This window comes from Xenorhabdus doucetiae (assembly GCF_000968195.1).
In the GTDB taxonomy this organism is placed as follows: Bacteria; Pseudomonadota; Gammaproteobacteria; order Enterobacterales; family Enterobacteriaceae; genus Xenorhabdus; species Xenorhabdus doucetiae.
The window spans coordinates 2,594,378-2,709,720 of the sequence record NZ_FO704550.1 but is presented as its reverse complement, the minus strand read 5'-3'; the positions used below and the strand labels follow the sequence as shown (position 1 = coordinate 2,709,720).

Below are 115,343 nucleotides of genomic sequence, written 5' to 3'. Positions count from 1 at the left end.
ATTAATGTTTCTTTTAATACGGCCAGTGATACCGGTTTTGATAGGCAGTCATTCATTCCCACATTAGCACAACGTTGTTTTTCTTCTGCCAAGGCATTGGCGGTAATACCGATAATGGGTTTGGTATAACCTTTGTCCCTCAAATATTGAGTCAGTTCATATCCATCCATATTTGGCATATTGACATCTGTTAAAATAATATCTGTTGGATTGTTCTTTAAATATTCAATGGCATCAATACCATCATTAGCCACTGAGGTATTGAACCCGATTGAATTTAATTGGTCGGCTAACAAATTCTGATTAATTGGATGGTCATCAACAACCAATACCTTAACTGTGTTTAGGCGAATATCAGCTTGTATTGTGTTTGTTGCAATAGGGGCTGTCGATACAGAAATGGCTGGCAGAAAGAAAGTTTGCTCGGTCAGGAGGTTATCCAGCATACTATCCAGCTCACCCAGTTCATAAGTGTTATATAACCAATAATTTTCTCGAATTTGTTTTGGCGGGCCAATATGTCTTTCTGATATTTCTATAAAGCAATATCCAGAAATATTGGCTTTATTAGCTTTGTCGCTAATAATTATTTCCGTACCCTCTATTTTGTTTTCGTTATAGAGAGCGACTTGGAAATAATGTTGTGTAAGAAAATGGTGTAAATATTTTTCCATAAAATCATTGCAAATATCTAACAAAATTTTCTTTTGCATCCGCTGGTTGGATAACGGTTTGGCATGATATTTTTCGCCATATAAAGGAAGGCGAATAGAGAAGATACTGCCAACATATTTTTGTGAGACGAATTCGATATCACCGTCCATTAAATTGATCAGTTTTTCACAAATAGCCAGCCCCAATCCTGTACCTTGTGAGGCGCTTTCTTTGTTGGCACTGATTTGGAAAAAGGGTTCAAATAATTGAAATTGTAATTTATCGTCGATCCCAAGCCCGGTATCTTTAATGCTAATATACAGATAACCATGCCTTGAACTGACTTCAATAACAACGCAACCGGATGCCGTGAATTTGATCGCATTATTCAGTAAATTAGAGATGATTTGTTGTAGCCTGACAGGGTCATTACGGATAATATCGGGAACATTGGGTGCAATATAACAGTATAAGCCCAAACCTTTTTTGGCAACCAAAGGAAGGTAGTTTGAAATCACATGCGATAGTATTTCTTTGCAACTGAAATCCTTGGGATCGATTTTCAATTGCTTGGATTCTATCTTTGAGAAATCAAGAATATCACTGATGATTTTCAGCAATAGCAATGACGAATTATTCATTGTTGCCAGCAAACGTGTCGATTCTGCGGGTAATATATGAGATTGTATCAGCTCTAGATTACCAATAATGCCATATAGCGGTGTTCTTAATTCATGGCTGACTGTGGCAAGGAACATCGATTTTGCCTGGTTGGCTTGTTCTGCTGCCGATGCCATTTCCTGCAATGATTTTTCCATTTTTACCCTGGTGCTGACATCGATCAGTACACAAATGGCAACTTCTTCATTACGATAACGTGAGTGTACGAAACTAATTTGCAGGTGATTATTGTTGCTGGTGACGACATCAATATAGCTGCTGGTTTTATCACAAATAATATCGACAATGCGTTTTTGATCTTCATACGTCAACATTCGAATGTAATTATGTGCTAGCTCATTACTCAGAATGTTAACACCATCACTGATTCTTAAAATACTGATCCCCACAGGGGCAGAGGCGACAATTTTATGGTTAAATTGTTCATGTTCTTCAAGACGGATAGCGTTCTCTTCTGCTGGAGAAAACATTTTACGTTCAAACAACCAAACAAAAAAGATAATCGCAATCGCGGAAATAATATTCAAGACAATACCATTAATTGCACTGACTTTCAGTTCATCGTAAATATGTTTTAGCGGTATCGAATAGATAATGCGTAATGAAGAGGGTGACAAATTCCGCATTAATACCAAACTGGTAAAGTTTTCATCGTAACCAAAATACATTGGTTGCGAGTTGAGATTGATAACGAGGGGTTTACTATTAGTTTGTATCGAATACTGTAATTCGGGCTGGCTTGATTCGTTTAGCATCATGATTGTGATAGGCCGATCCCTTCTTTGCAAAAAAGAGTCCAGCCTGATAGTTTTTTCGATACCTATGATCCCAGTCATGTGCCCATTAATATAAATGGGTGAAAAAACATAAAGATTACCGCCATCCGCTTTTGGATTAGGTTGTATCCAGAACAGAGTCCGTTCATTGTTTTGCTTTCTCATGCTGATCAACCTACGGGTGTTCTCGTCGATCATTTTTTTTAGGGCTTCAGGCTCTACGATGTTGTGATGAGGAAAAAAGTTCACCATACATTTGCTTTGTACGCCAATGAAAAAAGCCTGATTTACACTGCGTATAGCAGCAATATTGTCTCTCCAAAATGCAATCAATTGATCTAATGAATATAATTTATTATTTGTCGTTTTACGTAATAGTTCACAATCGGAATCCTCATTCAGGGGAATGTATGAAAGAATGTCGTTATTATGTGGTACGATTGTTTGTTTTTTATCATTATCCTGTGATAAATGCTTTTCCGTCATGAATTGAAAATCTCGCAGGATATTGGCGATATGTCGTATATGAGAAAAAGCTATATCATAGTTGGTATTATATTCTTGACGAATATCTGATTTGAGTGCATTAAAAAGATTGGACAGGTAAAAACTGGTTAATAAGGCTCCGAGCGCCCATAGCATAAAACCAAGCACCCGAAAAAGATAACGTGATATCTTTAATGACGTCCGAAAAGAAGATAGATATCTCAAAAGATCGCCTGATGAAATATATGATTAATAATAACTGTTTACAGCATATACTAGTGTAGCAGGGAATACAAAGCAGCATTTGCTTCTGGCTAATTCTTCGTCAAAAAATGGAACAAAAAAAGCAGGCATTTAAATGCCTGCTTCATTGGTTGTTATTTATACAGAGATATCAAAATAAGATAAGTTGATTATACTTAATCTTCTGACTGACTATATTCTGTTTCACCTTCTTCTTCATCATCATCTGGTTCAGCTACGCGCTGTAAGCCAACCACTTTTTCGTTTTCGGCTGTGCGGATCAAGGTGACACCTTGCGTATTACGGCCAACAACACTGACCTCAGAAACGCGGGTTCGTACCAATGTTCCTGCGTTAGTAATCATCATGATTTGGTCAGTCGGTTCTACCTGAATGGCGCCGATCACATTGCCATTACGTTCGCTGACTTTGATGGAAATAACCCCTTGGGTCGCGCGGGATTTTGTCGGATATTCGCTTTCGGCAGTACGCTTACCATAACCATTTTCAGTAACGGTCAGGATTTCTCCTTCCCCGCGAGGAATGATCAAGGAAACCACTTTATCGCCTTCACTGAGTTTGATACCACGAACCCCAGTTGCAGTGCGGCCCATTGCACGTACACCTTTTACGCGAATAGTGCCATCTTCCAGCGTTTCTTCCTCTTCTTCGAGGAAACGAACGACTTTACCTTGTGCAGAGAACAGCATAACTTCATTGCTGCCATCAGTCAGGTCAACGCCGATTAACTCATCCCCTTCATTCAGGTTCACGGCAATGATACCGGCACTGCGTGGACGACTGAATTCACTGAGTTTAGTCTTTTTCACAATCCCGCTTGCGGTTGCCATGAAGATATTCAGCCCATCTTCATATTCACGCACAGGTAAAATGGCGGTAATACGTTCGCTCTGATCCAATGGCAGAAGGTTGACAATTGGGCGACCGCGGGCACCACGGCTCGCTTCCGGCAATTGATATACTTTCATCCAGTATAGCTTGCCTTTATTTGAGAAGCAGAGGATGGTGTCGTGGGTATTGGCCACCAGCAAACGCTCAATGAAATCTTCTTCTTTGGTACGTGCGGCTGATTTGCCTTTGCCGCCACGACGCTGAGCTTCATAATCGGACAGTGGCTGATATTTGACATACCCCTGATGGGACAGCGTAACCACCACATCTTCCTGATTAATCAGGTCTTCAATATTGATATCGGCGGAATTCTCAGTCAGTTCAGTCCGGCGGGCATCGTTATACTGCTCTTTGATAACCAGCAGTTCTTCACGAATGACTTCCATCAAGCGTTCCGGGCTTTCCAAAATGAACAGGAGTTCAGCGATAGCTTTCAGCAGCTCACGATACTCATCAAGCAGTTTTTCATGCTCAAGCCCGGTTAGTTTTTGCAGACGCAGATCCAAAATAGCCTGTGCTTGCTGTTCGGTCAGGTAATATTTACCGTCATGGATACCGTACTGTGGCTCCAGCCATTCAGGACGGGCAGCATCGTCACCCGCTTGTTCCAGCATAGAGGCAACATTGCCTAACTGCCAGGCTTGAGAAATCAAACTGGTTTTCGCTTCAGCAGGCGTGGAAGCACGGCGGATCAATTCGATAACCGGATCGATGTTCACCAGAGCAACAGCTAATGCTTCAAGGATGTGGGCACGGTCGCGAGCTTTACGCAGTTCAAAAATTGTCCGGCGGGTAACGACTTCACGGCGGTGGCAAACAAACGCTGAAAGAATATCTTTCAGATTGAGTAACTTAGGCTGTCCCTGATGCAGGGCAACCATGTTGATGCCAAATGAAACCTGTAATTGAGTCAGTGAATACAGGTTATTCAGGACAACTTCAGCAACGGCATCACGTTTTACTTCGATAACGATGCGCATTCCATCTTTATCGGATTCGTCACGCAGTGCACTGATCCCTTCAATGCGCTTATCTTTGACCAGTTCAGCCATTTTTTCGATCAGTCGGGCTTTATTGACCTGATAAGGGATTTCATTGACGATAATGGTTTCGCGGCCATTTTTCTCATCAGTTTCAATTTCTGCGCGGGCGCGGATGTAAATCTTACCGCGACCTGTGCGGTAGGCTTCCTGAATGCCACGGCGCCCGTTGATAATAGCCGCTGTCGGGAAGTCCGGGCCGGGGATATGTTCCATCAGGCCTTCAATACTGATGTTTTCATCATCAATATAGGCCAGGCAGCCGTCGATCACCTCAGATAAGTTATGGGGTGGGATGTTGGTTGCCATACCGACTGCAATCCCTGATGAACCATTCACCAGTAGATTAGGGATACGGGTTGGCATGACCTCAGGGATTTGCTCTGTGCCATCGTAGTTGGGCACAAAGTCGACAGTTTCTTTTTCCAAGTCTGCCAGCAATTCATGGGCAATTTTTGCCATGCGCACTTCGGTGTAACGCATCGCTGCCGCAGAATCGCCATCTACTGACCCAAAGTTCCCCTGACCGTCAACCAGCATATAGCGCAAGGAGAATGTTTGTGCCAGACGAACAATCGTGTCATAAACAGCGTTGTCACCATGTGGATGGTATTTACCGATAACATCCCCAACAACGCGGGCAGATTTCTTATAAGGTTTATTCCAATCATTTCCCAATACATTCATCGCGAAAAGCACGCGGCGGTGTACTGGCTTCAGTCCGTCCCGAACATCCGGCAGTGCGCGTCCAACAATAACGGACATCGCATAATCCAGATACGAGCTTTTCAGCTCTTCTTCGATATTGACCGGTGTGATTTCTCTGGCAATGTCGCTCATGGAGCCACTGTCCCTCATACTCCGAATTCAAAGGCTTAAATTATACCACAAATTGATAGTTTTATAAAAACTGGATGCGGGTATTTCAAGATTAAGGCATGTATAATAGTTTTCTGTCACACATCCCCATAATACTGTTACATTTTCTGTGAATCAGTTTGCTGTGAACCAGTTTTCTGTGAAGCAGTACCCAGGAGCGATATTGCTGATGAACGTCAAAACTCCCGATTCACCCATTCCATCCCATGCCAATGTGGATCAGCAGGAAATCGAAAAATTTGAAGCCGTTGCTTCCCGTTGGTGGGATCTTGACGGTGAATTCAAGCCATTACACCGTATCAATCCACTGCGCTTGAACTACATTTTGCAACATGCTGACGGCCTTTTTGGTAAAAAAGTGCTGGATGTTGGATGTGGCGGCGGCATTTTGTCAGAAAGCATGGCGCGTGAAGGTGCGGAAGTGACAGGGTTGGATATGGGGTTTGAACCCCTGCAAGTTGCCCGTTTGCATGCGTTGGAATCCGGTATTCCCGTTGCTTATGTTCAGGAAACGGTAGAAAGCCACGCAGAGCAGCACCCGCATGCTTATGATGTTGTGACCTGCCTGGAGATGCTTGAGCATGTGCCCGACCCAGAGTCTGTGGTTCATGCCTGTGCCAAACTCGTCAAACCGGGTGGTCATGTTTTCTTTTCAACCATTAACCGCAACCGGAAAGCCTGGTTGATGGCGGTTGTTGGGGCTGAATATATCTTGAACATGGTGCCAAAAGGCACGCATGATGCGAAAAAGTTTATCCGTCCTTCTGAACTGATAAGTTGGGTCGATAAGACGACGCTGAAAGAGCAACATATTATTGGTTTACATTACAATCCGTTAACAGACAAATTTCGCCTTGGGCATAATGTCGACGTGAATTATATGCTGCATACGCGATCTGTCTGACAAAGGTCGCTAAGGGATTAATAAAACGGCAACTGGATATTATTTTTAAGATTTTATTTTCCCTGTTTCGCCGATAGCCTTATGAAAGTAACATCAAGTAACTACGCAGGTTATCGGCTTTTTGCCAAAATTAATCCTCAAGTTATCCACAAAACTTCTCGACTTTGTACACTTGATAAAATCCGAAAATAACATTATCTTGTTATTACCGTTTTAATTTCCCACTATATATTGTGTTTCTTGTCATCTTGTAGTAGCAGCTTGTGTAGTAGCGACTTATGTTAAACAACTTGCGTTAAACAGTCGTAGCGAAAACAGTCGTGAATTGTAGCTAACTCAGCCCCCAACTGGCTCAACGTCATCTTGGGTGCATCGTGCTGCCAAGAGGTCAAGAAAAACGAGTATAGGTGAGATACGAAAAGAGAGAAGGTGTATTTCCCCATGAACCAGAGTCTGCTAGTTACCAAACGTGATGGACATAAAGAACAAATTGATCTTGATAAAATTCACCGGGTTGTTGCCTGGGCTGCCGAAGGTCTGAAAAATGTCTCAGTATCACAAGTAGAGCTGCGTTCCCAGATTCAATTTTACGATGGCATTAAAACATCCGATATCCATGAAACCATGATCAAAGCTGCGGCTGACCTGATCTCCGGTGATGCGCCTGATTATCAGTATCTGGCGGCACGTCTGGCGATCTTCCATCTGCGTAAAAAAGCCTATGGTCAGTTTGAGCCGCCTGCGCTGTATGACCATGTGGCAAAAATGGTCAATTTGGGTAAATACGACAAACATTTGCTGGAAGACTATTCCAAAGAAGAATTCGAGCAAATGGACAGTTTTATTGATCATTTGCGTGATATGGATTTCTCCTATGCGGCAGTCAAGCAGTTGGAAGGGAAGTATTTAGTCCAAAACCGTGTGACAGGCGAGATTTATGAGAGTGCCCAGTTCCTCTATATGCTGGTTGCTGCGTGCCTGTTTTCCACTTATCCAAAAGAAACGCGTCTGGGCTATATCCGTCGTTTCTATGATGCCGTTTCCACCTTTAAAATTTCGCTGCCAACGCCAATCATGGCGGGGGTTCGTACACCAACGCGTCAATTCAGCTCCTGTGTCCTGATTGAGTGTGGTGATAGCCTGGATTCTATCAATGCGACATCCAGTGCGATTGTTAAATATGTTTCCCAGCGTGCCGGCATTGGCGTAAACGCGGGGCGTATCCGTGCATTGGGTAGCCCAATCCGTGGCGGTGAAGCGTTCCACACGGGTTGTATCCCATTCTACAAACATTTCCAGACTGCGGTAAAATCCTGTTCTCAGGGCGGTGTTCGCGGTGGCGCGGCAACGCTGTTCTATCCACTGTGGCATCTGGAAGTAGAAAGCCTGTTGGTACTGAAAAACAACCGTGGTGTTGAAGGAAACCGTGTCCGCCACATGGACTACGGCGTACAGGTGAACAAACTGATGTATGAGCGCTTGATTAAAGGCGCTGACATTTCTCTGTTCAGCCCGTCTGATGTGCCGGGATTGTACGATGCCTTCTTTGCGGATCAGGATGAATTCGAGCGTCTGTATACGCAGTATGAGAATGACAGCACCATCCGTAAGGAACGCATTAAAGCGGTTGAATTGTTCTCACTGATGATGCAGGAACGTGCTTCAACGGGGCGTATTTATATCCAGAACGTTGACCACTGTAATACTCACAGCCCGTTTGATCCGGCTATTGCCCCTGTGCGTCAGTCGAACCTGTGTCTGGAAATTGCACTGCCAACTAAGCCATTGAACGATATTAACGATGAAAATGGTGAAATTGCGCTGTGTACATTATCTGCGTTCAACTTGGGGGCTATCGAAAGCCTGACTGAATTAGAAGAATTGGCCGAATTGGCTGTTCGCGCGCTGGATTCCCTGCTGGATTATCAAGATTATCCCATTATCGCCGCTAAACAAGGCTCAATGGGACGTCGGACTCTGGGTATTGGTGTCATTAACTTCGCTTATTATCTGGCGAAACACGGCGTACGTTATTCTGATAGCAGTGCGAATAATCTGACTCATAAAACGTTTGAAGCTATTCAGTATTATCTGTTGAAAGCCTCAAACGAGTTGGCGAAAGAGAAGGGTGCTTGTCCGTGGTTTAATGAAACCACTTATGCACAAGGTATTTTGCCGATTGATACTTACAAAAAGACACTGGATACACTGACCAGCGAACCTCTGCATATGGATTGGGAAGCGTTGCGCCGTGATATTCAACAACATGGCTTGCGTAACTCAACACTGTCTGCATTGATGCCGTCAGAAACCTCTTCGCAGATCTCTAATGCGACCAACGGTATTGAGCCACCACGTGGTTATATCAGTGTAAAAGCTTCCAAGGACGGTATCCTGCGTCAAGTTGTACCCGATTACGATCTTCTGAAAGGAGCTTACGAGCTGCTGTGGCAAATGCCGAGCAACGATGGCTACCTACAGTTGGTAGGGATCATGCAGAAATTTATCGATCAGTCGATTTCTGCCAATACCAACTATGATCCGGCGCGTTTCCCTAATGGCAAGGTTCCGATGAACCAATTGCTGAAAGATTTACTGCTCGCTTATAAATATGGTGTGAAAACATTGTATTACCACAACACCCGTGATGGGGCAGAAGACGTTCAGGGTGATCTGGAAGAAGTTGTTGAGTCAGCGGATTCCGATTGTGAAGGCGGCGCGTGTAAGATTTAATTTGAGGAAACTATGTCCTATACCACTTTTTCGCAAGTAAAAAATGATCAGCTACAAGAACCGATGTTTTTCGGTCAGTCTGTTAATGTGGCGCGTTTTGATCAGCAAAAATATCCTATTTTTGAGAAGTTGATTGAAAAACAGCTCTCCTTCTTCTGGCGTCCAGAAGAAGTGGATGTTTCCCGTGATCGCATTGACTACAACGCGCTGCCGGATCATGAGAAGCACATTTTCATCAGCAACCTGAAATACCAGACGCTGCTGGATTCCATTCAGGGCCGTAGCCCGAATGTGGCTTTTTTGCCATTGATTTCCATTCCCGAATTGGAAACTTGGGTTGAAACGTGGTCGTTTTCAGAAACGATCCATTCGCGCTCTTACACACATATTATCCGTAATATCGTGAACGATCCTGCTATCGTATTTGATGACATTGTGGAAAACGAACAGATTTTAAGGCGCGCCAAAGACATTTCCGCGTATTACGATGATCTGATCGAAATGACCAACTATTATCATCTGTTCGGTGAAGGAACGCATGATGTTGCCGGCAAAACGGTCACCATCAATCTGCGAGAATTGAAAAAGCAACTTTACCTGTGTCTGATGAGCGTTAACGCGCTGGAGGCCATCCGCTTCTATGTCAGTTTTGCGTGTTCATTTGCTTTTGCTGAACGTGAATTGATGGAAGGTAACGCCAAAATCATCAAACTGATTGCCCGTGATGAAGCCCTGCATTTAACGGGAACGCAGCACATGTTGAATCTGCTGCGCTCTGGTCAGGATGATCCAGAAATGGCGGAAATTGCCAAAGAGTGTGAACAACAGTGCTATGAACTGTTCGTACAGGCAGCAGAACAGGAAAAAGAGTGGGCTGATTACTTGTTTAAAGATGGCTCCATGATCGGTTTGAACAGAGATATTCTGTGTCAGTACGTCGAATATATCACCAATATTCGGATGCAGGCAGTTGGCTTGAAGTTGCCATTTGAAACCCGCTCTAACCCGATCCCGTGGATCAATGCGTGGCTGGTTTCTGATAATGTTCAAGTGGCTCCACAGGAAGTCGAAGTCAGTTCTTACTTGGTTGGTCAGATTGATTCGGAAGTCAATACTGAGGATCTCAGCGGTTTCGAACTCTGATATGGCTGATTATAAAGTTACCCTGCCGTCACGGCAGGGCTTATACATCCATTATTCTTCAAGTTCCCACGATAATTTATTGGAAGCGCTGGAGCACGGTAAAGTTCAGCTTGAATATCAATGTCGGCAGGGATATTGCGGTTCTTGCCGTGTTCGTCTGGTAAAAGGAAAGGTAGGATATCCTTGCAAGCCATTGGCGTTTGTCAATGAAGGGGAAATTTTACCCTGTAGCTGTTATCCGCTGACAGATATTGAAATTGAACCTTAAGTTGGTATAGTTTTATGCGCAAGCAAGATACATCTTTTTTTATTATCAACTCGCTACCTTGCAATCTGTAATTCATTTTTGACTATAAAATTATTCATTAAATCAGTGTGTAATTGATAAAGTCACAATATTAAAAATAAAGAAACCGAAGTAATAAAAAAAGACACTTGCCTGACAAGTGTCTTTTTTTATCTAATGGAATAGAGTGGATTCAAATGCCTGCTGATTTATTATAACTGTGATAAAAAATATGTTTTTTAGAGGTAATTAAACGTTTACAGTGTTACATAGAGCAAAAAAATAAAGGAGAACAACGATGTATAAAATTGATTATAATTCATACCGCTCAACTAAAAGTTTTAACAGACGCTCCCGCTTTTTAGTTATGCACTATACCGCTCTGAACTTTGAAAAATCTGTTCAGGCATTGACCGGAGAGTTTGTCAGTGCTCATTACTTAGTTCCAAACCCAGATGATCCAACTTATCGGGCTGCTGGGTTTGATAAAATTCATATATTCAATTTAGTTGATGAACTTGAAAGGGCTTGGCATGCGGGAATAAGTTATTGGTCTGGACGAGAAGGGTTAAATGATACATCCATTGGCATTGAGATTGTGAATGAAGCCAGTGATGATGATGGTATTTTCACTTTCCCTCCTTATCATCCTGACCAAATCGATGCGATCAAAGAGCTTGCCATCAATATATTACAACGTTATCCAGATATTCAGCCAACTCATGTTGTCGGGCATTCAGATATTGCATGGCAAAGAAAAACTGATCCGGGTCCCCATTTTCCGTGGAAAGAGTTATATGATGCGGGAATTGGAGCATGGTATGACGAAGAAACTAAGCAGAAATATATTGAACAATTTGATCATCGTTTGCCTGATGTCGCCGAGATTTTAGAAAAGTTTAAACGCTATGGCTATGACGTTACTGGCGCAGAAAAAGAAGAAAACTTTCAATTGTTAATCAAAGCATTTCAAATGCACTTTCGTTCGACATATTATGACGGCGTGCCAGATATTGAAACCATTGCTATTTTATATGCCTTAGTTGAAAAATATTTTGATAGTAAACCCTAATTTCTGATGGAATATATTCCATAGGTGTCAAGTTGCCGTTCGCAAGACGAAAGCAACCTATTATCTCCTCGCATCGCGGGGAGATAATAAATACATCGCTGCGGCAGAGCTTACATAAAATGAGTTGCTGATAACCGGATAACAACGCAGTGTACATTTGAGAGGAAAGATTTTACAGATTTCATGATGATTTCCTTTGAGGGTTATAAATTGTGATTTACTTCACGAAAATCTAAATTCTGGGGTAGATTTTATGCTCAAAGCAAAAAGAGTCAAGGCATTTATTAAATTATTTTTTTAAAATTTAAAAAAATCTTGCAAATGTTCATAATTCATTGAAATTTAATATTTTATTTTGCATTTATCTCTGTTGCGACTCTATTACCCCTTAACAATAATAGCTTCATTGATTGTTTTTTAGTCTACACTTGGTTTGTGGGTTGTTTTTTATACAAAAATAAACTCTGGCACTCAATTTAGCCGTGGAGAAGATGAATGGAAATCAGTGAAAGCGGTATTAATAAACTCAAAAGTTATGAAGGTTTGAGGTTGAAAGCCTATCCAGATCCCGCCACTGGAGCAGCGCCGTGGACAATTGGATATGGTCATACAAAGGGAGTAAAGCCCGGACAAGTGATTACTGCGCAACAGGCTGAAGCATTTTTGCATCAAGATCTTATCTCTATTTATGGAGCCATTGAGCGATTAGTTAAAGTGCCTCTAACTCAAGGACAATTTGATGCTTTATGTTCGTTTATTTTCAATTTGGGAATCGGTAATTTTACCCATTCAACATTGTTGAAGAAATTGAATGCAGGTGATTACCAAGGTGCAGCAGGGGAATTTTTGAAATGGGATCGTGCCGATGGGAGCGAATTAACAGATCTACGTATACGAAGGGAATCTGAACAGAAAATGTTTTTATCATAAGATAAGTATTAATAGTGGTTTATTTAGGCTATTAGGGATGAAAAATAGAAGTCTACTTTAATAAAACTATCACTAATAACCTAATTGAATAAATTTTTAATATGGCTTGGATTCGCATAGTAAGTGCAATTTCTAAGAAAGGCGGTCAGTTGCTATAGTAGGCATCTTTCTCGCCAAAGGAAAATGCACTATGGCCTATACGCAACTGACCGAAACAGAAAGATACCAGATTTTCGGCTTAAAAGAAGCCGGTTTTACACAACGTTTTATTGCAACGTCGCTTAATCGGGCCCCATCAACAATTAGCCGGGAATTGAGACGAAACCGGGAAGCCGAGAAATATGAACCTGAACAAGCTCAGCGTAAAGCATTAGAACGCCGTCATTCTAAGGTAAAAGCCGTAAAAATCACGCCAGAGATAACAAAGTGGATAAAACAGTTAATTTGGCAAGATTTAAGTCCGGAACAAGTTGTGGGTTATCTCAAGCGGGAAGCGAAAATCTCTTTACATCATGAAACAATTTATCGATTGATTTATAAAGATAAAATAAATGGCGGTGATTTATGGCAACATCTTAGGATAGCGAAAAAACCGTATCGTAAACGCTATGGAAGCCATGAGCACAGAGGAAAAATTAAAAACAGAGTCAGTATTGATAAGCGCCCAAAAATTGTTGATAAAAAGCAGCGTATTGGGGATTGGGAAGGGGATACTATCGTTGGCAAAGATCGTAAAAGTGCCTTATTGACTTTAGTTGAACGAAAATCGTTATTTACGATCATCATTAAACTTGAAGATAAAACAGCAGAAGGTGTTGCCAAAGCGGCGACAAGACATTTATCGATGATAAAACATAAAGTTAAAACAATTACCTTTGATAACGGACTCGAATTTGCCGAACACGAACGGATCGGTAAAAATTTAGAGACAAAAATTTATTTTGCTCATCCGTATTCCCCTTGGGAAAGAGGGATAAATGAGAACATAAATGGATTAATCAGAGATTACTTCCCAAAAGGAACCGATTTTAATAAGGTATCAGAGCGGGAGGTTAACCTTGTGGCAAACCGACTAAATAATCGACCACGTAAGACACGAGATTATAAAACACCGAATGAGTTATTTACAGGAACCCCAACTCATTTACTTCGTTCATTACGGTGTTGCGCTTAATATGCGAATCCAAGTGGTAAAAATAATCTCTTAAGTGAGCAATTAACGATGAAATAAATAATTAAATCTCTGATGCACTGTGATGTAATACAACACGATAACCATCAATATCTTCAAAAGTTTTTCCACTTTTATCCCAATAAGGGTTATAAGAAGGAACGAGAATAAATCCAGCATCTTGCATTGATTTTACTTGCTCTTGCCATTCAACTTTATCTTCTATATAAAATACTAATAAATTATCTTTAGTTGGTGCCTTACCAACATGTGTATTGTGATGATGAGTAAATTCAAGATGCCAGGAGTGGTTAGGGTGACCAAGCATAATACCATCAAAACTGTCGTGATTTTTGAATTCACCTAATATAATAAAATTCAAGCCATGACAATACATTTCTGCAATTTTATTAAGGTTATCTGTTGGTCTGGCGATTCTAAGAATAGTTGATTTTTTCATATTTTTCCATATATGGAATTGAGTCGGAAAATATATTTTATCCGAAAATATTTTAATTTTTTAGGTAAAAGTGCTGGTAAATAACCAGCACTTTTTGTACTCAACTAACACTGATAAATAATATGTCAAATTAATTAAAAAATATTATTTAATATCAGCGTCAATAACTTGGTAGAAAGCATTAGCAGTATCAGCAATTGTCCACACACCGAGAATAACATGATACCCTGAGCGCTCAGGAACATCACAATTTATAGAGACAGTTTTGTCTGGTCTTTTGCCATGATCAAAATGTTCACAGAAGGGTTTTAAATCAAATTGAGCGCGTGTTAAAGGCTTGTTTGGATCCCAGTTAGGTTTGGTAATAAAAAACTGCCATGAAGTGGTACTATGCCTGGCTGTTATTGTCCATTTAAATTGGTTTATTCCTTTATTGATAGTGACATGATGCCAGCGATCTACACTTTGTTCATTGAGTTGTTTGAATTGACCAACACCGCCACTGGCAATTTGTCCATCTGGAGGCCCTCCTTGAGGAAAACCTTTGGGACCTTCAACCGATTGTGGTTCATACATGATAGACCCACAGTTTTTATTAATGCCTTTTTGGCATAAAAGTGCTCTGCTTGGTGGTGTGTCGATATATCCATGATTTGAATTTGGTTCAGCAATACTGGAAAATGGAATTGTACCAAAAACTGTCAATCCCGCAAAAAGTAATGACTTTTTCATATTCATGATGAATTTCCTATTTTTTCCGTACTTGACTGTAAAATGAGTAAAATTACCTTTTTGTTATTATATTCATTAAATAATGAGGCTTAATTTACTGATAATGGAATTGCGTAGAAATATTTATAACAAATTTAGTTAATTATAAATACTCAATTTATGACAGAGGTGTGCCAGGAAGATATTATTAAAAGATATCATTCTCGTTGATTTTGATACGGTTACGGATGACAGGAAAATTTTGTTTTAGGGTATTTTTTAATAACAAAAATCCCTCCCTGAATTCAGGGAGGGGAAGAGCGAAATAAGAAGCAAATGAGGGTGTACTAAACAAGTAGGATTTTGAGTACACATAGATAAGGTAGACCCAAATGGAAGAATATGCAATAAACCAACCTTAAACGACGGCTATTTGATTTAATTCTTTTAAAATCAATATATTAATTTTTTAGTTGTTGTGTTGTTTTTTATCCTCTTTATGAATCATCATCGTTTGATATCCTTGCTAAGGGCAGTGAGTCTTAGGCACAAGGGATTAGCCAAAATGTCAGTCGATCCCAATCACATATAGGGTTAGATATATGATCCAAATAGGCGAAGATAAATATTGGTCAAAGACAATGCTTGTTCAACAACTACAAAAAATAGGTATAAAACAAGGCGATGTTGTTATGGCTCATGTCGCTATGCGATCTGTTGGCAATTGTTTGAATGGTGCAGATGATCTTATTCAATCTCTTTTAACTGTAGTGGGAGCTGGAGGAACATTGCTATGTTATACGAATTGGGAACAAAATTATGAAGATCGTCTGGATGTTAATGGTTATGTTCCATCTGAATTAAAACCAGAAATCATGCCATATGATCGAACATTTTCACGAGCAAGCAGAGATCATGGTGTATTTGCTGAGTGTGTCAGGACAATTAAAGGAGCTATTCGAAGTCAAAATCCTGGTGCTTCTGTAGTTGCTATTGGAAATAATGCTGAGTATTTCGTCGAAAATCATTCATTAAATTATGGCTATGGTAGTGACTCACCATTTGCCAGATTGGTAGAGCATCAGGGAAAAGTTCTTATGATTGGTGCTCCATATGACACTATGAGCCTTTTGCATCATGCTGAACATATTGGCAAATATTCCAAACAAGAATATTAGAAAGATGGAGATACCATTATTGCAAAATAACCAAACAGTATGGGTTATGTTAGAGGAATTTGACACTGTAGATTCCGTTTGTGAACAATTTTATCAAGGTTATTTTAAGGATATTGTTGAACATTTTTGTTATTCGCACCCAGAATTGACTCTTAAAGGTACCATTGGTTCTGCTAATGCATTGCTTGTTCCGGCTAAAGAGATATTGGATTATGCAGTACATTGGATGGAGAATTATCGTAAATAATGATAGTAGAGGGTAAGCTTGCTCTATCATTTAAGCTATTGCGTCATGAGTGAGCTTTTTTAAGTTCAAACCGAATACCGCTAGGGAGATCGCCATCACAAACTGTTATAACGAACGGCTGGCGGCGTTACAAAAATAGTGAAAATCATGCAGAGTTTATGATTAAATGCGATGACAATATGGACATACTTTAAATTATCTAAAGGTATTTAAATGAAAAAATGGTTAGTTATTGCGGCTTCAACGCTGGTTCTTTCCGGTTGTAAGGTTGATGTGGAAACGAAAGTAAATACAGATGATCTCACCTCAATTGAGCATAAACTGGTTAAGGGTGACATCGATATCGAAGTATCATCCTGTAATGACTATGAAGATTCACGTAAAGAATCAAAAAGCCTCATTGAATTAAAACAGAAAGTCCCTACTATTTTTAAAAATGCCGAGTATGTGGAGTGCTATCGTAAGAAATTTGATTCCTATGCACATTTCACTATTCCTGTCGCTGTGGGTGTATTACCGGACGATGGTCAATTGGGTAATGATGCGGATGTATTTATTCTTTCTCACCAAAAGGCTTATGCGGGTGCGGTGATCCCAAAAGATGTGCTTGATAGAATAAAAAAAGCCCAAAAAGATATGATGGGAAAACTGGATATCAGGATGAGCATTATTCTGGAGAGGGGAACCAAACCTGTACCAACGTTAATTAGCCTTGGAACTTATATGACAAGTGCGAAAAATAAAGACTATCCTCTTGTGGCAAATGGGATAAATCTGGCTAAGGAAATGAAATTCAGATTATCAGATGTTTCCAACTCATCATTGTCTAATGGTGAGTTTGTTCCTTTTCTTGTCACACCTGACTATTTCGACGTCTTCCGGGCAGATAAAAAATAGTCTGTTCTTGACTTGAACCAAGACGACAATTATCTCCCTATCCAGGCCGCAGAAATGCGGCTTTTCATTTATCCAGTGTGAAGGGGATGTACTGAACGCATCCTAACTTTTAACAATGGTGAGGTTGGGTTGTTTTTTGGCAAAAATAATTATACCAAATCATGATTTTGTTCAAATTTTACTCACGAAATGTCAACACACCTTAGTTTTACATTTCCAATTAAGGATCTCACATGAAAATATATACTTTTCCTAAGAGTCGCTCATTAAGAGTTTTGTGGACATTGGAAGAGCTTGGTGTATCGTATGATACGATCAAAGTTGATTTACTTAACGATAGTCCTGGCGTTACATCTCCTCACTCTCGCGGAAAAGTCCCTTTTATGGTGGATGGCGATATATCGATAGAAGAAACATTATCGATATGTCTTTATTTATGCGAGAAATACCCAGAGAAAAATTTTTATCCAACTGCTTTAAAAGAAAAATCAATCATCAATTCTTGGCTAAGCTTTGCTCTTACAGACTTAGAATCTCCAATCTGGAATTTACTAAAACAACTGATTTTTATCTCCGAAAAAAAACGTTCTTTAGAATTAGTTAATTACTTTAGAAAGGAATCCGAGCAAGTAATTAACCAACTTAAATTTGATAAAGGTAGCGAGTGGATTGCAGGTAATAACTTTACTTTAGCGGATATTTTTATGTCACATACGCTTCTTTGGGCTAAAGTATGTGGTATCAGCATAAGTCCAGCTATCAATGATTACATTAATAGAGCAACTAACCGAGCATCATATTTAAAGGCTCAAGAGAAAAATAATCAGTAAACTTACAAGAAAAACTCTGCTAATAGCAGGGTTTTTAACATAATGCTGCCGTAATTTTGTATCAAAAATTCGGTATCGATATGCAAATCAATGCTGACAATTATGCTGAATGCGTTACGGTATCAAGCGATGCGTTACTTTACTTACGCTATCTAAATACTATATGGACACTGGCTTGAATTCAATCGGAGTATTTATACCAATCTAACTTGAAGATGCAGGTTTTAAAATCTGAAAGTTGTCAGTCAGTCTAGTCGTGAGTTCTTTCGCTTTTTCTGGCAAAGTGACATGAAAAAAGTGACGAAGGGTTTCACGGAATGTCTTTGCATCCGGAAAATAAACATTGTTACGTACTTGCTCATTCATATACTTCCACAATCGCTCTATTGGATTGAGGTTTGGGCTGTAAGGCGGTAGGTAATGCAGTTCAATATTAAGGACATATGCCACCTCTTTCACCAATTCTGCCCGGTGGTAACCCGCCCCATCCAGAATAATATGAATTTTTTGCGAAAGTGGGTAAGTTTCTCTAATAGCGCCGAAAAAATACGCGATATTTTCGGCATTGATACTCGGGTATTCACGGATCACGGTGTCTTCAATTCGTTGTAAATTGAGGGCGCCCAGAAGATTGAGACGGGTACGACTGCCGGTGGTTTCGACCACTTTTACCTGATTTTTCCCCGCTTTCATCCAACCATAGCTGAGCTTTGTGGACTGCGAAGGATGCACCGCATCAATAAATAGGATAGGTTCATTCTGACCTGCCCGGTCTTTCAGAGACTGGTAGTCATCAATAAATTGTTGCTGCTTATCCGCATCGAATTTATGAGGAACGCCCTTTGGCTTTTTGTAGCTGAAACCTTGTCGGTGAAGCCATTTCGTCATGCCTCCCACGCTGAAAGACACCTGCCAACGAGCTCGTACATAATCCACAATTTGAGCGGTCGTATGCAGCAAATTTGCCGTCAAATAATCAACCAGATCGGCGGTTTGTTTGGCAGAGAGATGGCTTTCAGAACCGCCATTTTCGGGGGTGAGTTTTTCCTGCGCGATGAAATCTTTTAGGTGACGGCTTACCGTAGTTTCATGAATACGTAAGGCCTGAGCAATCATCTGAGCTGTCCAGCCCTCTGACGCCAAAAGCACGGCCTTGATGCGATCACAGACTCGACTATCACGAGTGGTATCATGCATCAATTCGAGGGCACGTTTTTGTTCTGGTGTCAGATGAATTTTCATGATTGCAAGCATGATCGGGTTTGGATAAGAAATCAAGCATCTTCAATGGCGATTGGTATAGCCTAATGAAGCCAGTCCGTTCATAAAAGGAGAATGCTGAGGGAAGTGCATTTGTATTAAGATAATCAAAGTAGTCCTCTGTTCCCTGAATGACGGCGTTAAGAAGAAGAGTACCAATATTCATTCGTAATCCCTGCGCACACTCAACCGCCTGTATTTTTTATTGACATAACGACATTACCACCGTCAGCACAACCATTTGCCCGACGCTTTCAGAACAAGTGGATCAAGTCCATCGTGGACGGCGAGAAGGTCTACTATACCGATGGCGAACCGTGTGATATCTCGGAAGGTTGCCGGTTAGACGTCCGCGTTCAGATGCCGGCTGATTCAGTGTGGAATTTCAGACATAAAAAAACCAACCCTAACAGGTTGGTTTTTCTAGGGAATTTTGGTCGGCATGATAGGATTTGAACCTACGACCCCCGACACCCCATGACGGTGCGCTACCAGGCTGCGCTACATGCCGATGACTTTTCTTATATTACCGTTTTTTATTGACAAAGCAAGCCCCTAATTTAATGAGTGCTTGATTTTTAAACGATTAGTTTGCCAGAAATCGTTTCACTTCCGTTAGTATCTGTAATAATTGGGCAAGGTTTGGTTTGGCTCCTTGAACTTCATTGCCATCTAAATCATACAGATGATATTCCCCATCCTTGGAAATATAGAGGGTATTTTTAGTCGTCGTAACAATTAATGAACCATTATCACCCGTAATCAGCCATGGGTTTTCTCTTTGAGCATTAAACAGATCTTCGCCCTGTGAGTAATCGTCCGGCGAATTAGTCACGTGTAATAAACGACGCATTAAGGTCGTCATGATATCTTGATGGCTGGTCAGCTTATCGATAGTTTGTGCCGGGGTGCCCGGCCACTGGATTATCAAGGGAACATGGAGCTGTTCGCGGTTGAATTTGTCATCGGTAAACCATTTTGCGCTGTTACTGGCTGTTTCTTTACCCTGTTTGGCTGTAATCACAATGATCGTTTTATCCAGAACGCCTTTATTTTTCAGGACCTCTAAAACATGGTTGATTTCGGTATCCAGCGCTTTCTTGTCAAATTTGCCGGAAGAAGGCGCAAGACCATTAATATTTAGAAATGAAAACCACGGTGTGGAGCCATTACGTAGATCCAGCCATTGGCTCCATTGCGCTACAGTGACACTATCGTCTTGTTTTTTGGTTTCTGGCAATGAATAATCGGCCAGTATGGCCTGACGATAAAGTGGTGTTTGGAATCCATCTGAAGAGAAGAGGACAAATTGATACCCTTGATGGGTCAGGGAATCGATCAGTGCGGATGATTTCCTGGCGTTAAGGATGCCGTCCAGATAACCCGATGATATGCCATAGAATAAACCAAACAATGCCGTATCGTTTTGCATGCCTGTGCTGAAATGTTGTGTGAACTGGATATTGCTCTTCGCGAAGTGTGCCAGAGTTGGCATATCATGGCTGATATCTTGATTATTCAATCCATCCACGACAAGTAAAAGTAAGTTATAGCCACGCCCGGCATCCCGATAAGACAAGTTATTCAGTGGATAATTGACACTCAAGGCGGTGGGATTGCCTTGTTGGTTAATGCGGCGTTGAAATTCTTGATGATCCAGCAAGCCATGTTTTTCAAGGAACTTGCGTGCAGTCATTGGATAAGAAATTGGCAAGTTTGAGCGCTGCATGGTAATCGGACGATAAAAATTGGCATCCGCCCAGATGTACATCAAATGTGAAGCGATAAACGCAGTAATAAAGACGGCTGCTAGTGGCTTACCAAATCGTTGACGATTTAAGCTGCGTAATTTTTGCCAACTCCATGTGCCAAAAAGCATCTGTATCAGGAAAATCAGTGGGATACAGATGAACATCAGTTGCCATTCTCTGGCTAATTCGCCTTGTTCTGGGTTGGTGACTAAATCCCAAACCAATGGGGTTAAATGCAGGTGAAAGCGCACATAGACGGAAGAATCAAAGATTAGCAGCGTTAAACCTACCGTTGCCAATGCGGCTGAAAGAAATCGCATTAGCCGCTGAGATATAACGATAAATGTCAGCGGAAATAAAATAAGTAAGTAGATGGCAAAGACAATGAAACTGAAATGGCCGAGCCAACTGACCAGCGCGTAGATGCGACCAAACAGTGAACCCGGCCAGTCAGATGCAAATAGATAGCGACTGCCCAGCACAAGACTGAACATAATGTTGAACAGTGCGAACCAGTGCCCCCAACTGATCATCTGAGAAACTTTTTCGCGGTAATGCTGACAGCTAGTCACCATATTTCTTTACGTCAAGGTATTAATGAGATTAATGCGCTTTATCTTCGTTGATTGAAGACTGTAACGCGTGTGCAAACGAGTCTGCAATATGTCTGCGTTGTGCGGGAGCAATACTCGTATTGATCAAATTCGTTACCATATTACCCAAAACCATTAAGGTCAGGTCAGTTGGAGTATGGTCTTTCTCGAAAACATTTACTAATTCAGTTAATAAATGTTCAACTTTTTCATCGCTATAGCGAGATGACTGTGGCATAAATCAAAAATCCTGAATGTACAAAGCCCCATATCTTACCGTATAGAGAGGGCTTTTTCTGCTTTTTTATGACAAATTAATTCGCTGCTGCCGGAGTTGTTGTCAATATTGACTATGCTGCATCATTTTAATCTTTGCGATGTTGAAGGTTGGTAGCCAAATGATGGGCGTTTTTTAACCGCCTTGGTTTTTGGTTGCAGCAGAAAGATAACGATGTTTGAATACGCCGCTAACCGCACGGCCATATGGCCAAAGCTGCAAAAGGAGTATAAATAATGAGTCTGGAAATTACCCAGATCGCGTTACATCGGTTGATTAAACGTGATGAACAAACCTTGGAAGTGATTTTACGTGATGCTTTGCTGGATACCAATCAAGTGGTTGAGGAGATGATGGCAGAGTTGCATCGCGTATATAGCGCAAAAAGTAAGGCTTACGGTTTGTTTAATGAGGAAAGTGAGCTGGCGGGATCTCTCCGTCATTTGCGTAAAGGAGATGAAGATTTTCTCGGTTTTAGTCGGGCTGCAACTGTTCGCTTGAAAGATGAGTTGGCAAAGTATCCATTCGCGGAAGGGGGAACGGTACTGTTTTGTCAATATCGCTATCTTGCCGTGGAATATTTGCTGATTGCAGTGCTGAATAGTTGTAACAGCACATCCGTCAATGACGAACTCGATGTCAATACAACGCAATATCTTGATATTCCCCATGCTGATATTATTGCAAGAATCGATCTGACTGAATGGGAAACTAATCCCGAATCCAGTCGTTACCTGACATTCTTAAAAGGACGGGTAGGGCGCAAGGTTTCGGACTTTTTTATGGATTTCCTTGCTGCGAGCGAAGGCATGAATACCAAAGTGCAAAATAAAGGTTTGTTGCAGGCATTGGATGATTATTGTGAGTCGGCGCAGTTGGATAAAAATGAGCGTCAGGCTTATCGGCAGCAAGTTTATGGTTACTGTAATGAGCAGTTACAGGCCGGCGAGGAGATTAAGCTGCAAGAACTGTCCCAAGAATTGCCTGCATTGGGAGAGCAAAATTTTCAGCAATTTTCGCAGGAAAAGGGTTATGAATTGGCAGATAGTTTTCCGGCCGATCGCGGAACATTGCGTCAATTGACAAAATTTGCCGGCAGTGGGGGCGGGTTAACCATCAACTTTGATGCCATGCTGATGGGGGAGCGCATTTTTTGGGACCCGGTAACCGATACATTAACGATTAAAGGTACGCCACCGAATCTGCGTGACCAATTGCAGCGTCATGGTGGTGGTAATCGTTAAACAGGTAGCCATGAAGACACTGAATGGCAGAAATAAATAACGCCGCAAAAGCGGCGTTATTTACTCGGCGTCCCGATAAAAGCTCGACTGTGGCTAATTAAGCACGCAGGAAATCGATGTGCGTCAGTTTAGGTTTAAACGGATGACGCTGTACTGCCTGCACTTTAACGTTAGTTTCTTTACCATCAACAACCAGAGTCAGAACTTCGTAAAATTCTGGCTTGCTTTCGTGGTTGATAACTGCATCGTGATCCAGCTCGATAGAAACTGGCTCTTGGTTACCACCGTAGATAATTGCTGGAAACTTGTTAGCTCTGCGCAGGCGGCGGCTCGCACCCTTGCCCTGCTCTTTACGTACTTCTGCATTAATAGTTAACATTATTTTTTCTCTGTAAAAGAAGAAAATAAATCCTGCTACAGGCGACCCAGCAGCAGGTTCGATATTTGTCTTAACATGGGTTATTACGTTAAGCGGGCGGCATTCTAACGAAAAACCGATATGACAGCAAATATAAATATGCTTTCCGGTTGGTGCGTGGTTGGTCTATTCAGACTATTTAGTACAGATCATCTGCTCGTCTAAATCGTCCGTTATAGTCAAAAACTTTTTCTCGAATCTGCCAAAATTGCCCTTTTTTACGCGCGACAACAAAGTCAGGGTGACGCAATAAAGGCAGTTGATTAGCGATGTCTGCTGCTGTTCTCCAACGAAAAACAGTGCCCGGTGCCCGTTGATGTTGACGAATAAATTGTAATTCAAAGACTTTCTTTTGAGCTGGGGTAGATAAACGAAATAACTCTGATACGTCAGCACCCTCTTCATCGTAATAAGTGATTTTTAGCCATTCTCCTTTATTATCGTGACCTGGTGTGAGTTGCATGCCGCCACAACGTAACACCAGCGCATCTTTTAGTCGTAAGGCTGCTTTTAGCCTATCATCGGGATCAACCAGCACTTCTTCACAATGATGGCAGCGCCGGGCGGCGATATCGTTTTCTGCCCCACAATGAGGGCACGATTTAAAACGAAAACGGAAATCACATTGTTGACGCTTCCCTTTTTCGTCTTCCTCCCAGCCTTGGCAGCGGCGCCCAAAGTGCTCAATGATCTCTCCATCTGTCGTGCATGTTCCCCAAAAAGTATTGGCGAATTGGCAGATGGGACAAAATACCTGTACAGGCTGGCTGTGTGAGTTGGGTTTGCTGCTACCCACTTCAGGCGTGTAAAGATCATGGGGATTGCCGGCATAGTCCAGAATCAGGCAATCTTGTTTGTCAGGAAATAAACGTAAGCCGCGCCCGACGATCTGTTGATAAAGGCTGACGGATTCTGTTGGGCGCAATATGGCGATTAAATCAACATGAGGCGCATCGAATCCGGTTGTGAGTACGGCAACGTTGACCATATAACGGAGTTGCTGGTCCTTGAATGCTGTAATTAAGTGATCTCGTTCAGATGTGGGGGTATCTGCGCTGACTAACGCGGCTTGCCCTGTAGGCAGCAATTGAAATATTTCTTTGGCATGTTCGACCGTCGCGGCGAAAATCATCACACCTTTTCGGTTTTGTGCATATTCGACGATCTGCCTGATAATATGAGGCGTGATGCGCTTTTGCCGTTTGATTTCTCGGTTTAATTCTGCTTCATTGAATATCCCTTGCTGGCTGGCATGTACCTGACTGAAATCATATTGCATCACGGGCATATCCAGTCTTTCTGGAGAAACCAGAAAATTATGCTTAATCATATAGCGCAATGGCAGTTCGTAAATGCAATCCCGAAAAAAGCGGCGTTCATCACCGCGGATCATGCCATGATAATGATATTGATATATCCAGCCAGCGCCGAGGCGATAAGGCGTTGCGGTTAAACCCAAGATGCGGATTTGAGGATTGTTTTTTCGGAGCTGTTGGATGATCTGCCGGTATTGGCTGTTTTCATCATCGCTGATGCGATGGCATTCATCGATGATTAGCAGTGAAAAAGGGTGATCAAAACAATCCAGATTGCGGGCAATGGACTGAATACTGCCAAAAACTACTTTCCCTTCACTCTGTTTTTGATTGAGTCCTGCGGAAAAAATGTCCGCATTCAATCCATAAGCACAATACTTGCTATGGTTCTGTGCAACGAGTTCTTTGACATGTGCCAGCACCAAAACGCGGCCATGAGCCAACTTTGCCAATTCAGCGATAACAAGGCTTTTACCCGCACCTGTTGGCAAAACAATAACAGCAGGAGCGCTATGCTGGCGGAAATAGCGAAGGGTTGCGTCTACCGCTTCTTGTTGATAGGGACGTAAAGTAAAAGCCATTTTTATGTTACTGTCACAAATATCAGGTAAAAGATAATGGGTGTAGAGAATAACATTTTTCATTTAACCCTGCCGTTGAGAAATAACTTGACATTATTTTCCCAGGATTGAATGGGCTATAACGTGCCGCTTATTATTGCTATAGTGACTGGCGTGATGATTTTTTTGTGAATTATCGGCTCAATTTTGTATTCCAATAGTGGCCTTGACGTTGTTCGCAATATCAAGGACACATTCATATGTGTCTATTTTTGTCAGGTACATCTATTCATGCGATTGGATAAATTTTTATCACAACAATTAGGTATCAGCCGCAACGAGGTAGGGCGTGAGTTGCGGGCAGGGCGAGTGACTGTCGATGATGAAATCATCAAAACGGGAGCCTATAAATTAAAGTCCGATCAGCAAGTCGTCTATGATGGCACGATATTGCAACAATTAAATGGCCCGCGTTATTTTATGTTGAATAAGCCGCAGGGATATGTCTGTTCGACAGACGATCCGTCAAATCCGACCATTTTGTATTTTATCGATGAGCCTGTTGCCCATAAATTACATTCCGCAGGGCGTTTGGATATCGACACGACAGGGCTGGTTTTGTTGACCGATGATGGCCAGTGGTCACACCGGATTACCTCCCCCAAACATCATTGCGAAAAAACCTATCTTGTTACATTAGAACATCCCGTTTCTGAGGATACCGGGCAAAAATTTCTGGCAGGAGTGCAGTTAAACGGGGAAAAAACGCTGACAAAATCCGCACAATTGGAAATTATCGAGCCTCAACGTGTTCGTTTGACTATCAGTGAAGGGCGTTATCATCAAGTCAAACGGATGTTTGCCGCAGTAGGAAATCATGTTGTTGCACTTCATCGGGAGCGGATCGGCGAAATTTATCTCGATCCTGAATTGGAGCCAGGAGAATATCGGGCGCTGACTGCATGTGAAATCAATAGCATATAAATGCCAACAGCTTAATTTTTATTTTTCAATTGATTCAGGAGTCACTGCGTGCAACAACAGCGTTTGTCCTATTTGGGATTAGTATTAATCCTTGGTCTGCTTTCTATGCTAATGCCACTGGCAATTGATATGTATTTGCCGAGTATGCCAACGATTGCTGAGAATTTTTCTGTCAGTGATGGTTTGGTGCAAATGACGTTGAGCAGCTATATTTTTGGCTTTGCGATTGGCCAAATGATTTATGGGCCAATGTCGGATAGTTTGGGGCGTAAACCCGTTATTTTGGGGGGTGTCATTGTTTTTGCCATCTCTTCTGCTGCGTGTGCTTTGGCACAAGATATTGATACTTTTATTGCCATGCGTTTCTTGCATGGATTTTCTGCTGCGGCTGCCGGTGTTGTCATCAACGCCCTGATGCGTGACAGGTTCACAAAAGAGGAATTTTCCCGCAGCATGTCTTTTGTGACATTAGTGATGATCATTGCACCTTTATTGGCTCCCATGCTAGGTGGGTTGTTGATGGTATGGTTCAACTGGCATGCTATTTTCTGGTCTATTGCCATTGTTGCGGTAATTACCGTCGCTCTGGTTGCCCTCTTCATAAAAGAGACGTTACCGAAAGAGAAAAGGCAGAGGTTTCACTTACAAACGACCTTGAGGCAGTTTGTTATGCTGTTCCGGCAACGCCAAGTATTATGTTACATCTTGGCAAGTGGTTTTTCTTTTGCGGGAATGTTCTCTTTTCTTAGTGTTGGTGCATTTGTTTACATCAAGCTAAACGGTGTACCTGCGCAGCATTTTGGTTACTATTTTGGGCTGAATATTATTTTTCTGTTCATCATGGCAACGATCAATAGCCAGTGTGTTCGCAAATATGGTCCATTGAAAATGTTGCATATTGGGTTATTTGTCCAATTTGTCATGGGATTATGGTTACTGTTTAGTACCCTGTTTGACTTGGGATTTATTTCTCTGGTTATGGGTGTTGCCATTTATATCAGCGGTATTTCCATGATTACGTCTAACACGATGGCGGTCGTGTTGGATGATTATCCTCATATGGCCGGAACAGTTTCTTCACTGGCTGGAACCATCCGTTTTGGTATTGCCGCATCCGTGGGCGCTATTTTGTCTTTATTGCCTGAGGAAAATGCCTGGCCGATGGTCGGTTCAATGGCATTATGTGTGATATTGGCAATGATGCTGATTATCTATGCACGTGGTAAATCGCATAAATAATCAGTGTTATAGATAGTCGAAGAAATGGCCATGTTCCAGAAGTCATCAAGGCCAAACATAAAGTATTTTTAAAGGTCATCTATCAGTAGGGGATGGCCTTTTGTTTATAGAACTTTTAAAGATGCTGTTATTTAACCTGATAAACAGAAAATATCGAGTAATCATCAAACAACGGAGGTATTTGTTAATTTAGCATATTCATTCAGCGTTAAAATGTTTATTTTTTGTTAATTCAATGTGGTGGGTTTATGTCTGAGGAAAGTTACAGGATTGTCATCATTTAACTCATTGTAAATAAAAAGATTATATTCTTATTGTCATTCCGTCGCGTTTGAAAAAAATAAATATGTAAATAAATCTTGAATGAAAAGTTGCTGTTTTGCATAAAAATAAGTTGAATTTTTTACCTAAACAGTATAAATATATATAAAATGCGAGCCAAGTCGCACTTTTTTGACGTAGGAAATGAAGTAAGTGCGGTAATGTGATTTTTATTTTAACCTTTTATTTACTTTTTTATTGGGTGGTTATTCGGTTTTGACGAATCGATAATCTACAGTTGGTGGTTAGATGTATTAATGTTGTTTCTGATAGGAATGATACGTGAATAATATCCAACTTTCGGTAGTACACAGACTGCCGCAAAGTTATCGGTGGTCAGCAGGCTTTGTTGGTACAAAAGTTGAGATTTTACCGGCAGAAGAAACAGATTTAGGAAATAGCCTGATGGGGCTGAAATTATTAAGCCATGAAGGCGAAAAAGCACGAGAGATCTTGCATGCTATAAATCAGTCTATCGCTGATATGCAGATACTGAGTGCTGTGATTGAGTGGGAAAGGGAACCCTGTTTGTTTTTTGCTAAGGAAGATGAGAGTGCAGTGATATGCCGTTTAAAGACGCTAGGCGCTGCAATTGCAGAAAATATAACCGCGCTGTATCCACTATAACTTTACCCATTGATAAAAAACGCTTCTTAAATGGAAGCGTTTTTTAATGTCTGCAAGGGAAAAGTATCTTAGGTGTCGGTTATATCGAGGCTTTTATATCATCTGATAACACACGTCTTGCACCGTAGTAACGTTTACTCCAGTAAGTATCAGTCAATTTGGAAACGATAACCCCGTTACTGGTTGAAGCATGGACAAATTGATTATTACCGATGTAGATACCGATATGACGCATACGGCGCCCTGTTTTAAACAGAACCAAGTCACCAGCCTGCAATTTAGCGCGACTCACTGTTTGCCCTATATTCTGTTGTTCTAGCGTGGAACGTGGTAATTTCACGCCAAACTGATCATGAAAAGTACGTTGTACAAAAGCAGAACAATCGATACCGCGTTTAGTATTCCCACCAAGCCGATAGGCCACACCTTTCCAGTCTGCGTATTGATTAAGTATCTTAGATTTAATATCTAAGTTGTTAACCAGAGTTTCAAATTCATCCTGAGATGCTTGCAGTAAATAATGCTTTTGAGTATTTACTGCATGCGTCTCAGTTTGTTTATTGCGCAGGTTGGAATCTGGCGAGCTACATGCGGTCAGTGCGACTGCCGCTATAATTGCGGGTATCAGCCGCAAGATATATCTCAGTATTGGTCTGGATTTAACCATTTATTGATTTTCCCTTGCAGTCCTTGAAGTGACTTATCACCACCATGAAAAATGAAAATACTAAATGTTCTAAAGCCTAGTCAGGATAGGGTGAATTAACAAATTTTTTGTCCATAAAGTGTGCCAAACAACACAATTTATTAGTATCTTTACAAAACGTATTATTTTAATAAACAGAACGCAGGAAAGATTACTGAAATCAATAGTAAAAAGCGAGAAACAAAAAGGGTTCTTTACAAAAAATTAGATTGGGAACTAATGGGTTAGCGTAATTCGTGACTACTTTATACTGCTCTGATGACATCGAGTGTGATATTGAGGAGATAACCAGTATCTCCCCCAATATGATGGCCTTAATTACCGCGTTTAATATGCGGTAATTTCTTGTCTAGCCATGTTGCCATAATATCACTTAATGGGGTTAGTAATACCCAGCTCATGCCGATCAGCGTTAAAGACAAAGAGCCTACTGCAACGTCTGTAAACCAGTGAGCGCCAGCCATAATGCGAGGAAGGGCAAAGGCGATCATAATCAGTAGAGCAATACAGAACGCCCCGCGGGAGATATAACGCAGAATAAAGCTACTGAAAATTAAGAGCATTAACCCGTGATCACCAGGGAAACTGTCTTTGGAAGCATCTTTTGTATGCCAACGGGTCATTTCGTTTATGCGATTAACATGCTCAAATGTCAGTGTTGGGCTTGGGCGGCTGACGGGGATTTGATGCCCGATTTGATTAATGATAACGGCCGAGATCAGCATCACCAGACCCACCATGAAGAGGCGGCGCTTGCCTGCATAATCCTGTTTGCGAAATGCACTGTAATAAAGCAGACCCATACACAGAAGTGATATGACATCAAATGCCCTGATATTTGCGATAGCCACAAATAGAGCAAATTTTGAGTCAGGCAGCAATTTTTCATTAAAAAAATAAAAAATAGAAGAATCGATGTGGAACCAAAAGCCGTGGTTTTCAGGCAAGTACCATGAGAGGAACAAGGCAATACCAAGGATATTGAGAATAAGTATAGCGAGAGGGTGACTGCGAGTCATGGGATACCTATTTAGCTCGTTATTTAACACGTAAGGTGGAGTGTGGTAGACAAATTAACTTGGGGAAGGACTATAACAAAATTTGTGGTAAAGCGTAATCACCATTGGATACTATCGAAAAAATAGCTAAATCCCCATGACAGTACCGATAATATATATTTGGTTCAATGTCGATGCCTGACTATTATTAAATAACTATCAATTGATTTCTTCATATCCTAACTTGTTAGCATATTATATCGAATTGTAGCTTGAATTAATAAAAAGTATAAAGAAAGTGTTTCATTTGACGTTATATCGTTATATAGATAGCAGAGCGTTACACCATTATCTGGTTTTTAAATTAGCGCGCGGCTAAAGTTGAAAAAGATAATAATATCTGTAATGGAGGTTGAATGCTTATGTTACGAAAAATGACGACTTTTCTGTTCATGTCTTTATCTTATCCTATCATGGCGAATTCTCCATCAACCTCCAGCTCTGGCGCTATTTATTTTCATGGTGCTATCGTTGATCCTCCATGCCAATTTAGCTGGGATGAAGAGCATACTGAGATGGTATGTTGGTACAATGGTAAACAGTTAAAACAAGATAAAGTCATAGAATATCAAAAGGATAGAAAATTCCTGCTATCAATTGAAAAACATATTGGAAAAGAAGAAATAAGATGGGTGGGCACAAATAAGGAATTGGGTATTGTTATTATAACCTATCACTAAATGTTATATAAAAGTATGATGATTATTTCATTTATTTTATCCAGATAATATAAAAGAAAAGCAATAAATTTATCTGTGAGTTAGTTCAAATAATGATGGCTAATAACAGTTTTTTTAATTAATCAACAATAAAAATGTGTTTATTTTTTAGTTAAAAAATGACCTTTGATATTTATCAATAAAAGTTCTCAATGTCGTATTTTTTTCACGTGAAATAGTTATTATGGAGATGAAGGAATAAAAGGTAGCTGAGTTTTAGTTAATGGAAAAACGAAAGTGAGGTAACCATGAAAAATTATCGTAAGCTGTTAATTAGTTGTTTATTGGTTCCATGGCTTTCTTATGGATATGCCGAATCTGAAGGAGGCGTCATTCGGTTTTCAGGTGCGATTGTTGACCCCGGATGTCAGGTTGTTGTATCAGAAACTCAAGCATCAAACACTCATGCCAATATCTCTTGCTATCGATTAGGCAAAAATCTTACTGTCAAACAAATCATTTCAACTCAAAAAACGAAAGACAAGGTCATGCTTCCTGGTAACATTGGGGTTTCCAGCGTGAAGTGGACTGATGATCAGAAACGTGTGGCAATTGTTAATGTGGATTATTTCTAACGTCATAAACGTCATGGTAGAGGATGAGTTGCTCTTTGCGTCAGGCGTTATTCTCGCCAAAAGGGCAACTCATATTTAAGGATAAAGAATTAGTCACAACGTCCCATATAGCGACGCTCTGCAATATGGATGCGGATTTTTTCGCCTGAACTCAAATACTCAGGAACTTGGACAGTCAATCCTGTACTCATTTTAGCGGGTTTGGTACGGGCACTGGCTGAGGCGCCTTTGATACCGGGTGAGGTTTCTTCAATGACCATATCAACCGTTTGAGGTAATTCAAGGGCTAATAATTGTCCATCCATTGTCAGGACTTGCATTCCTGGTAAACCTTCTTCAGGAATAAATAGCAATTCTTCTTCGATTTGGTCTTTCTTGAAGTGATAAGGCGTGAAATCTTCATCATCCATAAAGATATATTCATCACCATCAATATAGGAAAAACTTACACCACGGCGTGTTAACGTAATGGTTTCAAGAATGTCATCACCTTTGAAACGTTCTTCCACTTTCTGACCCGTACGAATATCAGTAAAACGCATTTTATATAGCGTGCTGGCACCCCGTGCGCTGGGTGACTGAATATCGATGTCTTTAACTAATAATAGCTTTCCATTGTAGCTGATTGCAGCGCCGCGCTTAATTTCATTGGCTTTAGCCATAGATACCTTCCGTAACAACAAGGAAATAGTGGAATGAATATTTGAGTGGCGACAAAATTACTCGCAGTCGGCCTATTAGGCAAGAGGTGAATGAATGCCCCAGTAAAAATACTGAGGCAGGAGGGAAACATTAACGATAAACCGGCAACAAATCAAACAACGAGAGAATGTGTGCCAGCGCATTTATCAGACCGAACAGAATAACAAAGATAATCAAAAAATTACCACCCGGTGCCCGGTAGCTGGCGGTTGGGTAGCGTTTACGGCTGGCTCGTGCCATTAAAGCCGGAACAATAACCGCCCAAATGGTTGCGGCCAGACCCGCAAAGCCGATGGCATACAGGAAACCGTTTGGAAAAATCAGTGCCAATACCGTAGGGGGAACGAATGTCACCAGTGCGGTTTTAAAACGCCCTTGTTGCGAATCGTCAAATTTAAAGAAGTCTGCCAGATAATCAAACAACCCTAATGATACTCCCAAGAATGAACTCGATAAGGCCATATAGGAGAAGGCATTTAACAGTTGGGTTATGGTGGTATTATCAGAAGTATTATCCATCTGTTGCAGTAAGTTACCAATATTACCGCCATCAGCAATAATTTGCTTGAAGGCTTCGCGCGGAATATTTCCCTGAATAGCGTACTGCCATAAAATGTAAATCACTAATGTTATCAGTGTCCCGTATAGCAAGCTGCGTGTGACAGCCTGACTGTCTTTATGGTAATACTTAACTAACCCCGGCACGTTACCGTGAAAACCAAATGAGGCCAGTAAATAAGGCAGGGCGATTAAAGCATAAGGTAAATAGTCTGGGTTGGTATTGGCTTGATCAAATAAGATAACGGGCTTCACTTCGGTAAACATACCACCGACAGACATAACAAAGGTAATGATCATGCCACCTATCAAGATGGTGCTTAAGCGATCGACGGCTTTCGTGGATAACCAAACAATAAAGGCAACAATAAACGCAAAACATAAGCCAGATATTGATTGAGGCAGCGGGATAATATTCTCAATGTTGTGAGCAAGGATGGAGCCACCGGCTGAAATATACGCATAAGTTAAGATATACAAAACGAAGGCGATGGATACATCATTGAGAGAACACCAGCCTTTGCCTAGCAAATCTTTAGTGACCGTATGGAAACTGGAGCCGACAGGGTAATTCATATTGGCTTCCAGAATCATCAGACCAGAGAAATACATACATGCACAGGTATACAACAGCAAAATGATTGATCCGGTAAACCAGACACCTGATGTGACAATTGGAATGGAAAACATACCCGCACCGACAGCAGTACCGGCAATGATCATAGCGCCACCAAATATGGAGGGGCGTTTCAAATTTTGCGTTACCTCAATGGTCATATAGACTCCCTGATGAATGGTGTTACCTTGTACTAGCGCGAAGATACATTAATAAATTATATGTGTAAACAAATAATTAAGAAAAATAATTAAATTGTTTTGCCGCATTTTGTATACAAAAGTAGGGCAGGTTATCAGTGAAAACCTGCCTGAAGGGCGATGATTATTAACTTGCGGAATAGAATTGTGCTTCTTGCCATAATTTGATGGCATTGCGGCTGGCTTCAAAATGAGGTTCGGGGAGATGGTTAGGATCACACCACATTAATTGTTCACACTTCTCAGGTTCCATTAATTTCGGTTCACCTCCGGTATACTGCGCCAGTAAACAGACTGAAACAGTGTGCTTTCCTTCCTTGTGATACGTTTCGAGATTATTGCAAATAGCATAAACTTTGGGATCTTGGATTGTGAGATCAATCTCTTCTTTAATTTCACGAATAGCGCATTCTTCAAAGGTTTCGCCAGGATCAACATGACCACCGAAAATTGACCAGTATGGTGCATGCTGGCTGGTTCGTTTGCCCAGTAGAATTTCACCTTTATCGTTAATGATAACGACACCGACTCCGACAACAACTGGCACTGATATTCCTCCGGTTAATACCTGCTCACGTGAGTTCAGATAGGTTGTAATAACATAATGAAAGGCTTACCAGTTTAGTGGTAACACTTGATCAGTGATAACACAATGATCAAACACGCAGTAATTTTAACTGAAACGATTCAATTTTGATGTTATAAATAACAGATAAATCTTAATGTTACTTATGACTGTCTATTCAGGAGACACCAGGCAAGATGAGCCGCCGAGTTGCCACAATTACCTTAAATCCAGCTTATGATTTAGTTGGCTTATGCCCAGATATTGTTAAGGGACATGTTAACCGTGTACAGACGGCAGGGCTTCACGCTGCGGGTAAGGGAAATAATGTTGCGAAGGTACTGCGTGATTTAGGCATTGATGTGACTGTCAGCGGTTTTCTGGGACGAGAGAATCAGGAAGGATTTCAACAGTTTTTCAGCGAAAACAAGATGATAAATCGCTTCCATTTCGTCTCTGGGCGAACGCGCATTAATGTCAAACTGACCGAAAAACAGGGTGAAGTGACGGATTTCAATTTTTCGGGCTTTCATGTGACAGAAAAAGAGTGGAATCGGTTTGTCAGTGATTCTCTGACCTGGCTGGGGCAGTTCGATATGGTTGTTGTCAGTGGTAGTTTGCCCGAAGGGATCACAGCAGAGTCGTTTGCAGATTGGATGATGCAATTACGGCAGATCTGTCCCTGCGTTATTTTTGACAGTAGCCGTGAAGCGCTTGTCGCCGGCCTTAAGGCATCCCCTTGGCTGGTCAAACCCAATCAGCATGAGCTGGAGATTTGGGCGGGTAAGCCATTAGCGGATTTGAACAGCGTGATTGATGCCGCCCACGAATTGCGCAATAAAGGGATCGCCCACGTTGTCATTTCACTGGGAGAACAGGGCGCATTATGGGTGAATGCCTCCGGGACATGGTTGGCAAAACCGCCACATTGTGAAGTGGTCAGCACCGTGGGGGCAGGGGATTCTATGGTCGGTGGATTGGTTTACGGTTTGCTGATGCGTGAATCCAGTGAACATACATTACGTCTGGCAACCGCAGTTTCTGCGCTCACGGTTAGCCAGCCGAATGTTGGGATTAAAAGCCGTACTGAACTTGCATCAATGATGTCGAAGATCGAGTTAATTTCGGTCAGGTAGTTAATTTTGTTGGGATTTTAGCCAGGCAATTTCTTGATCCCAAATATCAGGATTGATCGTTTCAAGCACCAAGGGAATGCCATTGAAACGGTCATCTTTCATGATATAGCTGAAAGGGAGCTTACCGATATTGCCTTCACCCAGGCTGTGATGCCGGTCAACACGGCTGGAAAATTCGCTCTTGGCATCGTTCAGGTGCATGGCTTTAAGGTACTTGAACCCAACGATTTTATCGAATGCGTTGAAAGTCTCATCGCAATCTTTTTCAGTCCGTAAATCATAACCTGCTGCGAAGGCGTGGCAGGTATCAATACAGACTCCAACACGCGTTTTGTCTTCGACGCCATCAATAATTGCTGCCAGTTGTTCGAATTTGAAACCAAGGTTGGTGCCTTGCCCGGCGGTGTTTTCGATCACGGCAGTGACACCTTGGGTTTTGTCCAACGTAATATTAATGGATTCCGCAATACGGGCGAGGCATTTATCAATGTCAATTTTTTTGAGGTGGCTGCCCGGATGGAAATTCAGTAAACCGATGCCGAGCTGCTCACAACGTTGCATCTCATCAAGAAACGCCGCCCGGGATTTTTCCAAACCCTCTGCTTCAGGATGACCCAGATTGATGAGGTAGCTGTCATGGGGCAGGATTTGCCGGCTACCATAACCGTAACGTTCACAATTCGCTTTGAATTTATCGATGCTCTCTGCCGATAACGGCGGGGCATGCCATTGGCGTTGATTTTTCGTGAACAGGGCGAAGGCGGTTGCGTTTAATTCATGGGCGCGGATCACGGCCTGATCAACACCGCCTGAGGCACTCACATGGGCTCCAACAAATTTCATCTTATTTTCTCCTGTGTTTTCGTCATTATGGCATTGTTCGCCCTGTTGAGAAAATTTTGGCGGAAGAAGTCAATTTAAGTTAGCGCAATAAATACTGAGTGCCTTGATTGGCGATTAACTCTCCCACGACTAACCAGACAAACAAAATGAGTGCTAATAAAATGGGTTTAACTCCGGCTTGACGGATGGCACTGATATGCGTGGTTAGCCCTAAAGCCACCATCGCCATTGCCAGCATAATGGTATCAGCAGCAATGATCGAGTTAACCAGAGGTTCCGGGAATAAATGAAAAGAATTAACGCCCGCAGTGACAATAAAAAACACCGCAAACCACGGGATCGTGATCGGCGATTTCTCTTGGCGGAGATTGCTATTTTTAACGTTTAGGCGACTGAGATAGCCGGAAAGCAGTAATAGAAAAGGGGCCAATAGCATGACACGGATCATTTTACTGATAACGGCGGCATTTTCGGCCTCGATTCCCAATGTATGCCCAATGGCAACGACTTGGGCGACTTCATGAACCGTTGAGCCGGAAAAAATACCAAATGTTTCCTGAGAAAAATTAAACCATTGGTAATGGGTATTGAGTTGATAAAACCACGGATAAACAAAAATGGCGAGTGTGCCAAAAATAACTACCGTAGAGACGGCGACGGCAACTTGACTGGAGGTCGCTTTGACAACGGGTTCGGTTGCCATCACCGCCGCGGCGCCACAAATGCTACTTCCGGCACCAATCAGGATCACGGTTTGGTTATCCAGTCGAAAAAAAGCCCGCCCAATCCATAATGCGATAAGAAATGTTGAAGAAAGCATGATGACATCAATCAATATCCCCGTTGCGCCGACCTGCGTGACTTGTTGGAACGTCAGGCGAAATCCATAAAGAATAATGCCGGCTCGCAGCAGGTAGTGCTTGGAAAAATGGATACCGCTATCACAGGTCGGTTTTAACAAGGGATACAGAGTATTGCCGATCACCATCCCCAATAGAATGGCAAGTGTCAGGGCGCCCAATCCCATATTGATAAACCAAGGAAGCGTCCCGATATAGATGGCGAGCGCCGTCAGGACGGCGGTTAACAGAATACCGGGAATGAATTTTGCTGCGGTATTTTGCTGAGTTCTGATAAATTCCCCTGCTTGATTTTCAGACATCGTGGCGGCTCGATAGGCTTATACATTTTAAGCATAAGCATAGAGAAGATTTTAAAATCAATAAAATTGATAATACTTGTATCTTTAACTACCAAAACAGATTAATTAAGGGTAACTTTTGTTAAGTTGCATAATACTGTCTAAAATCAAGACTACCTTCCTATCTTATTTTGCTTCCCGTGAGGCCACATGCGTATCACTCTGAGACAACTGGAAATTTTTGCAGAAGTTCTGAAAAGTGGTTCAACGACACAGGCTTCTCAGCAGTTGGCGTTATCACAATCTGCGGTGAGTGCTTCACTGACCGATCTCGAAGGGCAATTGGGTGTACAACTGTTTGATAGAGTCGGAAAACGTCTGGTGACCAATGAACATGGGCGTTTGCTTTATCCCAAGGCATTGGCATTGCTTGAACAGGCCGGTGAAGTGGAGCAGCTTTTCAAACTTGAATTGGGTGCATTGCGGTTAGCGGCCAGCAGCACGATTGGCAATTATATGTTGCCGGAGATGTTGGCGAGATATCGTCAGGATTATCCTGAGACACCGCTGGAATTGAATATCAGCAATACCGGTGATGTGATAAAGGCCGTTGCTGAGTTTCGTGTTGATTTGGGATTGATTGAGGGATTGTGTCACGATCCTGAATTAATTACCCAACCGTGGATGAAAGACGAGTTGATCATTTTTTCTTCTCCAGAAAGCCCGCTGTTACAACATGTGTTGGGGATAGAAGATGTGATCAAGGCACCCTGGATATTGCGGGAGAAAGGTTCAGGCACAAGGGAAGTTTTGGATCATCTTTTATTTTCACAAATGCCCAGATTCAATATCGCGATGGAGTTGGGGAATTCAGAAGCCATCAAACATGCGGTTCAATATGGGATGGGGATCAGTTGCCTTTCCCGGCGGGTTGTCCAAGAACAACTGAAAAATGGCACCTTATCTGAACTTGTCATTCCCGGACTGAGCCTCAATCGCACCCTGTACCTGATTTACCATCGCCAGAAACATATGTCCAATGCATTAAAGAAGTTGCTGAGTTACTGTCACTAATATTGAGAATATAATCGTATAGCTAATAATTGGCTATGGATTATGAAGGTATCTTATAACCACGAATCGCCGCTATTCTGGAGACGAGGATTTGTTACAATCCCGCATTAAATTTATTTCGAATGATATGGGAATAGAATGTCTCAAGAAGAAAGCATGCCGCGGGATCAGGCCCCAACAACTCTGCGCCGTGAATTAAAAGCACGACATATGGCCATGATTGCCATCGGTGGATCAATTGGCACAGGGTTATTTGTTGCTTCTGGCGCAACAATTTCTCAGGCTGGCCCGGGTGGAGCCTTACTTTCTTATGCATTAATTGGCTTGATGGTTTATTTCTTAATGACTAGCTTGGGCGAATTAGCAGCGTTCATGCCGGTTTCAGGGTCATTTTCAACTTATGGCTCCAAATATGTTGATGAAGGTTTTGGTTTCGCGCTGGGATGGAACTATTGGTACAACTGGGCAGTAACGATTGCGGTTGACCTTGTTGCCGCACAATTGGTGATGGGCTATTGGTTTGATGATGTTCCCGGTTGGGTATGGAGTGCCTTGTTCCTTGGCCTGATTTTCCTGTTGAATTTCATTTCCGTCAAAGGGTTTGGTGAAGCGGAATATTGGTTCTCCTTGATCAAAGTCTCCACGGTGATTGTGTTCATTATTGTGGGTATTCTCATGATTACCGGCATCATGCAGGGGGCTGAAGGTGCAGGCTGGCATAATTGGGGTATTGATGACGCGCCTTTTGCGGGGGGCTTTGCCGCTATGATTGGGGTCGCCATGATTGTCGGTTTTTCTTTTCAAGGAACAGAGCTAATCGGTATTACCGCAGGGGAATCTAAAGATCCGGCGAAAAATATTCCCCGTGCTGTGCGTAAGGTATTCTGGCGCATCTTACTGTTTTATGTATTTGCTATTTTAATCATTAGCCTGATCATTCCTTATACTGATCCTAGTTTGTTGCGTAATGGCGTGAAAGATATCAGTGTTAGCCCATTCACTCTGGTCTTTGAAAATGCCGGCTTATTATCAGCGGCGGCGGTCATGAATGCGGTGATATTGACCGCGGTACTGTCAGCGGGAAATTCGGGAATGTACGCTTCGACCCGTATGCTGTTCACGCTGGCAAAAGAGGGTAAGGCGCCGAAAATTTTTAGTCACCTGTCTAAAGGTGGTGTTCCGCGTAACGCGCTTTATGTGACAACCGTGGTCGCCGGCTTGTGTTTCCTTAGCTCCATGTTTGGTAACCAAACCGTCTATTTGTGGTTACTGAATACCTCAGGTATGACCGGGTTTATCGCGTGGCTCGGCATTGCAATCAGTCACTACCGTTTCCGCAAAGGCTATATTGCCCAAGGCTTGGATATAAATGATCTGCCATATCGCTCCGGTTTCTTCCCTCTTGGGCCAATTTTTGCTTTTATTTTATGTTTGATTATCACCTTAGGCCAAAATTATCAGGCATTTTTGCAAGATAAGATCGATTGGTACGGCGTGACCGCGACTTACATTGGTATCCCGCTATTCCTGCTGATTTGGCTTGGCTACAAGTTGAAAAAGAAAACCCATTTCGTTAAGTACAGTGAAATGGAATTTCCCACATTCAAATATACTGATAAGGAATAGTTTGTTAATAAACTATCAATGAAATGATATTTATTAATTAAACTATTATTGATTTTGTTTTGCAAAAGACTGCCTGTTCTGTGATGGAATTGGCAGTTTTTATTTTTCATGGGGTTAGAAGAAGAATACCGCAGGTAAATTTAGGCTATAGCATTCCAATCGCATTGATAAGTATTCTTATTTGCTTTATTGTTAGCGCCACAATTGTTGTATGAAGAGGCTAACTAAAGTGAAATTTGTATTTCGAACAGTCGTGAAAAGTATGAGTATCAGCCTAATGGCAGGCTCTGCCATGATGGCAAGTTTTGCATCCTGGGCTGAAACAGTCACTGACGTTGCTGGGCGTACCGTTGAGGTGCCAGAAAAAGTCAACCGTATCTTGTTGGGTGAAGGCCGTCTGTTCCATTCTGTTGCCATACTGGAAGGGGATAAACCTCTGGCTCGTATCGCAGGTTGGCAAGGTGATTTTCGTAAACTGGACCCACAAACTTACGCTGTTTATAAAGCTAAATTTCCTGAAATAGATAATATCCCTCTGATTGGTAACACCAGCGCTGACAGTGTTAGCGCCGAAAAAGTGCTGACCCTCACCCCTGATGTTGCCATTTTTGGCCTGTCCGGACATGGGCCGGGGAAAAACAGTGAGCTGGTGCAGCAGTTGGAAAAAGCAGGTGTTCCCGTTGTTTTTGTCGATTTCCGCAACGATCCCCTGAAAAACACCTTACCTAGCATCCGTATGCTGGGCAAAGTCTTGCATCGTGAAGAGCAGGCCAACGCTTACGCGGATTTTTATGAAAAAAATCTAAAATTGGTCACGGATATTACGGATCGCATCCCAGATGCTGAGAAACCTTCTGTATTTATTGAATTAAGAGCCGGTTCTAGTGAAGATTGCTGCGGTACAGCAGGTAACGGCAATATGGGGGACTTTATTGATTTGGCGGGCGGCAAAAATATCGCCAAAGCAGTCCTGCCTTCTCCATTGGGAACCATGAATCTGGAAAAAGTCATTGCGGAAGATCCGTATATTTACATTGCAAGTGGTGCACAAGACCCCGGTGACAAAGGCGAAGGGATCAAAATGGGCGCACAAACGTCTGCCGATACTGCTCGTGCTGGCTTAAAAGAGATCACTGAACGTAAAGGTATCAATAACTTAACTGCGGTGAAAGAAGGGCGTAGCTATGCTATTTGGCATCACTACTATAACTCTCCTTACAATGTTGTTGTAACTCAGGTTTTCGCTAAATGGTTCTATCCTGAAAAATTTGCTGATTTAGATCCGCAACAAACATTGAAAGAACTTCACCATAAGTTCTTGGCGATTGAGCCGGCAGGTACGTATTGGGTCAGCGAGAAATAAGCAGTAACAGGTAATAAAAATGAGCGTCACTACCGAGCCTATGCCAATGGTGAAACAGCAATTGAATGAGTGCGACATAAAAGCACATTATCGTCATATCCTGCGTCGACGTATTGCATGGATATTATTCATCGTCTTGGCGATTGGCACTTCCATTGTACTGGATTTTACAATGGGACCATCAGGGTTATCACTGCAAACCCTCTGGCAAACACTGGTTTCACCCGAAAGTGTTAATGCAGCAACCCAGGTGATTGTTTGGGATATTCGATTACCCTATGCCCTGATGGCGGTAGTGATCGGCTTATCACTTGGATTGGCCGGCGCTGAAATGCAGACCATTCTGAATAACCCGTTGGCCAGCCCATTTACTTTGGGCGTTTCCAATGCCGCTTCTTTTGGTGCGGCGTTAGCGATTGTAGCGGGGATTGGCATTCCGGGAATTCCGGATCAGTGGTTTATTTCCGCAAACGCTTTTCTCTTTGCATTATTAGCGGCCTTGATGCTGGATGGCATTACCCGTTGGACAAAAGTGTCAACCTCAGGCGTTGTCTTATTCGGCATTGCGATGGTATTTACCTTTGAGTCGTTGATTTCGATGATGCAATTTATCGCGACGGAAGACACCTTACAGGGGCTGGTTTTCTGGACAATGGGTAGCCTTGGCAGGGCGACGTGGGAAAAATTGGGCATCATGTTGCTTGTGTTCTCTGTCATTATGCCTGTCTCAATGAGCAATGCCTGGAAATTGACCGCATTGCGTCTGGGGGAAGATCGTGCGATCAGCTTTGGCATTAATATTAGCCGCCTTCGCTTGGGAACATTACTGCGTATCAGTATCCTGACCGCCTTGGCGGTTGCCTTTGTTGGCCCCATTGCTTTTATTGGATTGATCTCTCCTCATATTGCCAGAATGATGTTTGGTGAAGATCATCGTTTCTTCCTGCCGGCGAGTGCGTTGATTGGTGCCCTCGTTTTATCAATGACTTCCATTGCCTCCAAGAACCTGATCCCCGGCGTGATCATCCCGGTTGGGATCGTGACATCGTTGGTTGGTGTGCCTTTCTTCCTGAGCATCGTTTTACGTCATCGGGGGAATGTATGAATCAGGGGCTAAAAATCAATGGCTTGACAGCGGGATATCCGAAACATCCCGTGATTGAAAATCTGGATGTTAATTCTTTGCCCCGTGGTCAAATCACCGTCTTGTTAGGGCCGAATGGTTGCGGTAAATCGACACTTCTGCGTTCGCTGGCGGGGCTGAATAAAGCCAGTGGTGAACTGCTGTTGGACGGGCAGGATTTGATGAAGATGAATTTTGCCCAACGTGCCCAAAACGTGGTTTATTTGCCTCAGTCATTACCCGCGGGTGTGCATCTTCATGTATTGGAATCGGTGATTGTCGCGCAACGGGCATCAGGTGGCGTGAATAATAGCCAATATGAACAAAGCGTCATGGAACTGTTACGCCAGCTTGGTATTGAGCATTTGGCATTCAGCTACTTGGATCAATTATCGGGTGGTCAGAAGCAGTTGGTTGGATTGGCTCAATCATTAATTCGTCACCCGGCGTTGTTATTATTGGATGAACCGTTAAGTGCATTGGATTTAAACTACCAGTACCATGTCATGGATTTAGTCGCACGTGAAACGCGCCGCCGTAACATTATTACCATTGTTGTTGTTCACGATATTAATATTGCATTGCGTCATGGTGACCATGTGTTAATGCTAAAAAAAGGTAAATTAATTTCCCAAGGGTTACCTGAGCAGGTTATTACACCAAGTAGTCTGGCAGAGGTTTATGGTATTAAAGGCCGGATTGAACATTGTTCTCAGGGAATACCGCAAGTATTAATTGATGGTTTAGTAACGGAATTAGCGAGTTAAAATAATAAAAGCGATAAATCACCTTAATGGAACTAAAGTGTCATTTATTAAATATAACACTTACAGGGGTAATTAATTATCCCTGTGTTGTGAGCATATGTCGGTTATCCATATTGGTTTAAATAATACTATTCTACCTTTTGGAGAGTCGGGAATGGCTGTTTTTGCAAAGAAAAAAGTTGTATTAGGTATTGTTGCTGCTATTTCATCCAGTACTGTTTTAGCGGCTAATCATGGTGAAGATAAAATTGTTGTCACCACTGCCGCAGGTTTCCAGCAAGAAATTGAAGATGCACCGGCTTCTATTTCAGTGGTTAGCCGTGAAGAGCTGGAAACTAAAGCCTATCGTGATGTGACGGACGCCCTGAAAGATGTACCGGGTGTAGTTGTTACCGGCGGTGGTAGCAGCAGCGACATCAGTATCCGTGGTATGGCGTCCAAATATACCATGATCCTGGTTGATGGTAAGCGTGTTGATACACGTGGCACTCGTCCAAATAGTGATGGTTCGGGCATTGAGCAAGGGTGGTTACCACCGTTGGCCGCCATTGAACGCATTGAAGTGGTGCGGGGACCGATGTCTTCTCTATATGGTTCTGATGCGATGGGCGGTGTGATTAATGTGATTACTCGCAAGGCGCAGAAAGAATGGCATTTAAGTGTGAGAGCAGATGCTACCCTAACCGAAAGTAAACATTCGGGTAATAGCTATCAGAATAGTATTTATGCTGCCGGGCCAGTTATTGAAGGATTGCTGGGATTGAGGGTGAATGGCCTATATTCGCATCGTAATGAAGATAAATTCTTAGGTGGATTTAGAGAGCAAGAGATGCGTAACGGTGCAGTGGCGCTCTCTTTAACGCCAGATGAGAAAAATGATTTTACTTTTGAAGCGGGTCGCTATGAACAAGATCGCGATTCAACGATTGGCAAGACACGCGACTGTCAGCCAAAATCGTGTAAAAATGATACAAGTCGTTATAAGCGTAATAATTATTCTATCACTCATCAGGGTACTTATGACTTTGGTACCATGACATCTTATATTCAAAGAGATGAGTCTCGTAATCCTGAACGTGAGATGACAAACAATGATACGGTATTCAATAACCGTACAACGTTGGTATTTGATGACCACACGTTAAGTATCGGAGGTCAATATCGTTATGAGGATTTACGAGATAACGGCAATAAACTCCCTTCAGCCAAAGATGTTAATAAATTAACTCGCTGGAGTTGGGCACTTGTCTTGGAAGACGAATGGAAAATGACGAATGATTTTGCCCTGACTAGCGGAGTCCGGTTAGATAAGGATCAAAATTTCGGTACGCATTGGACTCCTCGTCTCTATGGCGTCTGGCATACTGATGAGCAATGGACGATTAAAGGGGGAATTTCCACCGGTTATCGTTCCCCTGATATCAGACAGGTTGCGCCTAATTGGGGGCAAGCAACCGGTGGGCGGTTCAGTAATGGGATGATCTTAGGCAATCCAGATCTCAAGCCAGAGAAAAGTATTAATGAAGAAATTAGTATTATCTGGAATAATCAAGATAATTTTAATATTGGCGTAACCGTATTTAATACTGCGTTTAAAGATAAAATCACTGAAATCAGAGGCTGCGAAAAAGATTGTCAACTCGGCGGTAAGGATTATGATTTTATTAACAAACGAATAAATGTTGATAAAGCCAATATTCGAGGTATCGAAACCACCCTGAATTGGGATATCGTAAAAGATTTGTCATTAGCAGCAAACTATACCTATACCGATTCTGAGCAAAAAAGTGGTAAGTTCAAAGGCCAGCCATTAAACAAGATGCCAACACATATGGCAAATGCAACCTTAAACTGGCAGCCCCTACCTGAATTGGATACATGGACTCGTATTAATTTCCGCAGTAAAACAAAGAATTATCAATACCGCTCTAGTATGAGAGATGGAACTCCCTCTTATACTTTTGTCGATTTAGGCGTGACTTATAACTTGGCTAAAAATCTACGCTTGTTAGGTGGAGTGTATAATGTTTTTGACAAACGAGTCACTGAAGAAAGTCATGATGCCGTTCTGGATGGCCGCCGTTACAATATCGGTATTAATTATGACTTCTAATTAATATTTCGTTTTTTATAAATATTAATCATTATACCTAACATCTAAGCCTCATATAGAATCGTCCCGTCATCAATTTTACAATGATGGGACGATTTTTTACTTCAAAAAATCAAATTAAATGGCAAAGAGTTTTCCTCTGTGCTAAATACTTATCAAAAGCCAATCAACGGATATGATGGCGTTAAGTTTCAGCACTAACTCAGTAAGGGCCTAACTTCATAAGGCTCTGTAGTGTCGTAAAAAATAATAAATTTTTAGTGCCATCGCGCTTGCTATTTCTGGACTTGAAGGGCAAAATGCGTGCACTAAAAAATAACTGGTGCGTAAATATGCATCAGTTATTTTTTTTGCTTTGAGTTATTTTTTACAACACCAAGAGGCCGGATTTTGTTCCGGATCGATATTGACCATAAGCAACCATCATTGAAATTGGGTTGCTGTACTGAGGAATGCAAACATGGAGCAATTATTCTCTTTCGCACTTGTGCCAATTGGCGCTCGTTGCTGCAACGATGACTACGGGGCATGTTCCTCTGTCAATTCGCCCTATTCCAATTCTTCTTTCTTTTCTGTTTATAGACAGATGCGAAGTCAGCCCAGTAACTATCGATTAAGTCGTTGTATTAATACCCAGATCGAAGTTATGGGAGATTTCGCTCATGTTGCATAATACCACCACTACTGCTACCGCACTTGGTATTAATCAATCCAGTGCCGACAACCGCGTTCAACTGAGAAGAACATTGACTCTGTTTCAGGTCGTCATGATGGGGCTTGCCTATATGCAGCCAATGACTATTTTTGATACATTTGGCATTGTTTCTGGTTTGACGGGTGGGCATGTCGCGACATCCTATGCTATTGCATTGATCGCGGTTTTATTTACGGCGTTAAGTTATGGAAAATTAGTAAAACGCTTTCCATCGGCGGGTTCTGCTTATACTTACGTACAAAAATCAATGAACCCCCATCTTGGATTTATGGTCGGTTGGTCGTCTCTACTGGACTATCTGTTGATGCCGATGATCAATGTCTTATTGGCAACGATTTATTTACAGGCGCTGTTTCCTGGCATTGATCCGTGGGTCTTTGTGATCATGTTGGCGGTAATTACGACAGCCTTTAATTTGTGTGGCATCAATGTCGTGGCGAATATCAATAGCATCGTTGTGATTGTTCAGATTGCTGTTATGGTGATACTCGTTGGGCTGATGATCCGTGGTGTTCATAATGGTGAAGGTGCGGGAACGTTGCTGAGTATTCAGCCATTTACATCAGAGGAAGCGCAACTCATTCCGATGATTACTGGTGCGACGATACTTTGCTTCTCATTTCTTGGGTTTGATGGTATCAGCTCTTTGTCTGAAGAAACACCCAATGCAGGTAAGGTTGTCCCTAAAGCGATTTTCCTGACCGCACTCATTGGTGGTGTTATCTTCATTGCCGTGTCTTATTTTTTACAACTCTATTTCCCGGATATTTCTCGGTTTAAAAACCCGGATGCTTCTCAGCCAGAAATTATGTTGTATGTTGCTGGCTCGTTATTCCAGTACGTTATTCTCATCTTTTCCAGTGTCACGGTTATGGCTTCCGGTATGGCAGCCCATGCAGGGGTCTCCCGTCTGCTTTACGTGATGGGGCGTGATGGCGTGCTGCCTGAGAAAGTATTTGCTTATGTTCACCCGAAATGGCGTACTCCGGCAATCAATGTCATATTGGTTGGGATTGTTGTTCTTTTAGCAGGTTGTCTGAACTTGGTGACAGCTACCGCATTGATCAATTTCGGTGCATTGGTGGCATTTACTTTTGTCAACTTGTCAGTCATCTCTCAGTTCTATATTCGTGAACGTCGTAACTGTACATTGAAAGACACCTTGAATTTCCTGATCCTGCCACTATTGGGTGCAGCGACAGTCGGGGTTTTGTGGGTGAATCTGGAAGCAAAATCGATGGAATTAGGTTTGATTTGGGCGGGAATTGGTCTTATTTACATGTTCTTCCTGACTCGTAGTTTCCGGCAGCCAATGCCACAGTTCAGTGAGTCATAATCAGCGATAAATTTTAAACTGCGGTTGGTCAGGCCGCAGTTTGAAAATAAAGAATACACTAATACTTTTTTGAAACAGCACCTTTGGGCGCTGTTTCTGTTTAAATGGCATTCCAAAATGATAGGAGTATTCTTTGCCCCGCACACCGCGCGGGGCAAAGAAGCACCACATGTTGAGACGCTCACTATTGTGACAAGATATTTAATTGAATAAAAAAGTGTAGAAATTGTACGAAGATCATCAGAACACATCATATAATAAACAGGCATTTTGCCATACCTGATTTCATCAAGAGCACGTTTGCCCGGCTCCCGTAAGGTAAGAAAACGATTATGAATGATGCTAAAACCCCTCAAAATCAGCAATTCATTGCTACTCTCACCCATATTGTTGGATCTTCCCATATTCTCATTGAACCCCGAAAGACAGAACGTTACCGCAAAGGTTTTCGCTCTGGACAAGGGAATGCCCTTGCGGTTGTTTTTCCGGGGTCATTATTGGATCTGTGGCAAGTATTTAAAGCCTGTGTTGATGCCGATAAAATTATTTTGATGCAGGCAGCCAATACCGGGTTAACGGAAGGTTCTACACCGAGTGGCGATAATTACGACCGCGATATCGTCATTATTAACACCTTACGTATGGATAAAATCCAGATCCTTCAAGCAACGAACCAAGTTATTGCTTTTCCGGGGAGTACCCTATGGCATTTGGAAAAGGTATTGAAACCCTTGGGGCGTGAACCGCATTCCGTGATTGGTTCGTCCTGTATTGGTGCTTCTGTGATTGGGGGAATTTGCAATAACTCAGGCGGTTCTTTGGTGCAGCGTGGGCCAGCTTATACCGAAATGGCACTTTATGGACGTGTCAATGAAAAGGGAGAAGCTGAACTGGTTAACCACTTGGGTATATCGTTGGGTGACCAACCTGAAGATATTTTAGCTTGTCTGGAAGCGCAGCGTTATCGAACCGAAGATATTCAGCACAATGACAAAGTGGCCTCTGATCATGAATATGCACAGCGTGTCCGTGATGTTGATGCTGACACGCCATCGCGGTTCAATGCAGATGAGCGTAGGTTGTTTGAGGCTTCCGGTTGTGCCGGTAAATTAGTTGTTTTTGCCGTCCGTCTTGATACTTTCCCCGCAGAGTCCTCTTCACAAGTTTTCTACATCGGAACCAATCAACCGGATGTACTGACGGAGTTACGCCGTCATATTCTGTCGAATTTCCGCCACTTGCCCGTTGCCGGGGAATATATGCATCGGGATATATTTGATATCGCAGAAATCTATGGGAAAGACACTTTTGTTATGATTGATAAACTCGGTACAGATAAAATGCCGATGTTTTTCAATTTGAAGGGACGGGCAGATACCATATTAGGTAAAGTGCCGTTTTTACCCTTACATCTGACCGATCGTATTATGCAGGGATTGAGCCGCTTATTGCCTTCTCATTTGCCCGCCCGCCTGAAAGTGTACCGGAACCGCTTTGAGCATCACTTGATGCTAAAAATGTCAGGTGAAGGCATTAAAGAGGCGGGTGAATGGTTGGAAAGTTATTTTAAGCAAGCGGATGGAGAATATTTTGCTTGTACTCCAGAAGAAGGTGCAAAAGCATTCTTACACCGTTTTGCCGCCGCAGGGGCTGCTATTCGTTACCAAGCTGTTCACAGTCATGAAGTAGAAGATATTTTGCCATTGGACATTGCCTTGCGCCGTAATGATCGTGAATGGTTTGAAACTTTGCCGGCTGAAATTAACGATGCGCTGGTTCATCGGCTGTATTATGGACACTTTATGTGCCATGTATTCCATCAAGACTATATCGTCAAAAAAGGCACCGATGTTCACGCCCTGAAAATAAAAATGCTGGAAATTTTGAATCAGCGTGGGGCAGAGTATCCTGCTGAACATAACGTCGGTCACTTATATAAAGCCAAACCACAGCTTAAACGTTTTTATCAAATGACTGATCCGACCAACAGCTTAAATCCGGGAATAGGTAAAACTTCCAAGCTGAAACATTGGGCAGGAGAATGTGGCTGCCACACGGTTGAGCATCAACAGGATTAGTTTATTTTCATAATGAAAGCAAAATAGAAAAAGACAACACAGTGCTGGTTGCCTTTTTCTATTATTAAACGAATCTTAGTATCTATTGATTTTACTCGGCTAATTGGACGGCGTAATTAACCAATGCTTTTAACTGACGGCACTTTTCTTCATCAGACTGATATTCAATAAAAAGTGTTTCAATCGTTGCAAGATATTGGCTGATGCTTTCGGGTGTTAACGTATCCTGACGATAACGCAACCAGCGTTGTTGCTCGTCATCATCCAGTGTTGCTGGGTAGTTTCTCGCACGATAGCGGAATAACAATGGCTTAATACGCGCATCCTGGAATGTTAAATCCAGGGCAGGTAAGTTCTGAGGCGACGTTTCCCGAATAATTTCCATTGCCGTTTTATCGGCATCACTGAAAAAACCGCTATAGAGTTTCGTATCGACATTATCCGATTCAGGAAACGCGTCTGGATGAGAAAACAGTTCAACGACTTTTTCTCTGATTTGCGGGTGATTGCGCAGGATAGCCAGATTTTGCTCACATTGGTTGCGGTCTAATCCGACTCGCTCGGCATCTTTCGGCCGTAAGGTATTTTCTGGTGCAATAATTGGGCATTTATTAATATGCACCAGTTTAATCGGGACCGGGCTTTGATCGGGCCGTAATTCATCCCGTCGGGTATACAAGCGTTCGCGTAATTCCTCTGCGCTGAGTTGCAGAAGTGGCGTGATATCACCGGCCAGATCGCACATGATAACCGCATTACGGTTACTCGGATGCCATGCCAAAGGCGCGACAAGGCTAATATTGCTGCGCAGGGTCCCAAACATGCCTGATACATGAACCAGGGGTTTCATTTGTGGGATATCAATTTGATTGCTGACTTTCTGTTTATTTCTTAACTGGAAAAAATAATCAAATAGCTTGGGTTGGGCTTTTTTCACCAATTTGGCCATGGCGATAGTAGCATACACATCCGACATGGCATCATGCGCCTGAGTATGCTCAACATTATTGGCTTTTGTCAGGTGTTCCAGCTTGAAACTCGGTAATCCCTCCTCATTTTCTGGCCAGACAATCCCTTCCGGGCGCAAGGCGTAGCAGGCACGCAATACATCAAGCAAATCCCAGCGGGAATTGCCTTTCTGCCAGCTATAGGCGTAAGGATCGTAAAAGTTACGGTAAAAGATATTACGGCTGACTTCATCATCAAAACGAATGTTATTATAGCCAAGAATACAGGTATTGGGTTTGCTGAACGCTGCATGGATTTGTCGGGCGAACTCCGCTTCGTTGACACCATTTTTCCAGGCTAACTGAGGCGTAATTCCTGTGATCATGACGGCTTCAGGATCGGGAAGATAATCATCAGCGGGAGCACAATACACCACCAAAGGCTCTTCAATGATATTGAAATCACTGTCGGTGCGAACTCCTGCAAATTGTGCGGGGCGATCCAGGGCCGGATGCTTACCAAAGGTTTCATAGTCGTGAAAGTAGAAACTCTGGTTTTCTTTACGGGTATTCAAGGTTGTGTACTCTTCGTTGTCGCCAATTTTAGTATTACTATTTCAGTATTACTACTTCAGTGTTACTACGTGTGCTGTACATGGTAAACCATATTATGACGGATCTGAATGATTGAGTATGGATAGCTTGCCGTGGATTTGATCAATAAATTGTTGAAACTGACTTGTCTATGCGCCACTTGAAATTGTATTGTGTAGTTAGCATAAGAAATTATCGGTCTGATTAAAAAAGGTGTAAAAAATGGACAACACAAATAAACCAACATTCCATAATGTACTGGAATTTGTGCGTATATTTCGTCGCAAAAACAAATTACAGCGCGAAATTGTAGACAATGAGAAAAAGATTCGAGATAACCAAAAACGCGTACTCTTGTTGGATAATCTGGGTGACTACATCAAACCCGGTATGTCGATTGAAGATATCCAAGGCATTATTGCTCATATGCGCAGTGATTATGAAGAACGTGTTGATGAATATATCATCAAAAATGCCGAGCTATCTAAAGAACGCCGTGAGTTATCCAAAAAACTTAAGGCAATGGATGGTGGCGTTAAGTAAATTTTAGTTGCTTAAACAACCACGCCCAATGGCGTGGTTGTTTTTCGGTTTTAATTCCAATGAGGTTTGAGTTCAGGATCGACTAAGGCATAAATTTGGTAGTAAGTTTGCTCATCTTCCGCCATTTGTGCCAATTGCTTTGCCACGTCCTCCCGGCTGACCATGCCATGAATTTCTGCTTGATAACGTTTACAATGTCCGGTGCCGGATTGATCTGTCAGTCCACCGGGGCGGATAATGGTAAAATCCAGTGTGCTGGTTTGCAGGTAACTTTCAGCCAGTGATTTGTGCCTGACCGATTGCCCGAATAATGATTTGGCGCGTGCTGATAATGACTTCCAGCTTTCACCACACCCAATGGAGGTGACTAATAACATGCGGGAAATTTGCGCTTGTTCCAAGGCATCTATTATTGCCATATTCCCATAATGATCGGCATTTCCGCCGCCAATGGTTGAGAATACAACCGGATTTTCTCCCGCCTGTGCAATCGCTTTTTCTATGCTTTCTCTGTCACAAGCATCACCATGTATGACGTTTACTCCGGCCTCACTGAGTTCCTCAGCTTGTTGTACATTACGAATTAAGGCCGTGACAGGCCGGTTTTGTTTTAGGGCAATCGCAGCCAAATGGCGTCCGACACCTTTTCCAGCACCAAAAATGAGCCAAGGTTTCATAGACGGGAAGTCCTCCATAAAATTAACCCGCTTGAATAAACAAGGGTGAATAAAAAATGGCTCCCAATCAGGGAGCCATTTCACCATAAATCACAGCATTCAATTATTCGAATGGCTGTGGCCTAGACATAGCTGAAGTTGCAATACTGGTTGCAGAATGCCCGCCTGCACCGCCTTTGCCTTTAAATGGATAAGCAGGGCGTTGCCATTCAGTGATAATCACTGGCTGATCCACCCTATTTGGTGCCGGTGCCTTCGTCATTGGGGAATAAGCGTGATGATTTTTTTCCACGATAATCGAAGACTCAATAACTTTTGTCTCTTCCGTTTTAACTTCCTCTGCCTTAGCGCATGTTTCCGTTGCGACAGTTGGCTGTTCTTCATGATGTTCCTGTTCAACAACAATTGGCGTCACAATGATGGAATCCACTGTGTGACGTGTTTCTTCAGAATCAGGTGATACTTTATCCGCTAAAACTTCTGACTGATGTTTTTCATCATAGTTGATAACAGATTCTACGCTTTCTAATTCCGGCTCTGCGGGTAACACGATGGAAGCGTTATCAGTTATTTCAGTGTGAGACACTGCTGTCGTTGATGCGGATTCTGTGATTGACGGCACCAGAATCACGTTTTCCTGTGGTACCGGTGCGGTTTTTTCTTCAACCGTTTCGTTAATGACATCAACAGAAACAGGGAGTTCAGACTCAACAACGCTGACAGGCGTTACAGGATAACGAACCCACACTTTACCTGATGCCAGTTCTGGTGATACGACCGCCATTTTCAATGGGACCGGCGATTGTGTCAGATTGCGTTCATCGCGGTAGCGACGGCGACGCTGGCCGCTGACACGCAGGTGACGCGGAGAACGGCGGGAACGGCGCGGCATGGTGTTATCTTGCTGTTCACTGTTTTGTGAGGTAATAGTTTGTGAGGCAATAGGTTGTGATGCAGGTGATTGAGAAACAACCGCTTGGGAAACTGCATTTTGTGGTATTGCAGGTTGGTTAGCCGCTGCAACATCAGTAGCAATAACGACGGGTACAGACGCTTTTACCTCTTTGCCGGCGTTTTCTGCTACCGATTCAGGCAGCACTGCTGGCAAGGCCACAACATTAGCTTCCTGTTTCACTTCGTCAGTGATACGTACTTTTTGCTCAAGCTGACGGCGTTGACGACGAGGCATAACTGGCTGACGCTCTTCAACTTCTTCTTCGACCATCTCAGGTTGAGGGATTGTCTGTTGAGCTTTGGTTTCCAGTTGCTGCTGACGTTTTTCTTCTTGACGACGACGTTGACGTTCAGCTCGCTGTTCACGGCGTTGCTGCTGTGTCTCACGCGCTTCGTTATCCATCGCCGTGCTGTCTTGAACATTGTTTTTCTGCTGGGTATTACGGCCTTTACGCTGTTCATCGCGTTCACGATTGTTGCGTGCATCACTTTCGGTACGTTCGCGGCGTTGGTTCTGGCGGCGAGGGTTGCGACGTTCTGATGGACGGCGATTATCATTGCCAGAAGATTTTTGGCCCCTTTCCTGAGTCTGTTTTTCTTCTTCGCCACTGAACATCTTTTTCAGGGCACTTAAGAACCGACTGAACAAACCGGGTTCTTCTGTTGGCTTCTGGCTAGTCGTTACTGCTTTTTTCTCTTTTGTTTTTGCTTTTACTGCCGCGGGTGCTGCTGCTTCTGCCGGCAGATCAAAAGTGGAAATCGCAGGTTGCTCTGGACGCTTGCGTTCATGTTGAACCTCATCCTGAACATGGGCCATTTCTGCTTCATGCAGTTGTGGCAACAAATAGCTTAAAGCTGAAATTTCTTCGCCTTTACGTACACGTAAAACAGAGAAATGCGGAGATTGCATTTGATCATTTGGCACAATGACAACCCCAACACCGCCCTGACGATGTTCAATCGCGCTGACTGCCTGACGTTTTTCATTCAGTAAGTAAGAAGCAATCTGCACAGGAACAATCGCATGCACCTGATGGGTGTTTTCTTTCAGTGCTTCTTCTTCGATTAAGCGCAGAATGGACAGGGACAGGGATTCGTTGTCACGGATCGTGCCGGTGCCGCTACAACGGGGACAGACATGGTGGCTGGATTCACCCAGAGATGGGCTTAAACGTTGACGCGACATCTCCAGCAAGCCAAAGCGGGAAATCCGGCCGATTTGAATACGGGCGCGATCTTGGCGCACCGCATCACGCAGCCGGTTTTCAACTTCGCGTTGATGGCGTACCGGGGTCATGTCGATGAAATCGATAACAATCAGGCCACCAAGGTCACGCAGGCGCAATTGACGGGCAATTTCATCAGCGGCTTCCAAATTGGTATTAAACGCCGTTTCTTCAATATCACCACCACGGGTTGAACGGGATGAGTTGATATCAATTGCTGTCAAGGCTTCAGTCGTATCAATGACCACAGAGCCGCCGGAAGGCAGACGTACTTCACGTTGGAAGGCGGATTCGATTTGCGACTCTATTTGATAATGGCTGAACAGCGGGACTTCGCCACTGTACAGTTTGATTTTACTGGCAAAATCAGGGCGCCCCAGTGCAGTGATATGCTGGCGTGCCAAATCAAGGATTTTGGGGTTATCAATCAAAATTTCCCCAATGTCCGGGCGCAGGTAGTCACGGAATGCGCGCACGATAACATTGCTTTCCTGATGGATCAGGAAGGGGGCGGGATGATTGTCTGCGGCTTTTTTGATGGCTTCCCAATGTTTCAGGCGGAAGTTCAAATCACCCTGCAAGGCTTCGGCAGATTTGCCTACACCCGCAGTACGCACGATAAGCCCCATTCCTTCTGGGACGTCAAGAGAAGAGAGTGCTTCTTTTAATTCGATACGATCATCACCCTCGATGCGGCGAGAAATTCCGCCTGCCCTTGGGTTATTTGGCATCAGAACCAGATAGCTGCCCGCCAAACTGATAAAAGTGGTTAACGCAGCGCCTTTATTGCCTCGTTCTTCTTTATCAACTTGGACGATAACTTCCTGACCTTCTTTAAGGAGATCCTTAATGTTAGGGCGACCGTGGGCGTGATAATTACTTGGGAAATATTCGCGAGCAATTTCTTTTATGGGCAGGAAACCGTGACGTTCCGCACCGTAATCAACAAAAGCAGCTTCCAGGCTAGGTTCAATTCGTGTAATTTTACCTTTATAGATATTTGCCTTTTTCTGCTCATGTCCAGGGCTTTCAATATCCAAATCATAAAGACGTTGCCCGTCAACAAGAGCAACACGCAACTCTTCCTGCTGGGTTGCGTTGATTAACATTCTTTTCATTCTAACTTACTCATTATTTTTTACATTAATATAGAGCTGCGAGTAAAAAAGAGGTGAGCTATCTGGTTACCGATGACCTCGTGTCTTTTACAAAACCGCCAGCCTCACGGCTATCGTCTGTATAGAGGCGCCTATTTGTCGGCGAGCCTGAATTTCATTTGAACACAGTACTCTTTATTGGGATGCTGTAATAAATTGGTACAGATTTTACCCAATCCAGTTAAGCTGCCACCCGCAGCCCATAAATTGTTTGATCAAACATTACGTCTTACGCCATTGCTGCGTTTTTGCCCGATCAAACAGACAACAAACAATTTCAATCTTGCCATTCATAGTTTAGTAAACCGTGGCCAGAAAGCATTATTCCATTGCTATTGGGGTGATAGCAAGGTGACTTTATCGCTTTGCGGGTTTTTTATTAGGAAATAGTGATAAGTTGTTAATCTTTAGTCTTTATCCTAAGACACTTGCAATAATGAAATAGGAAAAATGAATGTTATTTAGACATATTTAAAAATGAGTAGCGCTCTGTTTGTTGGATTATTAGAATCTTGCCCATGAAAATAAATAATCAAGTTGTACAGTTTGTCACGATTGATGACGATGAGGCGGGCCAGCGAGTGGATAATTTTTTGCTGGCCCGTTTAAAAGGTGTACCTAAGAGCATGATCTATCGGATCTTGCGTAAAGGTGAAGTTCGAGTCAACAAAGGAAGAATCAAGCCTGAATATAAATTGGCAGCCGGTGATGTCATCAGAATCCCGCCGGTGAGAGTCGCAGAAAAGCAAGAAACCCCGGTTTCTGCCAAGCTGGATAAGGTTGCTGCGCTGGCGGAGTGTATTTTGTATGAAGATGACCATATTTTAGTCATCAACAAACCGTCGGGAACCGCCGTGCATGGGGGCAGCGGTCTGAGTTTTGGCGTGATAGAAGGGTTACGGGCTTTGCGTCCTGAAGCGCGTTTCCTTGAGCTGGTGCATCGGCTTGACCGCGATACATCGGGCGTTTTGTTGATTGCGAAAAAACGTTCTGCACTGCGGGCATTGCATGAACAATTACGCTTGAAGCAGATGCAGAAAGACTATTTGGCGTTAGTGCGCGGGCAATGGCAATCCCACTGTAAAGTCGTAGAAGCCCCCTTGTTGAAAAATATCCTGCAAAGTGGGGAAAGGGTGGTTAAAGTTAGCCAAGAAGGCAAACCGTCTGAAACCCGTTTCAAAGTTGAAGAACGATATGCGTTTGCGACCTTGGTGCGGGCAAGCCCGGTGACGGGGCGAACCCACCAAATCCGCGTGCATACTTTACATGCCGGTCATCCCATTGCGTTTGACGATCGTTATGGCGATAGCGCATTTGATGCACAGCTTGCAGATACAGGGCTTAACCGATTGTTTTTACATGCCAGTTCATTAAAATTTACCCATCCATCCACGGGGGAAACGTTACGTTTCGAAGCCCCAATGGATGATAGGTTGCGGAATTGTTTAAAGATACTGCGGCATAGTCATCATTGAGAACATACCGTCAGTGGGTTTATCCCCTGACGGATAAGCATTTCTGTCAAAGTGATGAGTGGTAAGCCGATAAGTGTGTTCGGATCTTTGCCATTGAGTTTTTCAAATAATGTAATGCCTAAGCCTTCACTTTTGAAGCTGCCGGCGCAATTGAAGGGCTGTTCTTTGTTGAGATAATGAATAATTTCTGTTTCGCTAAGATCTCTGAAATAGACATGAAATAGTTCGCAACGCGTATCAACCACGTTGGTTTTGCTATTAAGTAACGTAATGCCGGTATAAAAAGTGATACATTTTCCACTGGCTTTTTTCAATTGTAAGAGAGCGTTCTCAAAGTTATGGGGTTTGCCGGTAATTTTGCCATCTAAAACACAAATTTGATCTGACGCTATAATTAGATGGCTAGAACATTCACACTGTAATGCACTGGCTTTTGCCTGTGACAATCGCATGACTAATTGTTTTGGGCTTTCATTTTCCAGCGGGCTTTCATCAATATTGGGGGAAACACAAGTAAAAGGTAACCCCAATTTTTTTAACAATAGGCGGCGATATTCAGAAGTTGATGATAAAACAATCGGAAGCATCATTTTTCCATAAAATACGTAGAGAAATATTTGCAGGCATTTTAAACTATACGCCGCTTAATAAGCGAATATTTGACGGAAAGGTGCAGATGTTTGGCCTTTTTCTTTGACTATGTCTCATTACAAAGATAATATGCGCGCCTTATGCAGAAGGTAAAATTACCCCTGACCATTGATGTGCTTCGAGCCGCCCAAAAAAGATTGGATTACCACGGTAGCTACTCTGCTGGGCAGGTTTCTCGTATTGCAGAATCTGTGGTCAGTGTGGATGGTGATGTAGATAGCTCATTATCATTTCAAATTGATAATCAGCGTCTGGCAGTTGTAAAGGGGCATTCCGATGTGGATGTTACGCTTGCGTGCCAGCGTTGTGGCAGTAATTTCAGTCATCATGTTCACACAACGTATTGTTTTAGCCCGATCGTCAATGATGAGCAGGCTGAGGCATTACCGGAAGAGTATGAGCCAATAAACGTTAACGAATTTGGCGAAATAGATTTGCTGGCAATGATTGAAGATGAAATAATTCTCTCTCTGCCGGTGATTCCGGTACATGATTCTGAACACTGTGAAGTGTCCGACGCGGACATGGTATTTGGTGTACTGCCTCCTGAAGCAGAAAAACCAAACCCATTTGCCGTATTAGCCAGTTTAAAGAAAAGTACTTAAGGAGTAAGGTCAATGGCCGTACAACAGAATAAACCAACTCGTTCTAAGCGTGGTATGCGTCGTTCTCATGACGCACTGACTGCAACACTTGTCTCTGTAGACAAAACTTCTGGTGAAACTCACCTGCGTCATCACGTGACTGCTGATGGCTACTACCGTGGCCGCAAGGTAATCAACAAGTAATCTCAGCTAATCATTAGCAAGTTGATATCTTGGCTAATCTAACCTTAGCGTTAGATGCTATGGGCGGGGACTTTGGTCCTCGCGTCACGGTGCCTGCTGCATTGCAGGCACTGGCATCTAATCCACAATTGAAGCTATTGTTGGTCGGTAATCCCGAAACCATCTTTCCTCTGCTTGCAAACCAAAATGCCGAGCTGCTTAGCCGTTTGCAAATTGTCCCTGCGGAACATGTCGTTTCCAGCGATGCAAGGCCATCTCAGGCTATTCGTTCCAGTCACGGTACTTCAATGCGTATCGCACTCGACTTAGTTAAGTCCGGCGAAGCGCAGGCTTGTGTCAGTGCGGGAAATACCGGTGCGTTGATGGGATTGGCTAAAATGATGCTGAAATCCATTGAAGGCATTGAACGGCCTGCATTAATGACAGTGATACCTAATCTAAAACAGCAGAAAACCGTTGTATTAGATTTAGGCGCTAACATTAATTGTAATAGCAGCATGTTAGTTCAGTTTGCGATTATGGGTGCTGTGATGGCAGAGTATGTTGCGGGTGTGGATAATCCACGTGTTGCGCTACTCAATATCGGGGAAGAGGAATCCAAGGGGCTGGATAATATCCGCGAAGCCGCTATAACCTTGCGCAATGCCCCGGCGATTAATTACATCGGGTATGTGGAAGGCAATGAGTTACTGACGGGGAAAACGGATGTGCTCGTATGTGACGGCTTCGCAGGTAATGTTACGCTAAAGACAATGGAAGGTGCGATCAGGGTGTTTTTATCTCTGATAAAGTCACCGGATGGTCAGCAGAAAAAATCATCTTGGTTGATGAAACTATTCAAGATGAAGATATTCAAAAAATGGTTGCTAAGACAGGTAACCAAGCGGTTTGGCCATCTAAACCCTGACCAGTATAACGGGGCAACGTTATTAGGGTTGCGCGGCATCGTGATAAAAAGTCACGGTGCCGCCAATGAACGCGCTTTTAAGGCTGCAATTGATCAAGCCATTCAAGCTATAGAGAAGCAGGTTCCTGACAGAATCGCTGCCCGGCTGGATGCAGTATTACCCAAGAGTGAATAAGCATAAATGTATACAACGATCTTAGGTACGGGCAGTTATTTGCCTGCGCAGGTGCGTACTAACGCAGATTTAGAAAAAATGGTAGATACGTCTGACGAGTGGATTGTCACTCGGACGGGCATTCGTGAACGCCGCATTGCTGCGGCAGATGAAAATGTTGCCATTTTGGGTTTCAAAGCGGCTGAAAAAGCGATTGAAATGGCTGGCATCGATAAAGCACAAATTGACTTAATCGTTGTCGCCACAACCAGTTCAACCCACGCTTTCCCTAGTGCGGCCTGCCAAATTCAGCAATTGTTGGGGATTCCAGGTGTTGCCGCTTTTGATGTTGCAGCCGCCTGTGCTGGCTTTACTTACGCGTTGAGCGTGGTAGACAAATTTATTAAAACAGGCGCAGCTAAACATGCCCTGGTGATCGGTTCTGATATTATTTCAAGAGTTGTCGATCCTAAAGATCGCAGTACAGTGATCCTTTTCGGCGATGGGGCGGGAGCTATGGTTGTCGGGGCGTCAGAGGAACCGGGTATCCTATCCACACATCTTCATGCTGATGGGCGTTATGGTGATTTATTGTCATTGCCTCATCAAAGCCGAGTGAAGTGTGATACACCAGAATATGTGACGATGGCGGGTAATGAAGTCTTTAAAGTGGCTGTCCGTGAATTAGCGAATATTGTTGAGGAAACATTAGAAGCCAATAACATACCTCACTCTCAGCTTGATTGGCTCGTCCCTCATCAGGCGAATTTGCGTATTATTTCGGCAACCGCCAAAAAATTAGATATGACAATGGATAAAGTGGTTGTGACGCTGGATCGTCATGGCAACACCTCGGCAGCATCGGTTCCGACAGCATTCGATGAAGCGGTACGCGATGGAAGAATCCAACGCGGCCAACTTATTTTACTTGAAGCATTTGGCGGTGGCTTTACCTGGGGCTCAGCGCTGGTACGTTTTTAATTCAACAGGAAAATAAACATGTCTGATTTTGCAATGGTGTTTCCCGGTCAAGGTTCTCAATCTCTGGGTATGTTGGCTGATTTAGCCGCAGAATTTCCACAGGTTGAACAGACGTTCGCAGAGGCCTCTGCGGTTTTGGGATATGATTTATGGACATTAGTTCAGCAAGGGCCTGTAGAAGAACTGAACAAGACTTGGAAAACTCAGCCTGCTCTGCTGGCAGCGTCGGTGGCAATTTGGCGTGTATGGCAGGAAAAAGGGGGCAAGGCTCCTTCCATCATGGCAGGTCATAGTCTTGGCGAATATTCTGCGCTGGTCTGTGCGGGGGTGATTGAATTCCAGCAAGCCATTAAACTGGTTGAATTGCGTGGGAAGTTGATGCAGGAAGCTGTCCCCGAAGGGCAGGGAGCAATGTATGCCATTATTGGTTTAGATAATGAATCCATTGCAAAGGCATGTGAAGAGTCAGCACAAGGTCAGATTGTTTCACCGGTTAATTTTAACTCACCTGGGCAGGTTGTTATCGCAGGTGAGAAAGAGGCGGTAGAGCGTGCGGGAGCGGCATGTAAAGCCGCGGGTGCCAAACGCGCGTTGCCGTTATCTGTCAGTGTGCCTTCGCACTGCGCACTGATGATGTCCGCAGCCGAGCAATTGGCGGCCGCACTGCAAAAAGTTGTGTTTAATCAGCCACAATTTCCTGTCGTGAATAACGTCGATGTAAAAGTAGAAGAATCTGCCGATGCTATTCGAGACGCCTTGGTTCGTCAGTTGTATAATCCGGTTCGTTGGACAGAATCAGTGGAATATATTGCTGAACAGGGAATTGAACAACTGTTAGAGATCGGACCAGGTAAGGTACTCACCGGGCTAACGAAACGTATTGTTGATACTTTAAGTGCTGTCGCAGTAAATGATGTATCATCACTCACAGTTGCTCTGAATAAATGACTGAGGAAAACATGAGCTTTGATGGAAAAATTGCACTGGTCACTGGCGCCAGCCGTGGCATAGGTCGCGCGATTGCAGAATTATTGGTTGAACGTGGTGCGCGTGTTGTTGGCACTGCAACCAGTGAGAAGGGAGCTGAAGCGATCAGTGCCTTCCTGGGTGATAAAGGCAAAGGTTTTGTACTGAATGTCACAGATTCAGAATCCATTGAAAATGCACTATCGAATATTCGTGCTGAATTTGGTGAAATAGACATTTTAGTTAATAATGCAGGCATCACTCGTGATAACTTGTTGATGCGCATGAAAGATGACGAGTGGCAAGATATTATTGACACGAATCTTTCTTCGATTTTTCGTCTGTCAAAAGCAGTAATGCGTTCTATGATGAAAAAACGTTATGGACGTATTATTTCCATCGGCTCTGTTGTTGGAACGATGGGAAATGCAGGGCAGGCGAATTACACGGCAGCGAAAGCAGGAGTTATTGGTTTTAGTAAATCATTGGCTCGTGAAGTCGCTTCCCGTGGCATCACTGTCAACGTTGTTGCACCGGGTTTTATCGAAACGGATATGACCAGAGCGTTGACAGACGAACAACGTGCGGGCATTGCTGCTGGAATACCTGCCAATCGTCTTGGTGATGCAAAAGAAATTGCCAGTGCTGTAGCGTTTCTTGCTTCTGACGAGGCCGCTTACATCACGGGTGAAACATTACATGTCAATGGTGGCATGTACATGATCTAAAAATGAGCGAACCCCCTGTTTTTGATGTGTTTTTTGTGCAAAAAAAGCAGATTGTGGTTCGACCAGCCGGGATTTGGTTGCATCTTTTCCTGTATTTTATAAACTACGAAAACCATCGCAGAAGCGAGTTTTGATAGGAAATTTAATAGTATGAGCACTATCGACGAACGCGTTAAGAAAATCATCGTTGAACAACTGGGTGTTAAAGAGGAAGAAGTTGTGAACACAGCTTCATTTGTTGATGACTTGGGCGCTGATTCTCTTGACACAGTTGAACTGGTAATGGCTCTGGAAGAAGAGTTCGATATCGAGATCCCAGACGAAGAAGCTGAAAAAATCACTACAGTTCAGGCTGCTATTGACTACGTTGAAAACGCAGGTAAATAAGCACACATACCTAGGCGGTCATTCGACCGCCTATGTTTTTCGTCCTAAATTTTTTCCCTCCCTGGAGGATAACCGTGTCTAAGCGTCGAGTAGTCGTGACCGGACTAGGCATGTTATCTCCTGTCGGCAATACAGTAGAGTCTTCCTGGAACGCTGTGTGTGCCGGACAGAGTGGTATCGGCCTTATCGAACATTTTGACACCGCGAACCATGCAACTAAGTTTGCAGGTGTGGTGAAGAATTTTAATCATGAAGACTTCAATATTTCGCGCAAAGAAGCACGGAAGATGGATCTCTTCATTCAATATGGTATTGCTGCGGGCAAACAAGCTATTGAAGACGCAGGAATCGAAGTAACAGAAGCCAATGCTAGCCGCTTTGGTGCTGCTATTGGTTCTGGTATTGGTGGCTTGGGTCTGATTGAAGAAAATCACAGTACATTATTATCGGCAGGGCCTCGCAAGGTCAGCCCATTCTTTGTACCTTCAACCATTATTAATATGGTGGCAGGCCATTTGAGCATCCTCTATGGTTTGCGTGGTCCGAGCATTTCCATTGCAACAGCCTGTACTTCTGGTGTACACAATATCGGCCATGCCGCTCGCATCATTGCCTATAATGACGCTGACATTATGCTGGCTGGTGGGGCAGAAAAAGCGAGTACTGAGTTTGGGGTTGCCGGATTCGGGGCTGCACGTGCATTATCAACCCGTAATGATGATCCGCAAGCTGCAAGTCGTCCTTGGGATAAAGATCGTGATGGTTTTGTGCTGGGCGATGGTGCAGGTGTTGTTGTACTTGAAGAGTATGAACACGCGAAAAGACGTGGCGCAAAAATCTATGCGGAAGTGGTTGGCTTTGGCATGAGCAGCGATGCTTACCATATGACATCACCGCCTGAAGATGGCGCAGGTGCTGCTTTAGCAATGCAAAATGCCCTAAAAGATGCGGGAATCTCACCAGAGCAAGTGGGATATATCAATGCTCATGGTACTTCAACACCCGTTGGCGATATTGCAGAAGCTCGTGCAGTGGAGTATGTTTTTGGTGAGGGCACTAAGGTATTGGTGAGTTCAACCAAGTCAATGACAGGCCACTTGTTGGGAGCAGCAGGAGCAGTTGAATCTATTTTCACGATCCTTTCTCTGCGTGATCAGATTGTTCCTCCAACCATTAACTTGGAGAATCAAGATGAGAATTGTCGTTTCGATTTAGTTCCAGGTAAAGCACGTAAAGTTGAAGGAATGGAATACGCACTGTGTAACTCTTTTGGTTTCGGTGGCACCAATGGGTCATTGATTTTCCGCAAGATCTAAACTCACTTTATGTTTATAAAAAGCCTCAACATTTGTTGGGGCTTTTTTATCAAAAATTGGGGAAACTAACATGACGTATTGGATTAATGGTCATCAGTGCGATGACTTACCTGTTAATGATCGTGCTGTACAATTTGGTGACGGCTGTTTTACCACAATAAGAGTTGAGCAGGGGTTACCCGCCTTGCTACCTTTGCACATAAAGCGGTTACAGAGAGGTGTTGAGAAACTCTTTATGCCAACACGGGATTGGCCTCAACTTGAGACTCACATTAAGCAGGTAGCGAAAGGGTGTGAATTGGGTGTGTTGAAAGTCATTCTTTCCAGAGGTGCGGGAGGTCGTGGCTACAGTTTTGATGATACGATTGAGCCGACACAGATCGTATCTTTAAGTTCGTATCCTGAACGGTATATTACTCAGCGTCAAAAAGGGGTTTCATTGTCCCTAAGTCCTATTTCGATGGGAATTAATCCCTATCTGGCGGGCATTAAACACTTAAATCGTTTGGAGCAGGTTCTGATCAAACGGTTCATTGACCAAACCAAAGTCGATGAAGCTCTGGTACTCGATAGTAATGGCCTATTGGCTGAATGCTGTACTGCCAATATTTTCTGGCGAAAAGGAAAAAATGTTTATACGCCAGATCTCAGTCAGTGTGGTGTCGAAGGTGTCATGCGACACAAAATAATCGGATTGTTGGCGGAAAGTGATTATCACTTATCATGTGTCATGCGCTATCCTGAGGTTCTGGCTCATGCAGATGAAGTGTTTATTTGTAATTCCTTAATGCCAGTGATGCCAGTAAATCAAATTCAAGCGCATAAAAACCAATCTGTGTGGGAATATCAATCAAGAGAATTGTGTGAATATTTATTACCTGAATGTTTGAAACCTTAGTGAGTATTCAGAAGCACAAATAAAGTGATGATCGAATGAAACTAAAAAAGCGCATTTTTATCCTGCCCGGATTGATTATCGCGATTGCTGTGATCCTATTTTTTTCTTTTATGAAGAAAATAGAAAACTTTGCTGATCAAGATATTCATCTTAGCCAAGAACTTATATTTACTGTGCCGGCGGGAACGGGACGCGCTGGGCTGGAAGTCTTACTGACTCAGCATAAATTAATTGAAGATAACCAATTACTGTCATGGTTATTTCGCCTTGAACCGGAACTGGCGAAGTTTAAGGCCGGAACTTACCGCTTGCAGAAAGGCATGTCCTTAAGGGCTGTCCTGCAACTGTTTGCCAGTGGCAAAGAAGCTCAGTTTGCCATTCGCTTTGTGGAAGGTAGTCGTCTTTCTGATTGGTCAAAAACATTGCAGAATGCGCCCTATTTAAAGCATGAAACAGAAAGCAAAACGCCGAAAGCGCTGCTTGATATTTTAGGGATGAAAGAGGGAGAGTCACTGGAAGGTTGGTTTTATCCTGATACCTACCTGTATACCGCAGGCACAAGTGACCTGGAATTACTCAAACGAGCCCATGACAAAATGAAAATGGTAGTCGGGCAGGCGTGGGAAAACCGGGAGAAGAACCTGCCTTATAAAAGTGCCTATGAAATGTTGATCATGGCCTCTATCATTGAAAAAGAGACAGCAATTGAGTCTGAACGCACCAAAGTTGCCTCTGTATTCGTCAATCGTCTACGGTTAAAGATGAGATTGCAAACTGATCCGACGGTGATTTATGGATTGGGTGATAAATATACGGGAACAATTTTCCGCAGCAACCTTAACACATTCACCGCCTACAACACTTATATGATTGATGGATTACCACCTACCCCCATCGCTATGCCGGGTTTGGCTTCAATTAAGGCAGCAGCGCACCCCGCTGTGACACAATACTTATATTTTGTCGCCAATGGTGATGGGGGCCATACATTCACCACCAATCTGACAGAACATAATAAAGCAGTCAGTTTTTATCGCCAAAGGTTAAAACAGGATAAATGAACAGCAAATTTATTGTAATTGAAGGGCTTGAGGGCGCGGGAAAAACAACAGCAATCCAAACAGTGGTTGAAACCTTGAAACAGTCTGGGATTGCTGATGTGGTACTGACCCGTGAACCCGGCGGAACGCCGTTGGCAGAAAAATTACGTGAGCTGATTAAACAAGACGTTAAAGGAGAATCACTGACAGATAAAGCTGAGCTACTGATGTTATATGCTGCCAGAGTCCAATTGGTGGAAAATATTATCAAGCCAGCCTTGTCAAAGGGAACTTGGGTTGTGGGTGATCGCCATGATCTCTCTTCTCAGGCCTATCAGGGAGGAGGCAGGGGTATCGATCAGCACTTGATGGCGTCATTACGTGAAGCTGCATTGGGTGATTTTTATCCGGATTTAACGCTCTATCTTGATTTACCGCCGGAAATCGGCTTACAACGCGCTCTCGAGCGCGGTGAATTGGATCGGATTGAAAAAGAGTCTTTGGACTTCTTCCACCGTACCCGTGCAAGGTATCTTGAACTGGTGGCGAAAGATGGCAGTATCAAACAGATTGATGCAACTCAACCTCTGGAAAAAGTGCAGGATGATATTCGCCATACCCTACTTGATTGGTTAAAACAACATGGGTCAAAAGAACAGGAAATTCAGGCATGAACTGGTATCCGTGGCTCAATCATCCGTATCGTCAATTAGTTGAACTCCATCAACAGGGACGTGGGCATCATGCTATTTTGTTTCATGCTCATACGGGAATGGGAGCCGATGCTTTATTGTATGGCTTGAGTCGCTGGTTAATGTGCCAGAATAAACAGGGGACGAAAAGCTGTGGCAAATGCCACGGCTGCCATTTAATGTTGGCGGAAACGCACTCTGACTGGCACGTCCTTTCCCCTGAGAAGGGCAAAAATACCATAGGGGTAGACGCAGTACGCCAGCTCAGTGAGAAGCTCTATGAATATTCTCAGCAGGGAGGCGCCAAAATTGCTTGGATCACCTCCGCAGAATCCCTGACTGATGCGGCTTCTAATGCCTTGTTGAAGACCCTGGAAGAACCCCCAAAAAACACCTACTTTCTGTTGCAGTGCCAGAGTCCGGTCAATTTGCTGGCAACACTACGCAGCCGCTGTTTTTACTATTTTATTCCCGTGCCTGAATTTTCAGTCGGGCTTTATTGGCTACAAAAACAGCTTCCCGCGATCGCCTCGTTGGATGCACAAACCGCATTAAAACTCTCTCAAGGTGCGCCACTGGCAGCAGAACAATTGCTCCAGACTGAAAAATGGCAGCAGAGAAACACGTTTTGCCAAGCGATTGAACAGGCATTACGTAAATGTGATACCCTGTCACTTTTGCCATTGCTAAATCGTGATGATGTACAGCAATCTTTGCATTGGTTGATCAGTTTATTGTCCGATGCAGTGAAATGGCGGCGGCAGGCACAGAATTACTGTGTTAACCAAGATCAACAAGTGTTGATTCATTATCTGGCTTCCAGCCAAAGTGTGGAAACATTATTAAATTCCGTTGATGATTGGGTACATTGTCGTCATCAATTATTCTCTGTGGTGGGCGTCAATCGGGAATTGTTGCTAACGGAACAATTACTCAATTGGGAAAGGCAGCTTTGTCCTGCCCAGTCACTTATTTAGATACGAGCATATTATGTTTTTAGTTGATTCGCATTGTCATCTCGATTGCCTTGATTATGAAACACTGCACAAAAGTGTCGATGATGTTGTGGCGAAAGCGGCCGAGCGGGACGTGAAATATCTGTTAGCCGTAGCAACCACATTGCCTGGTTTCCGGCAAATGAAGAATTTGATTGGTAAGCGGGAAAATGTCGCCTATTCCTGCGGTATCCACCCATTGAATTTGGATGAAGGCTACGATTTCGAAGAGCTTGCCCGTCTGGCAGCGGATGAAGATGTTGTCGCCATGGGGGAAACGGGACTGGATTATTATTATCAGAAAGAGAATGCTGAGCTCCAGAGAACTGCATTTCGTGAACATATTCGCATTGGCCGTGAACTCAATAAACCAGTGATTGTGCATACCCGTGAAGCAAGAGACGATACGTTGATGGTTTTGCGGGAAGAAAAAGTCCAGGATTGTGGTGGCGTGTTGCACTGTTTCACTGAAGATAAAGAGACGGCAAGAGCTTTATTGGATCTGGGTTTTTATATCTCTTTTTCCGGCATTGTCACTTTTCGTAATGCTGAACAGATCCGCGAAGCGGCAAAATTTGTGCCACTGGATCGCATACTGGTAGAAACTGACTCACCTTATCTGGCACCGGTTCCCCATCGTGGTAAACAGAATCAGCCGGCTTATGTCCGTGATGTGGCTGAATATATGGCTGTATTGAAAGGGGTCAGCATTGATGAACTGGCGGCGGTGACGACAAGAAATTTTTGTGAACTGTTTCATATCGATATTAACGCAAACTAAGTTAACCCTATCACACGTTATTTTTAGGTATCACAACCAAAAGGAGAAGTAAGATGGCTGAAGAAACGATTTTTAGTAAAATCATCCGCCGGGAAATTCCTTCTGATATTATTTATCAGGATGATTTGGTCACCGCATTCCGCGATATTTCCCCTCAGGCACCCACCCATGTTTTGATCATCCCTAATGTCTTGATTCCAACGGTGAATGATGTGACCGCTGATCATGAGCTTGCTTTGGGGCGTCTGTTTACCGTAGCCGCTAAAATTGCGAAAGAAGAAGGCATTGCAGAAGATGGCTACCGTTTGATCATGAACTGTAATCATCATTCAGGACAGGAAGTCTTCCATATCCACATGCATTTGGTGGGTGGCCGTCCATTGGGGCCGCTATTAGCAAAATAATAAACCGGCAGAATAACTTAACTTATGAGTATCGGTACAAGGTAGCGATGTAACTGGAGTCGATTATTAATGAAAAGAATTCTCTTTGTTATGTTATCAGCAATATTGCTGGCGAGCTGTGTAGCGCCAGAAATTCAGCAGCCTGCTCCTGTTACACCGGCGGAGCCAGAGAAAAAACCGGAGCCGTCGGTAAGGCCATCAGAAAAAGTACCCCAACCGCCTAAAATTCAGTCTATTGATTGGCAGAGTATTGTTCAGCCATTAGTTGATCAGATGGTTAATGCTCATGGTGTGGAAGCGGGAAAAGTGCTGCTTGTTGATTCTGTTAAGAACAACACGAATGGTTCATTGCGCACCCTGAAAGCTACTGATGCGCTCATGAGTGCAATCAGTAATAAACAGGCTTTTCAGGTTGTACCGAAATCCCAAGTTCATGTTGCCAGACAGGCACTGGGTTTATCCGCGGAAGATAGCTTGGGGTTGCGCAGTAAATCTATTGGCTTGGCCCGTTATTTAAATGCCGATTACGTTCTCTATTCCGTCGTCGCCAATAATCAGGGGCAGCGTGATCTGGAAATGCAGTTAATGCTGGTTAAAACTGGCGAGATACTCTGGTCAGGCCGTGGCGACGTTAACTAACGATAACGCTTTGCTCAGAGTATTGTGTCAGTTGTGGCCTGGTATTCCGGCAGGATCTTGGGAAATCAGGCCATTAACGGGTCTGACACAGGGAAGTTACTTTATTACCTATAATGATATTACCCATAATGATATTACGAATGATGTGCGTCAGATGGTTGGACGCACACCAACATCGCAGGGTGAAACGCTCGGCGTGGATCGTCAACGAGAAAATCAGATCTTGCGTCGGTTATCTTCCACAGGCATTGCGCCCAAGGTTATCGCCATGCACGGAATCTGGTTATTGCTTGAGTGGCTCACCGGCACAACAGTGAAACCGGGTACATTGGGTCAGCCCGCTTTGCAGCAATCACTGGCTCAAACACTGGCTATTCTTCATAGCCGTCCACTATTGGGTTATCCCCTGCAATTAAAAAAACAAATGGCCTTTCAGTGGCAGCAGATTGACAGAAAACGCCTGTCTCCTCGTTGGCTTCGCCTGCATAAATTTTTTATGGCAACCAGAATGCCTACTGCGTTAAAGGTCGCTCCGGCGCACATGGATGTTCACCCCGATAATCTGTTAATGACCGAAGAAGGGCTAAAATTAATTGATTGGGAGTATGCTGCGGATGTCGATATCGGCTTATCACTGGCTGTACTGTTCAAGGGAAATCAATGGGATGAGATGCAGCAAAAAACGTTTCTGAATTATTATTGTACCCAGACATCAGGCTATTCACATCTCCCACTATTGCAGCGACAAATTCAGCGATGGGAGCCGTGGGTCAGTTATATGATGCTGATGTGGTATGAAGTGCGCTGGCAGCAGACAAAAGAACAACAATTTTTATTGCTGGCGCATCCTTTGCGTCAGGCTTTTAAACTGCCGTAATGAATAAAATGGCAATCAATAAACAGAAGTGAGGAAGGCTATGGGGCCAGTAATGTTAGATGTTGTTGGCTATGAACTGGATAACGAAGAGCGCGAAATTCTACAGCATCCCTTAGTGGGTGGTTTAATTTTGTTTACCCGCAACTTCCACGATACACAGCAGTTACGTGAATTAGTTCGCCAAATTCGCGCCGCTTCCCGCCACCGTCTGGTGATTGCGGTTGATCAAGAAGGCGGGCGTGTTCAGCGTTTTCACGAGGGATTTACGCGTTTACCCGCCGCACAATCTTTTGCTGGTGTCCATGACATGCGTATGGGAGCCCATCTGGCAGAAGAGTCGGGTTGGCTGATGGCTTCGGAAATGATCGCCATGGATATCGATATCAGCTTTGCGCCGGTATTGGATTTGGGGCATAAATGCACCGCAATTGGTGAACGTTCATTCCATGAAGAGCCTGAACCTGCGATGGTGATGGCAGAAAAATTTATCAAGGGCATGCATTCTGCGGGTATGCGCTCGACGGGGAAACATTTTCCGGGACATGGGGCAGTGACGGCGGATTCCCATAAAGAAACGCCAAGGGATAACCGTTCCCTGGATGCCATTAACTGCCATGATATGGTGATTTTCCGCGATTTCATCCAGCGTAATTTGCTGGATGCCATTATGCCTGCCCATGTTATTTATCCTCAGGTAGATCACCGCCCTGCCAGTGGCTCACCCTATTGGTTGAAATCCATACTTCGAGAGCAATTAGGCTTTGAAGGCGTTATTTTTTCCGATGATTTATCGATGGAAGGTGCAGCGGTGATGGGCAGTTATGCTGAACGGGCGAAAGCCTCACTGGATGCCGGCTGTGACATGATTTTGGTGTGCAACCATCGGGAAGGCGCGGTCAGCGTGCTGGATAACCTTCCGCTGATTGATTCACCCAAAGTCAAGCGGTTATACCATCAAGGAAAACAGTTCAGTTTGGAAGAATTACAGAAATCTGCACGTTGGCAAAAGGCGAATCAGGCATTACATGATTTGTGCGAAAAATGGTTAAGCTGTGAACAGCCTTAAGATATTGGATTAGGTAAAGTTGTCTAGTTGTCTTAATAAGATTTGCTTACTCCTCGCGGCGCGAGGAGTAAATATCAGGGATTAATAAATCTGATTTACCTCTAATTTATTGAAAACCAGTATGCGATTTTTGTGATTGATGTCTAATTAATCAAAAGAATTTAATTGAGGTTATTTTTGGTATGACCAACTGACCGGCCATGATATTCTGATGATATTTTCGATATGAAATTTGTTTAGCCTGAAGTTATTTAAGGCCGTTATTCAAGGTTGTTACTCAAGCTTTTTATACAAGCTTTATACAAAGAAAGCCGTTTAACGCTTTACATAACATTAGGTGTATTTTCAGTGGGGTAGTCATGACAACGCCAAAGACAAGAATTGTCATCATTGGTGGGGGCGCTGGTGGTTTGGAGCTGGCAACGCGTTTGGGGCATAAATTAGGGCGTAACAAGAAAGCCGAAATTACTTTGGTGGATCGTAACAACAGCCATTTATGGAAACCACTATTGCATGAAGTCGCAACGGGTTCTCTTGATGATGGCGTTGATGCGTTGAGTTATTTAGCTCATGCAAGTAACCATTATTTCAATTTCCAGCAGGGTACACTCACGAATATCCATCGTGAAGAGAAAAAAATTACGCTGGCTGAGATCCGTGATGAAGACAGCGATTTGTTGGTGCCAGAGCGTGAACTGGCTTACGACATTCTTGTCATGGCTTTGGGCAGCCAATCTAACGATTTTGGCACCGCGGGTGTGAAGGATAATTGTATTTTCCTTGATAACCCGCAACAGGCACATCGTTTCCACAATGAGATGTTAAACCTGTTCCTGAAATATTCTGCTAATCAATGTGCAGAAGAAAAAGTGAATATCGCGATTGTTGGTGGTGGTGCGACTGGCGTAGAGCTTTCCGCAGAACTCTATAATGCCGTTAAGCAACTGAACAGTTATGGCTTTGAGAGCCTGAATTCAGATGCCTTGAATGTGACTTTGGTTGAAGCGGGAGAGCGTATTCTGCCTGCATTGCCGACACGTATTTCCAGTGCGGCTCATCAGGAGTTGACTAAACTGGGCGTTAAGGTATTAACCAAAACCATGGTAACCAGTGCCGATGAGCACGGGCTGAATACCAAAGACGGCGAACAGATTAAAGCGTCCCTGATGGTTTGGGCAGCGGGAATCAAAGCACCTGACTTTATGAAAGAGATTGGTGGATTGGAAACAAACCGTATCAACCAATTGGTGGTGAAGCCGACTCTGCAAACCACACTGGATGATCATGTTTTTGCCATTGGGGATTGTGCATCCTGCCCGAAAAAAGAGGGTGGTTTTGTTCCTCCGCGTGCCCAGTCCGCTCATCAGATGGCAAGCCGTTGCTATGATAATATCCTGGCATTGTTAAATGAAAAACCATTGAAAGAGTATGTTTATAAAGATCATGGTTCATTGGTTTCATTATCCAAGTTCAGTACGGTTGGTAGCCTGATGGGGAACTTGATGCGTGGTTCAATGATGGTTGAAGGTCGTATTGCTCGTATAGTTTACATCTCTTTGTATCGTATGCATCAGGTCGCTTTGCATGGATACATTAAAACCGGCTTGATGATGCTGGTTGGAGGCATTAACCGCGTTATTCGTCCACGCTTGAAGTTGCATTAATTAGCGAAAAAATGGCTCATCTTAAAGTAATTAATTGAGGTGAGCCATTGACCTGCCATTATATTTATTATTATACATACCATAATTATTCTTCTCCAAATTTACTTCAGTTGTTTATTATAATGAATAAAGGCGTATTTAAATTAAATACAGATCTCATCTTAATTAATTCATTATTGTTATCTGTGATATTTTATTAAATAATGGCCTGTGATTATATTGATATGGGATACAAAATACATTCAATTGATTTAGTGATGTATACCGACTCAATAGATAATCTAATAATTTATTAGTAAATTTAATTAATCGTTATAATAAGGCGCGATTTAGTCAGGTTACCCTGGTATCACAATTTTTTTCAGTCTGTAGGATTAGAGATATTAGGAATGATATATATCTTTTATGTTGTATGTACTTTTTATTTGACCGTTTTTAGTATGACAGTGACTAAGTTTTCATGTACTAAGTCTGAATGAAACAGGTATAGAAAATGTTTTTTCGAAAAGTCAATCCTGAAATTATTCACAATAATAAATGGCTATATGCTCAATGAATTTACTGAATTAATGAAATAGGATTTTTCTCAAAAATGAATTTAGCGCATTTTTAGCTTAATTCATATAATGGGGAAATATTATTTTAATTAAATTCCGTGTAAAATTATAAAATATATCAAGGTGTTATGTGGTTAAACTAACGATAAGACAGTATGTAATTGGTGCTATAATGACTATCATTACTATTGCCATCATTGGTGTAGCCGCAACGTTTTATTTTGAATCTCCACGCCCTAGCGTTGCACACGTATTATCTTCAGACCCGATCAGATCAACGGTTGTTTTTCGTCAATCCTATTGCCCTATTGTGGCATTTCCCATTCCTGCTACAGTAAAAACTATTGCAGGCAATCATTTAACTGCATATCAATATCGTATTTTAACCCTTCTTGAACACTTGAAAGCAAATAGGGAATATCCTGCTTTAACCCATTCAGTGTTAAAAAATTGCACAGAATTTAATTTTAAGAAACCACGTATTGTCGCGTATGACGTCAATTATGTCATTGGAGAGCAACCAGGAAAAATCAGGATAGAGTACAAACCCGATGACACTATCCCGTTAAATACAAAAGGCCAATTAGTTCTGAAATCATATTCACAACAATGATTTTCTTTTACTAATACAACCGTGGCATCACTTTTTCATCGTTCAAGTGACTATTGATATCAGTTAGGTATCACTTTTGTGCTGAACGAAGTTTTCTAATAATTGTTGAATAAAAGATAAACGGGAAGCCCGCTCGGTTAATTCAGTCATAAATTTTAATTTAAAGGGGCCATCTAATCGGTAAACATTAGGCTGCGTTTGTAACAAGCTAATAAGATAATTCGGATCGACTTTATTGTGACTGCCAAACTCAATAAAACCGCCTTTTTCATACGCTTCAATGCGCTTGATACCGAGTTGTTGGGCGATCAGGCGAATAGCAGCAGATTGCAACAGTTGGCGTCCCGGATCAGGCAGAGCGCCAAATCGGTCAATAAGTTCCACTTTTAGCTCATCCAGTTCGCTATTATCCTGTGCGCTGGCGATGCGTTTATAGAACGATAAGCGCATGTTGACATCCGGAATATAGTCATCAGGCAAAAGCACAGGCATACGCAGTTCTATCTCGGTCTGGTTGTTGGTGAGATCTTCGAGTGAAGGTTCCCGTCCCTCCTTTAACGCATCAACCGCACTTTCCAATAATTCCATATAGAGCGTAAAACCGATACTGGCCATCTGTCCGCTTTGGTCTTCACCCAATAATTCGCCGGCTCCGCGAATTTCCAAATCGTGAGTCGCCAAGGCAAAACCCGCGCCCAGATCTTCGAGAGAGGCAATAGCCTCCAGCCGTTTTTTCGCGTCGCTGGTCATGGCTTTTGGGTGTGGCGTCAGCAAATAAGCATAGGCTTGGTGGTGGGAACGCCCGACACGCCCACGTAATTGGTGTAATTGGGCTAAACCAAAATGATCGGCACGTTCAATGATGATGGTATTGGCGCTGGGGATATCGATACCGGTTTCGATAATCGTGGTACACACCAACACATTAAAACGCTGATGATGAAAATCGGTCATCACGCGTTCCAAATCGCGCTCGCGCATTTGCCCGTGCCCTACCACAATTCGGGCTTCGGGAACTAACTCTTCCAGCCGGGCTTTGGCTTTTTCGATATTTTCAACATCGTTATACAGATAGTAAACTTGGCCGCCGCGCAAAATTTCGCGCAGGATAGATTCGCGCACCACGAGGCTATCATATTCACGCACAAACGTTTTCACCGCCAGACGACGGGCAGGGGGCGTGGCGATAATGGAGAGATCGCGCATCCCACTCATTGCCATATTGAGGGTACGTGGGATTGGGGTTGCTGTCAGGGTCAGAACATCAACATCTGCCCGAATCGATTTAATCCGCTCTTTATGCCGAACCCCGAAACGATGCTCTTCATCAACGATCAACAAACCGAGATCTTTCCAGCGCAGATCACTTTGCAGGAGTTTATGAGTACCAATAATGATATCTACTTTACCTTCCGCTGCCATATCAATGACTTGCTGCTGTTCTTTGGCACTACGAAAGCGTGACATCACTTCAATATGCACCGGCCAATTGGCAAAGCGATCGCGGAAATTATCGTAATGCTGTTGGGCCAATAAGGTGGTCGGCACCAAGACAGCCACTTGCTTATTGTTGATAATGGACAGGAATGCCGCGCGCATCGCCACTTCTGTTTTCCCAAAGCCGACATCGCCACATACCAGCCTGTCCATGGCAATCGGTTCGCACATATCGTCAAGTACCGCATTGATGGCTTGTTCTTGATCGGGCGTCGTATCAAAGGGAAAACTTTGGCAAAACAGTTGGTATTGTTCGCGATCGTTTGCGAAAGCAAAACCGGGTTTAACGGCACGTTGTGCGTAAACATCCAACAGCTCGGCGGCAACATCCCGCACCTTTTCAGCCGCTTTCTGGCGGGCTTTGCTCCAGGCCTCCCCGCCCAATTTATGCAACGGGGCACTCTCCTCAGCACCACCTGCATAACGGCTGATGAGATGAAGGGAAGAGACAGGCACATATAATTTATCTTCTCCGGCATAAGTCAGGATAAGATACTCGGCCTTAATGCCACCCGCTTCTAACGTGATTAACCCCTGATAACGCCCAACACCATGCTCAAGGTGAACCACCGGCTGTCCGTGCCGTAATTCAGCGAGATTGCGGATAAGGGTATCGGTATTGATGGTTCGCCGATTATCTTGACGGCGGCGGCTGACCCGTTCGCCAAGCATGTCACTTTCACAAATCAACGCGAGATGGTGGTCTTCATCAACAAAACCGTGCTCTGCGGCGCCAACCATCAAATAATGGCCGGGGCTGTCGGCGTCAGTGAGCTGGTTTATTTTTATCGGATTGATTTTGATGCGGGATAGTAATTCCTGTACGGATTCCCGGCGTCCCTCACTTTCCACTGAAAATACGATTTTGCCTCCGTCGCTGAATTGCTCCATGAAACGGCGTAATTTATCCAATGGGGCTTTCTGTTGTGCCGCAACCGATAAATCAGGCAGCGGATGATAGGCAAGGTTGGTATTCTTTGCTTTTTGCGGCAGGGGATCGTTATCGACTTCAATGCGGGGCCAGTTTTTCAGTTCTGAAAATAGCTTATTGACCGGCAACCATAACTGTTCAGGCGCGAGCAACGGGCGCATGGGGTCAACTTTGCGGCTCTCAAAGCGTTGTTTCGCATCTTGCCAGAAACGTTCCGCAGCATGGGTCAAATTCTGGGTAATTAACAGGGTATTTTCGGGCAAATAGTCAAAGATGGCAGGCAAAGGTTGTTCAAAAAACAACGGTTGCCAATACTCAATGCCCGCCGGCAGCATTTTTTTACTGACTTGCTGATAAACATGTTCAGCATCACGACGGACTTCAAACTGTTCACGCCATTGGCTGCGAAACAGCTCAATCGCCTCTTGGTCGGTTGGGAATTCATGTGCCGGCAATAAACTGATTTTTTCCACTTCGGCCAAGGTACGCTGGCTATCCACATCAAAAGTACGCAGGCTGTCGATCTCATCATCAAAAAAATCGATGCGGTAAGGGTGTTCACTGCCCATCGGGAAGAGATCAAACAAAGCGCCGCGCGTGGCAAACTCGCCATGTTCCAGTACCTGTTCAACGCGACGATAACCCGCCTGTTCTAGCTCTGCCCGCAGTTTATCACGTGAAAGACGCTGCCCTTTGTGCATAACCAGCGCATGACCCTTGAGATAATCGTGTGGGCAGACACGTTGCATCAGGGTATTAACGGGAAGGATTAATGCCCCTTTCGTCATAAAGGGTAAATGATAAAGCGTGGACAGGCGGTTGGAGATGATTTCTTGGTGAGGAGAAAAACTGTCGTAGGGCAGAGTTTCCCAATCTGACATAGTATTGATGGGGGCGTGGGTGAACTGTTGAATTTCATCACGCAATCGCAGGGCATTCTGCATATCTTTGGTCACCAGCAGTATTGGCCCTGAGTGACGTTCAATGATTGCGGCACATTCAACGGCACAGGCTGCGCCGGTCAAATGGCCCAGAGAGCGGCTATCACCGCGGCGTTCAGGAAGTTGATAACGGTATTTTGCTGACATAAGTGTTTGATATGTGTTCTCTAAGATTCAGTCCATTCCCAACACATTTTTAACCCAGTAGCCTTACAATAAATACGCTGGCAGGTTGAGAGAAAGTAAAAAAAACCGCAGAACCGGGATACGGGTGGTTCCATAAAGTATTGCTACCCTTTATTATCCCCGAACACTTTGCTTTGGCAACAGGGGCGTAACAGATTTCATGTTCCAATCTGTCTCATTATTTATAGGATTGCGCTATATGCGCGGGCGAGCGGTCGATAAATTTGGCCGTTTTGTTTCATGGCTGTCGGCGATTGGCATTACGCTGGGCGTCGCGGCGTTGATCACGGTGCTGTCAGTGATGAATGGCTTTGAGCGTTCACTGGAAAGCAGCATTCTGGGTTTTATGCCACAGGCTGTCATTACTTCGGAAAAAGGCTCTGTCAGCCCGGCAGAACATCCGAGTAGCCAGCTTGCGGGGTTAAAGGGAGTCAATCGCATTACCCCTATCGTGCAAGGGGATGTGGTATTACAGAGTCACCACAATGTTGGGGTGGGTGTCATGTTGGGGATTAACCATGATGAATATGCACCGCTGACAGAACATCTTGTCAATGTTGATCGAAGCCAATTACAACCTGGACGTTATTTTGTCATTCTGGGCGAAAAACTGGCGGCAAAATTGGGGGTAAAACGGGGTGATCAAATCCGGGTCATTGTGCCGAGTGCCAGCCAGTTAACGCCTATGGGCAGAATTCCCAGTCAGCGTTTATTCACTGTCGCGGGCACATTTTTCGCCAACAGTGAAGTTGATGGGACAGAAATGCTGGTCAATCAACAGGATGCGGCCAGATTGCTGCGTTACCCCGTGGGGAATATCACGGGCTGGCGTTTGTACCTCAATCAGCCTCTATTAGTCGATGAGTTGAGCCAACAAACGCTTCCCGCAGGGCTGGTATGGAAAGACTGGCGCGAACGCAAGGGCGAATTCTTTCAGGCGGTTCGCATGGAGAAAAATATGATGGGGTTATTGTTGAGCCTGATTATTGCGGTCGCGGCGTTTAACATTATCACTTCTCTCTCTTTGTTGGTGATGGAAAAACAGGGTGAAATCGCTATCTTGCAGACGCAAGGGCTGACTCGCCGTCAGGTCATGGCCATTTTTATGATCCAAGGGGCGGGCGCTGGCATCCTCGGTGCTCTGTTGGGAACGGGATTGGGGGTGTTGCTCTCCAGCCAGTTAAATACTTTCATGCCGATTATTGGTTTGTTGGCAGAGGGCATTCAATTACCGGTAGCGATTGATGCTGTGCAAGTGATGATGATTGCCCTCAGTGCCATGCTGATCGCCTTAATCTCGACTTTATACCCTTCCTGGCGCGCGGCTGCCACCCAACCTGCTGAGGCTTTACGTTATGAGTAATCACCCGTTATTAGTGTGTCATCACCTGTGCAAAAAATATCAGGAAGGAAAGATTTCGACAGAAGTGCTGAAGCATGTCACTTTTTCCATGCAGCAAGGCGAAATAATGGCCATTGTCGGCAGTTCGGGGTCGGGTAAAAGTACACTTCTGCACTTATTGGGTGGTCTGGATTCACCGACATCGGGTGAAGTGCTTTTTAAGGGTCAATCCCTTAACCAAATGTCTTCGTCTGCGCGGGCAGAACTGCGTAACCGTGAAATTGGTTTTATTTATCAGTTTCACCATTTATTGCCTGATTTTACGGCACTGGAGAATGTGGCGATGCCCCTGTTGATTGGGGGGCAGAAACGCCATGCCCAACAAAAAGCGCGGGAGATGCTGGCTGCGGTTGGGCTGGAACAGCGGGCGCATCACCGGCCATCCGAACTGTCGGGAGGAGAACGTCAACGTGTCGCCATTGCACGGGCACTGGTCAACCAACCGTCACTGGTATTGGCGGATGAGCCAACGGGTAACCTTGACCAACGCAATGCCGACAGTGTGTTTCAACTGCTGCAAGAATTGAACCACCAGCAAGGCACGGCATTTCTGGTGGTCACCCATGATCTGAAATTAGCCCGGCAACTGACACGGCAGGTGGAAATGCGTGATGGGTATTTACAGGATGAATTAACCCTGACGGGGGAGATGTAATGGTAAATCTGCCTCTTGCATTATTTACCGCATTACGATTTAGTCGGGGCCGGCGTCGTTCAGGGATGGTTTCCCTGATCTCAGTCATTTCAACGCTGGGCATTATGCTGGGCGTCGCGGTACTGATTATTGGCCTGAGTGCCATGAATGGTTTTGAGCGGGAACTGAAAAACCGGATACTTTCCGTGGTTCCACATGGGCAAATTTATGCGGTGGAGCAGCCTTTTCAGGATTGGGAAACGGCGCTCAGGCGGGTAAAACAGACACCGGGTATTGTCGGCGCCTCGCCCTATATTGAGTTTACCGGCCTGATGGAGCGTGGCGAAAAGCTCCATGCGATACAGGTGCGGGGTGTCGATCTGGAGACAGAGAACAGCGTGAGTACCTTGCCTCAGTTTGTGCGTGATGGGGCATGGAAAACATTCAGGGCAGGAGAAAATCAGGTGATTCTGGGGCAGGGAGTGGCCAATTCGCTGCACGTGAAACAAGGTGATTGGGTGACGGTCATGATCCCCAATAACGATGCCAGCCTGAAACTGTTACAGCCTAAACGCATCCGCTTACACGTTGCGGGTATTTTCCAGTTGAGCGGCATGTTGGATCACAGTTTAGCCCTTGTGCCTTTGCCTGATGCCCAGCATTATCTGGATTATGCCAATGCCATCACAGGGATTGCGATTAAAGCAGATAATGTTTTTGCCGCAGAGCAGCGTGTTTGGGACGCCGGCAACGCGACGGGAAAATATGTGTATATCAGCACCTGGGTCAAAGATTACGGTTATATGTATAACGATATCCAGATGGTGCGCAGCATTATGTATCTGGCGATGGTGCTGGTTATCGGCGTCGCTTGCTTTAATATTATTTCAACGCTGATTATGGCTGTGAAGGATAAAAGCAGCGATATCGCTATACTACGTACACTGGGTGCCAAGGATAGCCATATCAGGGCCATTTTTTTATGGTATGGATTACTCACCGGTATGATAGGCAGCCTGGTCGGTGTGGTGGTCGGGATTTTCACATCATTAAATTTGACGACTATCATTAAAGGATTGGAAAAGCTGCTTGGGCACCAACTTCTTTCAGGCGATATCTATTTTATCGATTTTCTGCCGTCAGAATTACACCTCACGGATGTGCTTTATGTTTTGCTAACGGCATTGGTATTAAGTTTGTTGGCGAGTTGGTATCCTGCCCGTCGAGCCAGTAAACTTGATCCAGCGCGGATTTTGAGTGGTCAATAACATGCGGGTTCTTCATCGGCATAGCAAATTTTACCGAATAAGACGGTTACGGCGTCGGCGATTACATAGACAAAACTTTTACAGGGATATCCGATTGGCAAATAAAACAGAAAAACCTTATGTGGTGGTGCTGACCGGGGCAGGCATTTCTGCTGAGTCAGGCATTCGAACATTTCGCTCTTCCGATGGCCTGTGGGAAGAACATCGTGTCGAAGACGTCGCGACGCCAGAAGGTTTCCAGCGTGATCCTGACTTGGTTCAGGCATTTTACAATGCCCGCCGGGAGCAGCTCCGGCAACCGCAGATCCAGCCTAATGCCGCACATGATGCTCTGGTGGAACTCGAACACGAGCTGGGTGACCATTTTTTGTTGGTGACACAAAATATTGATGATTTGCATGAACGTGCGGGAAGTCACCGTGTCCTGCATATGCACGGTGAATTACTGAAAGCCCGCTGTTGTCAGTCCGGGCAGGTGGTTGAGTGGGTCACCGATCTGACGATGGAAGATCGTTGCCATTGTTGCCAGTTTCCGTCTCCACTGCGTCCTCATGTCGTGTGGTTTGGGGAAATGCCATTGGGCATGGAACAGATTTATTCTGCCTTAGCCGATGCCGATATTTTTATTGCGATCGGCACATCGGGTCATGTTTACCCCGCAGCCGGTTTTGTGCATGAAGCTAAATTGTCCGGAGCGCATACTGTTGAGTTGAATCTTGAACCGAGTCAGGTCGAAAACCTGTTTGATGAAAAACATTATGGTCATGCCAGTAAAATCGTCACCCAATATGTTCAATCCTTAATTCAGCAAATGAAGGCAGGCAAAAGCTGATTTGACGCAATACCGACGCTATCCATCTTTTTCATAATGAATTCACGTGAACTAAACCGTGTTTCAAAATGGCAGGCGTCAACCTTATCCCGCGCAGTGCACGGGATAAGGTTGCAAACGCTGACTATGATAAAGCTTATTTAGGGAGGAAAAGATGGATAGATTATTAGAGCGTTTTTTAAAATACAGTGTATTTAATACCCAAGCAAAATCATCCGCTAAAACTATTCCCAGCAGTGACGGTCAATGGGATCTCGCCAAGGCATTGTACGAAGAGCTGATCCAGCTTGGTTTTGCTGATGTGACTCTCAATGAGCAGGGATATGTGATGGCAACTTTGCCGGCCAATGCTGCAACATCGGTTCCTGTCATTGGTTTCATTGCCCACCTCGATACCTCACCCGATTTTTCCGGCAGGCATGTTAATCCTCAAATTGTCGAAAACTATCGTGGCGGCGATATTGCCTTGGGGATAGGAGATGAAGTGTTATCGCCGGTCATGTTCCCGGTATTACACCGTTTGTTGGGGCAAACATTAATTACGACTGACGGGAAAACCCTGTTAGGTGCTGATGATAAAGCCGGGATCGCTGAAATCATTACCGCAATGGTGCGTTTGAAACAGAAAAATATTCCACATGGTGATATTCGGATTGCGTTCACACCAGATAAAGAAATTGGCAGGGGAGCATCCCATTTTGATATAGAGGCTTTTGGTGCAGAGTGGGCCTATACCGTTGATGGCGGCGGGGTGGGGGAATTGGAATGCGAAAATTTCAATGCGGCCTCAGTGACAATCAAGATTGTGGGTAATACGGCTCATCCGGGAAGTGCCAAAGGTGTCATGGTTAACGCATTGACACTGGCAACGCAAATTCATCATGCCCTGCCTGTTGAGGAAACGCCTGAACAGACAGAAGGCTATGAAGGTTTTTATCATTTGCTGAGTATAAAAGGCTCCGTTGAGCGTGCCGAGATGCACTACATCATCCGGGATTTTGATCGCGCCAATTTTGAAAAACGCAAAAAAAACATGCTGGCTATTGCGGAAAATGTCGGCAAAGGATTGCATCCAGACTGCTATATCGAATTGGCGATTGATGACGATTATTACAACATGCATAGCGAGGTGCTTAAATATCCTCATGTTATTGCCATTGCTAAACAAGCAATGCTGGATTGTAATATTGAGCCGGTAATCCAGCCGAACCGTGGTGGTACTGATGGTGCAGAATTATCTTATCGCGGCCTCCCTTGCCCGAATATTTTCACGGGGGGATATAACTATCACAGCAAGCACGAATTTATTTCACTGGAAAGTATGGAGCAGGCCGTTAACGTGATTATGCGGATTGCGGAATTGACGGTAAGTCACGGCAATAATCTATTATCTGAATAATTATCAATGGTTAAATCAACACACTGACAAAGGGGCCGTTCCTTTTGCCCCTTTGCCCAGATTAACCTGTTTGAGTTAATCGTTAAAATACCAATAACCGCTATTGACCAAGGCGGTCAGCAGACTGACAAATCGGACATCATCAATGGCATCACCCAGAAGTTCAGCATTAACTTTGTCATATTGGCACAGGGCATCAGCAGCATGGAGATGGGGCGTATCCATCAACTCGCCATTGACGAAACACTGATCGCCGACGCGCAGGACGCGCAGGCCACTCAATCGGTTTAATTCTTCGCCTTGTTTCAGCAAATCATAAATCTCATCGCTCTCATAAGGCGGTTCAGGTGGAGCCAGATCCAGTTCATGGCGCGATTGAGAGATAAATTCACCAAACCAGTTTTGGAACGTTTCTGGTTGTTCCAACAGCTCACGCATCATTGAACGCAGTGTGTCCAGCTCATTTGTCTGAATCAGGGCGGGATTATCACGGAATGTCAGTTCAGGATCGCTGTAGCGATGGCTGCCGAGTTCGTTTGCCAGAATATAGTCAGCAAATCCGCTGAATAATTCACGGGAGTTGGGGGCACGGAATCCCACTGAATAGTTCAGTGAATCCTCAATCGCATAGCCTTCATGGGGGAAACCCGGTGGAATATAAAGGATATCGCCCGGTAACATCTCTTCATCAATGATGGCCTCAAAGGGGTCAACCTGCAATAAATCAGGATGAGGGCAATGTTGTTTCATCGGGATTTTTTCACCGACTCGCCAGCGTCGGCGGCCTTTTCCCTGAATAATAAAAACATCATATTGGTCAAGGTGAGGGCCGACACCCCCGCCGGGAACTGAGAAAGAGATCATCAAATCATCCATGCGCCAATCGGACAGGACACGGAATGGCTTCATGAGTGCAGAAGAGGGGAGATGCCAATGGTCAACGGCTTGTACAAGCAGAGACCAGCCTTTTTCGCCTAAATGATCGTAAGTCTCAAATGGCCCGTGGGAAACTTCCCAGCGCCCATTTTTCTGACTGACCAAACGGCTATCGATTTCATTTTCCATCGCCAGTCCCGCCAACTCATCGGGGGAAAGGGGATCAATAAATTGATGGAAACCCTGTTTAATCAGCAATGGTCGTTTTTGCCAATGGTTTTGCAAAAACGCCTGCCAGTCCAGATTTAGCTGATAATCCATGGTGACATCCTGAAGTGAGAGGTGAATTTCTCGCTATTATAACGAATAGTCAACCACGATATCAGATTTGGTTGCAATATTTCGAGGCTGAGCTAAATAATCGCTTACCTCATTGCTATCGTTATTGCATTTGCGGTTAGTGAGTGGTAGCTGAATTGTGTTGGGCACGAAATATCACGCTGACTCTGGCGCCACCCAGTGGGCTATCATCAATGCTGATTTCACCTTCATATTGCTCGACAATTTCAGACGCTATCGACAAGCCGAGACCTTGGCCTGATCGCAATGTGTCGGCCCGTAAGCCACGCTGGAAAATCATTGCTCGCTTATCCGAGGGCACTCCCAGTCCATCATCATCGACAATAATGGTGACCGCGTTTTCTCCCATTGTGGCGGTGACCTTGACAAATTTCAGGCCATATTTACAAGCATTATCCAAAATGTTTCCCATCACTTCCAGAAAGTCATTTTTTTCCCCCAGCCATGTTACTTCGGGAGAGACATCCAGGGTAATTTTGATACCTTTATGTTGATATACCTTTGTTAAGGCACTAATTAATCCATCCAGCAAGATTGGGACAGAAGAAATTTGCCTCAAAAGCAAACTGTAATCGCTGCGCATATTGGCCTTGTGCAGATAGTAACCAATTTGTTGGGATATTCGGTCAATTTGTTCAAGCATAATAGGTTCAGCTTGTTCAATGGTCAGTTTTTGTGGAGGGCGCATAGAGCGTAGCGTTGATTGCAATACGGCTAACGGTGTTTTCAGGCTATGGGTTAAATCCGAGAGAGTTGTGTGATATTTGGCATAACGTTTACGTTCATTGAATAGTAAGTTGTTTAAGTTTCTGACCAACCCTTTTAATTCGGTAGGCGGATTCTCGTCCAGTTTTTCCCTTTCGCCATTTTCGAGTGAACTGATCTGGGTAATTAGGGATTTTATTGGCCTAAGGCTCCAGTCAGCAGCCAACCAAATTAACGGAATGATTAGCAGTAGATTGGCGATTAAAACATAGCCGAACCATTCCCATACTTTTGCTGATTCCTGTACATCTTGTGGAATGGTATCAATGATCACAATAGTCATTGCAGGCAATTTACCCGTGGCAGGATAAATATTTACGGCAACCGAGTAGGTTAATAACACATCCTTATCATTTTTTGCCTTTTCGGCATTATCTTGATTGGGTGTTGCGGTTGGATTATAAAAAAAATCTCCTTTTTCTTTAAAATACGCTTCTAGCGTATATAACCCATCTTTTTTCAGCCAATCAGGATCAATCATTCTTTCCAATTCAGGTACATTATTTTGGCGCCAAAGAACATTTCCCTCATTATCATAGATTAGGGCTAATGAACGGTAATTCATGGAAAAATCTTTGGGAACGAGGATTTCTAGCTTGTTATTTTCCCATCTGGCTAATGTGAAAAAGAGATTGCTTTGGCTACGGAGTATGGAATAGCTTGTTTTGTCAAAACTGACTAAATATCCGGCAATAGCAACAATTCCATATGAGAGCGTCAGTGCGAGAATAATAGCCGCCGTAGCCATGAGAAACCGAGTTCTCAAGGAAAAAGGTTTTTCAGAGAACTTAAGCATCATGAGATTTCACATCGAAACGATATCCTTGGCCACGCACAGTAACAATGACCTCTTTCGGCCATTCATTCAATATCTTTTTCCTCAGACGCCCCATTAATACATCAATGGTATGACTTTCACGTAATTCAGCGTCTGGGTACAATTGGCGCATGAGTGTTTCTTTACTGACAACCTTGCCATTATTGCGCATTAAGGTTTCGATAATGGTGTATTCAAAGGCAGTCAATTTAATATTGGTATCATTGATAAAAAACTCTTTTCTTGAAAGGTTGATTGAAAATGGCAATATTTCAATGAGTTGTGAGGCCAAGCCACTATTGCGCCGCATTAAAGCTTGTATGCGCGCATTAATTTCTTCCAGATGAAAGGGTTTAGTTACATAATCATCTGCACCGGCATTTAGTACGGTGACTTTTTCTTGCCAGCTCTCGCGAGCGGTAAGAACAAGGATAGGCAAATTAATTTGCTCACTACGCCAGCGCTGTAACATGCTCAGGCCATCTTCTCCTGGCAACCCTAAATCGACAATAGCAATATCAGGGTGACTCTCTCTGAGATAATAATCTGCTTCTTTGGCATTCTCCGCAGCATCAACCTGATGCCCAATATCCCGCAGTTGTACGGTTAAGTGATGGCGAAGTAATGCGTTATCTTCAACGATCAATATCCGCATAATGATTCCTTATGCTAATCAGTAATGTTTATCAAATAAATTTAAAATAGCTAAGTAATCAATTTCGTCAATAAAGATTAAATAAAATTATACATATATGATTATGCGTAAGCTAAGTATAGTAACTATTTAGCTTTTGTTGGTATATTAATGATTGGTTCATTTAAAAACAAACAGTTAGGGTGAAATAATAAATAAATTTACAATTTATTTATCTTCTATACCAATCTAACTTGAAGATGCAGGTTTTAAAATCTGAAAGTTGTCAGTCAGTCTAGTCGTGAGTTCTTTCGCTTTTTCTGGCAAAGTGACATGAAAAAAGTGACGAAGGGTTTCACGGAATGTCTTCGCATCCGGAAAATAAACATTGTTACGTACTTGCTCATTCATATACTTCCACAATCGCTCTATTGGATTGAGGTTTGGGCTGTAAGGCGGTAGGTAATGCAGTTCAATATTAAGGACATATGCCACCTCTTTCACCAATTCTGCCCGGTGGTAACCCGCCCCATCCAGAATAATATGAATTTTTTGCGAAAGTGGGTAAGTTTCTCTAATAGCGCCGAAAAAATACGCGATATTTTCGGCATTGATACTCGGGTATTCACGGATCACGGTGTCTTCAATTCGTTGTAAATTGAGGGCGCCCAGAAGATTGAGACGGGTACGACTGCCGGTGGTTTCGACCACTTTTACCTGATTTTTCCCCGCTTTCATCCAACCATAGCTGAGCTTTGTGGACTGCGAAGGATGCACCGCATCAATAAATAGGATAGGTTCATTCTGACCTGCCCGGTCTTTCAGAGACTGGTAGTCATCAATAAATTGTTGCTGCTTATCCGCATCGAATTTATGAGGAACGCCCTTTGGCTTTTTGTAGCTGAAACCTTGTCGGTGAAGCCATTTCGTCATGCCTCCCACGCTGAAAGACACCTGCCAACGAGCTCGTACATAATCCACAATTTGAGCGGTCGTATGCAGCAAATTTGCCGTCAAATAATCAACCAGATCGGCGGTTTGTTTGGCAGAGAGATGGCTTTCAGAACCGCCATTTTCGGGGGTGAGTTTTTCCTGCGCGATGAAATCTTTTAGGTGACGGCTTACCGTAGTTTCATGAATACGTAAGGCCTGAGCAATCATCTGAGCTGTCCAGCCCTCTGACGCCAAAAGCACGGCCTTGATGCGATCACAGACTCGACTATCACGAGTGGTATCATGCATCAATTCGAGGGCACGTTTTTGTTCTGGTGTCAGATGAATTTTCATGATTGCAAGCATGATCGGGTTTGGATAAGAAATCAAGCATCTTCAATGGCGATTGGTATATATAAGAATCATATATCTAATCGTGTTCAAGTGACGGTATGCGACGATCAGGAAGTTTGCTGGGATTGGCGGCTGGTATTGAAATTAAGGCGTGGAAATCACACTGGGCGGGATAAAACCCGCCCATTGACATGACTAAATAAAGGTTATTTTAACTGGTCAACCAGTGAAGTCGCGTATCCAATGTAATTTGCTGGCGTCATGGTTTTAAGGCGTTCTTTTTCCGCTTCAGGCAGTTGAAGGCCATCAATAAACGCTTTCATGCCTTCGGCATCAACCCGTTTACCACGCGTCAGTTCTTTCAATTTTTCATACGGTTTTTCAATACCATAACGGCGCATAACCGTCTGGATAGGCTCAGCCAAGACTTCCCAATTGTTGTCCAGTTCATTCAGTAAATGCTGTTCATTGACTTCCAGCTTATTCAACCCTTTCATCGTGGATTGATAAGCAATCAGGGCATATCCCAGACCGACGCCCAGATTGCGCAGTACTGTTGAATCCGTCAGGTCACGCTGCCAGCGGGAGACAGGAAGTTTGCCGGCAAGATGCCCCAGCACCGCATTGGCCAATCCCAGATTGCCTTCTGAGTTTTCGAAATCAATCGGATTGACTTTATGTGGCATCGTAGAAGAACCAATTTCTCCGGCAACGGTTTTTTGTTTGAAATGATTCAAGGCGATATAGCCCCAGATATCGCGATCAAAATCAATGAGGATGGTATTGAAACGTGCCACACAATCAAACAACTCTGCAATGTAATCATGAGGTTCAATCTGAGTGGTATACGGATTCCACTGGATACCCAAAGAGGTCACAAATGACTCACTGAATTGGTGCCAGTCAACGTGTGGGTAAGCGGACAAGTGCGCATTGTAGTTACCCACCGCCCCGTTGATTTTACCCAGAATGTCTACCTGCCCAAGCTGGCGGAATTGGCGCTCCATACGATAGGCCACGTTAGCAAATTCTTTGCCAACCGTAGACGGCGTGGCGGGTTGACCGTGTGTGCGCGATAACAGTGGCAGCTTGCGATAGTCATGTGCCATGCGGGTCAGGGTATCGATCAATTGACGCCACAGCGGCAGCAAAACTTCCTCACGGGCGGTTTTAAGCATCAAGGCATGTGACAGGTTATTGATATCTTCTGATGTGCAGGCAAAGTGAATAAATTCTGCCACGTGATGCAGGGCAGGGACAGGCGCGACTTTTTCTTTCAGAAAATATTCAACCGCCTTAACGTCATGATTGGTTGTGCGCTCAATCTCTTTGATCCGCAGTGCATCCTGTTCATTGAAATGGGCAATGATTTCATCAAGGTAAGCGTTTGCGTCAGCGTCAAAAGCAGGAACTTCTTTGATTTCTGGTGTCGCGGCCAGTTTTTGCAGCCAACGTACTTCGACCTGCACACGGAATTTTAGTAAGCCGAACTCACTAAAGATAGCGCGTAGTGCGCTGACTTTATCGCCGTAACGGCCATCAATTGGAGAAACAGCGGTCAGTGAGGATAATTCCATTGGTAGCAACTCCCGGATTTTATTTAACAATTTACGTTTAACAGCGTTGGTTTAACAGTTTTTTGGCTAACTGTTTTCTAACAATTAGCCAAGATCTCTTTTGCCTGTCGGATCAAGCGTTGACGAGAAAACATGATTTGCAGGCGGCTACCGCCAACTTGTTGCCATAAGACGGCGCTGCGGATACCGGCCAGCAACACCGATCTGACTTTTGCCTGAATCAGCGTATTACGCAATACGTCAGGTGACCCCGTCACTTGAATACGTGGCCCCAGTGGGCTGATAACATCGACATAAATGCCAGCAAGGGCATTGAGCATCCCCTCTGACATTGGTTCAAAATAGGCTTGCTGGCGCTCTAATTGTTCAATGCGATTGGCTAATTGATTGGCGGCAGATTGATTTTTATTTAAACGGCGTTCCAGCGCCATCAAACCTAGCATATAGCGGGTAAGATCGGCAGAAACACCACTATGCGAACCATTGAACATGCCTAACATGGCATCAAGGCCAATACGCAGATTACAGGCATTATTGCCAAAGACATCCAGTGTGGATGTTGGGTTCATGTTCAGGATACTGTTGAGCGTGACCTCAAAAGCATCCGTATCACATTGGCCTTCGTGGGCAAGTTTTTGTACCAGACGGCCTGACTGGCAGATACCTGCCAGTGCCAGTGTAATATCGTAATAATTTTTAGCCACAACTACTCCTGTATACGTTGTTCGATCACACCACCACCAAGACAGATTTCATCTTGATAAAACACGGCTGATTGACCGGGGGTGACGGCGGCAACAGGGCTATCGAACCGAACCTCAATTTTATCTTCGCCCAAGGGGACGACAGTGCAGGGAATATCATGCTGACGGTAGCGTGTTTTGACGACACAGCGCATTTCGGCTTGCAGGGGCTGGCGATCAACCCAATCAAGTTGCTGTGCAATCAAACCGACAGACATCAGGCGAGGGTGTTCATGGCCTTGGGCAACAATCAGGATGTTGTTTTCGACATCTTTATCAACCACATACCACGGATCTTCACTGCCCTCTTTCGTGCCCCCGATCCCCAGCCCCTTGCGCTGGCCGAGGGTATGGTACATCAAGCCAGTGTGTTGGCCGAGGGTCTCTCCATCCACCGTCATGATTGGACCCGGTTGGGCAGGCAAATAGCGCCCAAGGAAATCACGGAACTTACGCTCACCGATAAAGCAGATACCCGTCGAATCTTTTTTCTTGGCGGTGACGAGACCAATTTCTTCGGCAATGCGGCGTACTTCGGGTTTTTCCAGTTCCCCGACTGGAAACAGGCTCTTGGCAACTTGTCGGTGGCTTAAGGTGTATAAGAAATAGCTTTGGTCTTTATTACCATCCAAGCCACGCAGCAATTGGCTGACGCCATCCACATCCCGGCGACGGACATAATGCCCGGTTGCGATATAGTCAGCCCCTAAATCCTCTGCGGCAAACTCCAGAAATGCTTTGAATTTGATTTCTTTATTGCAAAGAATGTCAGGATTTGGGGTTCTGCCTGCTTTGTATTCAGCAAGAAAATGTTCGAATACATTGTCCCAATACTCAGCAGCAAAATTGATCGTATGTAACTCGATGCCCAGTTTGTCACAAACGGCTTGGGCATCGGCAAGATCGGAAGCCGCCGAGCAATATTCTTCACTGTCGTCTTCTTCCCAGTTTTTCATGAACAGGCCAGCTACCTGATAGCCTTGCTGTTGCAGAAGGTAGGCGGAAACGGATGAATCAACACCGCCGGACATGCCGACAATGACTTTTTTCTGGCTGTTATCTGACATGGATATATCTCACTGCGGAAAAAAACAAACGCGATACTTTAGCACGTTGGCAACCAAGGTGCACCAAACGTCTTCATACTCGTTTATCCCATGCTTGTTTATCATATTGTTTACTACGGTTATTTATTACGATCCGTTGGCGACAGGCGGATCATAATAATCCAGTAGCGAGAGTGGATAAACTTTGCGCTCCAAATAACAGAGAATACTTTCGGCGACCAGAGGGGAACGTAGCTGTGAACTATTCAGGATCTCTTCCGCGCTTAACCAGTGGCAGCAATAGATATCATCATCTTGTGGATGCGTGTCCATGATTTTTTCCATTTCAACCAAGAACAGAAAGCGGATAAAGGGCGTTCCGTCCGGCGCAACCCATTGGTGCAATTTTAACAAGGCTTGTGGTTGTGCCCGAATGCCGGTTTCTTCCCATAATTCGCGTTCGGCGGCGGCGAGCAGTGTTTCATCCGCTTCAAGATGACCGGCTGGCTGATTCCAGAGCGGTTTGCCGTTGATGAATTCTTCAACAATCAGAAACTTATTTTCTGCACGGACAATGCAGGCAACAGTCACGTGTGGATTAAACAAGATTAATTTCTCTCCATTCTCCGGGGGATAATGAATCTAATTGTATTGAGCCAATACTGAAACGAATCAGGCGCAGTGTAGGATGACCCACATGAGCGGTCATTCTGCGTACTTGTCGGTTGCGTCCTTCATATAACGTAATTTTAAGCCAGCTTACCGGAATGTTTTTGCGTTCCCGAATAGGAGGCGTTCTTTCCCAGAGCCATGCAGGTTCTGCCACCCATTCAGCCCCGGCTGGCAACGTCGGGCCATCTTTTAATGTGACGCCGTTGCGAAGTTTATTCAACGCCGCTTCATCAGGAATACCTTCAACCTGAACGTAATAAACTTTAGCGGTTTTTTTATGGGGCTGAGTCAGTTTGGCCTGCAATTTGCCATCATTGGTTAACACCAGTAAACCTTCACTATCACGATCCAGACGACCCGCGGCATAAACATCCGTAAATGGGATAAAGTTTTTTAATGTTGTTCGTCCCATTTCATCAGTGAATTGGGGCAAGACATCATAAGGCTTGTTAAAAATCAATACCCGACGGGGAGTTGTTGGTTTTTTTATAGGTTTGTTATTTTTTCTTTGGCTGAATCGGTTAAGTTGGCGTTTTTTAAAAGCGATATTTGTCATAATAAGCGATTGTGAAAAGTGAGGGTGCGTATTATACCTTAAATTTGTGAGCGTTGGCGTTTGCAGAATATTCAAGTAGTATTGACACGTCCCTTACAAAAAATTAACAAGGCATTGCGCTTATTTGAAAGGAGAGGTTAATGGAAAGCAAAGTAGTTGTTCCGGCGGAAGGTAAAAAAATTACGATTGATGCCAAAGGTAAATTAAATGTTCCGAATAACCCTATTATCCCTTACATCGAAGGGGATGGCATTGGTGTGGATGTGACGCCGGTCATGCTGAAAGTTGTTGATGCTGCGGTTCAGAAAGCGTATAGCGGTGAGCGCAAAATTGCGTGGATGGAAATCTACACGGGTGAAAAATCCACGCATGTCTATGGGAAAGATGTTTGGTTGCCGGATGAAACGCTGGATTTGATCCGTGATTACCGTGTTGCCATCAAAGGTCCCCTGACAACGCCAGTGGGTGGTGGTATCCGTTCGCTGAACGTCGCACTGCGTCAGCAATTGGATCTGTATGTCTGCCTGCGTCCGGTTCGTTACTATCAAGGTACGCCAAGCCCTGTTAAGCAACCTGAACTGACCGATATGGTGATTTTCCGCGAAAACGCCGAAGATATTTATGCGGGTATTGAGTGGAAAGCGGGTTCTGCGGAAGCGGACAAAGTGATCAAATTCCTCCGGGATGAAATGGGTGTGAGTAAGATCCGTTTCCCTCAACAGTGCGGTATCGGTGTAAAACCGTGTTCAGAAGCAGGCACTAAACGTTTAGTCCGCGCTGCGATTGAATATGCGATTGATAATGACCGTGAATCAGTCACTCTGGTTCATAAAGGCAATATCATGAAGTTCACCGAAGGTGCTTTCAAAGATTGGGGTTATGAACTGGCTCGCACTGAGTTCGGCGGAGAACTATTGGATGGCGGCCCGTGGGTTAAGATCAAGAATCCTAAAAACGGCAAAGATATCATCATCAAGGACGTGATTGCAGATGCTTTCTTGCAACAGATCCTGCTGCGTCCGGCAGAATATGATGTTATTGCCTGTATGAACCTGAATGGTGATTACATCTCTGATGCGCTGGCGGCACAGGTAGGGGGTATCGGTATTGCCCCTGGTGCCAATATTGGTGATGAGTGCGCATTGTTCGAAGCAACCCACGGCACGGCACCTAAATATGCGGGTCAGGACAAAGTCAATCCGGGTTCTGTGATCCTTTCCGCTGAAATGATGCTGCGCCACATGGGATGGTTCGAAGCCGCCGACCTAATTGTTAAGGGAATGGAAGGTTCGATTGCGGCCAAAACCGTGACTTACGATTTCGAGCGCCTGATGGAGGGTGCTAAGCTGCTGAAATGTAGCGAATTCGGCGATGCCATTATCTCTCATATGTAATTAATTGCATTACTGAATAGATAACGGGGGCTTAATGGTTCCCGTTAATTTTTTACTTTCCTTTAATTCTAACCTGTAGCAAATAAAATAAAAGAAAGGGAGTTAATGATAATCTTAAACAATAAGAGAATAATGCAATAATAGGTTATACTTATTTGTAAATCATCTGATTATGGTGAGCTTATGTGGAATAGTTATCCTCAAAGAGGAAATATGCAGTTATTGGCAAATTTTTTATCGCCGATAGATGCCCACATTGTCTTGGGCAGGATGTTATCAGAAGATATTTATGCGATAGTGATAGATGAAAATATTGTATGGAATAACTATATGTATTCTCAGGCATTTGGTGGCGTTAAACTGCTTGTCCACCATGCTGATATAGAGCGCGCAAAAACGATACTTGCTGAAATTGAAGATAATAAGTTTTCGTTAGATAAAATAGCGCCTAATCAGGGCAATGAGAAAAAATCATCATTTCAATATCGCTTCTCTACATTAATAAATACTTTTTTAGTCCTTTTATTGTTTTTGCTATTTTGTATAGCGTTGCCGTTAAAAAAATGAAATCTCATTCTTCTCTTTAATCTCATTGTTATAAAATCGCAAGATAATAAAAATAATCTAATTTGTTTCATGTTGTAATGAAAAAAATTAAATAATTTATTGAAATTCAAATGGCGAAACGGCTAACGAAGCAGAGCGACAACGTAAGTGAGTCGTCGCTCTACAGGATCTTATTTTGTACTGTTAGATAAGGCATTCTTTGTCTGTACTTTACATGCTTCAACTGATTTAGCCAGTGATTCGTCAAAATGACGAGTATTTGGGAAGACCTGTTTATTTTTTCTGACTTCTGTGACGGTTTGTTTGATAGATGCAATAAATTCATCCTTGTTGCTATGGATCTCTTTAAGATCGAATCCCTTGCGACTTAATTCATTGAAAGCGTTTTGGGCTATTGTGCCGGGTGAATCATGGGTTTTAAATGCTTCTACGGAGGCTTTCCCAAACAAATGACAATAAGTATCGGCAGTCTTATCTACATGATTAGCATATGCGGTATATGAGAAGAATGGGGCAAGGAAAATCGGCAATAAAAGACGTTTCATAATTTCCTCTTGATCGACTATACCATGATAGTGGTGAACAGCTTTAACCGGAATAACAACATTAACAATAGTACATAATTCAATGTTTGCGCCGAATTTCAGTGGGTTGAGGAGAAGTTGATTAAGGTTTCTGCTCTATACACTTTCCTCTTTTACATATTGCACGGAGTGACTTTACAGGATCATTGTTTCCGTTTATATAGATGCGGGTGAGAAGTTTGACATGCTTCTTCGTGATTTTGAGTGCATCAACTTCAAGGTAATTCCCAGAGCCCGCAGTTAGTTTAGAGACAATGAGCTCTTTGGAACCATTACCATCAATATCGGCAAATGTAATTCTCGGATTTCCATTATCTTCAAATACTGAACCATCACGTTCAAAGATAGCCCCGGTTTCAAAGTCCTCAAGATCTTTATCCTTAAAAATGGCAATGGAATAACTGCCAATTGATGCACTTTCCAGATCACCAGTGGACAGAACGGCAAATCGTTTATCAGGCAGGTTAATCAATTTTCCGTCTCTTGCGCCAGCAGGCGTTGATAACAATAGTGTAATTACAGCCGGAATAGCAATAGTTTTCATGATGTTGCTTATACGCATAAACAATACTCCATTGTCTACTGTCTTGCATTTAACAAATCTGTCGGTGTGATTTATATCGTAGCACGAATTTGGGAAGACATATTCCCGATGGAAAGAGTCACTCAATACCTATTTAGCAGGGGGGATTGTGGTGCAATATATAGTGCAGTATTGAGGGAATAGAGTTGAAACCTGAAAAGAAATTATTAGAATATCTTATTGTTATTGTCGTGGAATAGTGATTGTTTAGCATCAACGGGAGTGATGGCTCCCGTTTTTTATTAACTTCAACATATATTAAGCTCTACGTACTGTTTTTTTCTATTTTTTCTACAATCTTATTGTACTCTTTCCAAACAACAGATACGGGTGAACTCAAACAGCAGATAGAGATCGAACCACCTGTTGCAGGATGATATTCATACTTTGATTTTCCTCTATAAACCCTTTTGGGCAGTATGTTGTCTGCGGGATTTTTTCTTTTTCGCTCTAACATCAATTATAACCTCACTTGCAGATTATCTGATGACCAGATAGTGGATTATTAACATCTTATTAACATGTTAGTGTTGTTTCCTACTGCAAAAATAACAAACGAAAATTTTAATATGTAATGATAGCTTTTTCCAACTATCACAGTATTAAAATTTAATAATCTCATTTTGAGAAAAATATTACTATATGTTTTCGAAAATATTAGAAATTTCAAGATTAAATTTTGTAATTACGCCACTTTTTCTAGTTAATTGGGTTGTTACTACGTTAGTGGTATAGCAATACGTGATTATCTAAATTTATTCTATGTATGTTGTTTGGCATGACATCAGTAACTTCCGATTAACGTATGCTTTCCAACCCAGCGTTAGAGTGGGAATGAATTGACGTTGTTTTTTATAGGTTGTATTTTGGTTACCAATTGGTTTCGTGTTTTAAGCCCAACTGTTAATTCATTTATGCTTTTCGCTTATATATAGGAAGAGAATTAGCTTACATTTTTTGTGCACGAAATGTATTTGGATGGCTTGAAATAGGAATTGGTGGGTTTATGGACATTAAGATAACTGTTCAATAACGCTAAAGTAAATGTAAAAATTTCATTAAAAGTTACCCATTGAAATAAATATTGTGTTACATTCTTTCCGTTTTAATGGCTAGCATCTCTGTATTCTTTGTATGCAGAATTGTGTTAATTGTTAATTATAAAGGAATTAAACTCAATAAAATTTCGTCGAATACGGCATTACGGACAGCTAATGTTTGCTAATTAGTAAGGGGAAAATATCTTGACGGATCTGATTAACTTCATTAACCACATTCTTTGGGACTACGCACTCATATACCTGCTTCTTGGGGTGGGTCTCTACTTCACACTGCGTTCTGGTTTTATACAACTTCGCCATTTTGGCCACATGTTCTCCGTTCTGAAAAATAGTAATAAATCAGATAGCTCTGGTATTTCATCTTTTCAGGCTTTATGTACCAGCCTTGCTGCTCGTGTAGGAACCGGTAACTTAGCCGGGGTTGCCATTGCAATTACTGCCGGTGGGCCAGGGGCCGTTTTCTGGATGTGGGTAGTGGCCTTTATTGGTATGGCAACTTCCTTTGTGGAAAGCACGCTTGCTCAGTTGTACAAGACGAAAGACGATCAAGGAAATTTTCGCGGTGGCCCGGCTTACTATATGGAAAAAGGGCTGAAGAAGCGATGGATGGGAATTCTGTTTTCATTCTTCCTGATTATCGCGTTTGGTCTTGTATTTAATGCCGTTCAGGCAAGCTCAATTGCGGAAGCGGCGGCTTTTGCCTTTAATATCAAACCACTTTATGTCGGTATTGTATTAGTCATTATCAGTGGCGTGATTATTTTTGGTGGATTGCGTTCCATCGCCAGAGTCGCGGAAATCGTTGTACCGTTTATGGCGATTGCCTATTTCATACTGGCACTTTGGGTCGTTGGTCACAATATTGAACGTCTTCCCGCGGTATTTGCATTGGTGATCAAGAGCGCCTTTGGCGTGCAGGAAGCGATAGCGGGAACATTAGGCTACAGCATCTCTCAGGCCATGCTTCAGGGTGTGCAACGCGGGTTGTTCTCGAATGAAGCGGGGATGGGTTCTGCGCCAAATGCGGCCGCGTCAGCGTCTCCATATCCACCACATCCCGCCTCTCAGGGTTATGTGCAGATGTTGGGGGTATTTATGGATACCATCGTTATCTGTAGTGCAACGGCGGTTATCATCCTTTCTTCCGGTGTCCTTAACGAAAATGTCACGGCTATCAGCGGCATTGAACTGACTCAGCGAGCATTGTCATCCGTTGTTGGGCATTGGGGAACGATATTCGTTGCTATTGCGATTTTCTTCTTTGCCTTTACCTCGATTATTGCCAATTACGCTTATGCTGAAAGCAATATGATATTCCTGGAGCGTAACCACACTGCCGGCTTATTTATTCTGCGCCTGGCTGCGCTGGGTATGGTGATGTTTGGTACGTTGGCCGATGTGCCTCTGGTCTGGAATATGGCAAATTTATCAATGGCATGTATGGCTATTGTTAACCTGATTGCCATACTGATGTTGTCCGGTATCGCCATGAAGCTGGCGAAAGATTATAACCAGCAGAGAAGGGCCGGAAAATTACCGACGTTCAATATTAATGACTACCCAGAGATTCAACAGCAAGTTGAAAAAGGGATTTGGGATAATGATGCACCATTTAACGGTGAGAAGAGTCATCAGTAACAGAAAATAACTCGTTATAAACCCGCTATTCGTTCGTTCCGCGAATAGCGGGTTTTTATTTGTGCTTAAAAACAAACTGATAAGTAAAGAACGCCATATCTCTTTTCGTTTCATCTGCTATATAATCATCACAATGTTATCTCTTTCTGTAAAATAGCTGACCAATCATGATAAAACGTTTAATAATTTGTCTATTTATCACGTTGTTGATTGGTTGTTCTCATTCCCCTGAACGAGAAGATAGAGGCGGTTATATTGTTGATCATTCCTATCCTTACTCGACTAAGCAACCTATTGACTCTATTAAGTTTCTTGTCCTTCACTATACCGCGCTAAATGATAAAAGATCTGTCCGGGTATTAACGGGAGGCCGTGTTAATGCTCACTACCTTATTCCTTCCCAACCGAGGTATAAGGATAAAGAACCGATTATTTTTCAATTAGTTTCAGAAAAGGAAAGGGCATGGCATGCAGGGAAGAGTGAGTGGAATGGATACCAAAGTTTAAACCGTTATTCTATTGGCATTGAAATTGTAAATTGCGGATTTGAGCAAAAGTTTGTCGAAAAAGAGTGGTGCTCATACCACCCATCACAAATTAATGCCGTGATCCGGTTGGCAAAGGATATTATTCACAGGCATAACATTCAGGCTGTGAATGTTATAGGTCATAGTGATATCGCACCACTGAGAAAAGAAGACCCTGGGCCGGTTTTTCCGTGGCGTGAACTTTATAAACAGGGAATTGGGGCCTGGCCCGATCATGCCACAGTGAATAAATATTTAGCGGACAGGGCACCGAATATGCCTGCTTCAGTGATGTCAATTCAAAAAGCACTGGCACTTTATGGTTATAGTATTCCTCAAACGGGAATTTTGGATAGTGCTACTCATAAAACGATTCAAGCATTTCAGATGCATTTTCGCCCGTCAGATATTAGCGGCATTCCCGATGCAGAAACGGAAGCGATCGCTTTAGCCTTGGTCGAAAAATACCAATAACGGTTTATGCTTAATATGTAGAAATAGTATAGAAATAAAGTGGCGTTATTGAGAAAAGAAAATAAATATTAAGTTGAGGCATGGCGGCCGTGATGAATGGCCGCTGATGATGGCAAACTTCATGATTCGCAGTTATAAGTTAGATGCAGTGGAAGTTTAACCTCAAGTTCAATATCTGTACTCTGGCGAAAATCATAAGGCGTAATGCCGTACTCTTTACGGAACATATAGGTGAAATGGGATTGAGAGCCAAAGCCGAAATCCAGGGCAATATCAAAAATAGGCAGCGAACTGTTTCTCAACAGAAAAACAGCGCCAGCCAAGCGTCGTTGGCGGATGTACTTCCCAAGGGATATGCCGGTAACTTCCTTGAATATTTTCTGCATGTGCCAAAGCGAGTAGCCAGAGTAAGCAGCAAGCTCTTCAAGATGAATGACACGGCCAAGATGGTTTTCTATCCATTTACTCAGTGCGCATACAAGTGCTAAGTGGTTATCTTGTGTCATTACAATTTTAAATTGGTTGAAGGTTGGGGAAGTATACACAACTTCTTTTCAAGATGACAAAACCCATCATTATAGATAGATGAAATACTCTTAAGGTGATCTCGTTGAATACTAAAAAAGTGCTTTTAATTCTGTGCTCGATATTGATATGTTTGTTTTTGTATTTGTTAGCGTTGGATGTACATTGTGAGCAAGGTAATGATGTATTCGAATTAGGTGTTTGTTCCATCACCCGATACTTACCTTTTTGATCTTCACTCAATCATTATTCTGCCTGCATGTGTTAACATGCATTTGCAGTATTCATTCTTTGTAAATGATGTTTTAATATCCACCTGATACGAATAAACAAACTCAATATTGCATAAATTAGTACATAGCTCAATCACTACTCTATGTTGAGGGAATTATGTTGAGGAAATTTAAACTCGACAAATTTTGTACAAATAAAACAGCTTTTAATGAGACGGGTTCTAAGCATCGTAAAAAGAGGACTAGATGGCAGAACAACAAGAACAACAACCTACGCTTAAGCGTGGTTTAAAAAACAGGCATATTCAGCTTATTGCTCTCGGCGGTGCAGTAGGAACAGGGTTATTTTTGGGCATTGCCCAAACCATTCAAATGGCAGGACCTTCAGTACTCCTTGGGTATGCAATTGGTGGGTTTATTGCATTTTTAATTATGCGCCAACTGGGAGAAATGGTGGTTGAGGAGCCAGTAGCTGGCTCGTTTAGCCACTTTGCTTATAAATATTGGGGAAATTTTGCCGGTTTTCTATCAGGCTGGAATTACTGGGCCATGTTTATTTTGGTTGGCATGGCAGAGTTAACGGCGGTTGGTATGTATATCCAATATTGGTGGCCGGACGTGCCAACATGGGTTTCTGCCGCCGTATTCTTTGTACTGATCAATCTCGTTAATCTCATTAATGTCCGGTTATATGGTGAAACCGAATTCTGGTTTTCTATCATTAAAGTCAGTGCTATTGTCGGGATGATTATCTTTGGGTGCTATTTGCTGATTAGTGGTAATGGTGGCCCACAGGCAAGTATCACTAACTTATGGCAGCAGGGCGGCTTTATGCCAAATGGGTTTTCTGGCTTGATTATGGCGTTGGCCGTGATCATGTTTTCATTTGGTGGCTTGGAAATGGTGGGTATTACCGCAGCAGAAGCGGAAAATCCTGAGAAAAATATCCCAAAAGCAACTAATCAGGTTGTTTATCGAATCTTGCTATTTTATATCGGTTCACTGACTATCTTGCTGTCGTTGTATCCGTGGATGAAAGTGGTTGAAGGTGGCAGCCCCTTTGTTTTGATCTTCCATGATCTGGATAGCTTCTGGGTGGCAAATATCCTGAATGTGGTGGTACTCACGGCGGCATTATCTGTTTATAACAGTGGTGTGTATTGTAATAGCCGGATGTTATATGGTTTGGCTAAACAAGGTAATGCACCTTATGCGCTCACCAAGGTTAACAAACGTAATGTGCCTGTCTTGTCTATTGGTTTATCGGCGCTGGCCACATCGATTGGTGTATTGGTTAACTATGTTATGCCCGGTAAAGCATTTGAGTTGTTGATGGCATTGGTGGTAACAACTCTGGTCATCAACTGGATTATGATTTGTTGTGCTCATTTAAAATTCCGTGCAGCTAAAGATAAACAAGGTGTCAAAACAAAATTTCAGGCACTGTGGTATCCATTTGGAAACTACTTGTGTTTGGCATTTTTGGCGTTCATTCTCATCATTATTCTCATGATGCCACCCATTCGTATTTCGGTTATCTTGATGCCACTTTGGATTGGTATCTTGTGGGTTGGCTACTTGATTGCTCAATCAAAGAAAGCCAAAAGACAAGTCAGCTAACTGTTAATCCATTTCAGATTTTTTCAGTCGGGTATGATGCCCGACTGACTATTATTTGTTCTCACGACATCCTATTCGTATACAAGAATTGATAGTTTTATATTTTGTTATACCTGTTAGTGTGAGGAGTCAGGAAGTGTCCGACAATTTTGGCATATTATTTACTTGATGAAATCAGTTTATCGTATGGAATGATCATCTGGGGAATAATAAAAAATCATCTCATAAATATTATAATTGAATAATATTTAATAAATGATAAACAAAAAGTAATCTGATTACATGTAAAACGATGATATTATATATTCAAAAAAAGAATAGATGGCGTTAGCCGAAATTTTTATAGTTATCTAAGATGAATTTTTCATAACGAAAACTCTCTGGTTTACACCATAACAGATATAAAAACAGCATTATATATTAAATTTATCAAAGAAATTTCTTTGGGGTCAATTTTCTTTCTACATTGATTCAAATAGTTATGTAACTTAAAGGATATTGAGTAATTTCAAATCGGGATAGAGATTAAGAATTGAAAATATGTGCGTTGGCTCCAGCACCTGAAAAAAATGGCTTGCGATTATATAAAGAGTATGTGATAAAACACATGGGTAAACGAAGTACTGTTCTGTTAATAAATAACAGCAACTAATACTGGTTTGTTTATTTTTGTGCCAATAGGCTAATAAAGTGATTCAAAGGAAATTTTTGAAATGGCAAAAATCACTGGTACTGTGAAGTGGTTCAACGAGTCTAAAGGTTTTGGTTTTATTACTCCAACCGATGGTAGCAAAGATGTATTTGTACATTTTTCTGCAATTGTAAAAGATGGGTTTAAAACATTGTCTGAAGGCCAACAAGTTGAGTTTGAAATTCAGGATGGCCCTAAAGGTCCTGCTGCTGCAAACGTCACAACTTTATAGTAATAAATTTAATTTGGCTGGTATTTGATTACTGGCTAAATATATCTATCGTCAGCTTAGTTTTATTATCTGACGATAACCTATTGCAAATATCACTCTATTAGGATACTAATAGGGTGATTTTTATTTTGACTTTTATCTGGTGGTAGGGATCACCATAATGAGAATTAACTCACTGACTATCGCGGGAACCGATCCTAGCGGTGGTGCTGGCATCCAGGCCGATTTAAAAACCTTTTCTGCACTAGGTGCTTACGGAACCACAGTCATCACCGCGTTGGTTGCGCAAAATACCCAGGGCGTGCAATCGGTTTATGACCTTGATCCGCTTTTTGTTGCTGCTCAATTGGAATCAGTGCTTGCAGATGTCAGGATAGACAGCGCTAAAATTGGCATGTTGTCGAATGCGGCGAATATTGCTGTGATAGCAGAATCATTGCAGCGTTATCCTATCCCCCACATTGTATTGGATACGGTCATGATGGCGAAAAGCGGTGATCCCCTGTTATCACCGGAGGCCATTACCACAATGGTAGAACAATTACTGCCGATAGTCTCTTTGATCACCCCCAATTTACCGGAAGCGGCAGCCATACTGAAATGTGATCTTGCGACCAGCGAAGATGCCATGTTGCAGCAGGGGCACGCATTGCTTTCAATGGGATGTCAGGCGGTTTTATTGAAAGGCGGACATTTGAATAATGAGGAAAGCCCGGATTGGCTCTTTACCTTGGAAGGGGAATGGCGTTTTACTGCCCCCAGAGTGAATACACGGCATACCCACGGAACGGGTTGTACTTTGTCCGCAGCACTCGCCGCATTGCGTCCACGTTATTCTGACTGGCAAAGTACTCTGCCGGTTGCAAAAACCTATTTACAACATGCTTTGACGCAGGCAGATAGTTTGGAAGTCGGTCATGGCATTGGGCCAGTCCACCATTTTCATCAATGGTGGTGATGTACCAAAATAAGATCATTCCTGAATGAGATAGCGCTTAAATAATGGGGATGCTGAGATCCCCATCTTTGAAAGCAGTGAGCCAAGCGACTTGATTAGGCGATGGTAACTTTCTTGTCGAGATAAACATCCTGTACAGAGTGGATTAACTCAATGCCATCTTTCATCGATTTCTTGAACGCCTTACGGCCAAGGATCAATCCCATCCCTCCGGCACGTTTATTGATGACAGCAGTGCGAACAGAATCACTTAAGTCATTATTTCCGGAAGCGCCACCTGAATTGATTAATCCGGCACGTCCCATATAACAGTTAGCAAGTTGATAGCGAACGAGATCAATCGGATGTTCAGTCGTTAAATCGCTGTAAACGCGTTTATCTGTGTGCCCGAATCCAATAGCCGTATAACCACCATTTGTTTCTGCCATTTTTTGTTTCACGATATCGGCACCGATTGTGGCTGCCAGATGATTTGCCTGACCGGTTAAATCAGCGCTGGTATGGTAATCCACCCCGTCTTTCTTGAACGCTGAGTTGCGCAGATAAGCCCATAGTACGGTAACCATACCTAATTCGTGAGCCCGTTCGAAAGCGGCTGAAATTTCCTCTATTTGACGGCGGGACTCAGCAGAGCCGTAATAGATTGTTGCCCCTACTGCAACGGCACCCATGTTAAATGCTTGCTCGACACTGGCATACAATGTTTGATCATATTCAGCGGGATAAGTCAACGTCTCATTGTGATTAAGTTTGACCAGAAATGGGATCTTATGCGCATAACGGCGAGAAACCGACGCCAGTACCCCGTAAGTTGAAGCAACACAATTACAGCCTGCCTCAATTGCCAGTTCAACGATATTTTTGGGATCAAAATAGAGAGGATTGGCAGCAAAAGAAGCGCTGGCAGAATGTTCAACACCCTGATCTACCGGCAAAATGGACAGATAACCTGTGCCAGCCAGACGACCGTGGTTCAATAAGGTTTGCATGGAACGAAGAACCGTATTGGGACGGTTATTGTCGAGCATTACTCTATCGACAAAATCTGTACCTGGGAGATAGAGATTTTCACGTGGAATGGTATTGCACTGATGTTGCAATAAACGCTCTGCGTCTTTTCCTAACAACTTAACGATATCAGTCATGATTAGCTCCAGTTTGCAAAAGGCGCTACTGATTGTTGTTTATATTTGAACTGATCACAAGGTAAGTCGCGAGGGAAACAGCAGTGGATCGCTTCAGTTAATACAAATATTGCTAAAATTTAACCATGCTGCCTAACAATAAAGTGAAATAATACTTATCTGGTGTGAGGATAAATAAATATTGAGATCATTTTGCAACGGGATAATTTAGATTATTTTTTCTAAAAATTTCCTTCATTAAGCTGAATAAATTCTAACGATATTTATGGGAAGATGATTTTCTTGATTATTATAAATAATGTTACTAATAATAGATTAATAAATATTCAATTTAAATGTAAAAGCATAAATTAATTTAATGACTTTTTCGGGCGAAGTATTCTTTTAATGTATTGAATTTATTGATTTTTTCTTTATTGATATATAAAGAAAAGGCTAGCCCAAGGGAGATTGAGCTAGCCAAGGAGGTGGTTCCTAGTCTTACAGTAAAACTTTTTTAGTTCTTTATTTTTCAGTGCTGATAATACGAGAAATAAATTAGCATTGATGTGATCTGTTTCTAAAAAAATAGATCAATTTCTTTAAAACTCTATTTCGAATTATTTCGCTTGTCATTCTTGCGGATGGGGTGCCCTGGTGTTGCCACTTTTTAAGTTTCGAACAAGTAAAGCATAATCCAGCTTGATTTCTTCAGGAATAGGAAGATAAACGATATGCCCGTCACCCGGTGCAACTTCCACGACCTGGCCTTTTTTATTGGTCATAGATTCTAACGTAAAGTGAATATTGCCTGATGGTGTCATCAGTTCCAACTGATCCCCGACAAGAAATTTATTCTTCACGGCCACCTCTGCCAAGCCATTGACTCGCTTGCCGGTAAACTCGCCAACAAATTGCTGAGTGTCTGACACTGAATAACCGTATTCGTAAGTTTGATAGGCATCATGGGTATGGCGGCGCAGAAAACCTTCTGTGTAGCCACGGTGCGCCAGACCTTCCAATGTGGTCATCAAGGTTGGGTCGAACGGTTTTCCGGCAACGGCATCATCGATAGCACGGCGATATACCTGAGCGGTGCGGGCGCAATAGTAGAAAGATTTGGTACGGCCTTCGATTTTCAGAGAGTGAACGCCCAACTGGGTTAATTTTTCTACATGTTCAATGGCGCGTAAGTCTTTGGAGTTCATGATATAAGTGCCATGTTCATCTTCAAACGCAGACATATATTCGCCGGGGCGCTTGGCTTCTTCTATCATGAAAACCTTGTCCGTGGGTGCCCCTTGACCCAGTGTTGGCTCGATGTTTTTGACTGGAATAGTTTTTGGAATAGTTTTGACCGGAATAGGATCGTGCCTATGGACGATATTGCCGACATTATCTTCCTTGCCTTCCTGCACATTGTATTCCCAGCGACAGGCATTGGTGCAGGTGCCTTGGTTAGGATCGCGCTTGTTGATATAACCCGATAATAGGCAGCGACCAGAATAAGCCATACACAGTGCGCCATGCACAAAAACCTCAAGCTCCATATCGGGCACATGCTGGCGGATTTCAGCAATTTCCTCCAGCGAAAGTTCGCGGGAAAGAATAACGCGCGTCAACCCCATTTGTTTCCAGAATTTGACTGTGGCCCAGTTAACTGCATTGGCTTGAACTGAAAGATGAATATCGATTTCAGGAAAGGCTTGACGCACCAGCATAATCAAGCCCGGATCAGACATAATCAAGGCATCAGGCCCCATTTCCACAACGGGTTTTAAGTCCCGGATAAACGTTTTCAGCTTGGCATTATGGGGTGCGATATTGACCACCACATAAAAATGCTTACCTAATTCGTGCGCTTCCTTAATGCCCTGAGCCAATGTCTCATGGTTGAATTCATTATTGCGAACACGCAGGCTATAACGGGGTTGTCCGGCATAGATGGCATCAGCGCCATAAGCGAATGCGTAACGCATGTTTTTCAAGGAGCCGGCAGGGGAAAGTAATTCTGGAGTAAACATATTCTTAACGTTCTCGGTCTGAGTTCAAGTCAGCCCTTACCCGGTCTTCATTATCATTACTAAGGGTAAGGTTTAAAGGAGGGGGATTTTAGCGCTTATACCATCATTAGCACAAATATAAAAAAAGCGCGCCAGGCGGCGCGCGTTATTCATTGTGTCTGTCAATTCTGTTTGGTCAGATCACGGACTTTTTCTGTCGGCCCGATTTTCATGACAGACTGCATACATTTCTTCATGCTTGCTTCATTAGTGTGGGCTTCACTGATAGCAATAATCTGATGATTTCGGGCTTTCAGGACAAAATAGGGTTTGCCTGATTTATTTTTTCTCACTTCATGGCGAGCCTTGTCGGGAGAATTGACTCGCACAGAGTGAATACCCTTATTGGCAGCCGCTTTGGTGGTATACATTTCACTGTTCAGAATAATGTCACCACTTGTTGTCACCAGATTGAAATAAAATTGCCCGTTCTTTGTTTTCTTAAGATCATAATGCCCAGTAGCCATAAGAAATTCTCCTGATTGGGTAATTATCAGCTTAAGTTTAGCCTTAATTTTGTACAGTCAAGGGATTTGATGAAAAAAATTATCTTCTGCCTCTCTGTTTTTATAGAGCACAATGATTATTTTGTTTTTGCCGATTAATTGACAACGACTTCCAAATTGGTGGCGGCACGAATATATTACAGTCTCTGTCTCAGGGATAAATACACATCGTTACAATCATAACCTGATTAATTCAACTTCTTATTAGGAGTTTTCCATGCCTGTAGCTATTTTGGCTCTAGCCATAGCGACATTTGGGATCGCGACGACTGAATTTATTGTCGCGGGTTTACTTCCTGAAATCGCAACCGAATTTAGTATTTCAATACCAACCGCGGGTTATATGGTAACCAGTTATGCCCTTGGTGTATTTGTTGGAGCACCTGTTCTAATAATTTTGGGGGGGCGGATAGAAAGGAAAAAGATGCTTTCCATGTTGATGGTATTATTTATCATCGGAAATGCACTGACGACTTTTTCCCCGACATTTTATCTGGCCATTATTGGCCGAATTGTGGCTTCCCTGACCCACGGGGCATTTATGGGGATCGGTGCAATTATTGCTGCTGAGTTGGCACCAGAAAATAAAAAAACGACCGCTATCGCATTAATGTTTAGTGGAATGACACTGGCTAATTTGGTCGGCATACCGCTTGGAACCTGGATAGGGAAGGCCATTTCCTGGCGTGTCACTTTTGCCATCATTACGGTGATTGGCATTATCGCCTTAGTTGGAATTTTAAAGTTATTACCTAAATTCGATCAGAAAGCCCCGGTCAGTATTAAAAAAGAATTGCTAGCTTTCACCAATATCCATGTGCTTTTGGCGATGGGGATCACTGTCTTAGGCCCCGCTGCATTTTTTACGACGATTACCTATATTGCGCCATTGATGGTGAATGTTGCCGGATTCTCTGAGAGCGCAATTACCTGGCTCCTTCTGGTTTTGGGGCTAGGGTTTTTCTTTGGCAATATTGTGGGTGGAAAACTTGCAGATAAGGCAATGATGCCATTGTTGTATTGGACTTTAGGGCTACAAGCCTTAATTCTGTTTATTTTCTGGCTTTATGGCAATAATCCATTCATTGCCTGTTTGAGTATATTTCTAATGGCGGCATTGGGTTTTGCCACGGTATCGCCAATTCAGCGGCTGGTCATGGATAAAGCTCAGGAAGCCGGTGCACCTAATCTGGTTTCTTCTGTCAATATCGGCTTCTTTAATTTGGGCAATGCAGTAGGGGCATGGCTGGGTGGTGTGATTATCGCATCTCATTATGGCTACGCAACCCTTAATCTGGCGGGAGGATTATTAGCCTTAATGGCATTGTTATTAGCGGTTATTTCAGGTCTGCAAAAAAACCAGCGGCGCTGAATATTGTCACATTAAACGGCAGATTTCGGCTTCCCAACGATAGCCCAATCCGTAAATGGAGCGGATAAACGATTTATCGCCATCCAATTGCTCCAGTTTACGGCGCAAGTTTTTAATGTGGCTGTCAATAGTACGATCATTCACAATACGGTGATCGTCATAAAGGTTATTCAATAACTGATCGCGGGAAAAAACCCGCCCCGGCTGGCTGGACATAATTTTCAGCAGACGGAACTCAACCGGAGTGAGTTCAAGCACCTGCTCACAATAACGCGCCTGAAAGTGGTTTTCATCAATAGTCAGTGCACCCTGCACACTGATAATATCTTTCGGGCGGTAGCAACGGCGTAAGATGGTTTTTACTCTGGCGACCATTTCCCGTGGGCTATAAGGCTTGCAGATATAATCGTCAGCCCCGATTTCCAGGCCGAGTAGCCGATCAATTTCTTCCGTTTTTGCTGTCATCATCACAACCGGGATATCGGAAAACTGACGGATTTCCCGACAGATCGACAACCCATCAAGGCCGGGTAACATCAGATCAAGCAAGATAAGATGGGGTTGGTATTTTTGCACATGGGCGATGACTTCATCACCTCGTTTGAGCCATTGAGTTTGGTAATCCGCGGATTGCAGATAATCAACCAACAGTTGCCCCAACTTGGGTTCATCTTCAACGATTAGAACAGTATATTGTGTCAGCGGTGTGCTCATGGTGTTCCGGGTATGGTGTTCCAAGTTTAGCGTGTTTCAAGTTCAGATAATTTAATCAATGGTAATTCTACGCGAATTTTAATACCACCTAAAGGTGAGCTTTCTGCGTGAATGATGCCATTATGGGCTTCAACGATGTTATAGCAAATTGCCAGCCCAAGCCCTGAACCTCCGCTTGCACGGTTACGGGAAGATTCGCAGCGATAAAAACGTTCAAAAACATGCTGATATTGTTCAGCCGTCAGTCCGGGGGCGCTGTCTTGTACATCCAATACCCATTTTTGTTGATCTGAATATCCATGAATAATCACCTTTCCATGCTCATTCGTGTAAAGCAGGCTATTTTCCAGTAAATTGTGAAATAGCTGCGTGAGTCGATTGGGATCGGCAAACAGTGTTACGTTGTCTTTTAAATTCAATACCAACCTGATTTGTTTATCCGAAAAACGGCCATGATAATTCGCTATGGAGATTTGCAGTAATTCATTGACATTAACCGGCTCTTTTCTATAAGTCAGTGAACCACGATTAGACAGGGATAATAAATGCAGATCGTCTACCAGCTTTGTTAAGATAGCCACTTCGGTGAGCAAAGAAGGAATAGTTTCTGGTGTTAGTTCCCGTACACCATCTTGCAAGGCTTCCAGTTCACCACGCAGAACAGAAAGTGGGGTACGCAGTTCATGGGAGATATCAGCCATATAATTACGGCGCATCTGTTCATTTTTTTCCAGCGTACTGGCAAGTTGGTTAAAATCTGACGCCAATTTACCGATTTCATCTTTACTGGATGGAACGACACGGACACTAAAATCACCTGCTGCGAGTTTATGTGTCCCTTCTACCAGCCGTTTAACCGGTCTTAACAGACCACGGGAGAGAAGAAAAGTGGCAATCAGTGCCAATAAAGTTGAAAAACCGACAATAGCCCAACTGGTAAATTGTTGCTGATGGGCGAAACTAATATCAGCCTGACGGGTAATCTTGTCTGATGCGCTGACAATGACCCAGCCGACAATATTATTGTCATAGGTGACTGGCCTGCGATAACTTTCCGCCGGAATATCATTCGAATGCCCGACCAAACGGTTCATGCGAGCGTCCACAATCCAAAATTGGGGGCGCCAACCATGAGATTTGCTTTGTTGCTGGGAATTGTCACCCTGTTCAATCGTGCGGATAATTTGAAATATCGCCCGATCATTTTGGGTCAGAAAATGCCAATTGCCGTATTGCTGGTATTGTTCTGTCAAGGCTTCTGCCAGCATATCAGCTCGAGTTTGACTATTTTGCTTGATATAGCCAATAAAACCGTGTTGAAAGCTGAGGTAAATGCCCCAGTGCATGGTAACCAATACCAGCATACAAGTGGCAAAAATTGCCAGAAAAAGTTTACTGCTGATGCCCATTTTTATCCTGAATTTCATTCTACTTCAGTTACCGAGTCAGCAATCTGAATCAACTATCTGAGACTGTGTTGCAGTGCGCTTTGCATGACGAAGGCGCCATTTTTCACGCAATCGGTCAAAAAACAGATACACAACCGGCGTGGTATACAGAGTGAGAAGTTGGCTTACCACCAGACCACCAACGATCGTGATCCCCAGCGGTAAACGTAATTCGGCACCATCACCATTGCTCAGTACCAAAGGTAAAGCCCCAAACAGCGCAGAAAGCGTTGTCATCATGATCGGACGGAATCGCAATAAACTGGCCTGAAAAATCGCTTCCTGGGCACTGAGCTTACCATTGCGTTGCGCTTCAAGGGCAAAATCGACCATGATAATGGCGTTTTTCTTGACAATGCCAACTAACAGCATAATCCCAATCATGGCGATAAGGCTAAATGGGGTATTGAACAGTTCCAGCGCCAGCAAAGCACCGACTCCCGCAGAAGGCAGGGTAGAAAGAATAGTCAGGGGGTGAATATAACTCTCATAAAGTACACCAAGCACCAGATAAACCGTGACGATGGCGGCAAGGATCACCAGTAACTGGGAGCGTTCGCTCTCCTGAAAATCCTGTGCAGTGCCTGCAAACGAGCTGCGTACCGCTGACGGAACGCCCAGTTCTGTTATTGTCCTTTCTATTGCACTGATGGCATCAGACAGCGTATAACCCGGTGCCACATCAAAGGCGATGGTGGAAGATGCCGACAGCCCTTGGTGATAAACGTCCAAGGGGGCATTGGCCGGATACCAATGGGCAAAGTAGGAGAGGGGAATACGTTCGCCTTTGCTATTAATGACAAACATTTTCTCCAGCGCACTGGGATCTTGGTTGTATTGCGGTTCAACTTCCATCACCACCTTATATTGATTCAAAGGGGTATAAATGGTGGAAACCTGTCTTTGCCCAAAGGCGCTATTGAGCAAATTATTTGCCTCGGCAACATTGATACCTAAACGCGCCATCACATCACGATCATAGGTAATCGCGATTTCAGCGCCTTTCGCCTCTTCGTCATCATCGGCATTGACATCCACCAACTGAGGCAACCTTTGCAATGCTTTCTTGACAACAGGACTCCATTTACGCAGTTCACCAAAATCATCGGACAGTAAGTTAAATTGATAAATCGATTTGCCTCCCCGTCCTCCGCTTCCTAGATCCTGAACTGGCACTAAATATAACCGTGCGCCTGCTTCCTTGGGTAGCTGGCTTCTTAAGCGGGTGATCACTTGCTGGATACTTTCGCTACGTTCTTTCAAGGGTTTCAGTGAAATAAACATAAAGCCGGTATTGATGCTGTCACCACCGGTAAAACCCACGACATTATCCACGGTGGGATCATCATCAACCGCCTGCATAAAGCGTTTCATTTTTCCCCGCATGGCCTGAAATGAAATGCTTTGATCCGCCACCACAAACCCCAGCATTTTCCCGGTATCTTGTTGTGGGAAAAACGTTTTCGGAATGCTGATATAGAGCCAGATATTCAGGGCGATAACGCCTACCAATATCAACAATACCCAGCGAGTATGCTTGAGCACCCATTGCAATGAACGGGCATAGCTTTGCTGAATGCGCAACAATACCTTGCCGAATCCCCGTGTCTGCTTTTGTGCATGTTGGGGGGAGGATTTCAGCAGATGCGCGCACATCATCGGGGTCAAGGTAAGTGAAATGAACAGGGAGATCCCGATGGCGGTTGCCAGTGTGACAGCAAAATCCCGGAATAATCTGCCGAGTAATTCATCGATCAAGACGAGGGGAATAAATACCGCAACGAGGGATAAGCTCATGGCTAACACCGTGAATCCCACTTCCCTGGTGCCTTTGAGGGCGGCCTGCATGGGCTTTAACCCGGCATTCAGATGGCGGGAAATATTCTCCAGTACCACAATGGCATCATCAACAACAAATCCGGTGGCAATGGTTAATGCCATCAAAGAAAGGTTATTCAGACTGAAACCGCATAAGTACATGGCGGTAAACGTACCAATCAGTGATACCGGAACCGCAATGGCCGGAATCAATGTCGCCCGGCCAGAATGCAAAAACAGGAACACGACCAGAATCACCAGCGCGACGGCAATGGCGAGTGCCCGCTTGACTTCTTGCAGGGAAGCGTGAATGGCCGGTGAACGATCTTGGGCCACCTTTAGCTGAATATTGGCCGGCAAGGAGGCTTGCAAGGCAGGAAATTGATCACGAATGCGTTGAACGGTTGCGATAATATTGGCACCCGCTTCACGGCGGATAATCAGCACAATCGCCGATTTATTTCCAGACATGCCGGCTGCGCGAGTATCCTCGATAGAGTGCTTAACATTGGCGATATCCTGCAACCTGACCGGTGCTCCATGATTATAACGGACAATAACGGAGCGGTAATCGTCAGGTGTTTTCAGTTCGTCATTAGTGTGTAGCTGCCAGCTCTGTTTATCGGAATCAACATAACCTGTTGGAAACCGGAGATTAGCATTCCTGATAGCATTACTGACATCGTTGAGAGAAACGCCTTGGTTGAAGAGGGCATTAGGGTTGAGTTCAAGGCGTATTGCCGGTAATGAACTCCCGCCGACACTGACCTTACTGACGCCTTCTATCTGAGAAATTTTTTGCGCCAGCCGGGTGGAAGCCAGATCATACAGTTGACCCTCACTATAATTGTCTGAGGTAAGCGTCAGGATCATGATCGGGGCGTCTGACAGATTCGCTTTATGATATCCCGGTTTGCTTGGCATACCGGAAGGCAACAAACTTTGGCTGGCATTGATGGCGGCTTGGACATCCCGTGCTGCGCCATTGATATCCCGATCGAGATCAAATTCCAAATAAATATAAGAGGTGCCCAGCGAGCTGGTAGAAGCCATCTCTTTGACCCCGGCTATCCGGCCTAATGCGCGTTCCAGCGGTGTCGTCACGGAAGACGCCATCGTTTCTGGTGATGCGCCGGGCATGGCTGCGTGAACCGTTATCACGGGAAAATCAACCTGTGGCAGCGGCGCTACAGGCAGCAAGATAAAACTGAGCGCACCACACAGGGTAATGGCTAAACTCAGCAATGTTGTGGCAACCGGCCGCTGGATAAAGAGGGCGAAGAATTTCACAGCGGCTCCTGAGGGTTATCTGAGGCCTTATCAAGCCTGATTCGCTGGTCTTGCTTATTATTTCTGTGATTCCGGTAATAATGCGCTAACTGATCAAATAGCAGATAAATCACGGGTGTTGTGAACAAAGTCAGGATCTGGCTCATGATAAGCCCCCCTACCATGCTGACACCTAAAGGGCGACGCAGTTCTGCACCGATACCGGTACTCAGCATCAGTGGCAGTGCCCCCAGCAGCGCTGCCATTGTTGTCATCAATATCGGCCTGAAACGCAACAGACAGGCTTGATAAATGGCTTCATAAGGGGACATGCCTTTTTCCCGCTCTGCGGCCAGCGCAAAATCAATCATCATGATGGCGTTTTTCTTCACAATGCCGATCAGAAGAATAATCCCAATAATGGCGATAATATCCAGCTCATATCCACCGACAATCAACGCCAACAAGGCACCGACACCCGCCGTCGGCAAGGTGGACAAGATGGTGACAGGGTGAATAAAACTTTCGTACAGGATGCCGAGCACGATATACATGGCGACGACAGCCGCCAAAATCAGCCAAAGAGTATTACTGAGCGCATCCTGGAACGCGAGTGTTGCTCCCTGAAATTGCGTGATAATGTCTTTTGGCATTTTGATCGCCTGTTTTGCCTCCTTGACCGCATTGACGGCTTGTTCAAGGGACGAATCTTTCGCCACATTGAATGAGAAAGTGGCAGAAGGAAATTGTTGCAGGTGATCGATAGACAAATTCCCCAGCCGCTGTTCGACGGTGGCAATGGCATTAAGGGGCACCATTTTTCCATCATTACCCGTTAGATAAAGATGGTTTATCGCTGCCAGCCCCGGTGAATTTTGCGTATCTTGCTCAAGAATAACGCGATACTGATTGGATTGCGTGTAAATCGTCGAAATCAGACGTTGGCCAAAAGCGTTATACAACGCATTATCCACGGCGTCCATCGAGATCCCGAAGCGGCTGGCC

Annotated in this window: 101 protein-coding genes and 1 tRNA gene (2 of these 102 running past the window's edge); 61 read left to right on the top strand and 41 right to left on the bottom strand. The window is 43.5% G+C overall.

Annotated features, from left to right (window positions below):
* Positions 1 to 2,765, bottom strand: the 5' portion of a protein-coding gene (gene rcsC / locus XDD1_RS11800) for a two-component system sensor histidine kinase RcsC (RefSeq protein ID WP_231854398.1). 19 nt of this gene lie to the left of the window's left edge; the window shows 2,765 of its 2,784 coding nt (coding positions 1–2,765); its start codon is at positions 2,763 to 2,765; its stop codon lies off the left edge, out of view.
* A 251-nt stretch (positions 2,766 to 3,016) separates the two neighbouring features.
* Positions 3,017 to 5,632 carry a DNA topoisomerase (ATP-hydrolyzing) subunit A gene (gyrA, locus tag XDD1_RS11795; protein WP_045971393.1) on the bottom strand — a complete coding sequence of 872 codons (2,616 nt, stop codon included), beginning with the start codon at positions 5,630 to 5,632 and terminating at the stop codon, positions 3,017 to 3,019.
* 208 nt (positions 5,633 to 5,840) lie between these two features.
* Between gyrA and ubiG the strand changes: the two genes are divergently transcribed.
* The 7 genes from ubiG to XDD1_RS11760 all read left to right on the top strand — a co-directional run bounded on the left by ubiG (position 5,841) and on the right by XDD1_RS11760 (position 13,913).
* The gene (gene ubiG / locus XDD1_RS11790) at positions 5,841 to 6,575 is read left to right on the top strand and encodes a bifunctional 2-polyprenyl-6-hydroxyphenol methylase/3-demethylubiquinol 3-O-methyltransferase UbiG (RefSeq protein WP_045971391.1); all 735 of its coding nucleotides are present in this window, start codon (positions 5,841 to 5,843) and stop codon (positions 6,573 to 6,575) included.
* A gap of 441 nt (positions 6,576 to 7,016) precedes the next feature.
* Complete coding sequence (nrdA, locus tag XDD1_RS11785; RefSeq protein WP_045971389.1) at positions 7,017 to 9,308, top strand: class 1a ribonucleoside-diphosphate reductase subunit alpha; 2,292 nt, start codon at positions 7,017 to 7,019, stop codon at positions 9,306 to 9,308.
* Between the two features lie 12 nt (positions 9,309 to 9,320).
* Entirely contained in the window at positions 9,321 to 10,451 is a 1,131-nt protein-coding gene (nrdB, locus tag XDD1_RS11780; protein WP_045971387.1) for a class Ia ribonucleoside-diphosphate reductase subunit beta, read from the top strand.
* Position 10,452: 1 nt separating this feature from the next.
* On the top strand, positions 10,453 to 10,719 hold the full coding sequence (gene yfaE / locus XDD1_RS11775) for a class I ribonucleotide reductase maintenance protein YfaE (RefSeq protein WP_045971385.1): 267 nt from the start codon (positions 10,453 to 10,455) through the stop codon (positions 10,717 to 10,719).
* Between the two features lie 316 nt (positions 10,720 to 11,035).
* Positions 11,036 to 11,809 (top strand): N-acetylmuramoyl-L-alanine amidase, encoded by a 774-nt coding sequence (locus XDD1_RS11770; RefSeq protein ID WP_045971383.1) that lies wholly within the window; start codon positions 11,036 to 11,038, stop codon positions 11,807 to 11,809.
* Between the two features lie 495 nt (positions 11,810 to 12,304).
* Positions 12,305 to 12,739, top strand: coding sequence for a lysozyme (locus XDD1_RS11765; protein WP_045971381.1), 435 nt, complete (start codon positions 12,305 to 12,307; stop codon positions 12,737 to 12,739).
* Between the two features lie 190 nt (positions 12,740 to 12,929).
* A complete protein-coding gene (locus tag XDD1_RS11760; protein WP_045968417.1) occupies positions 12,930 to 13,913 on the top strand; it encodes an IS30 family transposase in 984 nt (327 codons plus the stop codon).
* Positions 13,914 to 13,974: 61 nt separating this feature from the next.
* On the opposite strand, the gene XDD1_RS11755 is transcribed toward XDD1_RS11760, so the two are convergent.
* Together XDD1_RS11755 and XDD1_RS11750 are read right to left on the bottom strand one after the other, a co-directional pair.
* Positions 13,975 to 14,370, bottom strand: a complete 396-nt coding sequence (locus XDD1_RS11755) for a VOC family protein (RefSeq protein ID WP_045971379.1) — start codon at positions 14,368 to 14,370, stop codon at positions 13,975 to 13,977.
* A 144-nt stretch (positions 14,371 to 14,514) separates the two neighbouring features.
* Positions 14,515 to 15,108, bottom strand: a complete 594-nt coding sequence (locus XDD1_RS11750; RefSeq protein WP_045971377.1) for a lytic polysaccharide monooxygenase — start codon at positions 15,106 to 15,108, stop codon at positions 14,515 to 14,517.
* Positions 15,109 to 15,683: 575 nt separating this feature from the next.
* Here XDD1_RS11750 and XDD1_RS19760 point away from each other — a divergent pair.
* The 4 genes from XDD1_RS19760 (at position 15,684) to XDD1_RS11735 (ending at position 18,233) form a co-directional block, all read left to right on the top strand.
* A complete protein-coding gene (locus XDD1_RS19760) occupies positions 15,684 to 16,259 on the top strand; it encodes an aminoglycoside N(3)-acetyltransferase (protein ID WP_052705694.1) in 576 nt (191 codons plus the stop codon).
* A 19-nt stretch (positions 16,260 to 16,278) separates the two neighbouring features.
* A complete protein-coding gene (locus XDD1_RS19755) occupies positions 16,279 to 16,506 on the top strand; it encodes an AAC(3) family N-acetyltransferase (protein ID WP_231854397.1) in 228 nt (75 codons plus the stop codon).
* 213 nt (positions 16,507 to 16,719) lie between these two features.
* Positions 16,720 to 17,403 (top strand): DUF7424 family protein, encoded by a 684-nt coding sequence (locus XDD1_RS11740; RefSeq protein WP_045971376.1) that lies wholly within the window; start codon positions 16,720 to 16,722, stop codon positions 17,401 to 17,403.
* Between the two features lie 233 nt (positions 17,404 to 17,636).
* A complete protein-coding gene (locus XDD1_RS11735; protein WP_045971374.1) occupies positions 17,637 to 18,233 on the top strand; it encodes a glutathione S-transferase family protein in 597 nt (198 codons plus the stop codon).
* A gap of 204 nt (positions 18,234 to 18,437) precedes the next feature.
* Here the strand turns inward: XDD1_RS11735 and XDD1_RS11730 are convergent, their stop codons facing one another.
* From XDD1_RS11730 to XDD1_RS11715, 4 genes are all read right to left on the bottom strand, one after another.
* The gene (locus XDD1_RS11730) at positions 18,438 to 19,475 is read right to left on the bottom strand and encodes an IS630 family transposase (protein WP_045968390.1); all 1,038 of its coding nucleotides are present in this window, start codon (positions 19,473 to 19,475) and stop codon (positions 18,438 to 18,440) included.
* 452 nt (positions 19,476 to 19,927) lie between these two features.
* Positions 19,928 to 20,004 (bottom strand) — tRNA-Pro (locus XDD1_RS11725).
* Between the two features lie 75 nt (positions 20,005 to 20,079).
* The gene (gene yejM / locus XDD1_RS11720) at positions 20,080 to 21,819 is read right to left on the bottom strand and encodes an LPS biosynthesis-modulating metalloenzyme YejM (RefSeq protein ID WP_045971372.1); all 1,740 of its coding nucleotides are present in this window, start codon (positions 21,817 to 21,819) and stop codon (positions 20,080 to 20,082) included.
* Between the two features lie 28 nt (positions 21,820 to 21,847).
* A complete protein-coding gene (locus XDD1_RS11715; RefSeq protein ID WP_045971370.1) occupies positions 21,848 to 22,075 on the bottom strand; it encodes a YejL family protein in 228 nt (75 codons plus the stop codon).
* 275 nt (positions 22,076 to 22,350) lie between these two features.
* Here XDD1_RS11715 and yejK point away from each other — a divergent pair, with 275 nt between their 5' ends.
* Positions 22,351 to 23,358: a nucleoid-associated protein YejK gene (yejK, locus tag XDD1_RS11710; RefSeq protein ID WP_045971368.1), complete on the top strand. Its 1,008-nt coding sequence runs from the start codon at positions 22,351 to 22,353 to the stop codon at positions 23,356 to 23,358.
* 97 nt (positions 23,359 to 23,455) lie between these two features.
* Here yejK and rplY read toward each other — a convergent pair whose 3' ends face one another.
* Both rplY and XDD1_RS11700 read right to left on the bottom strand, forming a co-directional pair.
* Positions 23,456 to 23,737: a 50S ribosomal protein L25 gene (rplY, locus tag XDD1_RS11705; protein WP_045971366.1), complete on the bottom strand. Its 282-nt coding sequence runs from the start codon at positions 23,735 to 23,737 to the stop codon at positions 23,456 to 23,458.
* Positions 23,738 to 23,915: 178 nt separating this feature from the next.
* Entirely contained in the window at positions 23,916 to 25,673 is a 1,758-nt protein-coding gene (locus XDD1_RS11700; protein ID WP_045973535.1) for a DEAD/DEAH box helicase, read from the bottom strand.
* A 270-nt stretch (positions 25,674 to 25,943) separates the two neighbouring features.
* Here XDD1_RS11700 and rsuA point away from each other — a divergent pair, with 270 nt between their 5' ends.
* The 3 genes from rsuA (at position 25,944) to XDD1_RS11685 (ending at position 28,823) form a co-directional block, all read left to right on the top strand.
* Entirely contained in the window at positions 25,944 to 26,636 is a 693-nt protein-coding gene (gene rsuA / locus XDD1_RS11695; protein ID WP_045971364.1) for a 16S rRNA pseudouridine(516) synthase RsuA, read from the top strand.
* Positions 26,637 to 26,684: 48 nt separating this feature from the next.
* Positions 26,685 to 27,875: a Bcr/CflA family multidrug efflux MFS transporter gene (locus XDD1_RS11690; protein WP_045971362.1), complete on the top strand. Its 1,191-nt coding sequence runs from the start codon at positions 26,685 to 26,687 to the stop codon at positions 27,873 to 27,875.
* A 603-nt stretch (positions 27,876 to 28,478) separates the two neighbouring features.
* The gene (locus tag XDD1_RS11685; RefSeq protein ID WP_045971360.1) at positions 28,479 to 28,823 is read left to right on the top strand and encodes a YejG family protein; all 345 of its coding nucleotides are present in this window, start codon (positions 28,479 to 28,481) and stop codon (positions 28,821 to 28,823) included.
* Positions 28,824 to 28,902: 79 nt separating this feature from the next.
* Here XDD1_RS11685 and mepS read toward each other — a convergent pair whose 3' ends face one another.
* The gene (gene mepS / locus XDD1_RS11680) at positions 28,903 to 29,490 is read right to left on the bottom strand and encodes a bifunctional murein DD-endopeptidase/murein LD-carboxypeptidase (protein ID WP_045971358.1); all 588 of its coding nucleotides are present in this window, start codon (positions 29,488 to 29,490) and stop codon (positions 28,903 to 28,905) included.
* Positions 29,491 to 29,843: 353 nt separating this feature from the next.
* A complete protein-coding gene (locus XDD1_RS11675) occupies positions 29,844 to 30,548 on the bottom strand; it encodes a phosphatase PAP2 family protein (RefSeq protein ID WP_045971356.1) in 705 nt (234 codons plus the stop codon).
* 431 nt (positions 30,549 to 30,979) lie between these two features.
* On the opposite strand from XDD1_RS11675, the gene XDD1_RS11670 reads away from it, so the two are divergent.
* Both XDD1_RS11670 and XDD1_RS11665 read left to right on the top strand, forming a co-directional pair.
* Complete coding sequence (locus XDD1_RS11670; RefSeq protein ID WP_231854396.1) at positions 30,980 to 31,267, top strand: type 1 fimbrial protein; 288 nt, start codon at positions 30,980 to 30,982, stop codon at positions 31,265 to 31,267.
* A gap of 287 nt (positions 31,268 to 31,554) precedes the next feature.
* Positions 31,555 to 31,881 carry a type 1 fimbrial protein gene (locus XDD1_RS11665; RefSeq protein ID WP_045971353.1) on the top strand — a complete coding sequence of 109 codons (327 nt, stop codon included), beginning with the start codon at positions 31,555 to 31,557 and terminating at the stop codon, positions 31,879 to 31,881.
* Positions 31,882 to 31,970: 89 nt separating this feature from the next.
* Here the strand turns inward: XDD1_RS11665 and yeiP are convergent, their stop codons facing one another.
* The 3 genes from yeiP to XDD1_RS11650 all read right to left on the bottom strand — a co-directional run bounded on the left by yeiP (position 31,971) and on the right by XDD1_RS11650 (position 34,504).
* A complete protein-coding gene (yeiP, locus tag XDD1_RS11660; RefSeq protein ID WP_045971351.1) occupies positions 31,971 to 32,543 on the bottom strand; it encodes an elongation factor P-like protein YeiP in 573 nt (190 codons plus the stop codon).
* A 130-nt stretch (positions 32,544 to 32,673) separates the two neighbouring features.
* Positions 32,674 to 33,918 carry a tryptophan permease gene (mtr, locus tag XDD1_RS11655; protein WP_045971349.1) on the bottom strand — a complete coding sequence of 415 codons (1,245 nt, stop codon included), beginning with the start codon at positions 33,916 to 33,918 and terminating at the stop codon, positions 32,674 to 32,676.
* A 166-nt stretch (positions 33,919 to 34,084) separates the two neighbouring features.
* Positions 34,085 to 34,504 carry a nucleotide triphosphate diphosphatase NUDT15 gene (locus XDD1_RS11650; protein ID WP_045971347.1) on the bottom strand — a complete coding sequence of 140 codons (420 nt, stop codon included), beginning with the start codon at positions 34,502 to 34,504 and terminating at the stop codon, positions 34,085 to 34,087.
* Between the two features lie 215 nt (positions 34,505 to 34,719).
* Between XDD1_RS11650 and fruK the strand changes: the two genes are divergently transcribed.
* On the top strand, positions 34,720 to 35,658 hold the full coding sequence (gene fruK / locus XDD1_RS11645) for a 1-phosphofructokinase (protein ID WP_045971346.1): 939 nt from the start codon (positions 34,720 to 34,722) through the stop codon (positions 35,656 to 35,658).
* Here the strand turns inward: fruK and nfo are convergent, their stop codons facing one another.
* Both nfo and XDD1_RS11635 read right to left on the bottom strand, forming a co-directional pair.
* The gene (gene nfo, locus XDD1_RS11640) at positions 35,659 to 36,501 is read right to left on the bottom strand and encodes a deoxyribonuclease IV (RefSeq protein WP_045971344.1); all 843 of its coding nucleotides are present in this window, start codon (positions 36,499 to 36,501) and stop codon (positions 35,659 to 35,661) included.
* 79 nt (positions 36,502 to 36,580) lie between these two features.
* Positions 36,581 to 37,663: a YeiH family protein gene (locus XDD1_RS11635; RefSeq protein ID WP_045971342.1), complete on the bottom strand. Its 1,083-nt coding sequence runs from the start codon at positions 37,661 to 37,663 to the stop codon at positions 36,581 to 36,583.
* A gap of 189 nt (positions 37,664 to 37,852) precedes the next feature.
* On the opposite strand from XDD1_RS11635, the gene yieE reads away from it, so the two are divergent.
* The 8 genes from yieE to dld all read left to right on the top strand — a co-directional run bounded on the left by yieE (position 37,853) and on the right by dld (position 49,837).
* On the top strand, positions 37,853 to 38,716 hold the full coding sequence (gene yieE / locus XDD1_RS11630) for a DNA-binding transcriptional regulator YeiE (protein WP_045971340.1): 864 nt from the start codon (positions 37,853 to 37,855) through the stop codon (positions 38,714 to 38,716).
* 138 nt (positions 38,717 to 38,854) lie between these two features.
* A complete protein-coding gene (locus XDD1_RS11625) occupies positions 38,855 to 40,342 on the top strand; it encodes an amino acid permease (protein WP_045971338.1) in 1,488 nt (495 codons plus the stop codon).
* Positions 40,343 to 40,604: 262 nt separating this feature from the next.
* On the top strand, positions 40,605 to 41,705 hold the full coding sequence (locus XDD1_RS11620) for an ABC transporter substrate-binding protein (RefSeq protein ID WP_408068274.1): 1,101 nt from the start codon (positions 40,605 to 40,607) through the stop codon (positions 41,703 to 41,705).
* A 19-nt stretch (positions 41,706 to 41,724) separates the two neighbouring features.
* Positions 41,725 to 42,810 (top strand): FecCD family ABC transporter permease, encoded by a 1,086-nt coding sequence (locus tag XDD1_RS11615; protein ID WP_045971334.1) that lies wholly within the window; start codon positions 41,725 to 41,727, stop codon positions 42,808 to 42,810.
* Entirely contained in the window at positions 42,807 to 43,595 is a 789-nt protein-coding gene (locus XDD1_RS11610; protein WP_045971332.1) for an ABC transporter ATP-binding protein, read from the top strand. Before XDD1_RS11615 ends, XDD1_RS11610 begins: the two co-directional genes overlap by 4 nt.
* Before the next feature lie 154 nt (positions 43,596 to 43,749).
* Positions 43,750 to 45,708 carry a ligand-gated channel protein gene (locus XDD1_RS11605; RefSeq protein WP_045971330.1) on the top strand — a complete coding sequence of 653 codons (1,959 nt, stop codon included), beginning with the start codon at positions 43,750 to 43,752 and terminating at the stop codon, positions 45,706 to 45,708.
* Positions 45,709 to 46,370: 662 nt separating this feature from the next.
* Positions 46,371 to 47,759: an APC family permease gene (locus tag XDD1_RS11600; protein WP_045971328.1), complete on the top strand. Its 1,389-nt coding sequence runs from the start codon at positions 46,371 to 46,373 to the stop codon at positions 47,757 to 47,759.
* Positions 47,760 to 48,091: 332 nt separating this feature from the next.
* Positions 48,092 to 49,837: a D-lactate dehydrogenase gene (gene dld / locus XDD1_RS11595; protein WP_045971326.1), complete on the top strand. Its 1,746-nt coding sequence runs from the start codon at positions 48,092 to 48,094 to the stop codon at positions 49,835 to 49,837.
* A 91-nt stretch (positions 49,838 to 49,928) separates the two neighbouring features.
* On the opposite strand, the gene sbcB is transcribed toward dld, so the two are convergent.
* Positions 49,929 to 51,359: an exodeoxyribonuclease I gene (gene sbcB, locus XDD1_RS11590; RefSeq protein ID WP_045971324.1), complete on the bottom strand. Its 1,431-nt coding sequence runs from the start codon at positions 51,357 to 51,359 to the stop codon at positions 49,929 to 49,931.
* Positions 51,360 to 51,600: 241 nt separating this feature from the next.
* Between sbcB and tmaR the strand changes: the two genes are divergently transcribed.
* A complete protein-coding gene (gene tmaR / locus XDD1_RS11585; protein WP_045971322.1) occupies positions 51,601 to 51,921 on the top strand; it encodes a PTS system regulator TmaR in 321 nt (106 codons plus the stop codon).
* Positions 51,922 to 51,971: 50 nt separating this feature from the next.
* Here the strand turns inward: tmaR and XDD1_RS11580 are convergent, their stop codons facing one another.
* Positions 51,972 to 52,598, bottom strand: coding sequence for an SDR family oxidoreductase (locus XDD1_RS11580; RefSeq protein WP_045971320.1), 627 nt, complete (start codon positions 52,596 to 52,598; stop codon positions 51,972 to 51,974).
* 103 nt (positions 52,599 to 52,701) lie between these two features.
* A complete protein-coding gene (gene rne / locus XDD1_RS11575) occupies positions 52,702 to 55,896 on the bottom strand; it encodes a ribonuclease E (protein ID WP_045971318.1) in 3,195 nt (1,064 codons plus the stop codon).
* Between the two features lie 557 nt (positions 55,897 to 56,453).
* Here rne and rluC point away from each other — a divergent pair.
* Positions 56,454 to 57,410 (top strand): 23S rRNA pseudouridine(955/2504/2580) synthase RluC, encoded by a 957-nt coding sequence (rluC, locus tag XDD1_RS11570; RefSeq protein WP_045971316.1) that lies wholly within the window; start codon positions 56,454 to 56,456, stop codon positions 57,408 to 57,410.
* Here rluC and XDD1_RS11565 read toward each other — a convergent pair.
* Positions 57,404 to 57,997 (bottom strand): Maf family protein, encoded by a 594-nt coding sequence (locus XDD1_RS11565; protein ID WP_045971314.1) that lies wholly within the window; start codon positions 57,995 to 57,997, stop codon positions 57,404 to 57,406. The genes rluC and XDD1_RS11565 overlap by 7 nt on opposite strands.
* A gap of 144 nt (positions 57,998 to 58,141) precedes the next feature.
* Here XDD1_RS11565 and yceD point away from each other — a divergent pair, with 144 nt between their 5' ends.
* From yceD to umoD, 19 genes are all read left to right on the top strand, one after another.
* Positions 58,142 to 58,666 carry a 23S rRNA accumulation protein YceD gene (gene yceD, locus XDD1_RS11560; RefSeq protein WP_045971312.1) on the top strand — a complete coding sequence of 175 codons (525 nt, stop codon included), beginning with the start codon at positions 58,142 to 58,144 and terminating at the stop codon, positions 58,664 to 58,666.
* A 12-nt stretch (positions 58,667 to 58,678) separates the two neighbouring features.
* Positions 58,679 to 58,849 carry a 50S ribosomal protein L32 gene (rpmF, locus tag XDD1_RS11555; protein ID WP_004253223.1) on the top strand — a complete coding sequence of 57 codons (171 nt, stop codon included), beginning with the start codon at positions 58,679 to 58,681 and terminating at the stop codon, positions 58,847 to 58,849.
* Between the two features lie 29 nt (positions 58,850 to 58,878).
* Positions 58,879 to 59,931 carry a phosphate acyltransferase PlsX gene (plsX, locus tag XDD1_RS11550; RefSeq protein WP_071827269.1) on the top strand — a complete coding sequence of 351 codons (1,053 nt, stop codon included), beginning with the start codon at positions 58,879 to 58,881 and terminating at the stop codon, positions 59,929 to 59,931.
* Positions 59,932 to 59,937: 6 nt separating this feature from the next.
* On the top strand, positions 59,938 to 60,891 hold the full coding sequence (locus XDD1_RS11545) for a beta-ketoacyl-ACP synthase III (protein WP_045971308.1): 954 nt from the start codon (positions 59,938 to 59,940) through the stop codon (positions 60,889 to 60,891).
* 18 nt (positions 60,892 to 60,909) lie between these two features.
* A complete protein-coding gene (gene fabD, locus XDD1_RS11540) occupies positions 60,910 to 61,839 on the top strand; it encodes an ACP S-malonyltransferase (protein ID WP_045971306.1) in 930 nt (309 codons plus the stop codon).
* An 11-nt stretch (positions 61,840 to 61,850) separates the two neighbouring features.
* A complete protein-coding gene (gene fabG / locus XDD1_RS11535) occupies positions 61,851 to 62,585 on the top strand; it encodes a 3-oxoacyl-ACP reductase FabG (protein WP_045973532.1) in 735 nt (244 codons plus the stop codon).
* A 150-nt stretch (positions 62,586 to 62,735) separates the two neighbouring features.
* A complete protein-coding gene (gene acpP / locus XDD1_RS11530) occupies positions 62,736 to 62,972 on the top strand; it encodes an acyl carrier protein (protein ID WP_012989255.1) in 237 nt (78 codons plus the stop codon).
* 74 nt (positions 62,973 to 63,046) lie between these two features.
* Positions 63,047 to 64,288: a beta-ketoacyl-ACP synthase II gene (gene fabF, locus XDD1_RS11525; RefSeq protein ID WP_045971304.1), complete on the top strand. Its 1,242-nt coding sequence runs from the start codon at positions 63,047 to 63,049 to the stop codon at positions 64,286 to 64,288.
* Positions 64,289 to 64,358: 70 nt separating this feature from the next.
* Complete coding sequence (pabC, locus tag XDD1_RS11520; RefSeq protein ID WP_045971301.1) at positions 64,359 to 65,186, top strand: aminodeoxychorismate lyase; 828 nt, start codon at positions 64,359 to 64,361, stop codon at positions 65,184 to 65,186.
* Positions 65,187 to 65,221: 35 nt separating this feature from the next.
* Complete coding sequence (gene mltG, locus XDD1_RS11515; protein ID WP_045971299.1) at positions 65,222 to 66,247, top strand: endolytic transglycosylase MltG; 1,026 nt, start codon at positions 65,222 to 65,224, stop codon at positions 66,245 to 66,247.
* Positions 66,244 to 66,900, top strand: a complete 657-nt coding sequence (tmk, locus tag XDD1_RS11510; RefSeq protein ID WP_045971297.1) for a dTMP kinase — start codon at positions 66,244 to 66,246, stop codon at positions 66,898 to 66,900. Before mltG ends, tmk begins: the two co-directional genes overlap by 4 nt.
* Entirely contained in the window at positions 66,897 to 67,895 is a 999-nt protein-coding gene (holB, locus tag XDD1_RS11505; protein ID WP_045971295.1) for a DNA polymerase III subunit delta', read from the top strand. The genes tmk and holB overlap by 4 nt, the downstream gene beginning before the upstream one ends.
* Before the next feature lie 13 nt (positions 67,896 to 67,908).
* Positions 67,909 to 68,694, top strand: coding sequence for a metal-dependent hydrolase (locus XDD1_RS11500; RefSeq protein ID WP_045971293.1), 786 nt, complete (start codon positions 67,909 to 67,911; stop codon positions 68,692 to 68,694).
* A gap of 53 nt (positions 68,695 to 68,747) precedes the next feature.
* Positions 68,748 to 69,098, top strand: coding sequence for a purine nucleoside phosphoramidase (gene hinT / locus XDD1_RS11495; protein WP_045971291.1), 351 nt, complete (start codon positions 68,748 to 68,750; stop codon positions 69,096 to 69,098).
* Positions 69,099 to 69,167: 69 nt separating this feature from the next.
* Complete coding sequence (lpoB, locus tag XDD1_RS11490; RefSeq protein ID WP_045971289.1) at positions 69,168 to 69,737, top strand: penicillin-binding protein activator LpoB; 570 nt, start codon at positions 69,168 to 69,170, stop codon at positions 69,735 to 69,737.
* A complete protein-coding gene (locus tag XDD1_RS11485; RefSeq protein WP_052705692.1) occupies positions 69,721 to 70,614 on the top strand; it encodes a phosphotransferase in 894 nt (297 codons plus the stop codon). Before lpoB ends, XDD1_RS11485 begins: the two co-directional genes overlap by 17 nt.
* Positions 70,615 to 70,654: 40 nt before the next feature.
* Positions 70,655 to 71,680 carry a beta-N-acetylhexosaminidase gene (gene nagZ / locus XDD1_RS11480; RefSeq protein WP_045971287.1) on the top strand — a complete coding sequence of 342 codons (1,026 nt, stop codon included), beginning with the start codon at positions 70,655 to 70,657 and terminating at the stop codon, positions 71,678 to 71,680.
* A gap of 359 nt (positions 71,681 to 72,039) precedes the next feature.
* Complete coding sequence (locus XDD1_RS11475) at positions 72,040 to 73,344, top strand: NAD(P)/FAD-dependent oxidoreductase (protein WP_045971285.1); 1,305 nt, start codon at positions 72,040 to 72,042, stop codon at positions 73,342 to 73,344.
* A gap of 729 nt (positions 73,345 to 74,073) precedes the next feature.
* A complete protein-coding gene (umoD, locus tag XDD1_RS11470) occupies positions 74,074 to 74,514 on the top strand; it encodes a UmoD family flagellar biogenesis regulator (RefSeq protein WP_231854395.1) in 441 nt (146 codons plus the stop codon).
* 63 nt (positions 74,515 to 74,577) lie between these two features.
* On the opposite strand, the gene mfd is transcribed toward umoD, so the two are convergent.
* Positions 74,578 to 78,030 carry a transcription-repair coupling factor gene (mfd, locus tag XDD1_RS11465; protein WP_045971281.1) on the bottom strand — a complete coding sequence of 1,151 codons (3,453 nt, stop codon included), beginning with the start codon at positions 78,028 to 78,030 and terminating at the stop codon, positions 74,578 to 74,580.
* 199 nt (positions 78,031 to 78,229) lie between these two features.
* On the opposite strand from mfd, the gene lolC reads away from it, so the two are divergent.
* From lolC to pepT, 5 genes are all read left to right on the top strand, one after another.
* On the top strand, positions 78,230 to 79,432 hold the full coding sequence (lolC, locus tag XDD1_RS11460) for a lipoprotein-releasing ABC transporter permease subunit LolC (RefSeq protein ID WP_045971279.1): 1,203 nt from the start codon (positions 78,230 to 78,232) through the stop codon (positions 79,430 to 79,432).
* Complete coding sequence (gene lolD / locus XDD1_RS11455; protein ID WP_045971277.1) at positions 79,425 to 80,126, top strand: lipoprotein-releasing ABC transporter ATP-binding protein LolD; 702 nt, start codon at positions 79,425 to 79,427, stop codon at positions 80,124 to 80,126. The genes lolC and lolD overlap by 8 nt, the downstream gene beginning before the upstream one ends.
* Positions 80,126 to 81,373 carry a lipoprotein-releasing ABC transporter permease subunit LolE gene (gene lolE / locus XDD1_RS11450; protein WP_045971274.1) on the top strand — a complete coding sequence of 416 codons (1,248 nt, stop codon included), beginning with the start codon at positions 80,126 to 80,128 and terminating at the stop codon, positions 81,371 to 81,373. Before lolD ends, lolE begins: the two co-directional genes overlap by 1 nt.
* Position 81,374: 1 nt before the next feature.
* Complete coding sequence (cobB, locus tag XDD1_RS11445; RefSeq protein ID WP_045971272.1) at positions 81,375 to 82,205, top strand: Sir2 family NAD+-dependent deacetylase; 831 nt, start codon at positions 81,375 to 81,377, stop codon at positions 82,203 to 82,205.
* 154 nt (positions 82,206 to 82,359) lie between these two features.
* Complete coding sequence (pepT, locus tag XDD1_RS11440) at positions 82,360 to 83,604, top strand: peptidase T (RefSeq protein WP_045971270.1); 1,245 nt, start codon at positions 82,360 to 82,362, stop codon at positions 83,602 to 83,604.
* A gap of 75 nt (positions 83,605 to 83,679) precedes the next feature.
* Here the strand turns inward: pepT and XDD1_RS11435 are convergent, their stop codons facing one another.
* From XDD1_RS11435 to rluE, 9 genes are all read right to left on the bottom strand, one after another.
* Positions 83,680 to 84,801 (bottom strand): ribosomal protein uL16 3-hydroxylase, encoded by a 1,122-nt coding sequence (locus XDD1_RS11435; protein ID WP_045971268.1) that lies wholly within the window; start codon positions 84,799 to 84,801, stop codon positions 83,680 to 83,682.
* A 136-nt stretch (positions 84,802 to 84,937) separates the two neighbouring features.
* Positions 84,938 to 86,401, bottom strand: coding sequence for a two-component system sensor histidine kinase PhoQ (phoQ, locus tag XDD1_RS11430; protein ID WP_045973528.1), 1,464 nt, complete (start codon positions 86,399 to 86,401; stop codon positions 84,938 to 84,940).
* Positions 86,394 to 87,077, bottom strand: a complete 684-nt coding sequence (gene phoP / locus XDD1_RS11425) for a two-component system response regulator PhoP (protein WP_045971266.1) — start codon at positions 87,075 to 87,077, stop codon at positions 86,394 to 86,396. The genes phoQ and phoP overlap by 8 nt, the downstream gene beginning before the upstream one ends.
* Positions 87,078 to 87,305: 228 nt before the next feature.
* Complete coding sequence (locus XDD1_RS11420; protein WP_045968390.1) at positions 87,306 to 88,343, bottom strand: IS630 family transposase; 1,038 nt, start codon at positions 88,341 to 88,343, stop codon at positions 87,306 to 87,308.
* Positions 88,344 to 88,549: 206 nt separating this feature from the next.
* Positions 88,550 to 89,920, bottom strand: coding sequence for an adenylosuccinate lyase (gene purB, locus XDD1_RS11415; protein ID WP_045971264.1), 1,371 nt, complete (start codon positions 89,918 to 89,920; stop codon positions 88,550 to 88,552).
* 77 nt (positions 89,921 to 89,997) lie between these two features.
* Positions 89,998 to 90,624 carry a high frequency lysogenization protein HflD gene (gene hflD / locus XDD1_RS11410; RefSeq protein ID WP_045971262.1) on the bottom strand — a complete coding sequence of 209 codons (627 nt, stop codon included), beginning with the start codon at positions 90,622 to 90,624 and terminating at the stop codon, positions 89,998 to 90,000.
* Positions 90,625 to 90,626: 2 nt separating this feature from the next.
* Positions 90,627 to 91,730 carry a tRNA 2-thiouridine(34) synthase MnmA gene (gene mnmA, locus XDD1_RS11405; RefSeq protein ID WP_045971260.1) on the bottom strand — a complete coding sequence of 368 codons (1,104 nt, stop codon included), beginning with the start codon at positions 91,728 to 91,730 and terminating at the stop codon, positions 90,627 to 90,629.
* Between the two features lie 126 nt (positions 91,731 to 91,856).
* The gene (locus XDD1_RS11400) at positions 91,857 to 92,315 is read right to left on the bottom strand and encodes an NUDIX hydrolase (protein ID WP_045971258.1); all 459 of its coding nucleotides are present in this window, start codon (positions 92,313 to 92,315) and stop codon (positions 91,857 to 91,859) included.
* A complete protein-coding gene (gene rluE / locus XDD1_RS11395) occupies positions 92,308 to 92,937 on the bottom strand; it encodes a 23S rRNA pseudouridine(2457) synthase RluE (protein WP_045971256.1) in 630 nt (209 codons plus the stop codon). Before rluE ends, XDD1_RS11400 begins: the two co-directional genes overlap by 8 nt.
* Before the next feature lie 140 nt (positions 92,938 to 93,077).
* On the opposite strand from rluE, the gene icd reads away from it, so the two are divergent.
* Complete coding sequence (icd, locus tag XDD1_RS11390) at positions 93,078 to 94,331, top strand: NADP-dependent isocitrate dehydrogenase (protein ID WP_045971254.1); 1,254 nt, start codon at positions 93,078 to 93,080, stop codon at positions 94,329 to 94,331.
* Positions 94,332 to 94,514: 183 nt separating this feature from the next.
* Positions 94,515 to 94,898: a putative signal transducing protein gene (locus XDD1_RS11385; protein WP_045971252.1), complete on the top strand. Its 384-nt coding sequence runs from the start codon at positions 94,515 to 94,517 to the stop codon at positions 94,896 to 94,898.
* A 170-nt stretch (positions 94,899 to 95,068) separates the two neighbouring features.
* On the opposite strand, the gene XDD1_RS11380 is transcribed toward XDD1_RS11385, so the two are convergent.
* Together XDD1_RS11380 and XDD1_RS11375 are read right to left on the bottom strand one after the other, a co-directional pair.
* On the bottom strand, positions 95,069 to 95,443 hold the full coding sequence (locus XDD1_RS11380) for a hypothetical protein (RefSeq protein ID WP_045971250.1): 375 nt from the start codon (positions 95,441 to 95,443) through the stop codon (positions 95,069 to 95,071).
* Between the two features lie 121 nt (positions 95,444 to 95,564).
* Entirely contained in the window at positions 95,565 to 96,044 is a 480-nt protein-coding gene (locus XDD1_RS11375) for a PliI family lysozyme inhibitor of I-type lysozyme (RefSeq protein WP_045971249.1), read from the bottom strand.
* Between the two features lie 1,265 nt (positions 96,045 to 97,309).
* Between XDD1_RS11375 and XDD1_RS11370 the strand changes: the two genes are divergently transcribed.
* Complete coding sequence (locus XDD1_RS11370; protein ID WP_045971247.1) at positions 97,310 to 98,764, top strand: alanine/glycine:cation symporter family protein; 1,455 nt, start codon at positions 97,310 to 97,312, stop codon at positions 98,762 to 98,764.
* Positions 98,765 to 98,934: 170 nt separating this feature from the next.
* Positions 98,935 to 99,765 (top strand): N-acetylmuramoyl-L-alanine amidase, encoded by an 831-nt coding sequence (locus XDD1_RS11365; RefSeq protein WP_197541030.1) that lies wholly within the window; start codon positions 98,935 to 98,937, stop codon positions 99,763 to 99,765.
* Positions 99,766 to 99,884: 119 nt separating this feature from the next.
* Here the strand turns inward: XDD1_RS11365 and XDD1_RS18910 are convergent, their stop codons facing one another.
* Complete coding sequence (locus XDD1_RS18910) at positions 99,885 to 100,271, bottom strand: helix-turn-helix domain-containing protein (protein ID WP_071827308.1); 387 nt, start codon at positions 100,269 to 100,271, stop codon at positions 99,885 to 99,887.
* Positions 100,272 to 100,366: 95 nt separating this feature from the next.
* On the opposite strand from XDD1_RS18910, the gene mgrB reads away from it, so the two are divergent.
* The 4 genes from mgrB to thiD all read left to right on the top strand — a co-directional run bounded on the left by mgrB (position 100,367) and on the right by thiD (position 104,024).
* Positions 100,367 to 100,522 carry a PhoP/PhoQ regulator MgrB gene (gene mgrB, locus XDD1_RS18905; RefSeq protein WP_071827268.1) on the top strand — a complete coding sequence of 52 codons (156 nt, stop codon included), beginning with the start codon at positions 100,367 to 100,369 and terminating at the stop codon, positions 100,520 to 100,522.
* A gap of 247 nt (positions 100,523 to 100,769) precedes the next feature.
* Positions 100,770 to 102,143: an amino acid permease gene (locus XDD1_RS11355; RefSeq protein ID WP_045971242.1), complete on the top strand. Its 1,374-nt coding sequence runs from the start codon at positions 100,770 to 100,772 to the stop codon at positions 102,141 to 102,143.
* A gap of 713 nt (positions 102,144 to 102,856) precedes the next feature.
* Positions 102,857 to 103,066: a transcription antiterminator/RNA stability regulator CspE gene (gene cspE, locus XDD1_RS11350; RefSeq protein ID WP_045971240.1), complete on the top strand. Its 210-nt coding sequence runs from the start codon at positions 102,857 to 102,859 to the stop codon at positions 103,064 to 103,066.
* 160 nt (positions 103,067 to 103,226) lie between these two features.
* Positions 103,227 to 104,024 carry a bifunctional hydroxymethylpyrimidine kinase/phosphomethylpyrimidine kinase gene (gene thiD / locus XDD1_RS11345; RefSeq protein WP_045971238.1) on the top strand — a complete coding sequence of 266 codons (798 nt, stop codon included), beginning with the start codon at positions 103,227 to 103,229 and terminating at the stop codon, positions 104,022 to 104,024.
* A gap of 95 nt (positions 104,025 to 104,119) precedes the next feature.
* Here the strand turns inward: thiD and fbaB are convergent, their stop codons facing one another.
* The 3 genes from fbaB to XDD1_RS11330 all read right to left on the bottom strand — a co-directional run bounded on the left by fbaB (position 104,120) and on the right by XDD1_RS11330 (position 107,678).
* On the bottom strand, positions 104,120 to 105,169 hold the full coding sequence (gene fbaB / locus XDD1_RS11340) for a class I fructose-bisphosphate aldolase (protein ID WP_045971236.1): 1,050 nt from the start codon (positions 105,167 to 105,169) through the stop codon (positions 104,120 to 104,122).
* Between the two features lie 611 nt (positions 105,170 to 105,780).
* Positions 105,781 to 107,172 (bottom strand): prephenate-dependent tRNA uridine(34) hydroxylase TrhP, encoded by a 1,392-nt coding sequence (gene trhP / locus XDD1_RS11335; RefSeq protein WP_045971234.1) that lies wholly within the window; start codon positions 107,170 to 107,172, stop codon positions 105,781 to 105,783.
* 161 nt (positions 107,173 to 107,333) lie between these two features.
* On the bottom strand, positions 107,334 to 107,678 hold the full coding sequence (locus tag XDD1_RS11330; protein ID WP_045971232.1) for a YegP family protein: 345 nt from the start codon (positions 107,676 to 107,678) through the stop codon (positions 107,334 to 107,336).
* A 256-nt stretch (positions 107,679 to 107,934) separates the two neighbouring features.
* Here XDD1_RS11330 and XDD1_RS11325 point away from each other — a divergent pair, with 256 nt between their 5' ends.
* Positions 107,935 to 109,089, top strand: a complete 1,155-nt coding sequence (locus tag XDD1_RS11325; RefSeq protein ID WP_045971230.1) for an MFS transporter — start codon at positions 107,935 to 107,937, stop codon at positions 109,087 to 109,089.
* 6 nt (positions 109,090 to 109,095) lie between these two features.
* Here XDD1_RS11325 and baeR read toward each other — a convergent pair whose 3' ends face one another.
* The 4 genes in view from baeR to XDD1_RS11305 are tightly spaced (at most 30 nt apart) and all read right to left on the bottom strand, a layout consistent with a single transcriptional unit that may run on beyond the window.
* Complete coding sequence (gene baeR / locus XDD1_RS11320) at positions 109,096 to 109,803, bottom strand: envelope stress response regulator BaeR (protein ID WP_045971228.1); 708 nt, start codon at positions 109,801 to 109,803, stop codon at positions 109,096 to 109,098.
* 26 nt (positions 109,804 to 109,829) lie between these two features.
* Positions 109,830 to 111,218: an envelope stress sensor histidine kinase BaeS gene (baeS, locus tag XDD1_RS11315; protein ID WP_197541028.1), complete on the bottom strand. Its 1,389-nt coding sequence runs from the start codon at positions 111,216 to 111,218 to the stop codon at positions 109,830 to 109,832.
* Positions 111,219 to 111,248: 30 nt separating this feature from the next.
* On the bottom strand, positions 111,249 to 114,359 hold the full coding sequence (gene mdtC, locus XDD1_RS11310) for a multidrug efflux RND transporter permease subunit MdtC (RefSeq protein WP_045971225.1): 3,111 nt from the start codon (positions 114,357 to 114,359) through the stop codon (positions 111,249 to 111,251).
* Positions 114,356 to 115,343: the 3' end of an MdtB/MuxB family multidrug efflux RND transporter permease subunit gene (locus tag XDD1_RS11305; protein WP_045971223.1), read on the bottom strand. The gene runs 2,177 nt beyond the window's last position; 988 of the gene's 3,165 nt are visible here — the last part of the coding sequence; the start codon falls outside the window, past its right edge; the stop codon is at positions 114,356 to 114,358. The genes mdtC and XDD1_RS11305 overlap by 4 nt, the downstream gene beginning before the upstream one ends.

What these genes read in the sequence shown, in the direction of transcription:
- gyrA (WP_045971393.1), bottom strand. Translation starts at nt 5,632, where the DNA reads ATGAGCGACATTGCCAGAGAAATCACACCGGTCAATATCGAAGAAGAG.
- ubiG (WP_045971391.1), top strand. Translation starts at nt 5,841, where the DNA reads ATGAACGTCAAAACTCCCGATTCACCCATTCCATCCCATGCCAATGTG.
- nrdA (WP_045971389.1), top strand. Translation starts at nt 7,017, where the DNA reads ATGAACCAGAGTCTGCTAGTTACCAAACGTGATGGACATAAAGAACAA.
- nrdB (WP_045971387.1), top strand. Translation starts at nt 9,321, where the DNA reads ATGTCCTATACCACTTTTTCGCAAGTAAAAAATGATCAGCTACAAGAA.
- yfaE (WP_045971385.1), top strand. Translation starts at nt 10,453, where the DNA reads ATGGCTGATTATAAAGTTACCCTGCCGTCACGGCAGGGCTTATACATC.
- XDD1_RS11770 (WP_045971383.1), top strand. Translation starts at nt 11,036, where the DNA reads ATGTATAAAATTGATTATAATTCATACCGCTCAACTAAAAGTTTTAAC.
- XDD1_RS11765 (WP_045971381.1), top strand. Translation starts at nt 12,305, where the DNA reads ATGGAAATCAGTGAAAGCGGTATTAATAAACTCAAAAGTTATGAAGGT.
- XDD1_RS11760 (WP_045968417.1), top strand. Translation starts at nt 12,930, where the DNA reads ATGGCCTATACGCAACTGACCGAAACAGAAAGATACCAGATTTTCGGC.
- XDD1_RS11755 (WP_045971379.1), bottom strand. Translation starts at nt 14,370, where the DNA reads ATGAAAAAATCAACTATTCTTAGAATCGCCAGACCAACAGATAACCTT.
- XDD1_RS11750 (WP_045971377.1), bottom strand. Translation starts at nt 15,108, where the DNA reads ATGAATATGAAAAAGTCATTACTTTTTGCGGGATTGACAGTTTTTGGT.
- XDD1_RS19760 (WP_052705694.1), top strand. Translation starts at nt 15,684, where the DNA reads ATGATCCAAATAGGCGAAGATAAATATTGGTCAAAGACAATGCTTGTT.
- XDD1_RS11740 (WP_045971376.1), top strand. Translation starts at nt 16,720, where the DNA reads ATGAAAAAATGGTTAGTTATTGCGGCTTCAACGCTGGTTCTTTCCGGT.
- XDD1_RS11735 (WP_045971374.1), top strand. Translation starts at nt 17,637, where the DNA reads ATGAAAATATATACTTTTCCTAAGAGTCGCTCATTAAGAGTTTTGTGG.
- XDD1_RS11730 (WP_045968390.1), bottom strand. Translation starts at nt 19,475, where the DNA reads ATGAAAATTCATCTGACACCAGAACAAAAACGTGCCCTCGAATTGATG.
- yejM (WP_045971372.1), bottom strand. Translation starts at nt 21,819, where the DNA reads ATGGTGACTAGCTGTCAGCATTACCGCGAAAAAGTTTCTCAGATGATC.
- XDD1_RS11715 (WP_045971370.1), bottom strand. Translation starts at nt 22,075, where the DNA reads ATGCCACAGTCATCTCGCTATAGCGATGAAAAAGTTGAACATTTATTA.
- yejK (WP_045971368.1), top strand. Translation starts at nt 22,351, where the DNA reads ATGAGTCTGGAAATTACCCAGATCGCGTTACATCGGTTGATTAAACGT.
- rplY (WP_045971366.1), bottom strand. Translation starts at nt 23,737, where the DNA reads ATGTTAACTATTAATGCAGAAGTACGTAAAGAGCAGGGCAAGGGTGCG.
- XDD1_RS11700 (WP_045973535.1), bottom strand. Translation starts at nt 25,673, where the DNA reads ATGGCTTTTACTTTACGTCCCTATCAACAAGAAGCGGTAGACGCAACC.
- rsuA (WP_045971364.1), top strand. Translation starts at nt 25,944, where the DNA reads ATGCGATTGGATAAATTTTTATCACAACAATTAGGTATCAGCCGCAAC.
- mepS (WP_045971358.1), bottom strand. Translation starts at nt 29,490, where the DNA reads ATGGTTAAATCCAGACCAATACTGAGATATATCTTGCGGCTGATACCC.
- XDD1_RS11675 (WP_045971356.1), bottom strand. Translation starts at nt 30,548, where the DNA reads ATGACTCGCAGTCACCCTCTCGCTATACTTATTCTCAATATCCTTGGT.
- XDD1_RS11670 (WP_231854396.1), top strand. Translation starts at nt 30,980, where the DNA reads ATGTCTTTATCTTATCCTATCATGGCGAATTCTCCATCAACCTCCAGC.
- XDD1_RS11665 (WP_045971353.1), top strand. Translation starts at nt 31,555, where the DNA reads ATGAAAAATTATCGTAAGCTGTTAATTAGTTGTTTATTGGTTCCATGG.
- yeiP (WP_045971351.1), bottom strand. Translation starts at nt 32,543, where the DNA reads ATGGCTAAAGCCAATGAAATTAAGCGCGGCGCTGCAATCAGCTACAAT.
- mtr (WP_045971349.1), bottom strand. Translation starts at nt 33,918, where the DNA reads ATGACCATTGAGGTAACGCAAAATTTGAAACGCCCCTCCATATTTGGT.
- fruK (WP_045971346.1), top strand. Translation starts at nt 34,720, where the DNA reads ATGAGCCGCCGAGTTGCCACAATTACCTTAAATCCAGCTTATGATTTA.
- nfo (WP_045971344.1), bottom strand. Translation starts at nt 36,501, where the DNA reads ATGAAATTTGTTGGAGCCCATGTGAGTGCCTCAGGCGGTGTTGATCAG.
- XDD1_RS11635 (WP_045971342.1), bottom strand. Translation starts at nt 37,663, where the DNA reads ATGTCTGAAAATCAAGCAGGGGAATTTATCAGAACTCAGCAAAATACC.
- yieE (WP_045971340.1), top strand. Translation starts at nt 37,853, where the DNA reads ATGCGTATCACTCTGAGACAACTGGAAATTTTTGCAGAAGTTCTGAAA.
- XDD1_RS11625 (WP_045971338.1), top strand. Translation starts at nt 38,855, where the DNA reads ATGTCTCAAGAAGAAAGCATGCCGCGGGATCAGGCCCCAACAACTCTG.
- XDD1_RS11620 (WP_408068274.1), top strand. Translation starts at nt 40,605, where the DNA reads ATGAGTATCAGCCTAATGGCAGGCTCTGCCATGATGGCAAGTTTTGCA.
- XDD1_RS11615 (WP_045971334.1), top strand. Translation starts at nt 41,725, where the DNA reads ATGAGCGTCACTACCGAGCCTATGCCAATGGTGAAACAGCAATTGAAT.
- XDD1_RS11610 (WP_045971332.1), top strand. Translation starts at nt 42,807, where the DNA reads ATGAATCAGGGGCTAAAAATCAATGGCTTGACAGCGGGATATCCGAAA.
- XDD1_RS11605 (WP_045971330.1), top strand. Translation starts at nt 43,750, where the DNA reads ATGGCTGTTTTTGCAAAGAAAAAAGTTGTATTAGGTATTGTTGCTGCT.
- XDD1_RS11600 (WP_045971328.1), top strand. Translation starts at nt 46,371, where the DNA reads ATGTTGCATAATACCACCACTACTGCTACCGCACTTGGTATTAATCAA.
- dld (WP_045971326.1), top strand. Translation starts at nt 48,092, where the DNA reads ATGAATGATGCTAAAACCCCTCAAAATCAGCAATTCATTGCTACTCTC.
- tmaR (WP_045971322.1), top strand. Translation starts at nt 51,601, where the DNA reads ATGGACAACACAAATAAACCAACATTCCATAATGTACTGGAATTTGTG.
- XDD1_RS11580 (WP_045971320.1), bottom strand. Translation starts at nt 52,598, where the DNA reads ATGAAACCTTGGCTCATTTTTGGTGCTGGAAAAGGTGTCGGACGCCAT.
- rne (WP_045971318.1), bottom strand. Translation starts at nt 55,896, where the DNA reads ATGAAAAGAATGTTAATCAACGCAACCCAGCAGGAAGAGTTGCGTGTT.
- rluC (WP_045971316.1), top strand. Translation starts at nt 56,454, where the DNA reads ATGAAAATAAATAATCAAGTTGTACAGTTTGTCACGATTGATGACGAT.
- XDD1_RS11565 (WP_045971314.1), bottom strand. Translation starts at nt 57,997, where the DNA reads ATGCTTCCGATTGTTTTATCATCAACTTCTGAATATCGCCGCCTATTG.
- yceD (WP_045971312.1), top strand. Translation starts at nt 58,142, where the DNA reads ATGCAGAAGGTAAAATTACCCCTGACCATTGATGTGCTTCGAGCCGCC.
- rpmF (WP_004253223.1), top strand. Translation starts at nt 58,679, where the DNA reads ATGGCCGTACAACAGAATAAACCAACTCGTTCTAAGCGTGGTATGCGT.
- XDD1_RS11545 (WP_045971308.1), top strand. Translation starts at nt 59,938, where the DNA reads ATGTATACAACGATCTTAGGTACGGGCAGTTATTTGCCTGCGCAGGTG.
- fabD (WP_045971306.1), top strand. Translation starts at nt 60,910, where the DNA reads ATGTCTGATTTTGCAATGGTGTTTCCCGGTCAAGGTTCTCAATCTCTG.
- fabG (WP_045973532.1), top strand. Translation starts at nt 61,851, where the DNA reads ATGAGCTTTGATGGAAAAATTGCACTGGTCACTGGCGCCAGCCGTGGC.
- acpP (WP_012989255.1), top strand. Translation starts at nt 62,736, where the DNA reads ATGAGCACTATCGACGAACGCGTTAAGAAAATCATCGTTGAACAACTG.
- pabC (WP_045971301.1), top strand. Translation starts at nt 64,359, where the DNA reads ATGACGTATTGGATTAATGGTCATCAGTGCGATGACTTACCTGTTAAT.
- mltG (WP_045971299.1), top strand. Translation starts at nt 65,222, where the DNA reads ATGAAACTAAAAAAGCGCATTTTTATCCTGCCCGGATTGATTATCGCG.
- tmk (WP_045971297.1), top strand. Translation starts at nt 66,244, where the DNA reads ATGAACAGCAAATTTATTGTAATTGAAGGGCTTGAGGGCGCGGGAAAA.
- holB (WP_045971295.1), top strand. Translation starts at nt 66,897, where the DNA reads ATGAACTGGTATCCGTGGCTCAATCATCCGTATCGTCAATTAGTTGAA.
- XDD1_RS11500 (WP_045971293.1), top strand. Translation starts at nt 67,909, where the DNA reads ATGTTTTTAGTTGATTCGCATTGTCATCTCGATTGCCTTGATTATGAA.
- hinT (WP_045971291.1), top strand. Translation starts at nt 68,748, where the DNA reads ATGGCTGAAGAAACGATTTTTAGTAAAATCATCCGCCGGGAAATTCCT.
- lpoB (WP_045971289.1), top strand. Translation starts at nt 69,168, where the DNA reads ATGAAAAGAATTCTCTTTGTTATGTTATCAGCAATATTGCTGGCGAGC.
- nagZ (WP_045971287.1), top strand. Translation starts at nt 70,655, where the DNA reads ATGGGGCCAGTAATGTTAGATGTTGTTGGCTATGAACTGGATAACGAA.
- XDD1_RS11475 (WP_045971285.1), top strand. Translation starts at nt 72,040, where the DNA reads ATGACAACGCCAAAGACAAGAATTGTCATCATTGGTGGGGGCGCTGGT.
- umoD (WP_231854395.1), top strand. Translation starts at nt 74,074, where the DNA reads ATGACTATCATTACTATTGCCATCATTGGTGTAGCCGCAACGTTTTAT.
- mfd (WP_045971281.1), bottom strand. Translation starts at nt 78,030, where the DNA reads ATGTCAGCAAAATACCGTTATCAACTTCCTGAACGCCGCGGTGATAGC.
- lolC (WP_045971279.1), top strand. Translation starts at nt 78,230, where the DNA reads ATGTTCCAATCTGTCTCATTATTTATAGGATTGCGCTATATGCGCGGG.
- lolD (WP_045971277.1), top strand. Translation starts at nt 79,425, where the DNA reads ATGAGTAATCACCCGTTATTAGTGTGTCATCACCTGTGCAAAAAATAT.
- lolE (WP_045971274.1), top strand. Translation starts at nt 80,126, where the DNA reads ATGGTAAATCTGCCTCTTGCATTATTTACCGCATTACGATTTAGTCGG.
- cobB (WP_045971272.1), top strand. Translation starts at nt 81,375, where the DNA reads ATGCGGGTTCTTCATCGGCATAGCAAATTTTACCGAATAAGACGGTTA.
- pepT (WP_045971270.1), top strand. Translation starts at nt 82,360, where the DNA reads ATGGATAGATTATTAGAGCGTTTTTTAAAATACAGTGTATTTAATACC.
- XDD1_RS11435 (WP_045971268.1), bottom strand. Translation starts at nt 84,801, where the DNA reads ATGGATTATCAGCTAAATCTGGACTGGCAGGCGTTTTTGCAAAACCAT.
- phoQ (WP_045973528.1), bottom strand. Translation starts at nt 86,401, where the DNA reads ATGCTTAAGTTCTCTGAAAAACCTTTTTCCTTGAGAACTCGGTTTCTC.
- phoP (WP_045971266.1), bottom strand. Translation starts at nt 87,077, where the DNA reads ATGCGGATATTGATCGTTGAAGATAACGCATTACTTCGCCATCACTTA.
- XDD1_RS11420 (WP_045968390.1), bottom strand. Translation starts at nt 88,343, where the DNA reads ATGAAAATTCATCTGACACCAGAACAAAAACGTGCCCTCGAATTGATG.
- purB (WP_045971264.1), bottom strand. Translation starts at nt 89,920, where the DNA reads ATGGAATTATCCTCACTGACCGCTGTTTCTCCAATTGATGGCCGTTAC.
- mnmA (WP_045971260.1), bottom strand. Translation starts at nt 91,730, where the DNA reads ATGTCAGATAACAGCCAGAAAAAAGTCATTGTCGGCATGTCCGGCGGT.
- rluE (WP_045971256.1), bottom strand. Translation starts at nt 92,937, where the DNA reads ATGACAAATATCGCTTTTAAAAAACGCCAACTTAACCGATTCAGCCAA.
- icd (WP_045971254.1), top strand. Translation starts at nt 93,078, where the DNA reads ATGGAAAGCAAAGTAGTTGTTCCGGCGGAAGGTAAAAAAATTACGATT.
- XDD1_RS11385 (WP_045971252.1), top strand. Translation starts at nt 94,515, where the DNA reads ATGTGGAATAGTTATCCTCAAAGAGGAAATATGCAGTTATTGGCAAAT.
- XDD1_RS11380 (WP_045971250.1), bottom strand. Translation starts at nt 95,443, where the DNA reads ATGAAACGTCTTTTATTGCCGATTTTCCTTGCCCCATTCTTCTCATAT.
- XDD1_RS11375 (WP_045971249.1), bottom strand. Translation starts at nt 96,044, where the DNA reads ATGCGTATAAGCAACATCATGAAAACTATTGCTATTCCGGCTGTAATT.
- XDD1_RS18910 (WP_071827308.1), bottom strand. Translation starts at nt 100,271, where the DNA reads ATGACACAAGATAACCACTTAGCACTTGTATGCGCACTGAGTAAATGG.
- XDD1_RS11355 (WP_045971242.1), top strand. Translation starts at nt 100,770, where the DNA reads ATGGCAGAACAACAAGAACAACAACCTACGCTTAAGCGTGGTTTAAAA.
- cspE (WP_045971240.1), top strand. Translation starts at nt 102,857, where the DNA reads ATGGCAAAAATCACTGGTACTGTGAAGTGGTTCAACGAGTCTAAAGGT.
- thiD (WP_045971238.1), top strand. Translation starts at nt 103,227, where the DNA reads ATGAGAATTAACTCACTGACTATCGCGGGAACCGATCCTAGCGGTGGT.
- fbaB (WP_045971236.1), bottom strand. Translation starts at nt 105,169, where the DNA reads ATGACTGATATCGTTAAGTTGTTAGGAAAAGACGCAGAGCGTTTATTG.
- trhP (WP_045971234.1), bottom strand. Translation starts at nt 107,172, where the DNA reads ATGTTTACTCCAGAATTACTTTCCCCTGCCGGCTCCTTGAAAAACATG.
- XDD1_RS11330 (WP_045971232.1), bottom strand. Translation starts at nt 107,678, where the DNA reads ATGGCTACTGGGCATTATGATCTTAAGAAAACAAAGAACGGGCAATTT.
- XDD1_RS11325 (WP_045971230.1), top strand. Translation starts at nt 107,935, where the DNA reads ATGCCTGTAGCTATTTTGGCTCTAGCCATAGCGACATTTGGGATCGCG.
- baeR (WP_045971228.1), bottom strand. Translation starts at nt 109,803, where the DNA reads ATGAGCACACCGCTGACACAATATACTGTTCTAATCGTTGAAGATGAA.